Below are 109,369 nucleotides of genomic sequence, written 5' to 3' on the forward strand. Positions count from 1 at the left end.
GGGGGGGGCGCCACCAATCGCCCCCCCCCGCGCCCCCCAACCCCACCGCCGACCCCCCCCGGGGGGGGGCCGCACAACACCCCCCCTGGCCCCGCCGCCCCCCCCCCCGCCCCCCCCGCGCCCATCGCACGCTCGCGCTTCCTGATGATAGCAGTGGCGGTTTTTGCCGGCCTCGGCCTCGCCTGGTGGGCGGCAACGGGGTTGGGGCTGGTAAAGCCGATTTTCCTGCCCTCGCCGGGGAGCGTGGTGACCCAGCTCGGCAAGCTCTCGGGTGACGGCACGCTGTGGCTGGATCTCAGGACCTCGATATACCGTATTTCTGTTGGCTTCCTCATCGCCTCGGCATTGGCGATTCCGATTGGCGTGCTGATCGGCAGCTTCAGGACTTGGGAAGCGGCGATCGAGCCGCTTGTGGATTTCATCCGCTACATGCCGGTGGTCGCTTTCGTGCCCCTCTCCATCCTGTGGTCGGGGACCGGCGATGCCCAGAAGTTCCTGATCATCTTCATCGGCACCTTCTTTCAGCAGGTGCTGATGATCATGGACAATGTGAAGCGGGTTCCCGCTGATTTCATCGGCCTTGGCAGGACGCTCGGCCTGCCGGATCGCAGGATCCTGACGCGCATCGTGGTTCCCAGCGCCTTGCCAGGCATCTGGGATACGTTGCGCATCAGTCTCGGCTGGGCATGGACCTGGCTGGTGTTGGCGGAACTTGTCGCGGCGACATCAGGGCTCGGCTACCGCATCACCGTGTCCCAGCGTTATTTCCAGACAAACACCATCATCGGCTACATCCTGCTGCTGGGCGTGCTTGGCCTCATTACCGACCAGGTTATGAAGGCACTGGGAAAAGTGCTGTTCCGGCAGGAGGGCCACGTGCAATGAGGCCGGGCCGATGAGTTTGCCCAAATTGCGGATCGAGGGTCTCCACAAGAGCTTCGGCACGGGCGCGCGGCGCACGGAAGTGCTGCGCGATATCAATCTCGATCTTGCCGACAACGAGTTCGTCTCGCTGGTGGGCACGTCGGGTTGCGGCAAGAGCACGCTGCTGTCGATCGTTGCCGGACTGCAGGATTTCGACGCGGGAGATCTTGCCATCGATGGCGCGCCGATCCTGCAGCCGGGCCTCGACCGCGGCGTCGTCTTCCAGTCCTACACCCTGCTTCCCTGGCTGACGGCGCAGCAGAACATCGAGTTCGCGCTCAAGGCCGCGGGTCATGATCGCGCGACCTGCCGCAGGATAGCACGCGAGCATCTCGATCTGGTCAAGCTCCCGCACAGCGCCAATCGTTATCCGTCTGAGCTTTCGGGCGGCATGAAGCAACGGGTGGCCATAGCGCGTGCTCTTTCGTATCGACCCAAAATGCTTCTGATGGACGAGCCCTTTGGCGCGCTCGATGCCTTGACCAGGCATCAGATGCAGGAACTCCTGACGCAGATCTGGGAGGAGCACAGGCTCACCGTGCTCTTCGTCACCCATGATGTGGAAGAAGCCGTCTACCTTTCGGACCGCATCGTCGTGATGGGGATCGGCCCAGGACGCATCATGCAGACCTTCAATGTCGACATCGAGCGCCCGCGCCGGGAAGAGGTCATGGAAACCCCGGCCTTCATGGATTTGCAGCGCAGCGTGCACAAGGCGATCCGCGAGGCCTCAAAACGTCCCGAAATGGTTTAGGCGAGCCACTCAATTACTTACAATCGGCGACCAGCGTTGCGCCCAATCTCGATATCGCGCCATCGCAATTCCTGACTAGAGGAGCCGCGATCGGCGGCTTTCTCCTTAACCTCGAAAAAAATTTGCAGGACAATGTCGATTTCCTAAACTCCGTTCGTCGTTTCGATGCCGGGCCGGTGAGTCCGGCTCAACAAGGAGACAGACGATGCGTGTGATGGTGCTCGTGAAGGCTACCGAGGACAGCGAAAAGGGCTTTGTCCCCACGCCCGAGGCGAAGGAGGCGATGGAGGCGATGGGCAGGTTTAACGACGAGCTGCGCAATGCCGGCATCTTGCTCGACGCCGATGGCCTCAAGCCCTCCTCGCAGGGCAAGCGCGTTGCCTTCGATGGCCCCCGCCGGACGGTCATCGACGGGCCTTTCGCCGAGACCCGCGAACTGGTCGCCGGCTTTTGGCTCTGGGAAGTCAAGGACATGGACGAGGCGGTCGCCTGGGTGAAGCGCTGCCCCAATCCCATGCCGGGACCGAGCGAGATTGAAATCCGGCCGCTGTACGAGATGGCTGATTGGCAATGGGAATCTGACGCCGGAGGTCACGGAAATCCATGACCGGACGCGCGAGAAGCTCAGCGGCAACTGAACCTGTCGGCCGCAACCTGCTTTGCCTTCGTTATGGCTTTGGCCGATAAGGCAGCATGACGGCAGGCGAGACGCAGCAGGCGATCGAGGCGATTTTTCGCATTGAACGGGCCCGGCTCATCGCGGGCCTGGCCCGCCTCGTGCGCAATGTCGATCTTGCAGAGGAACTGGTGCAGGACGCCCTCGTCATAGCCCTATCCGAATGGTCCAGGACCGGCGTTCCGGCCAATCCTGGCGCTTGGCTGATGACAGTCGCCAAACACCGCGCCATCGATGCGATTCGTCGCGACAAGATGCGCGAGCGCAAGCATGAGGAGATCGCGCGGGAGCTGGACGGCGAGTGCGACGGTACGGCCGAGGGAAACGAAATGGCCATGAACAACGATCTTGGCGACGAACTGCTGGGCCTCATCTTCACAGCCTGCCACCCCATACTTTCGGCCGACGCCCGCGCGGCCCTCACGCTGCGTGTCATCGGCGGCCTGACGACGGACGAGATCGCCCGTGCTTTCCTGTCGAGCGAGGTGACGATCGCCCAGCGCATCGTCCGCGCAAAGCGGACGATCGGAAAGGCCAGGCTCAGCTTCGAGGTGCCGCGCGGCGCCGAGCGTGCGGCGCGTCTGTCCTCGGTGCTGGAGGTCATCTATCTCATCTTCAATGAAGGCTATGCCGCCACGGCAGGCGACGACCTTGTCCGGCCGAGCCTGTGCCTGGAGGCACAACGGCTCGGCCGCATGCTGGCGGGGTTGATGGCCGAGGATGCCGAGGTGTTCGGCCTGCTGGCTCTGATGGAAATCCAGGCATCGCGCCTGCCGGCACGCATCGGGCCGGACGGCGCCCTCTTGACCCTGACCGAGCAAAACCGCGCGCGCTGGGACCAGCTGCTGATCCGCCGAGGCCTTGACGCGCTGGCCCGTGCCGAAGCCCTCGGGGGCGATGGCCCCTATGTGTTGCAGGCCGCGCTTGCAGCCTGTCACGCGCGGGCGCGCAGTCCGGCCGACACCGACTGGCCCCGCATCGCAGCGCTCTACGACCGGCTGGCGTGCAGTGATGCCCTCGCCGGTGGTCGATCTCAATCGAGCGGTCGCCCACAGCATGGCCTTCGGGCCCGAAGCGGGCCTGCGGCTGGTAGACGAGATTGCCGACGCCGCCGCCTTGCGCAATTATGCGCCATTGCCGGCGGCGAGGGGCGATTTTCTGTTTCGGGCCGGCCGGCTGGCCGAGGCCCGCGCCGAATTCGAGGCTGCGGCCAAGCTCACCCGCAACGTGCGCGAAGCGGCCTTTCTCCTCGCCCGCGCAGACGCTTGTGGTTGACAGCATCGCTCTCCGTGCCCGACGCGCCGCTCGGCAACATCGAAAGCCGCCAGTTCGCTCCCGGCCAGCCCCCTTCAATGAGCGTGATCAGCTCGCAACGCGAAAGGGATTAACGATGCGCAAGCCTTCGTCGAGCGCCATTCCGTGCTGCATGTCCTCTGACCAGAGTGTATCGCAGCCAGCGTGAACCGCCGCGGAGGCGATCATCGCTTCATAGGTGGAAAGGCCGTACCGCTCGGCGAGCCTCAATCGGTTTATTCATTTTGGAGGAGAGGGCCTCGATCATGCCAGCAACTGCGTCGGCACGCCGAGAATCGGTCCTGCCTCGGCGAGTCGCTGGTCGAGGGTCCACACCGTGGCGCCATGCTCCGATGCCGTCGCGAGGTGCAGGGCGTCGCCAGCACGAAGCCCGAGGATATGCTGATCGGCGAATTTCGCGGCGACCCGAAAATGCCCGCCCGTCACCGGCAGCACGGTGAAGCTCTCAGCGACAAACCTATTGAACATCGCGAGCGCTGCCGCGCGTTGCTCCAGGTCGATCTGTCCGGTCCGAAGCTTGATCGCCATGGCGGAGGACATCTCGGTGATGGTCCAGTCGCTGATCACAAGTTGCGCTGGGTCCTGCTCCGCCAGCCAGCCCTGAACGCGCGCGGTCATGGCTTTGTTGGATAGCGCCGCGATGATCAGCGAAGTATCGAGATAGGACGTCAATAGCGATCGCCATCTCGCATCGATCGCACCAGATCGGCGGCAGCCTGAGCTTGCAGAGGCATGGTTGCGGTCAGGGATTGGAGCAGGACGGCGTCGATCCGTTTGCGAGGGCGGGCCACGGCCGTGAGCCTGGCGACCGGCTTGCCACGCCGGGTTATGTCGATCGAGTCTCCAGCCTCGACCCGGTCGACGAGCTCACTCAGATGTGCCTTGGCGTCCGCCAAATTGACCGCGTCCATCTCAGCTCCTGACCATGTAGATGGTCATATAGCATATAAACGCGTGACAATTCCAGTGCAGAGCACGGCGAATAAGCAACTGGCTGCGTGAGCGAAGCAGGTGACCTGCAACGAGAATTATGCCGCTTCCCGCTTGACTCACACATATCCCGGTGGTTATACATCGATCAATAGCCGAAGGGTTATCGATCCCAATGCCAAACGCTCACGATGTACTCTTCAGAACGCTTGCCGATCCGACTCGGCGCGCTATTTTTGAGCGGCTGTGTCGCGAAGGAGAGCAGACGGTCGGGGCTCTGACGGCTCAGGCCGGGATCTCGCAACCGGCCGTGTCAAAACATCTCGGCGTTTTGAGGCAGGCCGGGCTCGTGCGCGACCGCCATGCAGGGCGACAGACCCATTATAGCGCGCAGCTTGCTGCGCTTGCCCCCCTGATCGACTGGACAAGCCAGATGACCGGGTTCTGGCAGAGCCGGTTCGACGACCTCGAAGACCTGCTCAAAAGGATGGACCAGTGAACCGAACGTCGACCGAAACGCTCTCCGTCGTTGTCGAACGGGAAATCGCTTATCCGCCCGAGAAGATCTGGCGCGCGCTCACGCAACCACACTTGATCGAGGAGTGGCTCATGAAAAATGACTTCAAACCTGTCGCGGACCACCGTTTCAATCTTCACGCAGACTGGGGCGCTGTCGAATGTCAGGTGCAGACGGTCGAGCCGAACAGAACACTGACTTACACGTGGGATACCAAGGATCTCAAGAGTGTCGTCTCCTGGACCCTCACCCCCACGAGCACCGGAGCCCGCTTGCGCATGGAACAGTCGGGCTTCCGGCCGGATCAGCAGCCTTACTTCCGGGGTGCCAAAGTCGGCTGGCCGAGGTTCTTTGACGATCTGGAGCAGGTTCTGGCGCGGACGGACTGAGATCCGCTGGGCTATCCAGGCAAGGGCTCTGTTACAGAGCGACATCACGAGGCGATAATGGAGGCAAGCCAATGAAGATCAAGTTGGCCAAAGTATTCGTGGACGACCAGGAAAAGGCACTGGGCTTTTACACCGAAACGCTCGGCTTTACCAAGAAGGCCGATTTCAGCAATGGGCCGTTTCGCTGGCTGACCGTCGCATCACGCGACGAGCCGGACAGTGCCGAGCTGCAACTCGCGCTCAATGACAACCCCGCTGCAAAGACCTACCAGCAAGCCATTTTCCAGCAGGGCCAGCCCGCGGTCATGTTCTTCACCGATAACGTCAAGGGCGACTACGAGCGCATCAAAGCGCGCGGCGCCGAGTTCACGATGCCGCCGACCGAAGTAACCGGCTCGACCATCGCCCAGCTGAACGACAACTGCGGCAATCTCGTTCAAATCACCCAACTGGCGCGCTGGTAAAGCATGCGTTCAGTGGCGTGGCTGCCCGGCGGGAGTCGCCAAACGGGCTGCCCGATCCGCTTCGGTTCGTCTTCAGAGGAGGTCTCAATGGATTGGAACAAATGGGTTCGGCAGATCCACCGCTGGCTATCGATTATCTTTGCGACGGTCGTCGCCGCCATCTTCATCAGCCTGGGAGTAGGCAAGGAACCCGCCTACTGGGTATACCTCTTGCCGCTGTTTCCACTCGGCTTGCTCCTGCTTACCGGGCTGTACATGTTCGTGCTGCCTTACGCTCCCAAGTGGCGCAACGCAGGGGGCACCGGCGCATTGGAGTGAACGCATGGCCGACAAGACGTCCATCAAGTCAGCGGCGGTCGCGAAGAAGCCCGCCGCCAAGCCTGCAGCCGCCAAGCCGGTCCTCCTCGCAGGCGGCAACCCGCAGATCCCGAAGGGTGATGGTGACGCTCCCGTGCAGGCCTACATCGCGGCCATGCCGGGCTGGAAACGCGACGTCGGACGCCGCCTCGACGCACTCATCGAGCGCAACGTTCCCAACCTGCGCAAGGCCGTCAAATGGAACTCGCCCTTCTATGGCGTAGAGGGTCAAGGCTGGTTCCTCAACTTCCATTGCTTCACAAAGTACATCAAGCTGGCTTTCTTCCGCGGCACGTCGCTGCATCCTGTCCCTCCAGGCGAGTCCAAGCACAAGGACGTGCGCTACCTCGACATCCGCGAGGACGACCAGCTCGACGAAGCTCAACTCACCGGCTGGGTAAAGCAAGCCAGCCAGTTGCCTGGCGAGCGAATGTGAGTGGAATGCGAGTCATCCCGCAAACCCGGTGCCGACTAGCGGTATTCATGTGACGGGCGAGCGGCAACAACCCTAGGGAAAGTGACAATGATGATGAAGAGTGGCTCTATGGAAGGAAATGCAGAGAGCTCTCCCTCTCAGCTGATAGATGCGAGGATCAGTGAGCTGGGCGATTGGCGAGGCAAGACGCTTTCCCATGTCCGTGCTCTCGTCAAGCAGGCCGACCCGGAAGTGGTCGAGGAGTGGAAGTGGCGAGGCGTTCCGGTGTGGTCGCACGCCGGAATAATCTGCACCGGCGAGACCTACAAGAACGTCGTGAAGGTGACCTTCGCAAAGGGCGCCTCCCTGCAGGATCCTTCAGGCCTGTTCAACTCCAGTCTCGAAGGCAACACCAGGCGCGCCATCGATATCCGTGAGGGCGAAGACATAGATGAGAATGCGTTCAAGGCGCTGATACGCGCTGCTGCCGCCCTGAACACGGCCCGATAGTCAGCTCCGGCCGATATGGTCGGCTAGCGGGCCGAGAGCGGCGAGCAAAGCTTCGCCGGTGGCTTGCGTCGCGTTCTCATGCGGCGCGCGCAGGTTCAGCCAGCGTCTGTCGCCGGACCGTACCGCCAGCACTGCCTTCATCGCGGAGATGAGGCCGGCGTCCTGGATGATTTTGCGGAACGCCTTAATGGCGGCATCCGCGTCAGTAATGTCCTCTCCCGCCAGCGCTGCGTCGTAGAGGGCCCGGATCGCTGCGGCATTCAGATTGACCGTCGCCGAGATGCAGCCCGCAGCACCGTTGGCGAGGCCTTTCGTCAGCTGTGCTTCCGAACTCGGGAACACCGCGACCCCTGGAGCTGCCGCAATGACCGCCACGGTGTTGTTCCAATCGCCGGCGCTGTCCTTGTAAGCCACCACGACATCCGGAAACGCTTGGCTCAAGCGGGCGGTCAGCGCCGGGCTCACCGGTACGCCGGAATTCTGCGGAATGTGGTAGAGGATCATCCTCATCGCCGGGTTCGCCACCCGTTCGATCAGCTCGCCATAGTAGCGGGCCTGTCCGTTGTCGCCGGCGGCCGTATAGAAGAACGACGGCAGCACCATCACCCCGGCACAGCCGAGCCCGACGGCATGCGCCGTCAGCTCGACGGTCTCGGCAAGTGCTGTGACACCGGTGCCGGGCATCAGATGGCTTGGCGAAATGCCGGCCTCGACCAGCCACTCCAGCGCTTGCATGCGCTCGCGCAACGAGACGGACAACGCCTCGCCCGTGGTGCCGAACGGCGACAGGAAATGCGCTCCCTGATCCAGCACCCACTTGGCGTGTGATATCCAGAGGTCGCGGGCAATGCGGCCGTCGTTTTCGAACGGCGTCAGGATCGGTGCGATGGTTCCTTGTGGGCGGATCATGTGCGTCCTTCTACGGGTGAAAATCTGTGCTGTGCTCAAAGCCGGGCATCAGAAATGTCGAGCAAGCTACATGAGGCAGTGTTGCTGAGTACCGGCCGTTCGACCTCGAAATCAAGCCGCTCGCGCATAGGCGCGCGATTGTGATCGGGCGGCGGTTCTGAGGCTCTCGAGGTATATCCTTGTCACGGGATAACCTCGTCCGGCCGAAAGGGGGGTGACAAACGAGTTCTGCTGTTTCATCAATGCCGCCTTTTGAGGAGAAGCCCATGCGCAGCATCGGCGTCGGCATTATCGGCTGCGGCAACATTTCGGATGCCTATCTGAAGGCATCGCCACAATTCCCGGTGCTCGACATTGTCGGCGTCGCCGACGTCAACCGGACGGCGGCCGAGGCCAAGGCAGCGACCTACGCCCTGGCTGCCATGCCGGTCGACGCGCTGTTGGCCGATCCGCGCGTCGAGATCGTGCTCAACCTGACGACGCCGCAGCATCATGTGCCGGTCGGCCTGCAGGCTGTCGGGCAAGGCAAGCACGTCTATTCCGAGAAGCCGCTGGCAACGACGCTCGGCGACGCCGAGCGGCTGGTCGCGGCCGCGCGCGAAAAGGGCGTGCGCGTCGGCTGTGCACCCGACACCTTTCTTGGCGGCTCCCACCAAACGGCGCGGCGGCTGGTCGATAAGGATACGGTCGGGACCATTGTCGCCGGCTCTGCCTTCATGCAGGTGCCCGGCCACGAGCTCTGGCATCCCAATCCGGATTTCTACTATCAGCCCGGCGGCGGGCCGATGCTCGACATGGGACCGTACTACCTGACCTGCCTGGTCAATCTCCTGGGTCCGGTAAAATCCGTGACCGGGCAGGCGAAGTCATCCTACGCCACCCGCACCATCGGTTCTGGACCGCGCCAGGGCGAGACCATCCGGGTCGAGGTGCCGACCCATATTTCCGGCCTGCTCGCATTCGAGAATGGCGCCGCGGTCTCGATCACCACCAGCTTCGACGTCTGGAAGCATGAACACAATCACATCGAACTTTACGGAACCACGGGCTCGATGATCGTCTCCGATCCCAACCAGTTCCAGGGCGACATCAGGACCAGCCAGTGCAAGGGCGACTGGACGGTGGCCGATCAGATCCATTCCTATGGCGACGGCAATTACCGGGGCCTCGGCCTTGCCGACATGGCGCAGGCGATCGTCTCGGGCAGGCAACACCGCGCCAGTCTCGATCTTTCCCTCCATGTCCTGGAAATCATGGAATCGATCATCTCTTCAGCAGAGATAGGCCAGCGTATCGACCTGAGATATGGCTGCGCCCGGCCGGCGCCGATGCAGGCCGACCTGCCTTTCGGAATTCTGGAATAGGGAATAATGCGATGAGCAAGACGGCACTGATTTTCTGGGGCGGCTGGGAAGGTCACACCCCGGCCCGGAGCGCCGAAATCGTCAAGGAGATGCTGGCCGGCAACGGCTTCGACGTGCAGCTGGAGCAGGGGACTTCGGCGCTTGCCGATCCGCAGCTGGGCATGCTCGATCTCATTGTCCCGGTGATCACCATGTCGACGATCGAAAAGCCGGAGCTGCAAAACCTGACCAGCGCCGTCAGGGCCGGCACCGGCCTTGCGGGCTTTCACGGCACCATGTGCGACAGCTTCCGCAACGAGCCGGAATACCAGTTCATGACCGGCGGCCAGTGGGTCGCCCATCCCGGCAACATCATCGACTATCACGTCGACATCACCAGGCCAGACGATCCGGTCATGCAGGGCATCGACGGCTTCGCCTACCGTTCAGAGCAGTATTACATGCATGTCGATCCGACCAACGAGGTGCTGGCGACGACTACTTTCACCGGCGAGCATCTCGATTTCATCGCCGGCGTCGTCATGCCGGTCGTCTGGAAGCGCCGCTACGGCAAGGGCCGCGTCTTCTACAGCGCGCTCGGCCACACCGCCGACGAGTTCGCCGTGCCGCAAATGCGCACGATGTTCGAACGCGGCGCGATTTGGGCCAGCCGAAACTCGGACCTTGCATAGCCGTTCAATCTGAACGCCACGTACCGTTGTAATCTCTCATAGGGGGCGGCCCGAACGCAGACACAGGCACTGGGCTGCGGCAAGCAATTGACTGCCATGGTAGTATCCAATACATCAGCGGTCCTCATCGAGAAATTCCGCAGCTGGAGGTCGAATGGAGCAGACGTGGCGATGGTTTGGGCCGAGCGACGCAGCAACGCTTGCCCATGCCAGGCAGGCCGGCGCGACCGGCATCGTGACGGCACTGCACGACATCCCTTACGGCGAAGTCTGGCCGATCGACGCCATCAGGCAGCGCCAGGCGCTTATCGAAGCGGATCCGGCGATGGGCCTGAAATGGAGCGTCGTCGAGAGTGTGCCCGTGCACGAGGACATCAAGCTCGGCCGCGGCGATCTCGACCGGCTCTACGACAATTTCAGGCAGACCTTACGCAATCTCGGCGCCTGCGGTGTGCGCACGGTCTGCTACAACTTCATGCTGATCCTCGACTGGACCCGGACCGACCTGGCTGCGCCGCTGCCGGGCGGCGGACGGGCGCTCCGCATGAACATGCACGAGCTTGCCGCGTTCGATTGCTACATGCTGCAGCGCAAGGGATCGGAGCGCGACTATGCGTCCGATGTTCTCCAGCGGGCGAGCGAATGGTTCGAGACGACGCCGGATACGTCAAAAGAGCGTCTGCTCGCCAACATCATGGCCGGCCTGCCGGGCGCCTTCAAACGCTACGACATAGCAGAATTGCGCGAAGTGGTGGCCGAGCAGTCGGGCCTGTCGCACGACCGGCTGCGCGAGAACCTCGTCCGTTTTCTCGAAAACGTGCTGCCGGCGGCCGAAGAGGCGGGCGTCACGTTGGCGATCCACCCGGACGATCCGCCGCGCGATCTCGTCGGCCTGTGCCGGATCGTCAAGAACGCCGACGACATCGCCCTTATCCTGGACGCCGTGCCATCGGCCCATAGCGGCCTCACCTTGTGCACCGGGTCGCTGGGCGCCAACCCGGCCAATGACGTGCCCGCCATCGCCAGGCGCTTTGCGCACAAGATAAACTTCGTGCATCTGCGCAATGTCAGCATGGACCCGGACGGCTCGTTCATGGAATCCGAGCATCTGAGCGGCGATGTCGACATGGTCTCGGTGGTCTCGATCTTGCTCGACGAGCAGCAACGCCGCCGCGATGCCGGTGAACCGGCGGCGCTGCTGCCGTTTCGCCCGGATCATGGCCACGAGCTGATTGATGACGCCGCGCGGCACACCCATCCCGGCTACCCCGTGATCGGCCGTCTTCGCGGCCTTGCCGAATTGAGAGGCGTGATGACAGCGATTGCCCATCAGCGCGGCTACCGGCTGCAATGACGGCGCCCCGCCTGCTCTGCGTCGGCGCGCTCACCTACGACACGATCTTGCGCCTCGATGTCCTGCCCTCCGGCGCCGGCAAGTTCCTGCCGAGCGAGGCCGTGCAGATCGCGGCCGGGATGGCGGCAAGCGCCGCCGCGTCAGCCAGCCGCCAGGGCGGGCAGGTCTGGCTATGGGCAAGCGTCGGCGACGATGCTGTCGGCCGCGATGTCATCGGCCAGATGGAGGCGGAGCGGGTCGACTGTTCGCTGGTGCGCAGGGTTGAAGGCGGTCGCTCAGCCATTGCCACGATCCTGGTCGATGCCGCCGGCGAGCGTATGATTGTGCCCTTCTACGATGCAATCACGCAAGCCGATCCTGACCGTCTTCCGCCCGCGGATTTTTCCCGCTTCGACGCCGTGCTGGTTGATGTCCGCTGGCCCGGAGCCGCGGCCCTGGCGCTGGCGAAGGCTCGCGAGTGCGGCATCCCGGCGATCCTTGACGCCGATGTCGCGTCGCGACCGGTGCTCGACCGGCTACTGCCGCTCGCCTCGCATGTCGTTGCTTCGCTGCCGGCGGCACGCATCCTTTGCGGTCCAGAGGTTTCCGCCGGTTCCGCCGTCGCCATTCTCGGCGAACGGACCGGCGCCTTCGTGGCGGTCACCGATGGGGCGAACGGCACCGCGTTCCGGCACCCGGGCGGCAATGATGTCCGTCATCTGCCGTCGCCGCGGGTCGAAGCCGTCGACACCCTGGCGGCAGGCGACGTGTTTCACGGCACCTTCGCTCTCGGTCTGGCCGAAGGTTGGGACGAAGAGCGGGCGGTAGCAGTGGCCAGCGCCGCCGCCGCGCTAAAGTGCCTGCGCTTTGGCGGACGTCTTGGCGCACCGACGCGCGCGGAAACGCTGGCTTTCATGCAAGGATCGACATGACGCCGAACACGGTTGGGCCGGTTCGGCAAAGAAGGGCACGTCAAGTGGCGCCGATCGACTACCATGGCAGTCGCTGCGCAACTGTTCGAGGGAGAATAAATGGCTGAGTTCAAAAAACGCGCACTGGTCACGGGGGCGGCCATGGGCATCGGCCGTGCTGTCGCCGAAAGGCTGGCCGGGCAAGGCGTCGACCTGATTCTGTTCGACCGGGCGGGCGATCAGCTGGATGACGTCGCGGCGCAGCTTTCGGCGCGCGGCGTGACCGTGCACACCGTGCTTGGCTCGACCGCCGACACTGAAGCCTGTGGCCGCGCCGTCGAGCTTGCCCGATCCGCGTTCGGCGGGCTCGACATGCTCTCCCACAATGCCGGCATCCAGCGTTACGGAACGGTGGAGACCACGGACGAGGCGCTTTGGGACGAGGTGATGAACGTCAACCTCAAGGCTGCCTACCTGCTCTCCCGCGCGGCGATGCCGCTGCTGCGGCAAAGCCGCGGCGCCATCGTCCATATGAGCTCGGTGCAGGGTCTGGCCAGCCAGGAAGGGGTTCTGGCCTACAGCACGGCCAAGCACGGCCTGATCGGGCTGGTCAAATCGATGGCCGTCGATTATGCGCCGCTCGGTGTGCGCGTCAATGCCGTCGCTCCGGGCGCCGTCGACACGCCGATGCTGCGGGATGCGGTCAAGCTCAACGATAAGCCCGACGAGATCCTGCGCATCCTCGACAACATGCATCCGCTCGGCCGTACCGCCCAGCCGCAAGAGATTGCCGCAGTCGTCGCCTTCCTGCTGTCCGACGATGCCTCCTTCGTCACCGGCGAGGTCGTACGCGTCGATGGCGGCCTGCTGGCGCGCATCGGCGGTTCTCCGCGCAAGGAATAACGTCGGCGCTGCTGCTTGCGCAGGCATTTCATGAACGGCTTGAAGCTGCAGAGCCTATAAGGGGTCGCCGATGGCACGGCTTTTGGGAACGCGGACCATCACCGAGGGGCGGCTCGACGAAACCGCCCCCGGCGCTTCAGTCGCGGCTAGGACGTTCGAGGTTTTGCTCGACCAGATCCTGACCTTCCGCCTGAAGCCGCACGAGCTGATTTCTGAAAAGGCGATGTCGGAAGCCCTCGGCGTGAGCCGCACGCCGGTCAGGGAGGCGCTCGCCCGGCTGGCCGGTCTTGGCTTGATCGACATTTATCCGCAGCGCGGCAGCATGGTGGCGCCGCTCCGGATTGCCGATCTCGAGAAATCGCAGTTTCTGCGCGAAGCGCTCGAAGTCGGCCTGATCAAGCGCGCGGTCGAGAGCCCGCGTCGCGCCGAACTGCTCGCCATGCTCAAAGGCGAACTGGCGGTCCAGGAGACGTTCGCCTCCATCGCGGACGACAGGCGCTTTTTCAAGTCGGACGAGCTGTTCCACCAGCACATCGCCAGCCATGCCGGCTTCCCCGGAATCTGGGCCGACATCAGCGCGGCGAAGCTGCACATGGACCGCTTCCGTTTCCTGTCTTTCCCGCGCCTCGACAGCATGTCGGTGGTTCTCGGCCAACATCGGCGGATTGTCGATACGCTCGAGCAGGCCGACGCGCTTGCGGCGGAAGAGGCGATGCGAACGCATCTTCGCCGCATCTTCGAGGTGCTCGAAATCGTCCAGGAGCGCTATCCCTATTATTTCGAGGCAAACGGCAGTGTGAGCCCGCTTTCGGCCGGCTCAATCCAAGCCTGAGCCTTTCTTGCGCGCTTCCGAAGGTGTCTTGGTCTTGCTGCCGGATGTGTCGGAAGCTGGCTCGGCTTTGCGATTTTGACCCTCACCGCCTTGCTCGTTGCGGAGCTGCTTTTCCACTATCGATCGCGATCCTTCCGCCGGGTCTTGTTCAGGATGAGTATCGGTTCCCGTCATGTCGGTTCCTATCCATTTTGATCAATTGCGTGCGGCGTGGGCTGACCTCCGCCGCCGGTTCTGTCGCGCCCGATCATCAGCCAGGCGGCGAACAGCACGACCAGTACGACCACGATCCAGGCGACGAAACGAGGCATCGGCCTCATGTCCCTCGCCGCCGCTTGCTGCCGCGTGCCTCCGGATCGGAGCCGGCCTCGACCGTTGGATCGGGCACGACCGGGCCGCGTTCGGCCTCGGAACCCTCAGCTTCGATCTCCTGCACGGCCTGATCCCAATGCTCGCGCTCGCGTCCTTGCGGACGGCCTTCGCGCTCCCAGATCTCATGGGCTCGCTGCCTGATACGCTCTTCCCTGTCCATGGCCTTTGCCTCGTCATCCCCTAATCCGGCGATCGCTGGTTTGTTCCGCGGTGCCAGCGCCGTTCATCGCGATTCAGTTGACCTGATCACCCAGCGCTCTAGATCAAACTTCGCGCCGAAGTCGCCTGGTGCCGGGGAGAACAATCGTGTGGCAGCAACGCTACAAGCACGTATTGTAAATGCCGTTACAGCCGTCGGTTCTCGACCAGACCGCCTGCGCTTGCTGCTGATAATATTTGTAGTGACGGCATGCTCGCCTTCCGGCCAGGTCGAGCAGCAGTCGAAAACCGCGGCTTCCGCCACACAGACCGCATCGCTGGTCCTGGAGAGCTGGATCGCTGGGGAAGCCCCGTCGGAATACACGTCGCGCACTTTGCAATCGGCCGGCAAGGCGCTCGCCGATGCCGGTGCGCAAATCCAGTCCGGCAAGTCGCCTGAGTCCAGCGGCCAAGCCGGTCTGAAGATGGCGGTTGGACGGCTTTCGGCAGCGGTAATTCGCGCGGCGACGGCCGTGCAGAACGGCAACCGCTCGGAAGTGGAACACGCGCAGCAGGATCTGCGGGCCGCCGCCGCCGACCTGAGCACGTCCTACGCGAAATATTTCGCGCCGAAATCATGAAGAAGCTGCTCGAAATATCGCTCGGCGTCGTCACCAGCGTTGGCGGCTTTCTTGAGGTCGGATCAATGGCGACCGCCGCTCAGGCCGGCGCCGCGTTCAGGTTTCAGCTGATATGGGCCGTCGTCCTGGGCGCGATCTGCATCATCTTCCTGGTCGAAATGGCCGGACGCTTCGCCGCAGTTAGTCATCACACCATCGCCGACGGGATCCGGGAACGGTTTGGCTTCAACGCCTTTCTGTGGCCGTTGCTCGCCACTTTGCTGGTTAACTTCCTGGTCATGGCAGCCGAAATCGGCGGTGTTGCGATTGCGCTCGAGCTCGCCACCGGCATCGGCTTTCAGTGGTGGGCGCTGCCGGTCGCTTTTCTGGCATGGCTGTTCCTTTGGAAAGGCACGTTCGGATTCATCGAAAAAGGCGTCGCGATCCTCGGGCTGGTCACGCTGTGCTTCGTGGTTGGCGCCGTCATGCTGAAGCCCGATTGGGGGCAGGTCGCGGCCGGGGCCGTGCCAACACTGCCGGATCACGACGCGGCCAACTACTGGTTCATGGCAGTCAGCATTCTTGGTGCGTCGATCTCGCCCTATCTGTTCATGTTCTATTCGTCGGGAGCGATCGAGGACGAGTGGGACAAGAGCTATCTCGGAGCCAATCGGGCGATTGCCGGCCTGGGCATGAGTTTTGGCGGCACAATCGCTATGGGTGTGCTGATTGTGGCGGCGCTCGTTCTGGCAGCACACGGCATAGTGCAGGTCGACGACTACCACCAACTGCCGCTGATGCTGATTCAGATCTTCGGTTTCTGGGGGTTCGTCCTGTTCGTTGCGTCACTAGGCATTGCCTGCTTCGGCGCCGCGCTCGAAATCGGCCTGCAGCAAGCCTACCTTGTGGCGCAGGGTTTCGGCTGGACCTGGGGCGAGAACCTGAAACCGCGCGACGACCCGGGTTTCAGCACCGTGTATACGGTCTCGCTGTTTCTCGCCGCCATTCCGATCGCACTGGGTCTCGATCCGCTGAAGCTCACCATCTTCTCCATGGCGCTGACGGCCGCCAGCCTGCCGCTAACCGTGGTGCCGTTCCTCTTCCTGCTGAACGACGAGCGTTATATCGGCGAGCACCGCAATGGCATCATCGCGAATGCCGCGGTTATCTTCATCATCGCGCTCGGTTTCTTGCTCGCGATCGTGACCATTCCTTTGCAGATGTTCGGAGGCACGTGATGGATTTGCTGCGTGACATCCTGGACAAGCAAGTGGTCGACCGCGAGCAGGTCAAGATCGGCAAGGTTGACGGGCTGGTGGCCGAACTCAGGCCAGGCAAGCCGCCAAAAATCATTGCGGTCGAGCTCGGCTCGATCACGCTGGCGCGCCGGCTTGGCCAGCGGCCCGGGCGCTGGATGGCGCGGCTTGCGGCAAGGCTCGGCGGCAAGCGCCATGCCGAGCCGCACCGCATCGCCTGGAACAAGGTGCGCGACATCGGCGTCGACATCGAGTTCGATATCGACGTCCGCGAAACGGCGATTTTCGACTGGCAGGACTGGCTGCGCGATCATGTCATTGGGCGTATCCCGGGAGCTGGATGATGGCTACTATCAATCTCGAGCAATTGGCTGGCAGGAATGTGCTTTCGCAGCGCGGCAAAAGCATCGGTCATATCGAGGAGATACGCGCAGAATCGGATGGCGACGACCTGGTGATTGCCGAGTACCATGTCGGCATCTACGCGGCCTTCGAGCGTCTGTCCGCTTCGGCCATCGGCATTGCGGTCCTCAATGTCTTTCGACTGCGCAGTCGCGACAGCATGTACCGCATCCCTTGGGACAAGCTCGACATCTCCGATCCGGCGCGGCCGCGGTTGTTATGCACGACGGAAGAACTTTCCGGTATGAAGGGGAGTATCGAGGGCGATAAACCGGAATGAACGATACTTTCCCGCCGTCGGAGAATGGGGTCCAGTGAAAGTCCTGGTTACCGGCGCCACCGGCCTAATCGGTGCCTCCGTCGTGGCACGCCTTCTTTCCGAAGGACATGAGGTGATCGGATTGGTCCGCAGCCCCGGCGCAAACCGGACCGGCAATTATCAATTGCTGGTGCTGGACATGGCGGTGGCGCTGCAGCCCGAAGACTGGCTACCGCATCTCAGGGGCATAGACGCCGTCGTCAATTGTGCCGGCGTTCTGCAGGATAGCCCTCGTGAAAAGACGCGCGAAGTCCATCGCGAGGCGGCGGCAGCACTCTTCCTCGCCTGTGCGCGGGCAGGGGTTGCCCGGGTGATCCACTTCTCGGCAATCGGCGTCGATCGGGCGCAGCCTTCGGCATTCTCGGCGACGAAGCTGGCTGGCGACCAAGCGCTTATGGCGCTTGATCTGGATTGGGTGATCCTGCGCCCGTCCGTGGTGCTCGGCCGGCCGGTGTTTGGGGCCAGCGCATTGTTTAGGGGTCTCGCCTCGCTGCCGGTGCTGCCGTCCATGCCCGGCACCGGCCCGCTCCAAGTGGTGCAGCTCGACGACGTGGTCTCAACCGTCGTCTTCCTTCTCGATCCCGCCAGTCCGTCTCGCATCGTGCTGGAACTTGTCGGTCCCGAACAGCTGAGCATGGACGAGGTCGTCGGCAGCTATCGCCGATGGCTCGGCTGGGCTCCTGCAGCCAGGTTTGTCTTGCCGGCGGCTGTTGCAAGGCTTCTCTACCGCCTCGGCGACCTTGCCGCGATGTTCGGCTGGCGTCCACCGATGCGCACCAACGCGGCCAGAGAGATCGCCCGAGGAGGGGTTGGAGATCCCTCGGACTGGACCGCCACGACCGGCATACGCCCGCAAACCCTGGCGGGCTTCCTCGCGCTCAATCCGGCAACGGTGCAGGAAAAATGGTTTGCCCGGCTGTATTTCATCAAGCCTGCGATCTTCGTCGTCCTGCCCTTCTTGTGGATCGTGACGGGAATTGTGTCGCTGACCACCGGCTACCGCAGCGGCGTCGATCTGATGCAAGGCACGGGGGCGGGCATCTTGTCGCCGCCGATCGTGATAGCCGGTGCTCTTGCCGACATCGCCGTCGGCGCGCTCCTAGCCTGGCGGCCGGCGGCGCGAAAAGGCCTCTATGGCGGCATCGCGCTCTCGCTCTTCTACCTGGTCGTCGGAAGCTTTCTGAGCCCCGAGCTGTGGAACGACCCGCTTGGGCCGTTCCTCAAGGTGTTGCCGATCCTGGTGCTGCACTTTGTGGCCTTGGCAGTGCTGGAGGAGCGTTGATGCTCTATTTCCTGCTGAAATTTCTGCATGTCATCGGCGCATCCGTGCTGCTTGGTACCGGCGCCGGTATCGCTTTCTTCATGTTGCTCGCCCACAGGACCGGCAATGCCGCGACGGTTGCGGCGGTGGCGCGTGTCGTCGTCGTCGCCGACTTCCTTTTCACCGCGACGGCCGTGGTCGCGCAACCTTTGACCGGAGCCGCGCTCGCCTGGCAGGCCGGCTACTCGCTGTCGGAGGGCTGGATCGTACTTTCGATCGCGCTCTATATCTTCACCGGAATGTTCTGGCTCCCGGTCGTCTGGATGCAAATGGAGATGCGCAAGCTGGCATCGCAAGCCGCCGCTGCAGGCGCGCCGTTGCCGCCGCGCTATCATCGGCTCTTCTGGCTGTGGTTCGCCTTCGGCTTCCCCGCCTTCGCTGCCGTACTCGGGATTTTCTGGCTGATGATCGCGCGGCCTGCGATCGAGTGGTAGGTCGCAGGCAGGTCCCACTGCGATAATGCCCAGTCAAAGCACTACGGAAAGATTCCGGCCCATGCAGCGCCATGTGCCGGAGCGGACCTGCGCCTCGACCTGTAAGTCGCACCGGAGTCCGGTCTCGTATCATTTCCAACCGCGCGCTCACCGCCATCGGCACAGGACAACATCCCGTCTTGAGGCTGGTTAGGCTTCGCTTACCAAAAAAGATGACGCCTGAGGGGAACACGGGAAGCACAGGCAAGTTCGGTGCGCAGTGGAGGAGATTGCGCCATGAACAGTGTTATTTATCTCATCGGCTTCGTCGTCGTCGTGCTTGCGATCCTCTCCTTCCTCGGATTCCACTAGGAGACACCATGCAGGACCAGGACGATCAGGGCCGTCAGACGGCCGATTTCGAGACAGCCAGAAGCGAGCTTTCGGAAAGACTACAGCGAGAAAAGCAGACCGCGACGGAAGCGCTCCACGATGCGCGTGACGAGATCACCAGGAAAGCCGGAGACTACGCATCGGAAGCAAAGCAAGCATTGTTCAACAAGGCGGAGGGAACGCAGCGCGACGTGAGCGCCAATCTGAAGGCCTTCAGCGGCGCATTGCGCGCGGCAAGCGAGCATCTTGCCAATAATGATCAACGGACCGCTTCGAAATTCGCCCTTGACGCCGCAGGCGGGCTCGAGCGGCTTTCCTCGTCCCTGAAGGATAAACCGTTCGACGAGGTGCTTGGCGAAATTCAGTCGTTCGGCCGCGAAAACTCGGGGGCGCTGATCGCCGGTTCGGTATTGGCAGGCCTGGCGCTGGGGCGGTTCATCAAGAGCTCGCCGCCCTCTGCCCAAGCCGGAGCACCGCGCCGGTCGGGAGCAGGCCGGGCGCCCGAGACCGGTCCTAGCTCGAATGAGTTCGGAGGGCGATCGGCAGAGGCAGTGGAGCCGGCCCCGCTAGTATCCGATCAGTCCGGCGATGACTGGGCCAATGCAAGCCTGGAGCAAAACCCATGACTGACAATCAGGACACTCGCAGCCTGACAACCCTTGTCAGCGATCTGGCACAGCAGGTCACAACACTGCTTCAAACCGAAAGCAGGCTGTTGCGGGCTGAAATGTCGGAAAAGGTAAGCAAGGCCGGCGCCGGCGCCGTGGAGGTAATGGGAGGCGCCATTTGCCTGCTCGCCGCCCTCATGGTGCTTTTGCAGGCGCTGGTGATTGCCTTGGCGAGCGCCGGGCTGGGAGCCGGATGGTCCTCGCTGCTCGTCGGCGTCGTGGTGGCAGTACTGGGCGTCATACTCTTGCGCTCCGGCAAGGCAAGCATGGCTCCCTCAGAGTTGACCCCCGACCGGACACAAGACCAACTTAAACGCGACGCACGCGTGATCAAGGAACAGATAAGATGACCGACAAATCCGCAGCCGAGTTGGAACGCGATGCTGATATTGCTCGCGCCAGAGTGGCAGATACCGCAGACTCGATCCGCAGCAAGATGACACCGGGCCAACTGATCGACGAATTCACCGGGATGTTCAGCGGCGAGGGATCCGCCATGCTCAGCAATCTTAAGACTCAGGTCAGGGACAATCCGTTGCCGCTTACATTGGTCGGCGCGGGCCTGGCCTGGCTGATGCTTGGCAAGGGCACGTCGGTAGACAGTTCAGCACTTGGTGCCTATTCGACCAGCAGGGAACCTGACGGCAGCCGAACCTTCTCTGACCAGCGGAGCTTGGGCGGGGCCTGGCAGGACTCAAGCGGCGATGAGTACGGTGCCGAGAGCGAAGATTCCGCCGGCTCCATGCTCTCCGATGCCGCTCGTTCGGTTGCTTCCGTGGCAGGCGGTGGGACTGAGGCTGTCGCAGACGTTGCGAGCGGCGCCAAAGAAAGATTAAGAAGCACGGCCGGGCAGTTCGGCTCGAGCGCCAACGATATGGCGGGGCGGGTGCGGCAGTCGACGCGAGACCTGTTCCAGCGCGAACCTCTGGCAATGGCCGCGGTGGGCCTTGCCGTGGGCACCGCCATCGGCGTGATGCTGCCTCACACCGCCGCGGAAGACGAACAACTCGGCCCCTACCGCGACAAGCTTCGTGACAGTGCCGAGGAGCTCTTTGAAGAAGGCGTGGAACAAGCCAAGCAGGTCGCCGCCGAAGCATATGAGACTGTAAAAGAAGAGGCTGACCGACAGGGTTCCAGCAGCGACGCCGAGACCTTGGTCGACCGCGTCGAGAAAGTCGTGAAAAAGACGGCAAGCAAAACTGAGGAAGCGATTCGCGATCGTTTGCCGGAGACCGACGAGGTTCCCAGTTCGAACGATTCTCCCGAAACAACGTGATAGCGCTGCGGTCGTTCGTGGCGATTCCGACCACGGGCCGCCTCGCGGTTGGCACATCGAAGTCGGCTAGGAGTCCGCAACCTTCCGCAGACAAATATGATCGCGGCGCTCAAGTCATTAGCCGAGGCGCTCCGGTCCGTTCCGATTCTTCGCTTCGTCGGGCTGCATGAAGCGTGTCTGGCCAACGGGCCTCAGCAGCACTGTCCATTCTGAAAAAAAACAACCACATGGGGTAATCGCGGGAGCGACGCGCCCTGGAACCGATCATAGCCTTGGAGGGTGGCTGTTCCCCGATAAGATGAAATACGGGCTCACGACTGGACGCCGGGCCCAGCATCAACGGAGAACAGCCATGGAAGAACATATCGGTCTCGACGTGTCGATGAAAGAGACGGCGGTGTCGATCCGCCGTGAAGGCGAACGGATCTGGCGCGGGAAGTGCGCATCTGATCCCAGGATCATTGCCGAGCTTGTCCGCAAGCGGGCGCCGGCCGCAAAGCGCGTCGTGTTCGAAACCGGCCCGCTGTCAGTTTGGTTCTATCATGCGCTGCGCGCCGAGGGATTGCCAGCCATCTGCATCGATGCGCGCCATGCCAAAGCCGCTCTCGATATGGCGGCGAACAAGACGGATGCGAATGACGCCGATGGTTTGGCGCGTCTTGCTGAAGCAGGATTCTTTCGCGAGGTGCGCGTGAAAGGCTTCGACAGTATGTTGACCCGCACGCTCGTGGCAGCATGCACTCGGCTGGTCCGGATCACCGTCGAGCTTTCCAACCAGATCCGAGGGATCATGAAAACGTTCGGCTTGCTCGTTCCCGCCGGTAAGGGAACTACATTCGAAAAGAATGTCCGGAGCCTTCTTATCGATCAGAGCGAGCTTGCTCCTGTCGTCCTACCGATGTTGGAAGCCTGGTGCAGCATTCGCATCCGTGCCGCCGAGCTTGGGCGCCAGCTTGTCGCAGATGCACGTCAAAGCCAAGCATGCCGCATACTCATGTCGATCCCCGGCATCGGCGCCATTACCGCAACCTCTTTCGCCACGGCCATTGAAGATCCGGGCAACTTCAAGAAGTCCCGCTCTGTTGCCGCTTGGATCGGCCTGACAACTCGCCGCTACCAATCGGGAGAAGTCGATTATGACGGCCATATATCCCGACGCGGCGATCGACATTTGCGGGGACTTCTCTATGAGGCTGCGGCGGTCATCCTGACACGCAGCTCGATCGACAGCAGCCTGCGCACGTGGGGCCTCAGGCTCCGGGAGAGGGTTTGGCTTCAAACGAGCTGCCGTGGCTGTGGCGCGCAAACTGGCGGTGATAATGCATTCGATGCTCAAGACCGGTGAGTTCTTTGATCGAAATGCAGGCGCCACAGCATGAAATCTTGCGAATAGCGTTCAGGATCTGAGCGCCTGAGACGTCCCTGCCGGGACGTGAGCCGAGCCATTCCGCTGATGGGATTGCACCGCTGTCTCAGCAAAGTGCGTCGTCCACATTGAAGGCTCGTCCGCGGAGCTCCATCATGCGGCGACTGATGTCGACCGCGAAGACAACCATGCACCCGGCAGCGTCGTCTCAACGCAATTACATGCTTGACGTCCCAGCGGCGATTAGACAACCCCGTCAATTCGACAGGGGTGGTTGCTAGGAATTCCTCTCGGCCCGCCGGGCGGCCTAACTCTTGGCGGTCTCTCCCGCCTCACGCAGCCTGGCGTATTGCAAGGTGACACCGCGCAGGTTCTGCCTCAACCAGTCGGCCATTTTCTCTTCTTCGCTGAGATTCTGCTGAAGGGAATTGGTTGCCTGACTAAACCCTCCGGCCTCGGCGAGTACGAGCAACGAGTTGTAAGCGGCGATCTCGTAATTTTCGAATGCAAAGTTGGCGAAGCTGTTCTTGAGGATTTCGTCGCCGGCTACGGAATGTCCCATCGCGGCCATGCTGCCGACCATCGACATGGCCGTGTCCTTCAATGTGGAATGGTCCTCACCGAGGCCATCCAGAATGGATTCCAGGCGGGCCATCTGCCCTTCGGTCTCCGTGATATGCTGCTGCAGGCGGTCGGCGACCTGCGGATAGTTCTCGATCCGCTTGACCTGAGGTTTCATGATCGACAGTGCCTGGTTCTCCATGGCGTGGGCGTTGCGCAGCCCGACAATGAAGATCGAGCGGGTTTCGGAATTGACATCAGTATCCATAGGATTTCCTCGCGGTTTGACGTGTAGAACCAAACCGTGGCTATGCCGATTTGTTCCTGGCGAGGTGTTGACTGTCGAGCTTTTACACCTAACCCTGCTCTTCAAGAAGTGCAGCATAAACAGCTCTCACAACCTGCGACAGTACGTCGAAAGCATAGCCGATATGCAAACGGTCGCACGGCGTATGGTAGTCTCGTTCCCCACCATATTGAGGGTAGGAATGTTGCCCACATCGGCGTGTTGCGTACGACGACGTCGGACCGGACTCGGCCCCCTCGCCAAAGAAGCTCATATCCGAGATGCCCGCGAAACAATCCGCACCAGCAGATTGCCCGGGCCATAGCGGGCGCTCGCGTCGGCCGCGATGTGCGACGCGACCGCGGGCAGCCTCGCCGATGCGGGCCGGTTCCGAAAGGTTCGTCGGCAAGCAAGGCATCGAGCCGAAGGCGGTGACGATTGCCGGTCCGGCAAACCGGCATCGGTAGACTGCCGGCAGTGTTTGATCTCGACTAGGCGAGCAACGATGTCATTTCAGCGAATAGAGGTAGGCAGCGACGTCCCGCGCCTCCTGATCGGAAATTCTGGTCGAAGGCATTGCCGTATGCGGATTGATCTCCCTTGCCGCACGGATCCAGCGGATCAGGTTCTCCGGCCTATTGCGCAAGACGCCGCCGACATAGACCCGGGTGGCCAGGCTTGCGTCGAGGCGTGGACCGACTAACCCTTGCGCGCCGGGAACGCCGGTGATGGTGTGGCAACCGGCGCAGCCATTGGCCATCATGATCGGAATGGCGCGGGCGCCGACGCCGCCGGTCGCATTGTCGGCCTTCTGCTCGACCCGACGGCTTTGCTCGAAGTACAACAAAATCCCGGCCAGGGCTGCAACGAGCACGACAATAACCGCAGCGCCGATTACGGCTTTAGACAGCGTGAAGCGCATGCGACGCCTCCCGGTCCTTTCGGCTGCTCGAGCGGATCCACAGGCCGGCCAGCAGCAACGCCGCGCCGCCATAGATCAGGCCGGCCGGAACCCACATGACCAGACCGGCGAGTTGCTGGTCCTCGAGCGGGCTAAGATTCCATAGGTCTGCGCCTGCGCCATTTTCCGGATACCACAGCCTTGGCGAGACCAGGAGCAGCACTCCGAGCAGGCCAGTGTGCAGCGACGTGAAGAAGAGGTGCATGACTGCGCTGCCACAGGCTTGTTCGCGGCCTGAACGCGGCAGCAGGACCCACCAGAACAGCAGGCCGGAACCGAAGAAGCTGGCATGTTGCGCGTAATGCAGGACACCCTGTGCAAGCGCCGCCTCGAACAGCGCCGGAATATGCCATGCCCATATGGCGACGCCGTGCAGGACGGTGGCCGTTACAGGGCGGCTGATGGTGGCCCAAACCGCCTGCAGCATCTTCGCGTGCCCGGCTGCGCCAAATGCCAGCCGCAGCTTGATCGGCAATGCCCACATCATCGCCGCCGCCGGCCGGGAGGCGACCAGCAGGGGTGCCGCCACCGCCATCAACAGTTCGTGCTCGATCATGTGGGCGGTGAAGACCCGCTCACCCAATGCATGGAGCGGACTGACCAGTGCTGCCGCCAAAATGGCCCAGCCGGTCGCAAACAGCAGGGCTTGCCGCAACCGCAACGGGCGGCTGCGGGCACTCCGCCGCCACAGCCGAAAGGCGCCTGCCGCGTAAAGCAGTGCGACCATGGTTAGCGGCAGCGTGATCGGCAACGCCAGCGTCCAGCCGGCCTGCGCGGCGCCGGCACCGTAGCAGATCGTGGTAGAGAAGAGCGCGTCGAAGCTCATCGCAGGCAGCCGTCAAGAATGAGCGAGGCGGCGCCTTGCATGACAATTACCAGCGCAAACAGCACCGCGCTGAGAATGCCGATATTGGCGACGAAATCCTCGGTGCCGCGCGTACGATCCGGTTTAAAGGCGGCGCCACCTTGCTGGCGCGCCCGCCACGAAAGCACGCCGCCGAGCAGGGCCAGCACTGTCAGCACCAGCGCAATGACCAGTATGAGGGGAACGCCGTGGGCGCACTGCCACTCCACGAACGCATAGTTCAGCTGCGTCGACACCGCCCAGGCCAAAGGCCCGGACAACAGCCCGCCCCATGATGTGCCCAAGCGAAGCGCACGCATCTCAGTCAAGCCTCGGCATCCAGTAGATCAACAGATAGATCGGGATCCAAGTCGCGACCACGAAATCCCAGTAGAAGACGTTGTCGCCAACGTCCCCGAAACGCCGGCCGTTATAGCCATGGCGCGTGAACATCAGGACCGTCAGCACCAGCGTGTCGCCGACGTCGGTAATCAGATGCGTTGTGTGGAGGCCGAGCAGGACCCACAGCATTGAGCCGTACGCATTGGTATCCCAATAGATGTTGAGGGCCGGAAATTCGAACCACCGCACGACAAGCGGTGCGATACCGAGCAGCGACATGACGATCAGGCCGATGCGCACGGGCACCATGGCACAGGCTTCGGCATAGCGGTTCAGTATGTGGTTGGGTACCACGCTGGCGAGCAGCAACAGCGTGACGATGGTGCCTGGCCAATGGTTGGGCGGCGGCACGCCCAGCGGCCATTCGGGCGACAGATAGGCAAGGTAAAGATAGGCGCCTGCGGCGAGCGCGAACCCAGTGCCCTCCAGCGCCATGAAGGCGAGAGTGCCCCACCAGGTCGGGCTGCGTGGTCCGAGCCCGAAGGTCGGGAGTTGGGAAAGATCGGCGGTAGGGCGCTGTTTCATTCCTCATCCTCCGGGTCGCCTTTCGGCCAGAACCAGCCGATCAGAGTGATGGCGATCGGCCCGGCTCCCCAGACCACCGCCCACGGGCTGAAGATCGAATAGAGAAAGGTGGCGCCGACGGCGAGCGCGGCGAACAATGGCCAGATCGACGGTGTCGCCGACTTCTCGCGCACATCTGGATGCGCCTCTGCCACGGTCGATATGACAAGTTCGCGCGCGTCGACGCGAAGCCCGGTCGCGACAGGCAGCGTGTCACGTTCGGCCCAGAGCGGCTCGGCGTGGGTAACCACCGGGATCCGAGCGAAATTATAGCTCGGCGGTGGAGAGCTCGTCGCCCATTCCAGCGTGCCAGCATTCCAGGGATTGTCCCCCGCCGGGGCGCCCCTCGAGGCGCTGTACACCAGGTTTATAGTGAACAGAACGAAGCTTAGGAACAGGATGACCGCGCCGGCTGTGATGAACAGGTTGATGTTGCCCCAGCCGAGTTCCACCGGATAGGTGTAGACCCGCCGCGGCATGCCCCACAGGCCGACAATGTGCATCGGAAAGAACGCCGCATTGAAGCCTAGGAAGGCAAGCCAGAAGTGCCAGCGTCCGAGACGTTCGCTCATCATCCGGCCGGTGATCTTGGGGAACCAGAAATAGGTCGCGCCGAGCAGCGGGAACACCGACCCGCCGATCAGCACGTAATGGAAATGCGCGACCACGAAATAGGTGTCGTGCACTTGCAGGTCCAATGGCACCGACGCCAGCATCACCCCAGTCAGGCCGCCCGCGACGAACGTGAAGAAGAAGCCGAACACAAACAGCAGCGGCGTCCGGATTATCGGGCGTCCGTCCCACAATGTCGCCAGCCAGCAGAAGATCTGCAGCCCGTTCGGGATGGCGATCAGCATGCTTGAGGCGGTGAAGAAGCTCGCGCCGAGCTTGGGCAGACCGGTTGCGAACATGTGGTGAACCCACAGGCCGAACGACAGAAAGCCGACCGCGATCAAGGCCAGTACCATGCCCAGATAGCCGAATACCGGACGCCGGGCGAAAGCGGCGATGATCGAGGACACCACGCCGGTAGCCGGCAGGAATATGATGTAGACTTCGGGGTGGCCGAAGAACCAGAACAGGTGCTGGAACAGCAAAACGTCGCCGCCCTCGGCGGGATTGAAGATATGGGTGCCGACCAGCCGGTCGAGGATCAGGAACGTCGACGTGATCATGACCGCCGGCATGGCGAACACGATTACGAAAGAGGTGACCAGCATCGCCCAGACGTAGAGCGGAATCTTATCGAGCGACATGCCCGGCGCACGCTGCTTCAGCACGGTTACGATGGTGGCGACCGCGACCGCCAGCGATGACACTTCGGTGTAAGTGATCATCTGCGCCCACACGTCGGAACGCTTGCCTGGCCCAAATTCAGGACCGGACAGCGGCACGTAGGAGAACCAGCCGACGTCGGGCGCCATGTCGAGTGCAAACGACACCCAAGCGAAGAGGCCACCGGAGAGATAAATCCAGAAGCTGAATGCATTGAGGCGCGGAAAGGCGATATTGCGGGTGCCGACCATCAGTGGCACGAGGTAGATGCCGGTCGCCTGAACGATCGGCACTGCAAACAGGAACATCATGGTCACGCCATGCATGGTGAACAGCTGGTTGTAGCGGTCGGGCCCGATCAGCCCACGCTCCGGCCCCGACAGTTGGATGCGCATGGCAACGGCGCTGAGGCCACCGAGGCACAGGAAGACGAAAGCGGTGATCAGGTAGCGCCGCGCGACAATTTTGTGGTCGACGCTCGAGAGCGCACCGATGATGCCTGGCGCCGTCTGCCATGTCCGCGCCAACCAGCCGTCAAGGCTGGCGTCGTCGAGGCCGGTATCACGAGGACCGTCGCGCTCGGGAGCTAGGTCACCCTTTTGTGCTGCGGCGCGTTGCTGGGCGAGGTCACGCCCATGGGCCAGGTCGGCGCTACTCATTTCAAGCCCTCGAGATAGGCTACGATTGCATTCAGCTCGTCCCCGTTCAGTCCCACCACGGGCATGTGGGCACCTGGCTTGATCCCTTGCGGATCGGCTATCCAGGCTGCGAGATTGCCCCGGCTCATCGCCAGCGTTCCGGCAGCGAGCGTCCGCCGGCTTGCGATATGTGTAAGGTCGGGAGCGACCGTACCGCCGGCGATGGTGCCGCCGATCTTGTGGCACATCACGCATGGCCGTTTGAGGAACAGGTCGTGGCCGGTTTTGGCCTCGGCCGACACGGGGGCGGCCGCCGGCCGCAGCTGATCGTTCAGCCAGGCGTCGAATACAGGCCGAGGTTCGGCGATGATGAAGGTGCTCATATTGGCATGCTGCGCGCCACAGAACTCGGCGCACTGGCCGCGATAGACGCCGGGTCTGTCCGCCTTCAGATCGAGAACGTTCTCGTGGCCTGGAATGAGGTCCAGCTTGCCCGAGAGGTTCGGGACCCAGAAGGAATGGATGACGTCGGTCGAGGTCACTACAAGCCGCACCGGCTCGCCCGCCGGGATGTGGATTTCATTGGCGGTCGTCAGGATGCGGTTCGGCTGATCATTTTCGTAGCGCACCTCCCACCACCATTGATGTCCGGTCACCCGGATCGTCAGCGCCGCATCCGAGCCGATAGCAGCGAGCGTCCGGTTGGCGAAGTAGCTCAGCAGGGTCAGGCCTACCAGGATCAGGGCGGTAGCGGCGAGTGCGGCGACGACAATTCGCATCTTGCTGCGCTCGGCGGCAGCGTCGAGTACAAGTGGATCGCCGAGCGGCGCCGCGCGCCGGGCCAATGGCATGATCAGCACAGCCAGCACTAGAAGCCAGACCACCGTGCACAGCGCGGTGAAGAACCAGATCAGCCACGCAAGCTCACCCGCGGCCGAGCCTTTTGGGTCGAGCGCCGATTGCCAGCCGCTGCATCCTGCAAGGAGCAGCATGAAGGCTGCGCCGCAGCACACCCTGCAAACAAGGCGGTTCACGGCGACTTCCCCAGAGTCGCGGCATCCGGCAGGCGATTTTCGGATGGATGGGGCATCATGTCGTCGTCGCGGCTCGGCGCAGCGGATTTCGGCGCGTTGCCGCTCAACGCGCGGACGAAGGCGGCAAGCTCCCAGATCTGGTCGTCCGGGATCTTGTCGCGGAAGCTCGGCATGCCGTTTGGCCGACCGTCCCTGATCGTGGCGTGGATGCTTTCGATCGAGCTGCCATAGAGCCACTTCTTGTCCATAAGGGCCGGGCCCATGCCGCCACCGCCATTGGCATGGCAACCGGAACAGTTGAACCAGTTGAACAGACGCTTGCCCTCGCTGAGGTGGAAGGCGTTGGCCTCGAACACGCCGGCCTTGGTATCGGACGAGGCCGGCCGTTGGCCGCCCGGCTCGAGGGCCGTCACGGCTGCCGGTTGGTCGCCCGAGCCGAGCGCCGACTGTGGACGCGTGTCGCGTTCCTCACGCTGGCACCCGGAAACCGCGAGGATCGCGAACACCAGCAAGGGAAGACCGCGCTTCATTTCAAGGCGCTCCGACAGGATCGAGGCGGGGCACCTGGTAGGCCGCCAGGATCGCGTCGATCTCGTCGCGGTGTCTGGTCAGGGCGGCGTTCACCTCGTTGCGCAGCGTATCGTCGCCACGGCGCACGCCCATCGAGATGTCGTAGATCATCGGCAGTTGCGGGCCGTCCACGCGCGGCGAAACCGGCGTGATCCGCAGCGCCACCTTCTGCTTGGATGCGAAGTAGCCGGCCAACGGTCCCCAGACGACGGCCATGTCGATGTCGCCATTCGCGACCGCCTCAATAATGCGCGCTGGCGGGTTCGGCGCCGAATAGTCGCCATAGACGGGGAAACCGATGAGATGGCCGACGATGCCGCGGCGGCCAAGCGCCTGGACGGGCGGCGAGTTGGCGCCGTCGTCGCCGATCAGTTGGACGCCGATGTGCAGATCGCGCAGGCGAGGATCGTTGAAGGACGTGATTTCTGGCACATCCTTGCGTGTCACGAACACATAGGAAGACCGGTAGTAGGGCGCGGTCGTGCGCAGCATCTCGAGATTGACGGGCGTGCCGGGCACCAGATCGCACAAGCCGGCTTTCAGCGTGTTGCGGACGAAGCCGCGCCGCTGTGCCCACCACGTGTAGGACACCGTCGCACCAAGCTCCCCGGCGACGAGTTCGGCAATCTTGTTTTCAAAGCCTTCCCTGGCGGCATTGGAGAACGGCATGTTGTTGGGATCGGCGCAGATCCTCAGCTCGCGCGCATCGGCAAGGGTGGCGACAAGCGAGAGCGCCAGTGCGCCAACCGCGACGGCTAACCGCCGCGAACGCGTTCTCCGTGGCCGCGCAACTCGGCCGATCGTCTCAAGGCAGCCGGAACACATACAGCGTACCTCCCGGCGTGGTTACATCCTTCAGATCTTTCATGACGTTGACGAAGCCGAGCGCGGCGGTGGCGTCGCGCGGATCGAGATCGCCGGATACGATCGCGCCGGCCCAGCCGCCGACACCCGAAAGGATCGCAACATATTGGTGCCCGTCCGGGCCGCGATAGGTGATCGGCTGGCCGATGATGCCGGACGACGTTTTGAACTGCCACAGCAGTTCGCCGGTCCTGGCGCTGACCGCCTTGAACCAGCCTTCCATGGTGCCATAGAACACGACGTTGCCGGCGGTGGCGACGGCGCCGCTCCACACCGGAAAGTTCTCCTTCAGGCTCCACGCCGGCTTGGCGGCGGCGACATCCCAGGCGGTGAAAGCACCGCGATTGCCGCCCGGCCCGGGGATCATGCGCACGTTCATGCCGACGTAGGGCGTGCCGGCGATGTAATTCACCTCGACGCCCTCTTCGTCCATGCAGAGATTGTTGTGCGGGATGTAGAGCAGACCGGTCTTGGGCGAGAATGCCGAAGGCTGCCAGTCCTTGAGGCCGGACGCGGTCGGGCAGATGTCGCGCACGACCTTGCCGGTGCCGGTTTTTTTGTCCGGATTTACAATCAGCCGGCCGGTCTTGAGGTCGACGCCCTTGCTGGAATTGACCGGCCCGAACGGCACTGCCGACAGGACCTCGCCCGTGGTGCGATCCAACAGATAGACGTAGCCGTTGCGTTCCGGCCGCACCAGCACCTTGCGGGGCTTGCCCTGCCAGGTCATGTCGAGCAGCACCTGTTCGTTGATGCCGTCGTAGTCGTGCAGATCGTGCGGGGTCCATTGATAGAACCATTTGGCTGCGCCGCTGTCGGGATCGCGGGCAAAGATGCCGGCGGTCCATTTATTGTCGCCAGGCCGCAGATCCGGATTCCACGGACCGGGATTTCCGGTGCCATGGAAGATCAGGTTGAGGTCCGGGTCATAGGAGATCCAGCCCCACACATTGCCGCCGCCGATCTTCCAGGCGTCGGGCGGCCACGACGTCACGCCGAGATCCTTGCCCTTGTCCATGTCGTAATGCGGGTTGAAATCCGGGCCGATCAGCACCTCGGTGTCCGGGCCGGTGTTGTAGGCCGTCCAGACGACGTGGCCGTCGCCGGCGTCGAGCGCCTTGATCCAGCCGCGTACGCCCATTTCGCCGCCGGAATTGCCGACCAGCACCTTCCCCTTTACCACCAGCGGCGCCATCGTGATGGTCTCGCCGACATTGATGTTGCCGATATGGGTGTTCCAGACCGGTTTGCCGGTGGCCGCATCCACGGCGATGGTGTGGCCGTCGAGCGTGTTGAAATAGATGCGCCCGTTGAAGAAGGCCGCACCGCGGTTCACCACGTCGCAACAGGCAACGCCCTGGGCGGCAGGCTCCGGATTGGGCTCGAACTTCCACTTCATCGGCGCGCCGGGCTTGGTAAGGTCAAGCGCATAGAGGATGTTGGGAAACGGCGTCACTATGTACATCGTGTTGCCGACCACCAGGGGCGCAGCCTCCTGGCCCTTGTTGACGCCGGTCGAGAAGGTGAAGGCCACCTGCAGGGTCTTGACGTTGTCTTCGGTGATTTCCGCGAGATCGCTGTAGCGGGTCGAGGCGTAGTTCTTTGCCGGCATCGCCCACTGGCCGTCGTCGGGCGGAGCGGCTGCGGCCGGCGGATTTATCGCAGGGCTTGACGTTGACTGAGCAACCGCCGCGGTAATCAGCGCGAAGCCCGCCAGCAGCGTCCATCCCAGCATCGCAGCCATAGACCTTTTTCCCCCGTTGGCTGACACACTGGTTTGCACGGCCACCTGTCGCACTTTCTTCATTTGTGTATTGACCCGCCCACGCCGGCGCCGAGCTCCGCCGCCACGTCCGCCTCACTTCCGGCACACAATGGATGCCCCCAGCCGGAGGCGCTCTTGCCGCCGGGATCGAGGTCGTAAATGATGGCGTCCTTGCGGTCTGGGTTGATGCCGGCCGGCACCTTGTCCAGCCCCAGCGCGGCGCGCACGCGCCAGGCGACATTGTGGTCGGCACAAGAGGAATCGCCGCTTATGCCAAGCGCCCCGACGATCCCCTTGGCGTCGTAAAGAGCCAGGCCGCCGCCAAATGCGACGACACCGCCGATGGGCTTTCCCAGCAACGGATCGCTGGAGCTTCCAAATGTCGAAGGATCGCCGGCATAGGCTACCGCTGGATTGACCGGATTGGTGGCCTGCAGGCCGTATAGAGGACCGCCGGGCTGCACCGGCGCATAGAGGTTCGCGGTGGACAACGCCATCTGGGCGAGGCTGAGCCCGTTGGCGGTATTGGCTTTTTCGGCGGCGATCAGCCGGCTGCCGGGCCACTGGGCGTCGGCGGTAGGCCCGCTGAACGCGACGGCGCAGACCGTTCCGTCGCGAGCCACGACTGCGGCCCATTCATGAGTATCGAAGCCGCCATTGCCCGGGCCGCCGCTTGCTTTGACGTTGGCCTTGAGAGCGGCCAACAATTTGTCGTGGTCGGCCGGGCAAGGTGCTTGAGCCCAAGCTTTTTGCTGGACGGCGCAGATCGTAAGCAGGAACAGACATAATGCTACTGAGACAATCCGATTGCGATCCATCAGCTGCGCCGTGTTTGTTGAACACTCCCAACGCGTGACAGGCGCAGAAGTGCCAAATGGAATGAAATAAATATCGGATGGGGTGAGCTAAACTCGGCGGCGGGCGCTCGGGAGGCATTCAATCCGAAATCGGAGTTATTCTCCCGGTGGTCCGGGCTCGGCTGGAACGGAGCGGTATCTATTGCAGTTGTGTCGAATGCTGTCTGCAGTCGAGCAACTGGCCCAATCGGTGAAAGAGCGACGAGCGATCCTGTTCGTTGGAGCCGGGGTGTCGATGAGCGTCGGCTTGCCGTCTTGGCAAAAGCTCATCGAGCACATGCAAAACGAGCTCGGCCTTCACGAGGACATGATAGGCGCACCAGAGGCCAGCTATCAGGCCATTGCAGAATATTACCGGCTGAAGCAGGGGAGCCTCAGCCATTTGCGCAGTTGGATGGATCGCGAATGGAGCGTCTCGCGGGAAGAAGTGCAGCGATCGGCAATCCACAAGCTGATCGTATCGCTCGATTTTCCGATCATCTACACCACCAATTATGATCGCAACCTCGAGGTGGCCTTCGAGATCCATAGCCGCCCCTTTGTCAAAGTCGCCAATGCGAAGGACTTGCCAAAGGCCACCGGCGAGGTGACGCAGATCATCAAGTTCCACGGCGATTTCGACGACGATAAATCGTTGGTCCTGGCGGAGACCGACTATTTTGAACGGCTGTCGTTCGATTCGCCGCTCGATGTGAAATTTCGAGCCGACGCGCTAGGGCGCACCATCCTGTTCATCGGCTACAGCATGTCCGACATGAACATCCGTCTGCTGCTGCATCGGCTTTGGCAGACCTGGCGCAGGTCCGGTTACGAGAAGAACCGTCCGAAATCCTTCATCTTCATGTCGCAGCCGAGCATCGTCCAGGAGGCTGTTCTCGGCCGCTGGGGCATCGATATGCTGACCGAAGAGGCCGACGATCCTGAAGACGCGCTCCTCGCATTCCTGAACGAACTCAAGGACAGGGTCGGCCGGCCGGACGGCGCGTGAGAAAACCTGCGGAAACGAATTGGTCAGGCAGTGGGAACCGGCTGATCCGATGTGAGTTCGGGAGGACTAACATAGCCGGGACCGAGCCTTGGTGGGCGCACGCAAACACAAGCGAAGAATGTATGCCAAACACGACCTGTCGGCCGAGTTGGCCTATGAGATCGATTTTTTTGCCCGCAAGTGCGGCCTGACGAGGGACGAAGCGCTCAAGATGATGCGAGATGCCGGCCAGTTGAAGGACGGCGCAAAGGCATCTTGCGAAACCGGGGCGAAGTAGCGACGTGGATCCCGCTTCGTGGACGGCTTTTGTCGGAACGGTCATCCTGATGCAGATGCCGCCGGGGCCCGACAGTCTGCTGGTGATTGCGCGCGGCATCGGGCAGGGCCGTGATGTTGCCCTGTTCACCGTCCTGGGAATGACCCTCGGCGCCGGTATGGTCCAGCTGCCGCTGCTTGCCCTCGGCATATCGTCGCTGCTCCAGGCATCGCCGTTTGCCTTTGCCATGCTTCGATGGATGGGCGCAGCCTATCTGGTTTGGCTTGGATCGCGTCTGGTGCTGCTGCCGTCGGCCGGCGTCGCCGTCGAGGAGCCCCGCAGTGTCGGGGCGCTTGTGGCCGCACGCGAAGGAATGATCGCCAATCTGATAAATCCCTGGCCGATAACCTTCATGCTAGCTTTCCTTCCACAGTTCGTCGATCCCTCCCGCGGATCGGTCACGCTGCAATTGCTGCTGCTCGGTGGCACCCAGAAAATGACCGGTGTGTTGGTGCTGGGCACATATGCACTCGCATCCGGCACGCTCGGGACCTGGGTCATGAAACGCCCGAAGGTAAGGCTCTGGCAGCAGCGCGTGGCAGGCTGCTTCGTCGTCTGTCTCGGTATCCGCATGGCAGTCGGTGGCGCGCACCGCTGAGGATCAAGCGATGCACCGGCCACCGCCGATGGAACATCCGCCGACAATTTTCGTTGACCTGCTCCACAAGGCGAGAGGTCGAACATGTCGAAGTTCCAAGCCGCTACCCCGGAGCGTTTGCAGCAGCTCAGGCTTGAGGCGACGGCGCACTTTGCGCCACTCATACTGCGCGAGGCGCTGGTGCGTCTCTGCCGGGCCTGCGGAAACGATAATCTCGACCGGTTCGAGAAGACGATGGTCGACCAAATCGAGGCATCGCGTGACGAAAAAGCCGATTTCGACACGATGAAGGAATTTGCCATCGAACAGCTCTACGGCTGGATTCGAGAGGTAAAGTCTTCACCGGACATGAAGCAGCCACTGGAGAACGTAGATACCCGAAGGACCCCCGGCCGGTCTGAAGAGCCGCAAACGCTGGAAGACCAGTTGCAGGCGGGTCTGGAGGATTCTTTCCCGGCAAGCGACCCACCGGCTGTTGTGTCCACCGCGATTCCCGGCGGATCGAAGAAGCTGGTCGGAACCGACGAGGTCCTCAGGCAGCAGCGCGAGAAAAAGGCCGAGAACGCCAATCATTCGCGATAAACCAAGCTTTGGACGGAACTGCGGGAAAACAGCGTGCCGGTTCACCCGCTGTCCGACATGAAGGCTGTCAGGCCACGCGCGTCATGCGGCTCGCCTTCGACAAGAATGTTCGCCTCCCAAGCGGCGTCGACAAATGCTTGCCGCGCTTTGCCGGCCGTAATTTCACCGGTCCGGGCGCGATTCAATACATCAGCGGCCGCCAGCGCCAGCGGAGCATTGCGCGCCGGCCATTTCTCGCTTTTCAGGCAATGTACTGCTTCGAAAACGGAACTGACCAATCGCGATCGCCCAGGCTTGCCGAAATAGATGCAAACAGGGGTATCGAACTCTGTTCTCAGCACCGTATTCCTCCCGGTTCAAGCAAGGTGGCCGCTTCAAGCAAGGTGGCCGCTTCAAGCAAGGTGGCCGCTTCAAGCAAGCTGGGCGTCTTCAGGGTCTACACGGCCGTCCGATGGGCGTTTCGGCCAGACGTCGTGGGCCTTCGCAGCTGTTGTGGGGCGTGCTGGTATTTCGGCTGCGATATCGTAGGCCAGAATGCCCGCCTTGCGGGCGAACGTATCGAACGCCGCGCGCACCGTCTCGACGTCGACCTCGTCAGCCAGCCCGGCGCGACAGGCGTCGAACGCCGCCTTGTGCGCCGGACCGCGGCTCGGCCATTCGTTTAAGACGTCATAGGCCTGCCAGATATTCTCGACATGGCGAGGGAAACCAAGGCCGACGAGAATTGGAACGGGGCGGCCAAACGATTTTTTTGTCATCTGTGTCTCCGCGAAAGAGCCTGTCGCATCAACGTCCGGGGCGGACACGAGGCTCATGCTCTTTAACGCGGGATTGCTGCACGGGTTGCAGCAGGTTTGTTCGATCGTGCGCAGCCGGTCACTTGTTGGTCCGCATCTTTTGCCGGGGATTGATACCGCCTTGCGGCGTGGTGTCGTTCTCGACACCGCCTTCGAACGTATTGTTGCCCTGATCGAGCCGGTCGCCCTCCTTGATCGTGCCCCTGGAACTGCCGATGCCGGGATCGTTGGCAAGATCGCTATCGGCCGGCGTTTTGCCTTTGGCGTGCTTGTTTCCTGTCATGGACTCCTCCTGTTTCTTGAGGTGGCGGGCCGCCCTTGAGGTCGCAGCCAAGGCACGCTGCGAGATCGCATTTCGACGCGCCAAATGTCGGCGCGCGAATTTGTCGGACGACCTTGATTTTGAACTCCGCGATCCCGATGGTTGTTCCGTCAAAAATATCGCCGTCGGCCGGGATTGCTCAGCCAAGTCCTCTCCGGTTTCTGGAGCCGGGTGCTTTCGCCAACCGGAACGATCTTTCGCCCAATGCATTTAACTGGTCTGCGCTCACGAACTCATTCTGGACGGGAGCTGGACCATTGCCACCTGCAGCCTACGCCTTGGCGACTCGCGAAACCGAAGAAGTTTCCATCGTCGACCTCATACCCGCTTTGAGGGCTTTCGCCCGCACCTTCTGCCGCACCCCCGATGATGCCGACGACCTGGTCCAGGAGACGCTGACCAAGGGCTTGGCCAACATTGACAAATTCGAAGCTGGAACGCGCATGAAGTCATGGCTCTTTACGATCATGCGCAACACCTACTACACGCGTGTCAGGGCCGCGGTGAGGGAAGCGCCCGGCCTGCTCGACTGCGCATCGCTGCGGCCGATCTCGGAAGCGACGCAGGAATGGTCCGTGCAGGGCAAGGAGGTCCACCAGGCCATCCAGAGCCTTCCTGAGCACCAGCGCGAGGTTCTGATGTTGATAGGCGTTCTGGGCGTCAGCTATGAGGAAACGGCCGAAATATGCGGTTGCGCGGTGGGAACCGTGAAGAGCCGGCTCAACAGGGCACGCGCCGGCGTGCTGGAATACCTTGGCGAAAGTTCCTCGCAAACCCTGATGGAAAGGCGCAGCTATCTGTCCGAAGGACAACTGGACTTCGAAGCCGAGAGGCGCCGCTAATACACGTCACGTTAGTTGCTGGTCTCGCGCAAGTGCCTTTCGACAAGCGCATGCTGCAACTCGATCGCAAGTTTGGTCAGCCGGTCAGGAACCCTTTCCTGCTCGATGGCCGCAAGCAAGGAAGCGATTTCCCGGTCTATCGTCAGATCGGCACGCGTGCTGACGGAATCTTCCCTTGAGCGAGACATCGCGCTCTCTTGGCAAATGTTGGTCCCTTCACCTCACTCTGGTGGCAACAGTGCGAGTTTGCAAGAATTTGCAGGGCGTCCATGCGACCGGCTTCGGTCCTTGCACAGCTTCGTCAGCGGTTGGGTTCTCGCGGTGTTTCAATTGCTCGCCGGCTGCAAGCCATATGCCGCCGCAACGATCAGTCTTCAGGCCGCCGATCCGCTGAATGATCCTGGTACTGCTCGGACTTGACCCGATTGCCGTCGAGCCCACGCTCCTTGGTGTGCTGCTTCTTGTCTCTGTTGGACAGAACGGCGTTCTCTCCGATCTTGTCCTTGGGAAGATCCGTCATCGCGCCAGCGCCAGCGCCTTTGCCGTGACTGCCGCGACCGATGTGCTTCTTGCTTCCGGACGCCATCTTGTCCTCCTTCATACCGTCGAATAGCGGCTTTTCCCGTTCGGCATCCGAACCAGCGTTGGGCCGCAATGTTCCGCCGGAAATCGTAAGCAGGAAGGCATCGCCGTCCCAGTGCCGGAACGGCTTTTCGCCGTCGACGAGGACTTGCATGCCATTTGCGTTGGCGAAGTTATGGACATCGGCGCGATCCAGCGCCGGCGAGCCGCGATATGAATAATTCAAAAGCGCGGCCATCCCCGGCCTCTTCAGCACGCGCGCGATTTCCACGAAATGTCGCTCCGCAAGGCCGGCCAGCACCAGATAGGGAAAGCTGTCGACGGCCAGCACGCGGTCGAAGCTTGCATCGCAAAAATCGGCAAGATCGAAACCGCGCGTAGGGCGGAATTCTACGTTGCCGAGCCCGGCGCATCGCCGGCGGGCGATCGAGATCATCGCTGGGGATATATCGCTGCCAACGATTCGGTGCGACAGAGCGGAGAGCGCCTGTTCGAACCGACCGATACCACAGCCGATATCCAGTATGTCGCGGCCGGTGCCGGTAAAGCCTCGCCTCTCCAGCCATGCAACGATCTCAGCCGTAGCGGCAGAGAGGTTTTCCTCATTGCCCAGCGATGACAGCTGGACGCTCGCCGCCGGGGAGATCGCCGCCGCCGCGTCAAACCCAGCCGCCAGCCGCTTGACGATCGCATCGTCGGTCTCGTCCTCGCCACGCTCGTGCCGAACGGCGCCACCTGTTTTGCGCAGCGTGGCGAAGATCTCGGGCCTGCGCCGAAGCAGGTCGGCAATCCGTTGCAGTTTTGCCGTGTTTCGCGGGTCAGCCGAGTGCGTGTTTTGCGCAATCTTCGCCAATTCTGCAGCATCGATTCCTGTCTCGAAACGGAGAGCCAGCCTGGCGATGACGGCTTCGACGCCGGCACCGTCTGCCATGCAATCCTCCAGCACCCGCCTTGCTGATATCGACCGCCGAGATTCTGGCTGGGTCGCGCTCATCGCCCTTTGCTCCGCGTCCAGATCTTGCGCATCGTCCACCGGTCGACGGCGCCCCAGCTGTACTTGTAGGCCTCTTGTCCGCGCAGAAAATCGAACTCTTCCGCGCCTTCGCAGATCGCCTGCCTTATCGCTTGGCCGATGAGCAGCGCGCCGGGACTTTCATCGGCATAGGCCGGATCGAAGCCACCGAGATAAGCGCAAGCGCGGCCACGATGATGGAACCCGTAATAGGCGCCCACGATCGCGTTACCGATCGTGACAAGCCAGCATCGGGCAAGCACCTGTGCGACCAGCTGCGGCAGCGCCTGACGGTGGAATGCTTCCACGCGGGAATCGGACAGAACGCCGTCGCCGTGTCCGGCCCAGCGCGCGCGGTGAAGGCGGATCAGGTGGTCGAGGAATATCTGCGGATCGGACAAAGCGGGTTCGATGGAGACACTGCCGCGTCTCGACGCGGCCCTGTGGGCGCGCCGCAATTGGCGCCTCCGCCGTGCCGGAACGCAGCCTTGAAGCGTCTGGTCGCCAGCGAGGGCGAGCACCGGGCAAGCGGCGTGACCGACGGGTTGGCACGATTCGAGCGCGGCATGCCTGATGGCAAGGCCGGCGCCGCCGGGAGGCAGATCCTGCAAGATCCACTGTGACCAGCCGACGGAAAGAACGGCGCCACCGATGACTGCGCCGACCGGTTCGGCCATCTCGGGAAGACAAAGGACATCCAGATAGTCGCTCAACGAAATGCCGAGCGGAAGCAATCGCGCGCCGGCGTCGTGGCGTTCCAGATAGAGTGGCGCCAGGCCGACCAGATCGTCGCCACGCCAGACGGCGACCGTCGCTAGCTCGCCGGGAGCAAATGTCCGCCACCATGGCAGCAACCATGCGGGAGACTGGAACGGCGTCGCCGAGGGACTGCGCGACCAAAGTTCCCACCAGTGCGGCTCGAGGGCTTCGAGGTCCGCCGGATCGTCGATGATCTCACTGCGGAGCATGTCCTGCTCACCTCGCCGTCGCGAGCTGCCCGCTGTCTGTGCCGAGCCGTGCCAGCGCCCGATAGGCGTCCATGTAGGAGGAAACCATGCGGTCGAGTGAAAAGCGCCGCCGCGCCTCGGCTCGGCAGGTCTCGGGGTCCAGGCTGGGTGCGGCAGCGATGGCTTCGGCCATCTCGTCGACATCCCCGACCAGATACCCGGTCTTGCCGTGCTCGACCACATCCGGCAGTGCGCCATTCGGGAAGGCCACCACGGGGGTGCCGCAGGCGAGCGCCTCCATTGCGACGAGCGAACTGGTCTCCGCGGCAAGGCTCGGGATGACTAGGCAGCGGGCTGTATTCAGCAGGCGCCGCTTGGCGACAAAGCCGAGCGGACCAAGGAAGCGGCGCCGGTCGTCCAGCCGGGGTTCGACCTCGTCGCGAAAATACGCTGTGTGCGTTTCATAGGGGTAGACCTTGCCACCGATGACCAGCGGCACGCTGGCCTTCTTGGCTGCGTCGAGCGCCAGATGGATGCCCTTTTCCGGGCAGACGCGGCTGAGCACGAGCGCAAAGTCGTGTTTGGCCTGCGGCTCGCTCAGCGCGTCGACGTCCACTCCGTTGGGAATCGGCCCAATCAGCCTGGCTCCCGGCGGCGCGGTTCTTTGCTGAGCCGCCGATACCGCATGCAGCCACAGATCCTCCCGCGCCGGATTGAGAGCGTCGGCCGGATACCAGTCGAGCGGCAAATGCAGGGTCACCAATGTCGGCCCGTCGCCCGGCAGATAGGCATCGAAATCGATACCGTGCAAATGGACCACCTCGATTGGCCAGCGAGCGCGCGCGGTGGCAATTGCGGCGCAATGAGCACGCTGCGCCCGGCGCTTGGCCGCTTCATCGAGCACGCCCGGTTCGGCCGGCGTCTCGATGAGGACACCCGCAGCGCTCGAGCCCTGGCAGCCGATCACGATCGAGCGGTGTCCGGCCTGTACGAGCGCCTGGTCGAGCATCGACAGCACCTGCTCGGCACCACCGACCGCATCCGGCCCGACCGGGGCGAGGGGATAGGCGACGTTGAGGATGGTGAGCGTCATGGCTGGAGGGCCGAAGCTCCTCACGCTGCGGAGGCGCGCAGCCTGCAGACCGAAGGGGCAGCGATGCTGCCGGCATATCGGCGCGTCATTGCCGCGCAGAAGTCGGCGAATTCCTCCGGCACCAGCGGCGGACTGCTGTGGTGCGGCATCATTCCGCGGTGTTCCGGCGTGAAGCAGAAAGTAACCGTCACGTCGAAGTCGGCCAAAGCCTCCATCTGCCGGTCGAACCAGTCAAGTGCGTTCGGCCTGAAGCTGTCGGCCCAGGAAAGCCCGGTACGCAGATTGGTGACGCCGAGGCGTTTCATCCAGGCAACGGCGTCGTCCAGCCGGTGATCTTCGAAATGGAACCACTGCACCAGTCCCATTGCCGGCGTGTGGTGAAGGAACTCCTCGAGCGCGGGCTTTGGCGTGCCGTCCTGGCGGAGCAGGCCCATGTAGAAATGGCGGTAGTAAGACGAGCCTTCCGCCTCGCGATGGCGTGTCGTCGCTTCCCACTCGCGCGGCAGGTCGTAGAGGCTGTACCATTGGATGCGCGGCGCGTTGCCGATCAGCAATTCCGCGGTCCGGCGCAGGCCCCAGACCTGTACCTCCTCGGCGCCGAAGGTCGATACGCCGACCTCGCTGACCCATACCGGAAGATCGGTGACAGCCGAAATCTCGCCGATCTTCTGCGGCCATTCGTGGATCTGCCAGAGGTTCCAGTCGAGCGGAAAGCCGTGCACGGCGACTGCGTCGACATGATCGAGCACGCCGAATTCCTTCATCCGTGTCATGAAGCCGGCATCGATCGGCGAGATGCCGCCAAGGACTTTGGTCAAGGCCGGATTCTCCAACGCGATCGCGTCGGCGGCCAGGATTGCCGTAGCGGCGAAGCGGCTCCAGTCGGGGTCGAGCTCGGGATCCCAGTGGGATTTGTTGTTGGGCTCGTTCCAGATCATCGCGGCTTCAATCATTTGTCGGTCCTTTCGACGGGTAGACGGCGCCGCCGCCGGCCGGCACGTCGCCGGTGCGGCAGAAATAGACCTCCTGCTCCGGTTGCAGCACGATCTCGAAGCCGGCGCTGCGCAGCATGGCTTCGGTGCAGGCGCGATTGGGAATCCACCAGTTGGTCGGGTCGTCGGCGTAACGATGCTCGATGAAATGTAGCTTTGGGAACTCCGGCCGGTCGAACAGGTCGTGGGTCCAGAAATGATAATTCTGCTCGAGCGCCGGCACGTTGGTGCTGCCGCGCTGCATCGACTGGAAGATCATCAGGTCCCGGGCGACGTGCTCCCGGATCAGATCGAGTGCGAGCAAGGGATGGCGCAAATGGTAGAGCACGCCCATGAACAGCACGATGTCGAACCGCTCATGCAGGGCGCCAACGTCGTAGACCGAGAGCTGCCGGAATTCGATGTCGCAGTCTGCTACCTCGGCGGCAAAGCGCGCCTGCGCCAGGTAAGCCTCATCGAAATCGATGCCAAGCACGCGGCCGGCGCCGCGGCGTTTCATCTCGATCGAATAGAAACCCGCATTGCAGCCTATGTCGAGCACCGCCTTGCCGGAAAGATCGGCGGGAATGGCGTCGGCGAATTTGCGCCATTTGATCAGCGGATAGTTGCCAAGGAAATGGTCGGGAGCGGTTTCGATGCCGGCCAGTTCCATATTGTGGAACCATGGGCCGAGCGCATCGATACGGCGGCGGATTTCGGCATCGGAATGCAGCATGGCTAGCCTCTTTCGCCTGCGAGGACAGGGACGTGCTGGTGGCTGGGCAGCGTAATGTCGACTTGATCGTCCCTGGTACCGGCAGCGCTTTCAAGCAGGCGAAGTGCGGTGCGGTAGCCGTTGAAGGTGCCGACGTCGACATAGGCGGTGCCAGCCTTGATGCCGCAGGCATCGCCTCCGGCGGCGAGATAGGCATTGACCAGCGTGCCGATATATTCGTCGCACCGGTCCCGTTCCCGCCACAGCGCGGCGAGCTGGTGAAGGGTGCGGCCGGGCATCTTGAACGCACCCCAGATCCAGTTCGATTGGGCATTCTGCTGCTTGACCTGGATTTGCTTCACCCGGCTGTCCTGGTCGACAACAACGGCGTCGAAGAACTCCGGCTGGTCCACCGGAAACAGCAGGAAGGACAGGCCGTCGTCCGGGAGGGCCAGGAAGCCGTCTTCGGGAAACCAGATCGTATCAGGCAACCCGACCAGAACGGTCTCATCGGCTGTGACGAGCGGTGCGGCACGGAAGATGGCGTCGCAAAGGCCGACCGGAGAGGGCTGCACCACAAACAGCGCAGTCGCGTCGGCATAGCCGGCAGAATAATATTCGAGGATATCCGACTTACCCGAGCCGATGACGAAGCAGATCTTGTCGGCCCCCGCGCGCACCATGCGGCGCACCAGGTATTCGCTGACCGCGCAAGGCCGTTCGGTGTTGCCGTCGATGCGGCTGCCGACCGGCAGAAGCTCCTTCGAAAAGCCGAGCGGCTGGATGCGGCTTCCCCGTCCGGCTGCGGGCACGATGCCCAACATCAAACTGCCTCCTTCAACGGCTCGCCATGCGTGGAGCCGTGCAGTGCATCGGACAGGATGCGGTCGAATTCCTTCGCGCGCCGTGCCGAGGTGTGTTCCTCCAGCACCCGCTCGCGCGCTCGACGGCGGATGGCGTCAAGCTCGGCGTCGGACAGGTCGAGCGCGGCGACCACGTCGTCGGTGCTGTTCGCCACGACGATCTCTTCGCCGGGCCGGAAAAAGGCCTCCAGTCCCGGCCATGTGTCGCTCACCATCGCGGCACCGCAAGCGGCGGCTTCGAACAGCCGGCCAGATGGGCACCAGCCCCTTTCTGCCATCGCCTCGCGGGTCACATTCAGAGTCAGCCGTGATGATGAAAAGAAGGCGGGGTGGTCGGCGGGCGGCAGGTGACGGACGAAGAAAATATTGTCGCTCCACGGGAATTCCTGCGGATATTGTGCGCCGCCAATGATGAAGCGGCGCTCCGGCAGGCGCGCAGCCGGACTGACCAGCAGCCTCTCGACCCCGGCCTGGCGGTCTGCCGCATAGGTCCCGAGATAGGAAAGGTCGCCGGCAAACTCCGGCCTGGGCGGAGCCGGCCGGTGTCGCTCTGGATCGACATGGCCGTAGAGCGGCATGACGTGGCGCGCACCCAGCATCGACCTCAATGCGTCGATCGCGGTTCCTCCCGTGTAGCTCAGCACGAGATCGAAATCGCGAAGCCCTTCCGGCCCGAAATAGGCCGGAGGCTCACCTTGTTCGATCCGCGCCAGCGTCACCGGCGTGTCCAGATCGTAGAACACCTTCAGTCCGCGGCAGGCCTGGTGGGCAAGGCGCGACGCGCTCACGGCATCGGGGCAATAGGAGGTGACGATGACGACATCGGCCTCACTCATCGCCTGCTCGGCAACGCTCTGGATGTCCTGCCAGTCCGGATAAAGGACAATGCTGCCGCCATCCAACTGATCGAGGTCGCGCGTCCCGGCATAATAGGGAGTGTTGCGTTCGAAGAAGGTGATGGACCAGCCCAGCCCGGCCATCGCCCGGATCAATCCGCGCCACAGTGTGGCGTGCCCATTGCCCCACGACGATGTCACGGTAAGACCGAAAATAGCCATACGCATCCGGCAATTCCTCGTCAGGCAGCTTCGTTGAGTCTGATCAGCTTCGACCCCCAGTCCCCCCAAACAACCGTGGTGATCGAGGCTGGGTCGATATCGAAGCGAAAGCAGTTCCCCAGCGACAGGCCGAGCACCTTGCACACGGCGGCCTTGATGACGTCGGCATGGCTGACCAGTGCGACGCCCTGGTTCTGGTAGGTGCCGCGGACCTGCTCGATCAATGAGACGACGCGTTGCTGCACGTCCAGCATGGTCTCGCCGCTCGGTGTTCTCGCCTGCTGACGCTGGTCGTTCCACACCCGCCAGTCGGCATCCTGGTTCAGCTCCTCGAAGGTCTTTCCCGACCAGGTGCCGAAGTCGATCTCATCGATCTCCTCGCGGATCGCGATTTCACCGGCATTGCAGGCGAGCGCGATCGGATTGGCAGTCTCCTGCGTGCGTTCGCGCGGGCTGCAGAAGATTGCCGCTATCGCCTCACGTGCCATGCGGTCTGCCAGATGCGAGGCCTGTGCCTTGCCGGCTTCGCCGAGGCAAACGCCGGCCATCCTTCCGGCAAGATAACAGCCGACATTGTCGTGCGCGGCGTGGCGCACCAGAAAGAACGTCGTCGTCATTCCGCGGCATCGAGCATCGGCTCGTCCTTGCCGGCGATAAAAGAGAGCGTGCGCTGGCGCGCTTCCGCGTCGGTGAACTGCTCGGGCGGCGATTTCATGAAATAGCTGCAGGGACCGGTCAGCGCGCCCGCGATACCGCGGTCGAGCGCCAGCTTGGCGCAACGCACCGCATCGATGACGACGCCGGCCGAATTGGGCGAATCCCACACTTCCAGCTTGAGCTCGGCATTGAGCGGTACGCCGCCGAAGGTCGTGCCTTCGACCCGGATATAGGCCCACTTGCGGTCGGTCAGCCACGGGACATGGTCGCTCGGCCCGACGTGAATGTTGCCGGGCTCCAGGGGAACGTCGATCTGGCTGGTGACGGATTGCGTCTTTGAGATCTTCTTCGATTCCAGCCGCTCGCGCTCCAGCATGTTGAGGAAGTCGGTGTTGCCGCCGAAATTGAGCTGGTAGGTGCGATCGATGCGCACGCCGCGCTCGCGGAACAGGTTGGCGAGCAGCCGGTGGACGATCGTCGCACCGACCTGGCTCTTGATGTCGTCGCCGATCAGCGGCAGGCCGTGCTGCTCGAAGCGCCGGCGCCACTCCGGCCGCGAGGCGATGAAGACGGGTATACAGTTGACCAAGGCACAGCCCGCCTCGAGCGCGCACTCGGCATAAAAGCGCGTTGCCTCCTCCGAACCGACAGGCAGATATGACACCAGGATTTCGGCGCCGCTTTCGGCGAGGATCTTGCTGATGTTGGCGACGGGTTCGTCGGCCTCCACGATCTCGTCACGCAGATATTTGCCGATGCCATCCAGCGTCGGTCCGCGTTCGACGCGGGCGCCGGTAGGCGCTACATTGGCAAAGCGGAAAGTATTGTTCGGCGCGCTGTAGATCGCGTCGGCCACATCGCGTCCGACCTTGCCCTTGGCGACGTCGAAAGCGCAGACCACTTCGATGTCCTTGACATGGTAGCCGCCAAGATCGGCATGCATCAGCCCGGGTATGGGCTCATTGCTTCTTGCGTCGCGGTAATAGGTGATGCCCTGAACAAGGGAGGAGGCGCAGTTGCCGACGCCGACTATTCCGATCCGAACTTTCTTCGATCCCACGAAACCGCTGCCTATGCTGTTGAAGGTAAGTTCTTCGTGCCAAACCGCCTGCCTCGCTGATTGTTCCTTGCCGGCTGCAAAAATCGTGCAACCGATGGTGGATCAAAGTAGCGCTCGCCGAGTTGTGCAGTGAGGCCAACCGGGACGGGACAATGATCGTCTATGGCGACCACAAGCGAATTGAGAGCGCGCGACATGTTCGCAGCTCGGCCTGCGAAGCGGCCGGGCACATTGCGGACATGCCCAGCGGGATCGAACGCCACGCAGCCCTGGTCGGCCTGTTCATCAAGACCTCGGAATTGGTCCAGGGCCTTGCCGATGCTGAATTCGAGGCCAACGGCATGGACAGGAATTCCCGACAGCGGATCGCGGGCGCAAATCTCCTGGTCGGCTTGGCCCGGGACGTGGGCAGATCGTGGAGGGCCGGATTCGCCGTCGACGGCCCGATCGATGCCGACGTGCCGCGAATGCTGGCCGAACTCGATTGCGACGGCGAAATCCTCATCGGCACGGCCGAGGGCTACGCCCATTACGCGCTCTATCCGGAAAGCTATTTGGTCGCCGCGCGGCAGTCGGGTCTCGATGCGAACACATGCGTAATCGGCATCCGCAGCATCGGCCTGGGGCTTGCAGCGATGGTGGCTGCAGCCATCGGCGCACAGGCACCCGTCGGTGTCCGTCCGATCGGTCATCCGTTTCGCAGGCGGCTTGCCGCCGATCCGGAACTGATCGGCGGCTGGAGGACAAGGCCATCGGCCCATTTCGCTGTCGTCGATGAGGGCCCGGGCCTGTCCGGCAGCTCGTTTCACGCCGTCGTCGCATGGCTGCAAGCGCTGGATATCGATGCCGGGCGCATCCATCTGTTCCCCAGCCATTCGGGTGGGCCGGGTCCCGAGGCATCGGCGGACATCCGTGAGGCATGGACGGTTTGCCAAAAACACACCGCGGATTTCGAACGGACTTTCCCCGCGGGATCCGCTCTGCCGGCGCTGCGGGATTGGGTGGCCAGGACGATCGGCCGCACAGCGGTCAGCCTGATGGAAATATCCGCCGGAGAGTGGCGTCGCTTGCATTATGGCTCGCAGGATCATTGGCCACCCGTCCACCGCGGCTTAGAGCGGCGAAAGTTTCTTGCTTCTGCGGGCCGGGAAAAATGGTCGGTCAAATTCGTCGGCCTCGGTGAAATCGGAATGCACAAGGCCGAGACTGCCAGGAGGCTGCATGACGCAGGCTTTGGCCCGGAAATTGCCGGGCTGTGCCATGGCTTTCTCGTCGAACGCTGGAGCGACGGTGCAACGCTGGAGCGGGCAAGGCATTCGAAACAAAAAATGGTCGCTCATCTGGCGCGCTATCTCGCCTGGCGCGCAGCCAATCTGCCCGCCTCCGGGCCGGGTGCCTCGCTGGAGGCGCTTGCCGACATGGCCGTGCGGAATACCAGCGAGGCGCTGGGCGAAAGCCGCGCGGCGGAGCTGCGGAACTGGTTCTCGAAACAGGCTTCACCAAAGACCATGCAGCGGGTCGAAATCGACGGGCGGCTTCATCCGTGGGAGTTCATCCTTTCGCGCGGCGGAACGCTGATCAAGACGGACGCCCTCGACCATTGCCGATCGCACGATCTGATCGGCTGCCAGGACATCGCCTGGGACATTGCCGGCGCCCGTGTCGAGTACAGCCTCTCCGACGCGGCGACTGCGGCACTGTGCAAAGCTGTCGAGGCGACTACGTCTCGTCCCGTCGATGCCAAACTGGTCCACTACTACGAGCCCTGCTATCTCGCCTTCCAGCTTGGCTTGTGGAGCATGGCTGAGCGATCGGGCGATGATCGGGAACAGATCCGGCTGGCGGCCGCGGCAAGACGTTACGCTGCCGCGCTGCTTCGTTTCCTGGAAAGCCAAGGCGACCTGCGGCCCTTCGAGCCCGATCAATCCAGCCGGCGCAGCATATCCGCTTCCTTTTCGAGGATGGCGGCTACCTCCTCGCGCTGAAGATGCGTCATCATCAGGCTCACACAACATTCCAGATAGGTGATAGAGGCGCGCCGCAGGAAGGCAGCCGTCTCCTTTGCGGCCATTTGTTCGATGTCTTTGGCGGATCGCTTCGGATGCACAGTCGTCTCCATGCCGGTACCTTGGCAGAACCAGAAGCTGGACGGGTTGTTCCCGCGACGAGAAAAAGTGACCAAATCCGAAACGACCGCGCGATCATACAGCGGCCAGACGCTCCTCGCCTCAGGCCGGCAGGTTTTGCAGCCGGCCTGATGCAGAACGCACGGTGGCGGCAATTCGACGTCTTCTGTCGATCATCTGCGCCGTCTCAAGCTCGGCAAAATAGCCGATCGTGTGCATCAAACCCTGCCTGAGCGGCACTTTTGGCGACCAGCCGAGAAGCTTTCTCGCGCGGGAAATGTCGGGTTGCCGACGACGAGGATCGTCTTGCGGCAGCGGCAGGAATTTCAGGCCCGATTTGGTTGCGGTCATGCCTCTCACCAGGCTCGCCAGTTGCAGGATGGTGAACTCCCCCGGATTGCCCAGATTAACCGGCTGGCGTGGATTGGGATCGACCTCCATCAGCCGGATCAAGCCGTCGACCAGATCGGAAACGTAGCAGAACGACCTGGTCTGCAGCCCGTCGCCGAATATCGTCAGCGGCCGTCTCTCGAGTGCCTGCATGATCAGATTGGAAACGATCCGTCCGTCCGCAGGGTCCATCCTGGGACCATAGGTGTTGAAGATGCGCGCGACACGGATATCGGCCTTTCCCATTCTCAAATAATCGAAGCATAAGGTTTCGGCGGTGCGCTTGCCTTCGTCATAGCAGGCGCGGGGCCCGATGCAGTTCACGTGGCCGACATAGTCTTCCTTCTGCGGATGCTGTTCGGGATCGCCGTAAATTTCGCTGGTGGACGCCTGCAGGAACCGGGCGCCATTGCGGGCGGCGAGCTCCAGCAGATTGAGCGTTCCGATGACGCAAGTCCGCGTCGTATGGACCGGGTCGGCCTGGTAACGCGGCGGCGAGGCCGCGCACGCCATGTTGAAGATGCGGTCAACCGGTTCGCCAAGCTCCAACGGTCGGCAAATGTCTTGCTTGATCAGCCGAAAATCCGGACGATCGGCGATCGATGCTATGTTCTCCATGCGGCCGGTAAGGAAATTGTCGACGCAGATCACGCGCCAGCCGGCCTGGAACATTGTCTCGCAAAGATGCGAACCGAGGAAACCTGCGCCGCCGGCGACAAGCACGGTCTTGGTCCGTTGCGCCTTTCTTGATAGCTGCATCTCTATCTTCTCCCGTCTGCGGGTCATGCTGCGCTCTCGACGTCCAGATCGAGAACAGAACCTGGCGATTTGGCCTGCGCCAGCAGCGAAACGAATTCGCGGGCTCTTGCGATGCTTGTGTGAGCTGCGAGGATGAGCACGCGCGCCTGCCTGGCCATGGCAAGCCGGGCGCCGTCGGATTCCCCGGACAGGATACCGACTACGTCCTCGGTCCTGCGAGCCGTGTGGATCGTCCGCTCTGGAAACAGGCTGTCCAGTCCGGCCCAGCTATCGCTGATGATCGCCGTGCCGCAGGCGGCTGCCTCGAAGAGGCGCACGCTGGGCGACCATCCGGCCGCGATCATGGAACTGCGCGTGACGTTCAACGTGTAGCGTTGGCGGCTGTAAAAGGCGGCGTGATCTGCCGGCGGCAGGTGTTCGATGCGATCCACATTGTCCGGCCAGGCGATTTCGCGCGGATATTGCGAGCCTGTCACGACGAAGCGGCGCTCTGGCATGCGACGCGCCGGTTCGAACAGCAGGGCCTCCAGCGTCGCCTGGCGGTCGGGGCTGTAGGTGCCGAGATAGCCGAGATCCCAGCGGATTGGATCACCGGTTCCGTGATGCCGTTCCGGGTCGACGGAGCAGTAGAGCGGCTCGGCCCGCCTCGCGCCGAATTCCGCCGTTAGACGGGCAAGCGTCGGCCCGCCGGTGAAGGAGAAGTAGACGTCGAAATACGGGACCTGCCGCCTGGCAATGTACTCGCAATCATCGGTCGAAAGCTTTGCCAGCGTGATCGGAGTGTCGATGTCGTAGAAGCAGAACTGACCCGTGCACAACGATGCCACGACGTCGATGATTTCAGGGCCTTCGGGAACGAAGGAGCCGACGACCACGATATCGGCATCGCGCAGGCAGCGCGCAAAATTGCGGCGAAGATCATCGATCGTTTCATAGTAGCGCAAGGCGCAGAAATCGGGATCGCGCAGATCCCGGTGACTTGCGTACCACGGCACGTCGCGTTCGAGAAAAGTGACGCGGTGGCCGAGTTCGTGGAGACCTTTAAGCAGCCCCCGAAAGGTGGTGGCATGGCCGTTTCCCCAGGATGAGGAGAGCGACAGGCCAAGAAAGACGATGTCGAGCGGCTTCGTCATTCGGCCGCCTCCACGGTCGGACGCTCGAAATGGCGCCTGAAGATGGCGTCGGCCAAAACGGCCCGTGTCGTATAGGTATGTTCGCCAAGTACCCGCCGAAGCGCCGATGCCCCGATCGCCTTGGCCCGTTCGGCACTAAGGCTTTGCATGATCTCGGCGACGTCCTCGCCATCGCGCGCGACCAGGATTTCCTCGCCGGGTTTCAGGAACAGGTCGACGCCGAGCCAGGCGTCGGTGATGAGGCATGCGCCGGCGCCCGCCGCCTCAAAAACGCGCGTCGCAGGTGAAAAGCCATTGGCCGCCATGCTGTCGCGGCTGATGTTCAGCACCGCCTTGGCCGTGACGTTCAATGCATTGTGGTCGCGCGTGCCGACATGGCCGAGCCATCGGACATTGGCGGGCATCTGCTTGTCGCCCCAGCCCGATCCGCCGAGCAGGAAGCGCTGATCGGCGGAGCGGCCGGCCGGGTCGAGGAAGAAGGCCTCGACGCGCGCCTCGCGGTCCGGCAGCCGGTTGCCGAGAAAGGCGAGATCGCAGGCAAAGCGCATGTCCTTGCCGACCGGATGATGCGTTTCCGGATCGAGCGCGTTGTAGATCGGCACGCATTCGGCCGCCCCCATTGCCCGATAGGCCCAGACCACCGGGTCGCCGCCGCCATAGGTCAGCACGAGGTCGATTTCCTGCAGCGCGCGATGCAGCGGATGGTCGGGCTCGTCGCGCAACTGGCCAAGCGTCGCCGGCGCATCGACATCCCAGAATACGGTGAGCGCATCGGCACGGGCGTGATCGAGCACCGCCCGCAACAGTGCGTCGTCGGCGAAACCGACGCCGCTCGCCTTGACGACGATATCTGCCTCCGCCGCTCGCGCCGCCACCTGCATCATGGCATGCGGAGTGGCCTCGTAGACGACGACGGCACACCAGTCCGGCGCCTCGATGTCGCGGTTCTTCTGGCGATCGTAGACATCGGGCTCATAGAAGGTGATGTCGTAGCCGAGCCTGGCCAAGGCCTTGAGCAGCCCGCGGTAATAGGTGGCCGCGCCGTTCCAGTAGGACGACAGCAGGCTTGACCCGTAAAATGCGATCTTCATTCGGCGGCCTCCTTTGCAAGGATCGTGTCGGCGGCTTGGCGGCGCCCGCATTCGGCGAGTACGCCGAACAATTGATCCGCCCGGTGCCGGCATGTGTGCCGCAAGCGGATGGTCTCGAGGCCCGATGTCGCCAGAGAAGCGGCGAGGTCCGCGTCGTGCAGCACGGCGCGAAGATGACGCCGCATCTCGGAACCGTTGTTTGCAAACAGAAAATCTACGCCGGGCCTGAACAGGCATTCGACATCGGACCACGGCGCCGAAACGAGCGGGATGCCGCAGGCGAGCGCCTCGAACATGCGGATGGTCGGGATGCCGGGCAGGCTTTCGCGGTATGGACGCCGCGGGATGTGAACCGTGATGCGGTTCGCCGCGAACGCCTTCGGCACGTCGGCATTGGCGATCCAGCCTTCGCAGCGCAGGCCGGCGGCCGCAAGGTCGGCGAGCGCCTCCCGCGGATAGCGAACGCCGTGGACGGTTCCGCTCAGGCCGAGTTCACGCACCGGGCCGACCAGGAACTCCCTGATTTCGGCACTGCGCTCGTCGTCGCCCCAATTGCCGATCCAGATAAGGTCGGAACTACGCTCGATTTCAGGATGCGGCTGGAACAGGTGGTCATCGGCTGCCTCGTGCCAGGTGAAGACCCGCTTGCCCCATCCGGCGCGAAGATAGCTTTCCCGCAGCGCCTCGCCGAAGGCGAGCACGCCGTCGTAATGTTCAAGCCGCAAGGCGGAAATCGCTTGCGTGGCCGAGATAGCGCGATGGTGCGTGTCGTGGAACAGCAGCGTGAAACGGCCGCCAGTTGCTTTCGCCCTGCCCAGCCGCGCAACAAGGTCCGGCTCGGTCCACTCATGCACGATCACCACATCGGCGTCGGAGATCCAGGCTTCGTGGTCGAAAGCGGCATCGTAGGTCACCGGCATCAACTCGGGGAAGTCCTTCCGGAATCGCTCGATTGCGAAGGACCCTTTCTCGGCCAGCAGGTTCGACCGGCTCCAGCCGTCGGCGGGCTCCAGCGCGATAGCCTGGTGCCCGCGCGCGACCAGCTCACGCATGATGCCGCGCAGGAAATGTGCGTTGCCGTGGTTCCAGTCGGAAACGATCGAATGGGTGTAGAATAAAAATCGCATAATCAATTATCCGCCATGGTGGCCAGGGCCGCCTTGTCGTAGACGCCGCGCATGGCGGTCGCCTGTCTTGCCAATGAAAATCTGCGGCTTCGGCGAGCGGCTGCTTCACCGAGCTCTCGCCGGCGCTGCGCGTCGCTGCAAAGGCTGTTGACGCATCTGGCGAGATCGCCCGGATCGCGCGCGTCGAAGAACATGGCCGCCCCGTCCCACAATTCGCGATAGGTCGAGATATCCGCGAGCACCAAAGGCGTCTTCGACATCGCGGCTTCCAGCGTGGCCAGGCCGAACGGTTCGTAGAGCGACGGCGATACGAAAATGCCTGCCCGCGCCATCAGCGAGCGCACTTCCTCATGTGGCACCGGTCCGACGGGAACGGCGTGACTGAAGCCAACATGCTGGCCGTCCGGGCCTTGCAAGGAGCCGGCGACGAAGACCGGCCATTGCGTCAGGGAGGCGGCCTGGTCCAGCACCGCCGCATTCTTTCCTTCGTCCCACCAGCGCGCGGCGGCGAAAACCACCGATTCCCGTCTTTCGCTCTTCGCGCCGGGCCGCGCCCCGTTGCCGACGACGCTCAGGCGGGCGATCGGCCCGTAGCAGGTTTCGAGCATGTCGGCATGGCTGCGGCTGGGTGCAACGACAATGCCTGTTTTGTCGAAACCGCGCCGGTTGCGGTCCTTCTGCCAGGCCCATTCGCCGTCCGCCGCCTGTCCCTTGACGGCGTGGAACCATGTCACCACGCAGGAATGCGACACCGTCACGATCGGGCAGGGCACATCGAGCCCCGCGGCCTGCGTCGGCGCGTTGAGATGGACGATTTCGACGGCGTAGTCACGTATGAGCGGGTGCAGCTCCCGCTGCAATGTATCGAGGTCGTGCTCGTTGCGGGTCATCCAGTCGGGCGGCGTGTTGAGCCAGGTCAGCGCCGCGAATGACTGGGCCTCCTCCGCCTGCTGCCTGGACGGTTCCGGACCAAGCCCGGCAAGCACGACGCTGTCGCCGCCGGCGACCAATTGCCTGGCCAGATCGAGCGCATAGCGCCAGACGCCACCGACGGCATCGACGGTCATCAGTATGCGACGCGGCGGGCTCAGCGTCCGCAACATGTGGCCTCCAATTCAGCCAGCGGACGCGGACGCTTCTCCTGGATGTCGCTGAACGTTCGGAAGGATGCGAGGTAATGTTCATGCGCGCGCTCCCAGGCGAGATCGTCCGGCTCGCCCCAAAGTTCGCGGTAGCTCGGCGAACTCGGATAAGGATAGAGCGGCACCGGTTCGTTGGCCCAAACGCCGTTGTCGATCAGGTGCTTCCGCCAATAATCGACGAGCGCGGGATCGTCCTCGACCACGCCGATCAGATTGGCCTGCACGAACGGCACGTGGCGCCTTGCGTCGACCAGCAGCGCGGCCAGCTCCTCGGTGCCCAAACGGCAGCGTTTTGCCAGCATGGCGCGGCCTTCCACAGTCAGGCTTTCGAGGCCCGCCTCGATCGAGACGCAGCCGGCGGCACCGAGCAGCTTCAGCAATTCCGGCTTCCAGAGGTCAATACGGGTCTGCACGCCGAACTTCACATCGCGATCGACCAGCGCCTCCAGCAATGCCTTTTGCGGCAGGAAGATCTCGTCGATGAAGTAGATGTAGCCGACACCCTGTGCGATCAGCCGGTCGATCTCGGCGATCACTGCTTCGTGGTTCCGGCGGCGGTAGGCATCGCGGAAATCGATCTTGGCGCAGAAGCTGCAATTATACGGGCAGCCGCGCGACGCCTCGACCTCCGCGCCAAAGCCGACCTGGTTGTCGTCGAAGCGATGATGGTGGTGCGAATGCGCGGCAATCCAGTCCGACGGCCATTCGAGCGGCGGGTGATCGATGAACGAGCTCGCATGCACGCCGCCGTTCGAGACCAGTTCTCCATCCTCGAAATAGGCCGTGGACGGCACCGCGCTCCAGTCGTCGCGCCGGGCAAGTTCCGCGACCACTTCCTCGCATTCGCCGCGCACGACGATGTCGACGCCTAGCTTGCGCAAAGTCGGCGTCGGCGTCGCCGAGCCATGCGGCCCGACGGCGACGGTGCGACCGCCGCACCCGGCAAGATGATTGAGGAAATCGGCCGGCACCCGCAACTCGGGCGGTGCGCAGCGCCAGAACAGGTAGGTCGGCGCGGTGCTGACGACGGTCATGTCAGGCTCGAATGCGGCGACGCGATCGGCGAGCGCGGCGTTGTCGAGCTTCTGGATCTGCCCGTCCAGCATCAGCACCTCGTGGCCGGCGGCGTCGAGCAGCGCTTTCGAATAGCCGAGTTCGAGCGGCAGATGCGGCTGGCGGCAGCCGAAATAGATGCTGTCCTGGTACGTCCAGGACGGATTGACCAGAGCGACCCTCATGCCACGTACCTCGCCGGTTCGGGATGCGGGTCGAGGCGATGACGCTGCAGCCAGTCGGCGAGGTCGCGGATGCCGTTTTGCCACGGGACGTGCGCTTTCCATCCCAGCGCCGCCTCGATCGCGCGTGTGTCGGCGACGAAGAACGGTTGGTCGCCGGTGCGTTCGCGGTCGTAACGGATCGGAACGTCCCGTTTCGTTATGTCGCGAATCTCGTTCAGCAGCGTGCGCAGGCTGACGGCGTTTTGTGGTCCGCCGCCGAGATTGAATGCTTGGCCGCTGATTTCCTCGATCCGGTCGAGCACGGCGCGATAGGCCGCGACCGCGTCGGCAACGTGGAGGATGTCGCGCACCTGCTTGCCGTCGCCATAGATGGTGATCGGCCGGTCCGAGAAGGCGCTAAGCAGGAAGTGGGCGACCCAGCCCTGATCCTCCGTCCCGAACTGGCGCGGTCCATAGATGCAGCTCATGCGCAGCACCGCCGTCGGCAGGTCGTATGACTTGGCGTAGTCGAGGACATACTGGTCCGCCGCGCCCTTGGAGCAGCCATAGGGCGTGCAGAAATCGAGGCCGCGCGTCTCGTCGATGCCGTGCGCATGGATGGCCGCGTCGCGAGGCGCGTATCTGCCGTCCTCTTCGCGCATGGCGAGATCGGCAAGGCGGCCATAGACCTTGTTGGTGCTGGCGAAAACGACGGGGGTGCGCTTGCCGCTGCGGCGAGCGGCTTCCAGGACGTTGAACGTCCCGCGCAGGTTGACGTCGAAATCCTCGTCCGGTCGAACCAGGCTCGTGGTGACGGCGGTCTGCGCTGCAAAGTGGAAAACCGCCTTTGAACGCGCCACCAGCGGCGCGAGCGCCTCGGCGTCGCGGATATCGGCGATTTCGATGGTCAGGCGGCTGCCGTGCTTTTGCGTCAGCCATTCCAGGTTCTGCTCGACGCCGGGACGGCTCAGGTTGTCGATGACCAGCACCAGTTCGCCATCCGACAACAGGCTGTCGGCGAGGTTGGAGCCGATGAAGCCGCTGCCGCCGATAATGGCGATGGGCATTTCGCGAAAATCGGGTGACTCCGGTCTCATGATACCAGCCCTCGCGCTTCGAGTTCCCGCTTCATCTCGGCGCTGCGATCGATGGCGACCGTGTTGCGCACCCAGGCGACGAAATCGCCGAGCGAATGCTCCAGCCGGTACTGCGGCTGGAAGCCGAGCAGTTCGCGCGCCTTGGAGATGTCGGCAAAGCAATTGCGGATATCGCCGGAGCGTGCCTTGCCGAGGATTTCCGGCTGGCGGCCAGGCACGCCCATCGCTTCGGCGAGCAGCCGGGCGACATCGCTGACCGCGTAGGCTCGCCCGCTGCCGATGTTGATGACGTGGCCGCGTGCCTGCGGCTGTTCCAGCGCCAGCCGGAAGGCGCGGGCGACGTCGCGTACATGCACGAAATCGCGCTGCTGTTCGCCGTCCTCGAAGATCAGCGGCCGCTGGCCGTTGGCGATGCGCGAGGCGAAGTTCGCGAGGACGCCGGTATACGGGTTCGAGAGCGCCTGTCCGGCGCCGAAGACATTGAACAGGCGCAGCGCCACCGCATCGACCCCATAGGCTTCGCCGAAGATCAGTACGGCGCGTTCCTGGGCGTATTTCGTCAGCGCGTAAATTGAGGCGAGATCGACCGGTTTCTGTTCGTCGGTCGGCAGCGGCGACAGGACTTCACCTTCCGGGGACAGGGGATTCCATTGGCCGCTGCGGATATCGTCCGGCTGCCGTCTTGCATTGTCGATGCGCCGGCCGTCCGGCGTCGCATAGAGACCCTCGCCATAGACGCTCATCGACGAAGCAACGACGATCCGTTCGATCGGGCGTTTGATCAGCGCTTCCAGCAACGTGGCGGTGCCGAGGTCGTTGGCGCCGACATAGCGGGCGATCTCGTACATGGACTGGCCGACGCCCACTTCAGCCGCCAGGTGAATGATCGCGTCGACATCGTCGACCGCCTCTGAGATGGCGTCGCGATCGCGAACGTCGCCTTTGATCAGCTTGGCGCCTGGCGGCAGGCTGATTGCCTCGCCACCATGCACCTGGTCCAGCAGCGCATCGAGAATTGAAACCCCATAGCCATGTTCAACGAGTTCCTGGGCGACGTGGCGGCCGATAAAACCGCAGCCTCCCGTGACCAGTATACGTTTCACGACAACTCCTCATACGAATGGCTTTGCCGCCCCAAACTTCCGGGCGAAAGGTTTGTTCCCTTGCTTCAACAAAGTTCCCGGAACGCTGCGCTCCGAAAGCGACCCCGCCTCGGGCTGGGCACGGGAACATCGAAGCGCGCTTGGTGTTAGGAGCCATAATCAACCAACCGCGCGCACATGCCGGGCAGCAATGCATCTGCTGGTTGTGTGAGGGCAGACCGGAGCAACGCGTGAGATCTCGCGGCCTGCGGTGGAATCGAAGGGAGATTGCGATGTCTGAATCCAGGACGACCACCGATCACGACGAAATCCGCCGTTGGGCCGAGGACCGCGACGGGCGACCGGCGGTGGTGCGCACCAAGGGCGAGGGAGGCATACTGCGCATCGACTTCGGCGAGCCTGAAGAGACGTTCGAGCCTGTCGAATGGGACGAGTTCTTCAGGATCTTCGATGAGAACGAACTGGCCTTCCTCTACCAGGATGAGACCAGCGGCGGAAAGACCAGCCGCTTCAACAAATTCGTCGAACGCAGCCGGAAGTAGGATCGCGGCAAACAGCGGCCACGGTCAGTGCAGCAGGTTTGGCCCGCGTGCCCTGACGATGTTTCGCATGATGCCGTTGAGCCAGTCCTCCGTGGAGGAGCCGGATCGTCTCTTGTCGATTTCGCCGATGGCCTGTTCGAGCGTTCGCTCGACCAGCCGGTCGGAGGCCTCCACATCTCCCAGCAGCAGGCGCGCCGCGAGCCTGAGCTTGGGCAGCAGCGAAAATACGTCGTCCGAGGGCTCCGACGATCGGCCTCCTTTCGATGCCGACGTCTCGGCTGGGAAGAGAGCATCGAAGACAGCCTGGCCGTTCGAGGATTTTCGGAGGCTGCTGGCATAGCGAAGGCGCTCAGGAATAACGATGTCTTCGTCGCCGCTGAAAAACACGAACGGCACGCCACGGCGCATCAACTCGTCGGCGATCGGGAATACCCGTCGTCCGTTGAGATTGACGTCCAGGATCGCGGCCTCCGCCTCGTCCGTATGTTTTGATGCCTGTTCGACCGTCGCCACCGGGCCAAGCACCACGGCGCCCATCTTGCTGAAGTAACGTGCAAGATCGCCCGCCAGCATCCATTCGTCCTCGACGATCAGGATATGCAAGCCTTGCAGGTCGCGCACCTCATTGTTCCTTCTTCCTGCGGGATTTACGGCTGTCGGCGCGGACTTCCGCAAAATGGCGGGCCAGGACCTCTTGCAACCGTTCCGCGAGCGCGAGCAGGCGAGGCGGGATGTTTTCAGATACCGGGAACTTGGTCAGATCCGGCGAGGGCAACAGGATTCGCTTGGCCGGCTTTATTTCAGGTGGTCGTCTTGCCATTGGAACCGCCTCCGAAGTCAAATGTTAATGCCCAGCCGCGGTGCTTTGTTCCGTTACTGGACTATTTACTGGCCTCAGGCTCGGCCCGGTCTTAGTCTGAGGCGTGATTAGGGTCTGAGGCCCGATTTGACGGCTTTGTGTTCGCGGCTGTTACCAGGGGCTTGGCGTGGCATCCCAGAATGGCAGATTTCCCATAGTCGGCGTCGGTGCATCGGCCGGCGGCATTCCGGCGATGGAGGGCTTGTTCAAGGGAATGACCGGCGGCACCGGCATGGCGTTCGTCGTCGTCACGCACCTCAGCCCGGAGCGGGAAAGCCTGCTGCACGAGGTCATCCGACGTTACACCGAAATGCCGGTCTTGGTGGCCGAGGAGGGGGCAGCGGTCCAACCCGACCAGGTCTATGTGATGCCGCAAAACGTCGTTCTCACCATCCGTAAGGGCGCGCTTTCGCTGCGCCGGCCGAACACGTTCAGCCGCGAGCGCAAGCCGATCGATATCTTCTTCAGCGCATTGGCCGAGGACCAGGGCGAGTATGCCGTCGGCATTATCTTGTCGGGTGGCGATTCGGACGGCACGCTCGGCGCCAGGGCAATCAAGGAGCATGGCGGGCTGACCATTGCCCAGGCCTCCAACGGTTCCGGCCCGCGCAATCCAGCCATGCCGCAGAGCGCGATTTCGAGCGGCCTGATCGACATAGCGGCGCCCGCCGAGCAGATCGGTGCAAAGCTTCAGGCGTTTGTCCGCGGTTTCGACGTGCTGAACGGCCTGACCGAAGCAGACGACGAACACAAGGCCGAGATGGATCGAGCCCGCGATGAAATCTACACCATTTTGCGCAGCCATTCCGGTCACGACTTTTCCGGCTACAAGGCCAAGACGTTCCTGCGTCGCGTAAAGCGGCGCATGCAGATAACGCAGCTGCAGTCGATCACCACCTACACAGAACGGCTGAAAAGGGATCCGGACGAGGTGGCGAAGCTGTTTCGCGACCTCCTCGTCAACGTCACCAGCTTTTTTCGCGACGCCGACGCGTTCAAATTGCTGGAGGACAAGATCATACCGCAGATTTTCGAAGGCAAGAACGCCTCCGATGCGGTGCGTGTGTGGGTGCCCGGCTGCGCCACCGGCGAGGAGGTGTTCTCGATCGGCATGCTGATGCGCGAGCGCATGGAGAAACTTTCGGCGCAGCCGCGCGTCCAGATATTCGCGACCGACATCGATGAGCCGGCGCTCGCGGTGGCGCGTGCGGCACGTTATCCAGAAGCGCTGCTGCACGGGCTTTCGCCCGAGCGCAGGCAACGCTTTTTCCACAGTGACGGCGAGAGCTATGTGCTCGGCAAGGAGGTGCGCGAACTGTGCATCTTTTCGCCGCACAGCATTATCCGCGACCCTCCCTTCTCGCGCATCGACATGATTTCGTGTCGCAACCTGCTGATCTATTTCGGCCCGCAGATCCAGAACCGGGTCATCCCGATCTTCCACTACGCGCTGCGCCCGGGCGGCTATCTGTTCCTCGGGACCTCGGAAACCATCGGTCAGCACGGTGACCTGTTCGCCACGGTCGACAAGAAGCAGCGGATATTCCAGGCGCGGGAACATGCCACGCCGCGGCCGCCGGTCCTGATCGGCAATGGCCGCACGGGTGCCCTTCCGGTCGGACGCGGCGGCTCGAAGAAGGATGCGACCAGCCATTCACTGCGCCAGGCGATCGAGGCTCAGGTGCTGGAGCGGTTCGCCCCGCCTCACGTTCTGGTCAATGGCGATGGCGACATCGTCTACTATTCGGCGCGGACGGGCAAATATCTGGAAGCGCCGCAAGGCGCCCCGAGCCGGCAGTTGCTGACCCAGGCCCGCCACGGGCTGAGACTGGAACTGCGCGCCGCGTTGCGGGAAGCAGCCACGACGCGCCGCACGGTCGTGCGGGAGAATATAGCGGTCGAGGAAGACGACGAACAGCTTCAGTTCATTACATTGACGGTCGAGCCATACACGGAACGCGGTAATGGCGAGCCCCTCTACCTCGTCCTGTTCAATCCGGTGGGACAGTCCCAGATCCGCTCCGAGCCGGCACACGAAAGCCGCGGCACCGACGACGCGGCCGATCTCGAGCGGGAGTTGCGCGACACACGCGAGCGGCTGCAATCGACCATCGAGGAATACGAAACCGCGCTGGAGGAAGTAAAATCTTCGAACGAGGAACTCGTCTCCGTCAATGAAGAGGCGCAGTCGACCAATGAGGAGCTTGAGGCCTCGAAGGAGGAGATGCAGTCGCTCAATGAAGAGCTAAACACCATCAACGCGGAGCTGACCGGCAAGATAGAGGAACTCGATCGCGCCAACAGCGATCTCAGAAACTTGTTCGAAAGCACGGAAATCGCCACCATCTTCCTCGACCGCAACCTTGTGGTGCGGACCTTTACTCCCGCCGCGTCGTCGTTCTTCAACTTGCGTCCGTCCGATGTCGGCCGCCCGCTGACCGATCTTTCGAGCCGACTCGACTACCCCGAGTTGAAGCGGCACATCCAGGCGGTGTTCGAGACGGGAGAGACCCTGAACCATCACCTTGCGCGCGATGACAACGGCCGGTTTCACCTGGTTCGCATCAACCCTTATCGGGACAAGAGCGGCGGCGTCCAAGGCGTGGTCGTGACCATGATCGACGTGACGACGCTGGCGCAGGCGGAAGAGCGTCAGCAGGTGCTCATCTCGGAGCTGAACCATCGCGTCAAGAACATGCTGGCGGTCGTCGCCAGCATCACCAACCGGACCCGTGAAAACTCGGCGTCGAAAGACGAGTTCGCCGACGCCTTGATCGGCCGCCTGCAGGCGATGTCACGAGCATACAGTCTGCTCTCGCGAGAAAGCTGGACCGAAGCTTCCGTCGAGGAACTGCTGCGCCAGGAACTCGATCCCTTCGGGGCCGAACGGTTCGAACTCCATGGCAAACGGGTGAGCCTCAAGCCGGTACAAGGGCTTTCCTTCGGCATGGCAATCCATGAACTGGCGACGAATGCCGCTAAATATGGCGCCCTTTCGAAACCTGCCGGGCGGATAGTCGTGAAATGGTCGGTGGCGGACGGAACCTTCAGGCTCACTTGGCGCGAGAAGGGCGGCCCCCGCATCAAGGAGCCAACCGACAGCGGCTTCGGCCTTACCCTTCTGCGCGGAGAAATCGGCTACCGGCTGGGCGGAAAGGTTGAAACAACTTTCCACTCAAATGGTTTGGAGGCGGAAATCGCATTCCCTCTGACCCGTGAGGGCTCGTCGTGACCGGAAAGATGCGTGTGCTGATCGTCGAGGACGAATGGCTGATCGCCGACGACGCGGCGGCTTACCTGCGCAAAGCCGGCCATCAGGTGGTTGGACCTGTTTCGTCGGTAACGGCGGCACTCCGGCTCGTTGGCGAAGGCGGGATCGACGCCGCGTTGCTGGATATCCAGTTGAACGACGAGACCAGTTATCCGATCGCGGAAGCGTTACGGATGCGCGGTGTTCCGTTCGCCTTCCTCTCCGGGTATGGCGAACGCGAAATTCCAGCCGGGTTCCGCGCTTGCAGGATGGTGCAGAAGCCGGCGAGCCAGAGTGCGATCCTGAATGCCGTGGATGAACTCGCGCGAGCCGGCTGAGATCGCGATTGAAAGTCGCGCCAGGTCACATCGGCGTGGTGCGTGCCTGCCGCGAACGACGAACGCCTATGGCAATATCCGCACCGGTACCGATTTGACCGCCGGAACATGAGCCCTCTCGGCTCTGTGCCACAAAGGAACCAGCGGGTTGAGCTCGGGGTAGTAACCGGCACAATTTCCCTCCGGCACCGAGTAAGGCGTGATGCGCAGTCCGTGCACGCGGCGCTCCACACCGTCCCGCGCGTTGGCTTCGAGATCGACCTCCTGTCCCGCGCTCAAACCGAGGCGCTGGATATCCTTTTCATTCATCAACAGCACCATACGTGTGCCGCTGATGCCGCGCAGCCGGTCGTTGTAGCCGTAGACGGTGGTGTTGAACTGGTCGTTGGAGCGCACCGTGATCAGTGTCAGCACATCATCGCCGGCGACATCGATGTCGGGATCGGTTTCAAGGCCACTTGGCAGCTTGAAATTGGCCTTCTTGTTCGGCGTCTCCCACACCCGCTTGCTCGCCTTGATGTCGCGATGGAAGCCGCCGGGCGTCAGGAAACGCTCGTTGAAGTCGCGGAAATGTTGGGGGTAGCAGCGCTCGATTTCGTCGCGGATGCGGGAATAATCCCCAACCCACTCATCCCATGGGATCGAACTCCTGCCCGGCACCGTGGCCTTGGCGAGTTCGGCGACGATCCTGGGCTCTGAAAGCAGATGCGGCGAAGCCGGAGGTCGCGATCCGAACGAGCCGTGGATACAGGCGGTGGAATCCTCTACCGACACCCTTTGGTCGCCGCTTGCCTGATGGTCTCTTTCCAGCCGTGACAGGCAAGGCAGCAAATAGGTTGCCCGGCCGGCGGCCAGGTGACTGCGGTTGAGCTTGGTCGCGATCTCGACATGCAGGTCGAGCCCACGCCAGGCTTTCTCGACCAGGCCGGTTTCCGGCACGGCCCGCACGAAATTGCCGCCGAGCCCGACGAAGCCCTTGACCGATCCGTCGATGACGCCTTCGCAGGTTTCGACCGTATCGAGACCTTTTTCGCGCGGCGGTTCAAAGGCGTAGAATTCGGCGAACTTGTCGAGCGGGACGAGCTCGGGTTTTTCCGATATGCCGACGGTGCGCTGCCCCTGGACATTGGAATGGCCGCGCAGCGGCGAAATGCCGGCGCCGGGTTTTCCGATATTGCCGCGCAGCATCAAAAGGTTGCACAGCATCTGGACGTTCTCGGTGCCGTGCCGATGCTGGGTCAAGCCCATGCCGTAATTGCCGATCACCGCGTTGGCATGGCTGTAGACCTCGGCGACATGCTCCAGGTCGGTCTGCGCAATGCCGGATCGCGCGACGATATCGCTCCACTGGGTTTTGCGCAGGAAGGCTTCGAATTCGGCGAAGCCATGCGTGTGTTCGGCGATGAAAGCCGTGTCGAGGACACGCGTCCTGCCGCTTTCGCGGGCGTCGTCGTCGAGCGCCAGCAACGCCTTGGCGATACCCGTCATCGCGGCGATATCGCCGCCCGAACGAACCTGGAAGTAGTCGCTGGACATTTTGGTACCCGGTCCGGGCGACAGCATGTCGAGGGGGTTTTGCGGATTCTTGAAGCGCTTCAGTCCCCGCTCGGGCAAGGGATTGAAAGTGAAGACGGGCACGTTGCGTTGACGTGCCTCCTGCAGCGGATGCAGCAGGCGCGGCGCCGTCACCCCGGTGTTGTGCCCGAAGAAGAACATCATGTCGCATTTCGCAAAGTCTTCGAGCTGCACGGTCCCGACCGGCGAACCGATCGATTCCGGCAAGCCGACCGAGGTCGATTCGTGACACATGTTGGACGAATCGGGCAGGTTCGAAGAGCCATAGATCCGCGCAAAAAGCTGGTACACGAACGAGGCCTCGAGCGAGGCCCGGCCGGACGTGTAGAACACCACCGATTTGGGATCGAGCCGCCGCAGTTCGGCAGCGATGTCGCGGAATGCATCGTCCCAGGAAACCGGCTCGTAACGGTCGGTAGCGGCATTGTAGCGCATGGGCTCGGTAAGCCTGCCCTGCTTCTCAAGATCGTGGTCCGGCCAATCGAGCAGTTCCGTCACCGAATGCTCGGCGAAGAAAGCCGGTTCGCAGCGCAGCTTGGTCTGGTCCCACATCGTCGCCTTGGCGCCGTTTTCACAGAATTCGAAAGGCCTCGGCTGGGCTGGCTTTGCCCATGAGCAAGACACGCACATATAGCCGTCGGCCTTGTTCTGCTTGAGCAGCGTGCTCCATATCCCGGACAACAGCAGGCCTTCGCCGCGCGCCTTGCGGACCAGGGATTTGAGCGATCCCCAGCCGCCTGTCGGGTGGTCGTATTTCTTGGTTTCGATGCGATCGGTTACGGCGGGTTTCATGCGAGCCACTCCCTGTAAGAAGAGCATGCATAAGAACCCGCCGTAAGGCTGAATGTTCCGGGCCGGGTCCGTACCGTCTCGCCGGAACCATTTCCGCCATCGTTTGTTCGGCCCGAAGAAAGGAGCCGCGCGAAATGGAGCGACGTAACGCGTTAATTGCGATGGTGATTTCGGCCATCATCATCGTCGGCTTTCTCATCGGCTTTTTGTACGGCGATATGGGCTGGCGAACTTCGCCGCTCAAAAGAGCCCCTGAACAGAACCAGGGTGGCAATGCTCCGGCCGATACCTCGCCTGCCGCCGGCATCAAGAAGAACCCCAAGGAAAATACCGAAATGCCAGGCCAGCAATGAGTGAGGTCAGCAATGAAGGCAGGTAATGCCACGAACTGAAACGGGGTCCTGTTTTTGCGGCGCCATAACGGCGGAGATGCGCGGCGAGCCGTTCTGGATTTGCTCCGATCACGATGACGACTGCCGCAAGGCGATAGGAAGCCCGCTAACGGTGTGGGTCGGCTATCGGCCTTCCGAATTCACATTGCTCACCGGCACGCCCAAGACCTTTTCGAAAACCCCCGGCGTGCTCCGGTCCTTCTGTGCGGATTGCGGAACATCGATCGGCTATGTCGACCAGGGCCTGCCCGACGAACTCTATCTGTCGATCGGCTTTCTCGACCACCCCGAACGGTTTCCGCCGCAGGCCCACGCATATTGGGACATGAGGCTTCCCTGGGTCGACTTTCCAGACGAGCTGCCGCGGGTGGGAAGGTATTCGAGGCGGCGCGATCCCGCTTTCGGAAATCCGGCGGACCGCTAGCCTGCTGCCCGCTTGGAGGTGGAAAACGTACCGTTCGCAGTTTCGTACGAATACGACAATTGGCGCGCGGCCGAAAACGCGCAATTATAGGCCAATGGGCCGCCGTTTGGATGACAAGCTCGATTGCAAGGCGTGCGGGACGATCCTGATGGAAATTCCCGACAACCCGAAGGATTCGACGCCGATCTATTGCAGCAATTGCGGCGCCTATCTTGGCGAATGGGGCGATCTGCAGGAGGATTTCTTCAGGCAGGCGTTCGGTGCCCAGGCCTTCGATCTGAACAACGGAAACATCATCAAGAAATAATCCTGGATCCCGCCGGCCAAGCCACCGCCTGCGGGCCCGGCTATTCGCGGCAATTGCCGTTCGGACCGGGCCATCGGGAACCTTTCTCCCGAGCCGCTTGTTTGGGTGACGGAAGGAGACACGCCATGAGCACAAAACCTCCCCCTGTGCCGCCGAAGAACCTGAGCCCAAAGGGCACCGGTGACAAAAAACCGGTAGCAGCCGACCAGGCACCGCAATCAGCCGTTCCGGATCCCGACAAGCAGGGCCAGCAAGGCAATACGAAGGTCAACACCACCCATCAAGGCAACGTCCAGGATCGCTAGGTCATGTCCACGTCGAAGAAGACTCCTGCCAGCATCCGCCAGGGCGGTCCCGGCGCCGCGCACGAAAACGCCAAGAAGCCGCTGAGCGTCGAAAAGCCGCCGGCCGACTCCGACCGTCGCAGCCACAGCAAGGTTTCCGGCGGCGGCGGCGAACACGACAGCCACCATACCCACGACCCCGAAAAGAAAGGCGACACCCGGTCCGCGCATCAGGACAAGTGAAGTCGGCCGGCGACGCGACGATCGGTGAGGTTCGAGCGAAGTGTCAGCGGGGACGGCGCGCCGAGGCAATCGGCACGACGTTGTCGACCACCGGCAAGTCGAACAGCATCGGAAGCCCCCGCGTCGCGGCCATCTCCACGATCAGTTCTTCGATGGAGTGATCGGTCAGACGCGTCTCGACGCCCAGCCGGATCATCGCCGCCAGCTTGTGCACCGGCACCGGCACGGACTTCGCCCGGTCGTCGAGCAGCTTGCTGATTTCGATCACGACGTCGGCGTCGATATTCCTGGGCAAGTCTCGCATAAGCGCCTCCCCGCCAAACGAAACGAAAAGCCCGCCGCACCTTTCGATACGGCGGGCGATCCAGTAATGCGTACCGGCGAGGGATCGGGGTGGGCGTGCCGGCGCGCGCAGATCGCAAGTAATTTTAGTTAAATCCGTCAACTTCGATGTGTCACGGAAAAACGTCTGTACGTTTTTTACCGAACCGCGCGGATCGTTAGCTGTCCCCGCCGTGGCGCGGCGCGGCAGCACGGATGGCGCGATCCATTGCCCTCCGGACAGCGAACTCAAACAGTATACATTATAAACTTAAAACATCTTGCCAGGTGATCCAGCCTATGCTCCACTTGAGCCGGGAACATGGCTGATAGGTGGATTTCTGCCGACACGTGGCTGCATTTCAAACGGCACGACTGCGAGAACACAGCCTCAAACAATATACGAAATCTTCGCATGGGAAGGCGTGGATGACGGAAACGATAGAGCTCAAACGGGTTGGCGATGGCAATCTGCGTGCCCAGGTCTATCAACAAATCCGGCTGACGATACAGCATGGCGAATTGGCGCCTGGCCAGAAGCTCGTCGATGTCGATATTGCCGCCCAGCTCGGCATTTCCAGAATGCCTGTCCGTGACGCCTTGATGCAGTTGGTGCATGAGGGCTATCTCGTCGGCACGACACGCGGCTTCACCCTGCCCACGCTTACCGCGACGGATGTCGCCGACATCTTCGAGGTCCGCCGCCTGCTTGAGCCACGGGCCGCCGCGCACGCGGCACGGACACTTGACGCCGCTGGCCTCAAGACCCTGGCAGCCGCGCTTCGGGAGGCCGAGGCTGCGGCCGCCGCCGGCGATGCCGACCGCTTTTTCCAGGCCAATTCGGCATTCAGGAATTGTTGGCTCGGCGCCGTCGAGAACGAGCGCCTTTCCCAAACGATTGCAAGGTTCGCCGACCATGTGCTCGTCGTGCGCTTAAGGACGCTGTCGCACCAGCCGACGCAGGCCGTCATCGTTGCCGGCATGCGCGCAATCTATGAGGCATTCGTCAAGCGCGACGCCGTCGCCGCTTACGACCGCATGACCCACTTCATTCAGAACGCCGAGGAGCGTTTCATGAAGCTTAGCCCACCGTTTCAAAACTCCAACGGTGAAGGTGAGGGCATGTCGCGGCAGGGGAAAGCATGATCAGGAAGCAGCACCCGCTGAAAGGGCCGAACAGGTTCAAGCTCGGCGTATTTTCAATGAACGCCGATGGCGGCCTGGCAATGACTACCGTCCCCGAGCGCTGGCGTGCCCGCTGGGAGGACAACCTCAATTCCGCCTGCATCGCCGACCGCGCCGGCCTCGAGTTTCTGCTGCCGATCGCCCGCTGGCGCGGCTTCGGCGGTTTGACGCATGTGCGGGAATGGTCGTTCGAGACTTTCACCTGGGCGGCGGGCCTTGCTGTCGCCACGGAAAACATCGGCCTGTTCATGACGGTGCATGTGCCGCTGGTTCATCCGCTGCAGGCTGCAAAAGCGCTGGCGACGGTCGACCACATCTCCAATGGGCGGGCCGGCTTGAACATTGTCTGCGGCTGGAACCCCGACGAGTTCGCGATGTTCGGGCAGACGGTCGGCGATCGAACCTACGATCAAGCGGAGGAATGGATCAACATCATCGTGCGTGCCTATCAATCGAGGGAGCCGTTCGACTTCGGCGGCGAGTTCTATGATCTGAAGGGGGTCGTCAGCCGGCCGCCAAGCCTGCAGGCGCCGCGACCGGTGACCATGAACGCCGCCTTCGGCGCGCCGGGGCGCAACTACGCAGCGCGCCACTGCGATTATCTGTTTTCGACGTTTTCCGAAATTGCCGACGGCCGTGCGCATGTGGTCGACATCACCAACCGCGCGGCCGAAGTCGGGCGCGAAGTCGGCGTCTGTACAGTTTGTCACGTCGTCTGCCGGGAGACCCAGCAGGAAGCCGAGGATTACTACCGGCACTACGCGTTGGAATGCGCGGACGAGGGTGCGGTCGACGAGCACATGCGCAAGAAGAAGGAATTCGCGAACTCGCACGATGCGAAGGCTTTCACCGAATATCGGCAAAGGTTCGCCGGTGGTGCCGGGACGTTCCCGCTCATCGGCACGCCGGAAAAGATCGTCGACGACCTCACCGAGATCATGGAACAGGGTTATTCCGGCGCCGCCCTCACATTCGTCAACTACACCTACGAATTGCCCTTCTTCTGCGACCGCGTGCTGCCGCTGATGCGCCAGGCCGGGCTTCGAGTAAATTGATGCCGGCGGCCGCCATTCCGACGCCGTGGGTGGATGGGCACGACTCCATCAATCCGCGCGCGTTCAAGCAGGCTATGCGGGCCGTGGCGGGCTCGGTCGCCATCCTCGCGTCGGAACATGACGAGATCGGTTTTTGCGGCATCACGGCGACGGCTCTCTGCTCGTTCAGCGCCGAGCCGCCGTCGCTGCTGGCTTGTGTCAACCGCGGCAGCACCTTTGCCTCGGTCATTCACGAAGGTTTGCCGTTTTCGGTCAATCTTCCCGCCGGCGACCAGGAGAACGTTGTACGTGCCTTTGGCGGCATGACCAAAGCCAAGGGCGCCGCGCGGTTCTCGTCCGGATCATGGGTGCGTGGCGAAACCGGCGCGCCCTTGCTTGTCGGCGCACGGGCAATATTCGAATGCCGGGTGGCCGAAATCATCGTGCGGGCATCGCACATGATCGTCATCGGCATCGTGTCGGGCGTTGCGCTGGACCGCGCTCATCGATCGCCGGTCTTCTACGCGCATGGGCGGTTCCTGACAGTAGGAGATGATGCCAACTAACCGCCGTTCACGCGGCGGCGCGGCGATTGCAATTTTAGATCGAACCCGATCATGGACGAACTATCAAAGGGAGTATGGCAATGCGCATTTGGAAATCCCTTGTTCTGGCTGCACTCATGTCGGGTGTGGCGGGTAGCGCCTCGGCCGAAGAGGTCGTCCTCAACGCCGTGCATTTTACGCCGACGCAGAACGGCTACGCGCAGAGCTTCCTGAAGTTCGTTCAGAAGGTGAACGAAAAGGGCAAGGGCGTGGTCCAGATCAACGTCCGTGGCGGGCCGGAGGTCATTCCGCCGATCCAGCAGGGCGCGGCGCTCAGGAGCGGCCTGATCGATGTGATCGACACACCGGCAGGGCAGTTCCTCGAACTCGTGCCCGAAGGCGAGGTTTTCTCCGCATCGACGAAGACGCCGTGGGAGGTTCGCGACAATGGCGGCTGGGACTTCATCAGCGGGATTTTCGAGAAGAAGGCCAATGCCCATCTGCTGGCGCATGTCGACGCGGGCTCGGGCTTCAACGTCTTCACCGTCGACGAACCCAAGCTCAACAGCGAAGGCAGCATCGACTGGGGCAGTCTGAAGATCCGCTCGTCGCCGCTCTACCGCGATTTCCTTGAATCCTTGGGCGCAACGGTGATCGTGCAAGCGCCGGGGGATGTCTATACCTCGCTCGAGCGCGGCGTCGTCAATGCCAACGCGTATACCGTGTTTGGCTATGCGTCGTTCGGCTGGGACAAATTCACCAAATACCGTGTCGACCCGCAGTTCTTCAAAACCGACGTGCTGATCTCGATCAACAAGGCCAAATGGGACACGCTGTCGCCCGAAGCGCAGAAGCTGCTTGCCGACACGGCCGTCGAATACGAGCGCGCGAGCTATGACGCCAACCTTGCCCAGTCCGAAAAACAGGCACAGGCGATGATCGACGGCGGGCAGAAGGTGATCAGCTTGACCGGCGCCGGCCGCGACAAATTCCTGGCGGCTGCCACGCAGGCGAGCTGGGCGAGAATGGCCAAACGCGATCCCACCAACATCGATCAGTTGAAGAAATTCTTCCAGTAGCCCGAGCCGAGGGTGCCTTGCGTGCCCTCCATCAAAGCTGGGCCAAGAGGACGAAGGTGGACATGGGGGTCGTCGGGCATGGACAGATTGTTTGCAGCGATTGGGAAGCTGAGCCTTGCGTTGGCGGCGGCGGCAAAAGTGGTGCTTGGCCTCATCATCGTCGCGGTGGTTGCTGATGTGTGCGTCCGCAATCTGGGCCTGAGGCCGCTTGCCTGGGCGGTGTCGGCGACGGAATACGGCCTGCTCTACGCGGCATTCCTGCCGATGCCCTGGCTGGTCCACAGCAAGGGCCATGTCTTCGTCGAGTTCCTGCGCCAGGCGCTGCCGGTGCGGGCACGGGTGGTGCTTGAAAAGCTGGTCTATCTCGCCTGCATCGGCGTCAGCCTCTACCTCGGCAGCGTCGCTCTGTCTTCGCTGACAAGTGCCGTTGCGGGCGGCGAATACGAAACGCGCAGCTTCGATATGCCGAAATGGCTGGTCTTTCTGCCCATCATGCTCGCCTTCTATCTCTCGGCGCTGGAATGGCTCAGATATCTGCTCGGCCGTGACACGCTGTACACGCTCGATCCGCTGGAAATGGAAGGGCTCTGACCGGTGGCCTGGCTGTTTCCATTCGCCGTGCTCGTTGGCACCATCCTGGTGTTGATGGGCCTTGGGCTGCCGGTCGCCTTCGCGTTCTTCGTCACCAATGTGATCGGGCTGTATCTGTTCTTCGGCGGCTCGATCGGCGTGACGCAGATGGTCGCCAACTTCTCCGACGCTGTCTCGACCTACGCGCTTGCCCCGCTGCCGATGTTTCTCGTCATGGGCAGCCTGTTCTTCCGCTCCGGCCTCGGCGAGAAGGTCGTCTACGCGCTCGACCTGTGCATCGGCAATCTGCGCGGACGCCTCGCCTATGTCGTGCTGGCCGCCGGCACGATCTTTTCCGCGCTGTCGGGCTCGAGCCTCGCCAATACCGGCATGATGGGCTCGCTGATGGTGCCCGAGATGCTGAAGCGGGGCTACAAGCCGCACATGGCCTACGGCCCGGTGCTTGGCGCCGGAAGCCTTGCCGTCATCATCCCGCCATCCTCGCTGGCCGTCTTGCTCGGCTCGCTGGCCCAGATCGACGTCGGCGCGCTGCTCATAGCGGGGGCTCTGCCGGGACTGCTGCTCGTTCTCATGTACGCGGCGCTGATCTTCGCGCAGACAAAGATCGATCCGGACGCCGCTCCGCACTATCCGGTGCCCGCCGTCCCCGCGGCCGAGAAGGTGAGGGCGGTCGCCGTCAACATCATTCCGATGAGCGTCATCGTGTTCATGGTGGTCGGCACGATCATCCTTGGAATAGCGACCCCGACCGAGTCGGCAGGCCTCGGCTGTGCCGCTGTCTTCGCCTTGTTGTTTGTCTACCGGCGGTTCAGCTGGTCGGTTGTCTGGAAGTCGCTGGACGATGCGATGAAGGTCACCGGCATGACCTTCCTGATCATCTCGGCTTCGACGACGTTCTCGCAGATATTCGCCTTCTCCGGCGCCTCCAACGGCTTTATCCAGTTCATCGTCGGCTACGATCTTGGACCGTATCCCATGCTGCTCATGATGGTGCTCGTCATCCTGCTGCTCGGCATGTTCATGGATCAGGTCTCGATGATGCTGATCACGCTGCCGATCTTCCTGCCGATCGCCCAGCAATTCGGCTACGAGCCGGTATGGTTCGGGCTGATCCTGCTGCTCGCCTACGAGGTCGGCTTCACCACGCCGCCGTTTGGCCTGCTGCTGTTCATCATGATCGGCGTTGCGCCGAAAGGCACATCGCTCAAGACGGTTGCCATGGCTGCGGCGCCTTACATCGCGCTGACGCTTCTGCTGATCCTGCTGATTGTCCTCTTTCCGCAGATCGCTCTCTTTCTTCCGAATTTGATCTAGTCGAACTCGATCCAGCAGGTGTCCACATGCGCTTTGCCTATCTTGCTTTCTTCCATGATGACCGCGAGGCAAATTTGGCCATCGCCGGCGAAGATGTTGACGCCGTGCGGCGTGTGATTGCATCGACGCCGGGCCTTGCGCTTGCAAACATCTATCTGCCCGAAGTGGCGGACATGTTCAACAACGATGGTCCGCCGCCGGTCTTCGGCTTCCAGCTCTATTTCGACGAACTGGCGGACATGGAGGCGGCGCTGGCGCCGTCCGGCCATCTGCAGGCGCTTGCCGCACCTGGTATGCTGTCGAGCATCGCCGGTTCGAGGCCGACGCAACAGGCAATGTGCGTGCGTCCGTTTCCCGTCGACGACGCTGGCGTCAAGACGTCCGGGCTCCCCTGCAGCTATCTTGTCCACTATCCCGGGCCGGCCGAAGACATGAATGCCTGGCTCTACCACTATGTGACGCATCATCCGCAATTGATGCGGGGCTTCCCCGGCATTCGCCACATCGAGGTTCTGTCGCGACTGGATTGGTGCGGTTCGCTGCCCTGGCCGCGGATCGACCATATGCAGCGCAATCGCGTCATGTTCGACAGTCCCGCTGCATTGACGCACGCGCTGCAATCGCCGGCGCGGCTGGAGATGCGCGCCGACTACAAGACCTTCCCGCCGTTTTCAGGCGGCAGCCGGCATTTTCCGATGTCGACGGAAGCCGTGCATCCTTCGTCAAGGGCCACATAGGCAAACAGGTTTTTGCCGACGCCGAAAATTTCTGGAGATTTCATGTACGACTTTCGCAAGAAATGTATCTCTCTCGATCGCCTCATCGGCACCTTCTGCGCCATCCCGCACCCTGTGGCGGTCGAAGTGGCCGCCGCCAGCGGGGTCGATTTCCTGTGCATCGACTGGGAGCATTCGCAGATCGGCCGCGAACGGCTCGAGGATCTGATCCGCGCCGCCGATGTCCACAAGGTTCCCGCGATGGTGCGCGTTCCCGGCCACACGCCGGAGTGGATGGCCGCCGCGCTCGACGCCGGCGCGTCGGGTGTCCTGGTACCGCGCGTCTCCACGGCCGAGCAAGCGCGCATGGCGGTCATGGCCTGCCGTTACCCGCCGGTCGGCGCCCGCGGTGTCGGCCCGGGCCGCGCCGCCGGTTATGGCTACAGCATTCCGGACTACCTCAAATCGGCCAACGATGTCCTGACGGTCGCCATCCAGGTCGAGACGGCCGAAGGGCTCGCCAACATCGACGACATCGTCCAGGTCGACGGCGTCGACGTGATCTTCATCGGTCCCGGCGACCTGTCGGTTTCGATCGACGCCATGGGGCCGGCCGGCCAGGAAAAGCTCAATGCAGCGATTATGAGGATCGCGGCCGCGGCGCGCACGGCCCGCAAGGCCGTCGGCATCTTTCGCCCTTCGGCGGATGATGTCAGCAAATGGTCGCGGCACGGCATCAGCTTCTACATGCTGGCCAGCGACACGATGTTTCTCGGGGCCGGCCTTGCCGCCGGCGTCGCCTCGGCGCGCAGCGCCTCATAGCAAGAGTTTGCCATGAAGATCATCAAGACCGACGGTGTGCTGTCAGTCGAGGAGGAGCAGCTGCGCTACCTCGACGGCTTGAACGCCGAGTTTGTCGAAAAGACGCTGCTCACGGAAGATGCCCTGATCGAACACTGCCGCGACGCCGACGCATTGATGGTATTGCGAGAGCCGATCACGGCTCGCGTTTTGGCGGAACTGAAGGGGCTCAAGGTCATCGGACGGTTCGGCGTAGGGCTCGATTCGATCGACGTCGAGGCCGCCAGCCGTGCCGGTGTTCAGGTAACCTACGTGCCGGACGCCAATCTGGTTGAAGTCAGCACCCACGCCATGGCCCTGATCCTGGCCTTGACGCGCAGGCTGAAGCAGTTCGACAGCGCGGTGCGCGCCGGCCGCTGGGCTGCAATGACCGACGGCGCCGGCATCACACGGCCCGACAGGCAGATCCTCGGCCTGATCGGCTTCGGCCAGATCGGGCGGCTGACTGCCGAGCGGGCGCGGGTCTTCGGCTACCACATCATCGCCTACGATCCGCATATGCCGGCCGAGCGAATCGCGGCCGGTGATGCCGAACCGGTCGGCTTCGACGAGTTGCTGGCCAGGGCCGACATCGTCTCGCTGCACGTTCCAGCGACACCGGAGACCAGAAACATCATGTCGGCGCAAGCCCTGTCGCGGATGAAGGAAGGGGCGATACTCATCAACGTGGCCCGCGGCGGCCTGGTCGACGAGGTCGCATTGGCGGACGCGATCCGGCGCGGCCATCTGGCAGGCGCCGGCATCGACACGTTCGAGCGGGAGCCGCCTTCGCCCGATAATCCGCTGCTGGCGCTGGACACCGTCCTGGTCAGTCCACACGCGGCGCACTACTCGACCCAGTCTTACGCGGAGGTTCGCAACAAGGTGTTTGCCGATGTCGCATCGGTCCTGCGCGGCGGCAAGCCTGTATATCCGGTCAACCGGATATGACCAATTCCCGATGTCGGCACCACCTCTATCCGCCTGCTCCGCGGAACCCAAGTCCTGCAAGTCGGGGTTCGCAGGGCGATAAGGGGCAGCGCAACCTGTCGCGATTTATCCGGTTTGCCACATTTTGTTCTTGCTTTGTGCCGGCAGCTATGCTACTAATTTGCGTATGGTGATGATTCACCGAGGACCCGCCGCAAGGCGGTTTTTTTGTCTTTAGGTTTCAGCGTCATCTGTCGAGGCTCTGCTCGGCTTGTCGCGACGCTCGACGATGTAGATGTGATCGGCGACGAGCACCACGTCGCCATGCTGGTTGATCACCTCGCAGCGCTCGACGACCCGGCCTGAATCGGGTCGCTTCGGGTCGTCTTCCCTAGCCGAGATGGTGGTGCGGGTCCTGATCGTATCGCCGATGAACACCGGCTTGATGAAGCGCAGCCGGTCGTAGCCATAGGAGAAGGCAACCGGGTTGACGACGCTGGCCGTCAGCCCGACGCCGACCGAAAACACCAGCGTGCCGTGGGCGATGCGCTGCCCGAACGGCATCGTCTTCATGAACTCGGCGTCCATGTGGTGGGGAAAGAAATCACCGGTATGGCCGGCATGGACGACGAAGTCGGTCTCGGTGATGGTGCGCCCGCTGGTCATGCGCGACGACCCGATCCGGTAGTCCTCGAAATAGACTGTCTGCTCCATGTCAGGGCCTCGCCGCTATCGGTGTTGCCGGCGCCGCGCTCGATCGGTAGGCGGCTTCGACCAGCGCCATGGTGTTCCAGCCGTCCTCGACGGAACTGACAAGCTCGGCGTCCTCGCCCGACGCGTAGCGCTGGACATTGGCCATGCGGCCGGCAAAGGCGTCCGGAAACCATGCGCCGACGAGTGGAACCGCAATCCAGTCCGTGCCGCCTTTGGGGTAGATTTCGAGAATGTCCGGCTCGCCGCGCGGATAGTCGAGGTTGACGCCCAGTTTGAGGTAAGCGGCGCCTTCGGTGCCGCAGATGCGGAATTCGCAGGCCTGGTGTTTTCGACCGAATTTGTGATCGTGGTTGATCGACAGTGCACAGCGCACCGTGTCGCCATAGTCGAGAATCGCGCTGGTGCGCGTTTGCGCAACCTTGTGGCCGGGATGGCCGAGCGTCTTGGCGTGAACCCCCTTGGGGTCGCCGAGCAATTGCCGGATCAGGTCGAGATAATGGATGGAATGCATGGCGATCTCGACGCGCGGCGCCTGCAACAGGAATTCCCAGAGATGCCAGGGTGTCGCCAGCGCCAGCCATGCATCGAAATCGACCACTTCGCCCAGCCAGCCCTTGGCGATCGCATCCTTGAGCGCCAGCATCATCGGCGCGAAGCGCAGCTGGAAATTCACCGCCGCCTTCAGGTCTTTGGAGCGGCAGATTTCGAGGATCTCGGTCGCCTCGGCGAGATTGCTGCCCATCGGCTTCTGGATCAGCGCCACCGCACCATCGGACAGCGCCCTGAGCACCCCGGCGTGGTGAGCCGGCGGCGTCGCCAGATCGAAGACGGCGTCCTTGATTGACGCAGCTTCCTCGACCGACCGGTAAGCGGTGACGCCCCATTTCGAGGCGAGTTTTTCCGCCTTGGCCAGGTCGGGGTCGAACAGCCCGGCAACCGGGAAGCCGGCTTTCCCATAGGCCGGGAAATGCGCATCGCCGACGATCGAGCCGGCGCCGAAAATCACGATCGGCCGGGGCTTTGACGGCTGTGCCCAGGCCTGGGAAAGCGAGGCAGGATCGAAAATGTCATCAGTCATAATGGAAGACTTCGTCCATCGACGCCCACCACTCGCCCTCCTTGCGGGTCGGCAGCGGCTCCTGGCATGGCATGCAGAGCGCCCACCATTCCTGCGTCGTGGGATCGGCAGCCATCTTCGCCATGTCGGCGGCATAGTCGGTGCCGTGGTACTCCAAGGTGCTGAACAAAAGGTGCTCCGGCTCCCTCAGATAAATCGAATAATTCTTGATGTTGCAGGCGGAAATCATCTTGAGGACGTCCGGCCAGACGGCGGCGTGAAGCCGCACATACTCGGCGACTTTCTCCGGCTTGAGGCCGAGCACCATTCCCATTCGCTGCATGTCCGCCTCCTATTTTTTTATCGCCATGGTGAATTCCGCGATGCTCTTCGCCTTGATCGCATCCCAGTCCCAGTCGATGCCGATGCCGGGTTCGTCCGGTGCCAATGCGTGCCCGTCCTCGATACGCATTTTCTTGCCGGTCAGCTCGTCGAGCTGGGGAATATACTCGACATATCTGCCGTTCTGAACGGCGCATGTCAGGCTGACATGCAGTTCCATCAGGAAATGCGGGCAGACCGGTATGTCGAACGCCTCGGCTGCATGCGCCACCTTCAGCCACGGCGTGATGCCGCCGATGCGGCCGACATCGACCTGCACGATCGAGCACGCGCCCTTCTGCATATATTCGCGGAAATGCCGGATCGAGTAGAGCGACTCGCCGACGGCGACCGGCGTCGACGTCGCATTCGACAGGCGGATATGGCCGTCTATGTCGTCGGCCGGCAGCGGTTCCTCGATCCAGGCGAGGTCGAGTTCACGCAGGCGCTCGGCCCGGCGGATCGCCTCGTCGACAGAAAAGCCCTGGTTGCAGTCGGTCATGATTTCGTAGGAGTCTCCAACCGCCCGGCGGACCGCCGTCAGCCGGGCAAGATCCTCGGAGCCGTGCGGCTTGCCGATCTTGACCTTCGAGCCGCGAAACCCCTTGCCCTTGGCGGCCAGCGCATCCTCGACCAGTGCCTCGGTTTCGATATGCAGCCAACCGCCTTCGGTCGTGTAGAGCGGGCAGCGGTCCTTGGCGCCGCCGGCCAGCTTCCACAGCGGCAGCCTCTTTTTCTTGGCCCGCAGGTCCCAAAGGGCAGTGTCGATGGCCGCCAGCGCGATTGCCGTGATCGCGCCGATCGTCGTGGCATGGCTGGCGAACTCCAGCTCGTGCCAGATCGCCTCGATCATGTCGGCGTCGCGGCCGATCAGCCGCGGCGCAAGGTGGTCGGCCAGCAGCCGCATCACCGAGGAGCCGCCCGTGCCGATCGTATAGCTGTAGCCGGTGCCGACCGCGCCGTCGGCGTCGGTGATGGTGACGATCGGTGTTTCCTGGCTGACAAAACTCTGGATGGCATCGGTGCGCTTGACCTTCGGCACCAGGTCGACCATCCGCAGTTCGATTTTCTCGATCTTTGCCATGGTTTTAACCTCGCAATGTCTTGCCCGTTTCAGCAGAAAACAGATGGGCCTGCGACAGGTCCAGGCTCATCTTGACCCGGTCGCCGGCTTTCAGCGGCTTTGGATTGAGCATCCGCGATACCCAGTCGCTGCCGTTGAATTCGGCGAACACCAGCGTCTCGTTGCCGAGCGGCTCGGTGACGGTCACCGGCAACTCCAGCTGGTGGACGTCGACGTCTTCGCCGGAGCTGATGCCATGCCCGGTCGGATAAATGTCGTCGGGCCTGAGGCCGAACACGACTTTGTCGCCGGCCTCGATATTGGCCTTGAACTGGCTGGGCAAAGGCAGCCTCTCGCCGCTGGCGAACAGCAACTGTCCGTCGTCGACAACCGCCTCATGCAGATTCATCGGCGGCGAGCCGATGAAGCCCGCGACGAAGCGTGTCTGGGGCCGGCGGAAGACCTCGTCGGGTGTGCCGACCTGCTCGATGAAACCGTCACGCATGATGACGATACGGTCCGCCAATGTCATCGCTTCGACCTGGTCATGGGTGACGTAGATCACCGTCGACTTGACCTTGGCATGCAGTTTCTTGATCTCGGTGCGCATCTGCGTCCGAAGCTTGGCGTCGAGATTTGAAAGCGGCTCGTCGAACAGGAAGACGTCGGGATCGCGCACGATGGCGCGGCCCATGGCGACGCGCTGGCGCTGTCCGCCGGACAGCTGCGACGGCCGGCGGTCGAGCAATTGGTCGAGGCCGAGAATGCCGGACGCTTCGGCGACGCGACGGTCCATTTCTTCTTTCGCGGCGCCCGCTATCTTGAGCGAGAAGCCGAGGTTTTCGCGCACCGTCATATGCGGGTAGAGCGCGTAGGACTGGAACACCATCGAGATGTTGCGCGAGCGCGGCGGCAGGTCGTTGACCATGCGGCCGCCGATCTCGATGATCCCGTCGCTGATCGCCTCGAGGCCGGCGATCATGCGCAGGGTTGTCGACTTGCCGCAGCCGGACGGCCCGACCAGCGCGATGAATTCGCGGTCGGCGACCTCGAGATCGATGCCGTGCACCACCGCCACCGGGCCGTAGCTTTTGGTGAGGTTCTTGAGCGATACGGTTGCCATGTCAGCCTTTCACCGCGCCGGAAGTGAGGCCGCCGACGAGGTGTTTCTGGACGATGAAGGTAAGCGTGAGCGCCGGTATGACCATGACCACGGCGAGCGCGCACATGCCGCGCCAGTCGATGGTGAATTCGGCCGTATAGTCGAGCAGGCCGACCGGCAGGGTCTTGGAGTTGATCGAGCGCGTCAGCTGCGAGGCGAGCGCGAACTCGTTCCAGGAGGTGAGGAAGGCAAAGATGCCGGCCGAGGCGATGCCGGGCCCGGCCAACGGAAACTCGACCTGCCAGAAGGCCTGCCAGCGCGTGCAGCCGTCGATCTGCGCGGCTTCGGCGAGGTCTTTCGGTACCTGGCGGAAAAAGCCGTCGATCAGCCAGACGGTGAACGGCACGTTGAGCGCGACATAGACCAGGATCAGCCCGAAATGCGTGTCGATGATGCCGAGCCGCGCAAAGACGAAGAACAGCGGCAGCGACAGCGCGATGCCGGGCACCGTGCGCGTCAGCATCAGGCCGAGGAACATCGCCGACTTGGCGCGAAAGCGGTAGCGCGCAAAGGCGTAGCCGCCGGCCATGCCGATGACGATGGCGATCACCGTCGAGGTCACCGAGATGATCAGCGAATTGCGGAAGTAGTCGAGCACCGGAATGCCGCCCTGGCCGACGCCGCTGAACATGGCGATGTAGGCGTCGAGCGAGAGTTGCTGCGGGATCCACACCGGCGGCTTGGCCATGATTTCGACGGTCGGCCGCAGCGACGACAGCACGATCCAGATGCCGGGCAGGCAGATGACCAGCATGGCCAGGAACAGTCCGATGCCGTGAACGATGCCGAGCGCTTTGTTGCCGACGCGATGCAGGCTGTTCTGGTCCATCCTCACCACTCCGCCGCGATCTGCGTGCGCGCCGCGGCGAGCTTGCGGTAGAAATAGACGGTGAACAGGATCGACAGCAGGATCGAGAAATAGGCCATGGCATTGGCCAGGCCCATCCTGGCGTCGCCATAGGCGGTGCGGGCGACCAGTGTCCAGACCAGTTCAGTGCGGCCGGCGGGGCCGCCGTCGGTCATGATCTTGACGATGTCGTAGGCGCGCGCGACGTCGAGTGAGCGGATGGTCATGGCAATGAAAGCAAACGGCATGATGAACGGCCAGGTGACATAGCGGAATGTCTGCCACGGCGTGCAGCCGTCGACGCGGGCCGCCTCGACCGGTTCGCGCGGCATCGCCAGCAGCCCGGCCAGGATCAGGATCGCGAACACCGAAGTCGACGACCAGATCTCGGCGGTCAGGATGGCAATGAAGGCGAGATTGCCGTCGATCAGCCACGGGATGGCGCGGTCAGTCAGGCCGAGCCCCTGCAGGGCGTTGTTCACCAGGCCGATATTGTCGTTGAACATGAATTTGAACTGGAAGCCGACGAGGATCGGCGAAAACATCATCGGAAACATCATGATGGTGCGCAGGATCCGCTGGCCGCGCGATGCCTTCTCCACCAGCAGGGCCAGCCCGAGCCCGATCAGCATTTCCAGGTTGAGCGCCACCGTCAGCAGCACCACGGTGCGCGCAAAGGCGACCCAGAAAGCGCGGCTGGTCAGGATGGCGACGTAGTTGCGCGCGCCGATGAAGACCCAGAACGTCTCCGGCCTGGTCAGCCGGAACGGCGTGAAGCTGGAATAGAGCGAAAGCAGCAGCGGCACCACCACCACCGCCGCCAGAACGATCACCGCCGGCAGCAGGAGCAGCAATGGCGGCGAAGGTCTCCAGCCTTTCATGGCGATCCGGTTCTGGTTGGTGCCCGGACACCGAAGGCCGCCATCGGCCAGCCGGGATCAAGACAAAGCGTGTTGCGCATGGTTCGCAAAAAGTTCGGGGACGCCGCTCTTCGATGAGCGGCGCCCCCTTGGGAGAATGGTCAAAGCTTGCCGGCGTCCTCGAGGATTTGGGTGGCCTTGGCGGCAGCGTCGTCCAGCGCCTGCTTGGAGGTCTTGTCGCCCAGGATGGCGGCCTGCAATTCGGGATAGACGGCGTTGGAGATTTCGATCCATTCAGGTGTCTGCGGCACGGCAAAAGCGTGCTTTGCCTCTTCCTGGAAAGCCGCCAGCACTTCCTTCTTGTAAGGATCGCTGGCCGCCTGCTGGATGTCCCAGTCCCACACCGCCGTGCGGGTCGGCAGTGGGCCGCTTGCCGCCTCGAGCTTCTGGCTGTCCTCATTGGTCAGGAACCAGACCAGCGACGCCGCGGCTTCCTTGCTGGCGCAGTTTTCGGTGACCGAAAATCCGTGGTGCCCCGACCAGCCGGTGCGAATGCCGGCCGATCCCTTCGGCGCCACCTTCACGCCGACATTGCCGGCGACCTTCGATGACTTCGGATCGTTGAAGAAGCCTGCCCAGCCCGGCCAGTCGAGGTTGATGGCGACGGTGCCGGAGGCAAAGCCCTGGCCGAGATCGTCCCACAGATAGTTGGTGGTGCCGGCCGGCACCGCCTTGGCCTTGTAGAGATTGACGAACCAGTCGAGCGCGTGCACGCCGGCTTCCGAGTTGAAGGCCGGCTTGCCGTCCTTGTCGAGGTATTCGCCGCCGTCGGCGATGAGCATCTCGTAAAAGCGTCCGTTGATCGCCTCTTCCTTGCCGGCGAACTGGGTGCCGTAGAAATCGGGCGGGCTGGCGAAGAATTCCGCCTGCTGGGCGACCTCGTCCCAGGTGTCGGGCGGTGTCAGCTCCTTGCCGTATTTGGCCTTGTAGGCGGCCTTCTTGGCTTCGTCCTGGTAGAGACTCTTCTGGTAATAGAGCGCCGAGACGTCGAACTGCGCGCGAGGCAGCATCACCAGCTTGTCGTCGAGCGTCGAGGCCTTGATCGTCGACGGCACGAAGGCGTCGATCTCCTCCTTCGGCAGCAGCTTGTTGAGATCGGTGTAGATATCAGGATATTGCGGCGCGAAGGACGAGTGGTTCGACCCAACGCACCAGTTGATGCTGCCGGAGGCGATGTCCGACTTGATTTCCTTGTCGAGCTCGAAGTGGTTTTTCTTCGAGATCACGTTGACCTTGGCGCCGGTCAGTTTTTCCCATTCGCCGATGCGCGCGTACAGCCCTTCATATTGCTGGCCGCCGATCAGCTTGGCGTCGATGGTGACGCCGTCGAATTTGCCGGGCAGGTCGGCAGCAAGGGCACTCGCACCCAGTGCGAGCAGCGTTACGCCGGCCGACAGGCCGCAAAACAGTTTCGTCATCGGTATCCTCCCAAGAGTCCGCGTCGATCCATAGCGAGGGCGGATCGGCAGCTTCATTCATATACAAACAAAACATTTACAGGATCGTCAAGCCGAAAGTTCTTTCGGAAACAATACCGTTATGCGTATATGAAAAGTGCAATTCACTGGAGAAGCCCAATGGCAGAGGACGAGGAAGATGACCGCTATCGAGCCCCGGCGCTGGACAAGGGGCTCGACATCCTCGAGTTGCTGGCCGGTGTCGATGGCGGCCTGACGCAGGCGGAAATCGCCAAGAAGCTCGACCGCAGTCCGAACGAGTTCTACCGCATGCTGGACCGGCTGGTGCGGCGCGGCTACGTCACGCGGCCGGATGGCGACCGTTATTCGCTGACGCTCAAGCTGTTTGGCCTGGCGCAGCTGCACGCGCCGGTGCGCCGGCTGGTTTCCTACGCGACGCCGCTGATGCGCGAGCTGGCAGAAACCTCGCAGCAGGCAAACCAGCTCGTCGTTTTCGATCGCGGCTCCGCCGTGGTGATTGCCCAGCAGGAGGCGCCGGATTACTGGGGCATCTCGATCCGCGTCGGCTCGCATATCAGCCTGTTCGACACCGGCTCCGGCCATGTGCTGCTGGCGTTCCGCCAGCCGGAAGAGCGGCAGATGATGATCTCAGAACATCTGCGCAGCACCGACAAGCCACCGCAATCGCCGGAGTTCTTTGCCCGCCTCGACCAGATCCGGGAACGCGGCTACGAGATGATGGCATCGATGCAGACCGCCGGTGTCTTCAACCTGTCGACACCGGTTCTCGGCTCGGACGGCAGGGCGATCGCCGCGCTGTCGATCCCCTACATAACCCTGGTCAACGCACCCAAGGCGCCCGACATTACGAGGACGATTGAGCTGCTGCTGGCAGCGACCGAAAAGCTGTCGCAACTGGCGGGATCGACCGTCAAGCAATCGAGATGAATTCTTATTTGAATGAAGAATTTCTCCGTGAGATGATCTCGAAGTCGCCAAGGAGGAGCGCGCCACCATGATCTTCGACACCCATCTGCACCTGATCGACCAGTCCGCGCTGCGCTATCCCTGGCTGGCCGGCGTGCCGGCACTCAACCGCGATTTCTCCTACGACGAATATGCAGTCCAGGCCCGCCGCGCCGGCATCGAGGGCGCATTGCATATGGAGGTCGATGTCGATCCTGCCGACATCGAGGCTGAAACCAGCCGTGTCAAAGCGCTGTCGCGGGAAAAGGCCAGCTTGCTGCGGGGGGCAATTGCCTCCTGCCGCCCCGAGGAGCCTGGCTTTGCCGCCTATCTCGAGCGCCAGCGCGCCGATCCTTTCGTCAAAGGCTTTCGCCGCGTGCTGCACGTCATGCCGGACGAGCTTTCGGAGGGCGCGCTGTTTCGTGAAAACATCAGGCGGCTTGCCGGCAGCGGCCTGACCTTCGACCTTGTCGTTCTGCCGCACCAGATCCCCAAGGCGATTGCACTCGCCGACCTCGCGCCAGATGTGCAGTTCGTGCTCGACCATTGTGGCGTGCCCGACATCAAGGGTGGTGCCGAGCACCCCTGGCGCGAGCACATGGCGGAGATCGCGCGGCGCCCGAACGTCGTCGGCAAAATTTCCGGTGTGGTCGCCTATGCGGATGCCGGATCCTGGACTGTCGAAACGCTGCGTTCCTATGTCGAGCACACCATCGAATGCTTCGGCTGGGACCGCGTTGTGTGGGGCAGCGACTGGCCGGTCTGCACGCTTGGCGGCGGGCTTGCGACCTGGGTGGCGGCAACGCACGCGCTGCTCGCCGGTGCAAGCATCGATGAGCGGCAAAAGCTGCTCTCCGGCAACGCCAAGCGGCTGTGGCGTTTGTAGAGCATTTTGCAGCCAAGTGACGGATCACTTGGCGTCGCACAAATGCGGCTCAAACGAATAGGTGGCCTCAGATCGTCGCCGACACGTGCCGCTCGCGACCGTAGAGCGAAACCAGGAGCACGATGACCAGGCCAAGTGCCGCCTGCACGGTCGAGGGCCGGAAGCCGAGGCCGATCAACAGCGTGTTGATCTCCGTCAGCACCAGCACGCCGGCAATGGTGCCGAAATAGCTGCCGCGGCCGCCGACAAGGGCGGCGCCGCCGACCACCACTGCCGCGATCGTCTGGAACAGATAGGGCTGGCCGACATCGCCATAGGCCGAGCCGGTGAAGCCGAGCAGCAGCACGCCGGCTGCGGCGGCGAAGAAGGCGCTCGCGGCATAGGTCACGGTCCACATGCGGACCGGATCGATCAGCGCCAGCGGCGCAGCACCTGGATTGCTGCCTAGGGCGTAGAGACGGCGGCCGTATGGCGTGCGCGCCAGCACCAGCGCCACCAGCAAGGTCAACACCGCGACGCATGGCACCAGCCCCGGCACCGGCAGCGGTCCGACCGAACCGCCGATCGAAACGAAGGCGGAAACCGCTTGCGGCGCCGATCCGGATGGAAAACCACCGGTCCACAACAGGACGGCGCCTTGCACAATCATGCCGATGCCGAGCGTGACGATCAGCGGGTGGATGTCGAGCCCGCGCGAGATCAGGCCGTTCAGCGCCCCGATCAGTAAGGCGAGCGCGCTGACGACCGCGCAGACAAGAGCAAAATTCCAGCCGACGCCGTAGAGCTGTGCGGCAACGACATTGGCAAAGCCGATGATGAAGGGGATCGACAGATCGATACCGCCCAGGATGACGACGAGGGTCTGGCCGATCGATGCCACCGCCAGCAGCGAGGCGATCACCAGCAGCGCCCGGATGGCGAACGGCTGGGAGTAGCCCGGGATGAGCAAGGTGCCAAGGAGATGCAAGGCGACAGCGACGGCAAAGGCACCGGCGACGCGGGCATTGGTGGACTGGAACCAGTTCCGGCTCATGCTTCTCAGCCTTTCCGTCCCGAGAGCCGCTCCTGCAGCGCCGTCATGATGACCGCCACAACCAGGATCGCGCCATAGGCGATCTGCAGCACATAGGTGGAGACGTTGAAGGCGGTCAGCACGCTCTGCAGCAGGAAGATGTCGACAGCGCCGATGGCGGCGCCGGCGAGCCCGCCGCGCCCGCCGGCAAGGCTGACGCCGCCGAGCGCCACCGCGGCAATCGCGATCAGCGTGTAGGTCGGCCCGATATTAGGGTCGGCCGAACCGATCAGGGCGGTCAGCATGAGGCCGGCACAGGCGGCAAGTATGCCGGTCATGACATAGGCGATGAAACGTACTTTCGTCACCGGAATGCCGGCCGTGTAGGCGGCGCGGTCGTCGCTGCCCACCGCCATCAGCTGGTCGTAATAAGGCGTCTGCCGCACCAGCCACCAGAACAGGAAGATCAGCGCCAGCGGCAGTGCCGACCAGGGTCCGGCCATTGCCTTCAGCCAGCCCGGCGCCGGACCGATCGGCGCCGGCAGGATGGTCAGCGTCATGCCGGTGAGGATCAGATAGGTGCCGAGCGTCGCAACGATCGGCTGGATGCGAACGATGGTCGCCAAGAAGCCGTTGGCAGCGCCGACGATCGCGCCGATCAGAAGCGCCGCCGGCACGATGACCAGCGGCGAAGATATGCCAAGCCTGAGAAACAGCAGCTGGATCACCATCGCATTGACGAAGCCCATCAATGGCCCGACGGAAATGTCGATGCCGCCGCGCCCAGCGAGGATCACCGGAGCCGAGGCGACCGCTGCGCCGATCAGCGGCGCGGCGAGCCCGATCAGCGCCCCCCAGGCGGCAGGATGGAAGCGCGCCGGATTGAGCAGCAGATTGACCGCGATCAGGATGGCCAGCAGCACTGCCGCAAAGCCAGCGCCGCGCCATCGCGCCGCCATGCGCCGCAACCCGCTCATGCCGCGCGCCCGAACATGGCGGCGATCACCGTATCGCTTTTCATCGCATCTCCGGTGATTTCAGCCGCCACCTGCTGTTCGCGGAACACCAGCACGCGATGGCAAAGCAGGAGGATCTCCTCGATCTCGCTCGACAGGATGACCAGAGCCATGCCGTTCGCCGCCAGTCCACGAAACACATCGTAGAGGACATGGCGCGTCGCCACGTCGACACCGCGCGTCGGATCATTGAGGAGCAGGATCGCCGGTTCCAGCGCCAATGCGCGGGCCAGCAGCACCTTCTGCTGATTGCCGCCGGAAAGCGTGGTGATCGGGGCGTCCGGCCGTGGCGCGATGATCGACAGTCTGTCCCGATAGCGTTCATAGCGCTGCCGCCGCGCGGCGAAGCTGAGCAGACCGAAACGCATATCGCGCGACAGCGTCGAGACGGCAAAATTGTCGAGCACCGATTGGGTCGGAAAAATGCCGGTGGTGCGCCGGTCGCGCGGCAAATAGGCGATGCCGCCGGCGACCGCCTTGCGGAAATTGGTGATCGCGCGTGCTCCGGTTGGCGCCTCGACGGTCACCTCGCCGCCGGCCGGGCGTTCCAGGCCGGCCAGCACTTTCAGGAACCGCTCCTGTCCGTGGCCGTCGAGGCCGGCAAGGCCGACGATCTCGCCAGGCGCGATGGTTTGCGTCATGGGGCTTGCGCCCGGCGCGATCACCAGGCCACGCACCGAAAGGCTGGCGCGATCAGCCATGCGCCAGCTCCGCCGCCGTGCGTGGCGCCATCGCTCTGAGAAGTTCGGATGCGGAGGACGTGCCGCGTTCCTCAGTCGTCACCACGCTGCCGCCGCGCAGCACGGAAATCCGGTCCGAAAGCGACATCACCTCGTCCATGCGATGGGTGATGAACAGGATCAGGCAGCCTTCGGAGGCAAGCTTGCGTATCATGGCGAAGACCGCCTCGCGATCGGCAAAGTCGAGCGCCGCCGTAACCTCGTCAAGGATGAGAATGCGCGGGCTGCGCACCACGGCGCGGGCGAGCACTACCAATTGCTGAACCGCAAGCGGCAATTGCCCGGCCAACTGGTCGAGCGGGATCTCGGTCACCGCGAAGCGCTTCAGCACCGCTTGCGCGCGTTGCCGCCGCTCGGCACGCGGCACGGTGCGCGTCAGCAAGCCGTCGAGGCCGAGCAGGATGTTGTCCGTCACCGAACGGTCAGGCGCGATCAGCACTTCCTGGAACACGGTGGCGAACCCGGCGCCCTGGAACGCCGCCGGCGAGAGGCCGGTAAAGGGCGCTCCGTCGAGCAGGATCGCGCCGCTGTCCGGCTGGACGATCCCCGACAGCAGCTTGACCAGCGTGCTCTTGCCCGAACCATTCTCGCCCAGGATGGTGTGGATCGTGCCGGCGCGGAATGCGATTGAGGCATTGGCCAGCGCAATCGTTTCGCCGTAGCGTTTCGAGATGGCCTGGACTTCCAGCATGAGCAATCCTGATGGAGAAAGCCGGCACCGCCCGTGCGGAGCCGGCCTTCGTATCCTACTTGGCGCAGGCGTCCGGCACCTTCGAATAATCCCAGCCCTTGGTGGGTGCCGGATTGGCGAAGTAGGCATCGAGCCATTCCTCCGGCATCGGATCCTTCGGCGGGACCGGGAAGATCGAGACGGCGTCCGGCGTCATGCAGTCCTTGTACCAGGCGCCGAGGTCGGCATTGTGCACCGGCGGAATCGGGATCAGCAGCGTGTTGAGCTTCGCCTTCTGTCCGTCGAGCATGCGCACGCCGACACGAAACAGCGTCTCGGCCGTCCAGTGCGGCAGAACCGCATGGCCTTCGAAGCGGTATTTGTCGGGATTGGCCTTCCAGTAGCCGAGCGCATCGCCGGTGATCGAGCCGGTGATCAGCGGGGCAGGGCGGCCGGCCTCGGCAAAGGCCTCGGCGACGACGCGGCTTTCGCTGCCCGTCGTCCACACCGCATCGATCGGCGCCGGATTGGTGGCGATCGCCTGCAGCACCGCCGTCTTGGTGACGTTTGCAGTCCAGTTGCCGTTGACGCTGCGCGAGACCTTGAGCTTTGAATTTTCGGCCAGCGCCTTGTCGGCGCCCTGGCGCTCCTGCACGACGATCGGGTGACCGGCAATGCCTTCGACCAGAAGCACGCTGCCGCCGTCCGGCATTGCTTTGCCGATCGCGGTCATCATGTCGTAGCCCCAGCGCGCATAGTTGGAATCGACATTGATCGCATTCGGGCTGGTCACCGACCCAGCTGCCGTGATGAAGGGGATGCCGGCTTTGGCTGCGGCATCGATGGCATCGTCCAGCGCCGTCGCCGAGCCGGGGATCGAGGTGATGATCGAGCATTTCTTGTCGATGAAGGCGCGGATCTGGTTGATCTGCTGACTGGCGTCGTTGTTGGAATCCGACACCTCGAAGCTCGCCACGGTGCCGTCGGCGATCAGGCCGTCGACCAGCCGCTTCAACTCCTTGGTCACGGTGACGCGCCACGGATTGCCCTGGTAGGACTCGGAGTGGCACCATTTCCACGGCTTTGACGGCGGCGTGAAATTATCCCAGGCCGACGGCAGCACCTTTTGCGGCGCGCCGTCATATTGTGCCTTCAGTTCGGTCGGCAATCCAGCAATCACGCCCGAAACGTCTTGAGCGCAAGCTATGGTCGTGACCGATGCAAGTGCGGTTGCGGCCATAAGGCCGCGGATCAGGCTGTTCATGTTCTCCTCCGTTCGGTTGTTTCAGGCTCCTCCGCCGGCAACGCCGGACACCTGCGTCGAAAGGCTCTCCCGAAACAGGCGATTGAGATCGGCAACGACGCGAGCGGCATTGTGCCTTTCGCTCAGGCCGAGATTGATGCGATCGGACGCCGCCTGCTGGAACGCCATGTAGCCGTCGTGCCGCGGCCTCACCCAGGCACCTTCGAGCGTAGTCCGCGTGTCCTTGTAGAAATTGCCGGCGGCGGCGTTGACGGCGGCATCCGCCCAGGCTGCCGCATGGCCCGGCTGGCCGCCGGCCGAGGCGTAAGGGCCGCGCTGCACGTCACCGCTGGCGATCCAGTAGGCGAAGTCGATTGCTGCCTGTCCGGCCCTCGAGAAGGCCGACACGGCGATGCCGGTCCCGCCGAGCGCCGAGCTTTTGGGGCCGGCATTGCCAGCGGCCGGGATATCCGCGAAAGCCAGGCGGGTGGGTCGAAACCCGGCGATGGCATAGGAGACATAGCCATAGATCAGCGGCGCGCAGGCGATCCGCGAGCCGGATCCGGCCGTTTGCTCCAGAACCGCGATCGGATCCATGCCAAGACAGGCCGGGTCGACGAGGGCTGCGATCTCGCGCATCATCTCGAAGACCTGCTTGCCCGCTGCCGGATCCACGTGGTCGCCAGGGCCTTCACCGGCGGGCCGGCCGAGATTGCCGGCAAGCGTGTAGAACACCATCAGCGAATGCGGCGGCCTCAGCGGCAACATCACGTGGCCTTGCCGGGCCAGATCGAGGGCATCGGCCCAGCTCGCCGGCGCAGCCGAAAGCATGTCGGGCCGCCATGCCTGCACCTGGCTGGCCGCGTCGATCGGAAACGCCCACTGCCGGCCTTGCCAGTTGTAGCTCGGAAAGGACCGGCCGACACTGCCCGCCGCAAGTGCCGCGCGTTCGGCTTCCCGGCCGGCGACATCGAGCGGCGCCAGGCAATTCTCGGCGGTGATCTGGCCGACATGCGGATGGTCGACGACGATCAGGTCGTAGGCACGGGCCAGTTCCTCGACCGGGAAGGATTCGAAATCCTGCAGCGAGCGCTTGTCCCATTCAACGGCGATGCCAGTTTGTTGCTTCCACAGTCTCGAACAGGCGACCATCGGGTCATAGCCGCGCGGATGGCTCCAGGTCATGCCTTTGAGCGTGGCGTCGCTCACAGCCCGAACTCCGCGCGGATTTTTGCGCTGTGCTCGCCGATGCGCGGCGCGGCCCGCTCGACCTTGGCTCGGATGCCGTCGACCCTGAGCGGCGAGCGCGTGGTGAGGATCGAAACGTCATCCTCGCGCGTCACCGTCTGCAGCATGTCGAGGACCTGGAAGCCTTCGCTGGCCATCATTTCCGGCCAGGTCAAAACCTTGGCGCACCAGATGTCGGCAGGCTCGAGGATGGCAAGCCATTCGTCGACCGTCTTCGTTGCGATCTTTTGCGCGATGATCGCCTTGATCTCGTCGCGGGCAGTGAACCAGGTCGACGGCTGATCGCGGTAGGGCGCAAGTTCCTCGAGCCCGAGGAGATCGGCGAGTTTCGAGATCGGCGTCATGGCGATCGCCAGATAGCCGTCCTTGGCCGGATAGACGCCGTAGGGCGCCGAGAGATAGGCGTGCGCGCTGCGGAAGCTCGACCGCCGCGGCAGCCGGCGCCCGTCATTGAGGTGCGTGGTCAGCACCTCGAATTGGAAGTCGACCAGCGCTTCGAGCAGGCTGGTCTCGACATGGCTGCCCTTGCCGGTCACGCCGCGCCGCACCAGTGCGGCGAGGATGCCTTGCGCGGCGGCGGAACCCGCCAGCATGTCGGCGATCGCCAGGCCGAAGGGCACCGGCCCTTGGTCCTCGTCGCCGTTCAGCCACATCACGCCGGAGCGCGCCTGCGCCAGCAGATCCTGCCCCGGCCGCTTGACCCACGGGCCTTCCTCGCCATAGCCACTGATCGAGGCATAGACCAGGCGCGGATTGATCTTGCGCACCGCCTCGTAATCGAAGCCCAGGCGTTCGATGACGCCGGGCCTGAAATTCTGGATCAGCACGTCGGCCTTGGCCAGCAGGCCGCGCAGCGCCGCAAGGTCGGCCTCGTCCTTCAAGTCGATGGCAAGGCTTTCCTTGGCGCGGTTGATCGCATGGAAAATGGTGGAATCGCCGCCGATCTCGGTGTCGCTGAGATAGAGCCGGCGCGACAGGTCGCCGCCGTCAGGCCGTTCGATCTTGATGACCCGAGCGCCGAGGTCGAGCAGCCGCAGCGAGCAGTAAGGCCCGGACAAGAACTGGCTCATATCGACAACGATGAGCCCGGTCAGCGGCAGTTCGGCAATGGCAGCCATTGCCTATTTCTCCGTCTTACCGGCGAAATCGGCCGGATTGCGGTACTTCACCGTCTGCAGGTGCTCGCAATAAAGCACGAGCTCGCCTTCACCCTTGAAGACTTCATAGCTGGCGCGGATCAGCCCCATTTCCTTGTATTTTGGCTTCTTGTCGAGGTTGGAGCGGATTGAATAGATCGTGTCGCCTATGAACACCGGCTTGATGAAGCGCAATTTGTCGTAGCCATACGAAAAGGCGTTGACGCAATTGGTGGCGACGAGACCGAGCCCGGCCGAGAACACGAAGGCCCCTGCCACCAGCCGCTTGCCGAAAATGCCTTGCGTCTCGGCGAACATCTGGTCCTGCACGTATGGATGGATGTCGAGCACCAGCGTGTTGAACAGATGGCTGTCGCCCTCGGCAATGGTCCGGCGCAGCGAGCGGATCTTCTGGCCGACCGGCCAGTCTTCGTAGAACCAGTTCTCCGCGTTCCAGACGGGAAGGTCGGCGTGATCCCTAGGCATGTTGGCGGGGTGTGTCGATGCCACGCCCACGGTTGGCGCGAAACTGCTCATGACAACTTCCTCTGGGAGCGGGAATCGTCCATCAGGGCGCGCCGCAGACCAGCGAAATGCATGATCGATCCTCCCGTCAATCTTCTTTTGTGAATAGTATTTTCACATATGGGGTTGCGTTGCAAGCGAGTCTCGGCGAAATTTTGCCTGCTCCGTTGGGGCCAATGCCGGCGGAACAAGGGAGGAAGTGATGCAGAATGCCTGTCTGATTTTCGTCGGCAGCCTCAATCGCGACGCCCCGTATTTTCAGGGCGCGCGCGGCATCGGGCTGGGTGTCTACAGTTTCGACGAAGGGACGCTGCAGACGAAGAAACTGGCCGAGACGGGAGACATCGACAATCCCACCTTCCTGTCGGTGACGCCGGACGGCTCCCACGTCTATGCCAACTCAGAAGTGTTCACCTGGCGCGAAGGGGTGGTCTCGGCCTACCGTTTCGACAGGCAGACCGCCACGCTGTCCTACATCAACAAGCAGCCGACGCTGGGCAGCATCACGGCGCACAACACCATCACGCGCGACCGGACCAAGCTGCTGGTCGCCAATTACGGCATGGGCGAGGGCGGCCCCGATCGCTCGGTCGTGGTCTATGGGTTGGGTGAGAATGGCGGCCTGACAGCGCCGTTGTCGAGCGTTGCCCATAGCGGGACCGGACCAGATCCTGCCCGCCAGGAGCGGCCGCATGCCCATAGCGTAACCGAGACGGTTGCCGGCGGCATGGCGATCGTCGCTGACCTCGGCATCGACCGGCTGGTGTCCTATCGCATCGGGCGCGACGGCAGCCTGACGAAACTCGCCGAGTCGGCGCTTGCGCCAGGCGCGGGTCCGCGCCATCTCGCACTGCATCCGGGCGGTCGCTTCGTGTTCGTCATGAACGAGCTGGATTCGACGGTTGTCTCGCTGGCGCTGGACGAAGCATCAGGCAAGCTTACGGTGATCGACAGCAAGCCGGCCGTGCCGCCCGAGGCGCGCGACGGCAATCACTGTGCCGACGTCCAGATCTCGCCTGACGGCCGCTTTCTCTACGGCTCCAACCGCGGTCATGACAGCATCGTCGTGTTTTCGGTCGACCAGCAAACCGGCAGGATTGCTCTTGTCGACTATACGCCTTGCGGCGGTGCCACGCCGCGCAATCTGGCACTGACGCCCTCGGGCGGCCATCTGTTCTCGGCCAACCAGAATGCCGACCGCATCTCGATTTTCGCCCGTGATGCCGCAACCGGCCGGCTGACCGACACCGGCCGATCCATCGATATTGGCACGCCGATGTGCGTGAGGATCGTGCGTTGAGCGCTGGCGGGTGAAAATTCCGCCAGTACCATGGCCATAAGAACGTGTCGTTTCAATACGAGGATCGGGACGCCCGTCGCGCGAGATAGGGAGCCACCAGCGCGCGTATGTCTGCGGCCGCTACGTCACCGGCAGCACGCAATGCGCGCTCGCAGCGCCCATATTCGTCAACTGCGCCTTCGAAATCATTGCGGCACAGTTGCTCCTTTATCAGCGCTTTGCAGATCGGTCCGGCATCTGGATAGAAGTCCAATACCGCTAGATATATCGCCCGTGCTTTGTCGGCTTGGTCGGCCGCCTCCAGCCGCTGGCCGAGCCGCAGCCCAAGATCGATCAGTTCGCGACGCACGCGCTCGCAAGCCGGGAGCGACCAGGAAGCGGTTCGCTCGTGCAACAACAACGGACCCGGGAATGCATGGAAGAGCGCCTCCGCGTCTGGCCGCAATCCCTCCGCATTGACCTTTGCGACAGTCTTGAGCCGTGCTTCCCAGTCGGCGAGGTCGACCCAGACCTTGTCCGATGCAAGGCGAAGCTTGCCTTCGCGCTGGACGATGAGGTCGGTCCGTCCCAACAGCTTGCGCAGCCGATGAAGCGCCTGGTCGCACGCCGCCCGCGCCTGGTCGCCGTCGAGGTTGGGCCACAGCCAGTCCTGAATGGTCTCCTGCGAGCGGGTATTTTCCTTTGAGATCGCCAGCACTCGCAGGATGTCGAGGGCCTTCGTCGGCGGCTTCGCGCCGAGCGCGAGAGGGTTTGCATCGAGTTCGAGCCGAAAGCCTCCGAGGACGTGGACCCTGAGCGGCCAGGGCCAGGCGGTGGGCCGCCGGGGCGGCGGCTCGAGCCGGCGTTCGCGGATCAACGACCGGCAGAACTCGGGCTCGATGCCGCGCTCAAGCGCATCGCCAAGCAGTTCGGCGAGCAATTCCGGGACATTGAGCAGCACCATTGGCCAGCTGATGTCGCGCAGCGCTTCCAGGAAGGCCTGCAGCCGGTCGCCATAGTGCGGATCGTCGCTCCACAGGTTCTCCAATGCGGCCGCTGCCAGAATGCATATCTCGGTTCGCTTGTGGGCGCCGCCGTCCAGCCGCGGCAGCAGATCGCTGAGAAGCACGGCGGCTTCGCGCGGCTTCCTGTCCGCCAGCAGCACCTGGAACTGCGTGATGTAGTGCGGCCAGCGCTCGATCATCGGCTCGTTCGCCGCCTCGATGGCAGTCATGAAGCGCTCGCAATCCTGGTAAGCGGCCGTGAAATCGCCTTGCCTGGCATGGAGCGCGGCGTGGCAATCGGCGACGACGGCGACCTGCGTGGTGAAACGGCTGTCGGCGATCTCGGCCAAACGCTCGACCACTTGGTGGAACTCGGCAAAATCGTTGCGGACCTTCATCTGCATTTGCAAATGATAAAGCCCCCCGAACTCCACGCCCCTCAGCGATTCGCGCTCGCCAATTGCGATCGCCGCCCGCAACGCCGCTTCGGCCGACGGATAGGGAAAATCCCTTCTCTTATAGGGAAAATAACGTCCACTTTCCGCACCAAAGGCGACCAGCCACATGCCGAGAATCCAAGGCAGCACGCTCTTGTCACTCAAATCGTCAACGACGCTGTCGACGGCCTTGGCGAACAGATCGGCGCGCATGGTCGATACCGAAAGATCGATCAGCGTTTCGCTGGCAAGCAGCCGCAATCCGCTCGGATCGTGCTCGGGATTCCGGGTCAACCGCTCCAGGAGTTCGGTTTCGAGTGCTTGTCCGGCGGGGCTGCTGCGATAGCAGTCGTCGCCGAAGTTCAGCGCCCGCATCATGCCAATGCGTACCAGCATCGCTTCCTCGGAAGGTAGTTCCGGAAGCCCGCGTTCGATCAGCTCGAACGCCCGTCGCGTCCACATGGACAGACCTTCGTACGTGCGCCAGCTGGCAGTCTTGACCAACACCGCCCGCGACACAGTGAGGCACAGGCCGCGCAGATCGTCGGCCTCGCCAAAGGCTTGCCACGCCTTGGACAGCCAACGCTCCGCCGCAGCGTCGTCGGGCATGTGGGCCACGCCCAGCCAATAGAAATGCCAGCCATTCATGATGGTTTCCGGCAATCGGCCGCACCACTCGATGAAGGTCGCGCGGCTCCCTTGCGCCAGCAAGTCCTCTGCGCGGCTCAGCAGCAGGTCGCTCGCTTGGTCCCAGTCGTCGGCCTGTAAGGCGAGGCGTATGGCTTCGTCATGACGGCCCGCCCCCGCAAGGACCTTCGCCGCCTTTCGCCGGAGCGATTGCTGCTCTTCCCTGGCAATTTGCTGTGCGAAACGACGCTCGAGGAAGTCGCGCAAGAGGTCATGAAGGTGAAAGATATCGCGGTTGTTTTCCGAGCGCGTGACCAGAAACTGTCGCCTGTAAAGCCTGTCGAGCAGCTTTCCTGCTTCGCCCGACCCGATCATCTCGTCAGCCAACCCGGCGCTGATTTCGGGCAGCAGATTGAGTTTCAGCAGCATGTCCTGGTCGACGGAGGGAAGGGAAAGGAAGAAATGACGACCGAGAACGTCGGGCAGCACGTTCTGCCCGCCGGGGACCGTCTCCGTTGTGCCGTCCAGTCCGGCTTTGGTGCCTTGGTCCGCGAGCAGGACGAGCCCGACCGCCCAACCGCGCGCCGCCTCGACATCGACCCGAGCGGCGTCCCTCGAACGCAGGTGGACGAGATCGCGCGCTTCCGCGGTCGAGAATTCGAGCGCGTGGCGGTCGATGACAGCCATTTTGCCCTTGAGAATGAGGTCGCCCAATTCCTCCTGGGGCAGCGTGCGTGAGACACAGATGCAGCGGACGGTGTCAGGAAGTTCACGGAACATCTCGGAAAGCACCGCCCGAAATTCTGCGGTATCGGCGTCGTGCAAATCATCGAGCACCAGAATTGTGCCGGGCTTTAGCCGAGCGAAATAGGCTCTGGAAAAGCGCCTGGCGAACTCCTTCGGCTGCTCGGCATACTCGACGCCGAAGACCGGCATGTCTCCAGCCGAGACTGAGTCCAGCGACTGCGCCAGATATTGAAAGAACCGCGCTATATCCTGGTCGCCCTCATCGACACGGTACCATATGTGCGGCGCCTCGACGCTTTCGAGATAATCGATGACCGCGGTCGTCTTGCCGTAGCCGGCCGGTGCCGCCACCCAGCATACGCTCGACCGCGACACCCGATCGATCGCTTCGAGAACGCGGTTCCGCCTCAATATCCTGGCGCTGCGCGGGGCCGCCAGCTTGGCGATCCGGCCTGTGCCCGAGAGCGGTTGCGTCGCATCGGCTTCAAAGGCATCTAAGGCGGCCATGGGGGCTCCCGCTCGACCAATCATCGAGCGACGGTCGTGCTGCCATGACCGTCCCGCCGATCCGATTGACGTTAGCCTGGCGCAGTCATGCGACAATTCGTGGGGGCTTCGTAGATGAAGCGGCACTGGCTGATCCCGGGAGGGCGGATCTCGATGGTTGCGCAACCTGAAACTGGGCAATGGACGGCGGGCGAACCTCGCACTCGGTCTTCGACCGTCGGCTCCAAATCCGGTAGAAGACCTGATCATGGCTATTCCCTCCGATTGGCAAGCTCATGGGCTGCCTGGCAGTCCTTTCCAAACGCACGAGCTCATCCTGTGCGCAGTGGCATCCGCGCACATCGGTACGGTCACCTAGTTTCCCGGCGATTGATCTCCCAGTTTTCGCAAGCGTGCCTAGTTTTCAAGGCTTGTTGGGCGCCCGGGTCTTCGGTGCCTTACGCAACCGGAAATCGGGAAGCGGACGGGACCGGATTGTGCGAGGGGATGGGCGACCGGTGGATCCCGCACTCTGTTTTCGACAATCCGCTCCAGCGGCCCGCGCGCGGATTGTCCGCACTGCCGCACGCGACGGTGCAGGGCGCACAACCGATCGAGAAATAGCCTTTTTCGATGAGCGGATGCCGGGGGAGGCGATGATGGTCGAGATAGACCTCGATCTGCTGCCGGGTGAAGCGGGCGAGTGGCTCGATCTTCAGGCGTCCGTCAGTTTCTTCCAGCGTCGCAACATCCGTGCGAACTCCGCCATGATAGCGCTTGCGGCCGGAAATCCAGGCCTTGAAACCGCTCAGGGCCTTCTCGAGCGGCAGCACCTTGCGGATGTGGCAGCACCGGTCCGGATCGCTGCGGTGCAGCGATCCAGAGCCGTCGAGCACCCGCAGGACGTTTGCCCGGGGCGTGACGATGCGCACGTCGGTGAGGCCGAGCAAGGCCGTCAATTGCGTACGATAGGCGACCGTTTCCGCAAACAGCTTTCCGGTATCGAGCGTGGCGATGGGGAGCGACCTGTCGATCGATGCGGCCATGTGCAGCAACACCGCAGATTCCGCGCCAAATGAGGAGACGAGCGCTACCTTTCCGCGGAACAAGTCGGTGACGAGTGGCGCCAGCAGCTCGGGTCCGTCGAGATGGTTCAGCTCCGCGATGATGCCTTCATGCATGGCGATTCGGTCCGGTTTTGGCGTGACGCGGCCGGTTCATAGTCTGCTCACGAAATCGAGGACCGCCTGGCGGTCGGCCTCGTCCAGGCCGAAGAAGCGGTCGCGGACGATCTGCGCCGTGCCGCCATGCGCGAACACTGCATCGCGCAGTGTGGTCGCGCGGCCGTCATGCAGGAAGCGCTGGCGCAGGCGGATGCCGACCAGCGGCGTTGTCCGCCATTCGGCGCCGATGGCGTTGCCCTGGATGATCTTGTCGTCGAGCGCCGATCCCATGTCGTGCAGTAAAAGGTCCGAGTAGAGCCTGACTTCGCCTTTTGTGCCCGCCAGCGCCGGCACATGGCATTTGGCGCAGCCGACCGAAGCGAAGAGCCTTCCGCCATCGCTGGCCAGCATTGCGCTTTCGCTCGAGACCGACGGCGAGGCCAGGAAGCCGGCCGAGAACGGGATCAGTGCGCCAGAGGCCAGGGTTGCCGACAAAAGCACTCCGCTGGAGCCGAGGCCGATCAGGCGCCACGCACCGCCGGCTTCGCCGAGACGGCCGATGCGTGTGTGATCCCGAGCGCGACCATCACCATCAGGAACAGGAACTGGTCGACGTCGAGAATGCCGCGGCGCAATTGCGGATCGAGCGTGATTTGCGAATTGAGCATCACCACGCCGATGAAGGCGACGATGAACCACGGGAACGGGATCGGCGTTGCTCCGGGCGCGCTCTTGCGGCCGCGAAAGAACGTGCCGATGGCCAGCAGAAGCGGGATGAGCATCAGCACCTTGCTGAGCTTGACGAGGGTAGCGGTGTTCAGCGCCCCGTCCGAGACTGCGAAGGAGGCGCCGTAGACCTGCGCCAGTTCGAAGATGCTCGCGCCGACGAACACGCCGTAGAGCCGGTCGTCGAGATGCGGCAGCCAGCCGCCCAGGAACATCACGGGATAGACGAGCAGCGCCGCGGTGCCGCTGAGCGTGATCAGGGCGATCGCAACCCCCGCGCTCTGGTCGCGTGCGCGCATCAGCGCAGCCACTGAGAGAATGGCGGCTGCGCCGCAGACGGCGCTTCCGACCGCGACCAGCAACGCGATCTCGGCCTCCAGCCTGAACAGCCTACGTGCGATGGCGTAGAGCAAAGCCGCGACCAGGATCAGTTCGATGGCCGCCACCGCGAGCGGCATCAGCCCGAGATCGAGGAACAGTCGCGTCGTGATGCGGAAGCCGACAAGGACGACCGCCAGGCGCAACAGGTAGCGCTTGGTGAAGTCGAGCCCCGGGCGCAGGACGTCGGGGCAGGCAAAGCTGTTGCCGATCAGCAGCCCGAAGAGCATGGCGACGAGGACCGGATTGCGCGACAGCGGCTCGCCCAATCCGCCGGCAATCCAGCCGCCCGCAAGGGCGAGCGCGGCCGCCACGGCTATACCGGGCAAGATCGAGTGCGCTTGTTCCGGCGCATGCGAAAACGTCAGGGCGATGCTCATCGCCTGGCCTCCTCGGCCGGGGTGAGCGTTCGCAGATAGGCAGCCACCGCCTCGATCTCTCCGGACCCTTGTTCGACGGGTTGCGTGTCCGTCCCGCTGTGGCCGGAGACGACGCTGGTGATGCCGAGCTCCCTGGTGAAAGCGTCGGCGACCATCTCTTCGAGGACCGCAATGTCGGCCTTCCAGCCATAGCGGCCGACGCGCGTCGCGCCGTTGGCATCGAGGACATAGTGCGGGCGGCCCTTGATCCCGTCGCCTTTGCTGACTGCCTGCGCCTCGATGACGCTGTCGGGTATGTCGTCTATGCCAGCGACGCCGTAGAGGCTGGGCGGCATGCGCAGCGAGATGACATTGGCCTGCTGCGGCAGTGCAGCCGGTTCAGCCGCGATGCCGGCACCATCGCGCAGCATGTAGCGCCGGGCGACCGGGCTGTTGGGATGATCGATCGGGACCGTGCGCCCGGATCCCGGATCCATATGGGCTATCCTGCGCGCGAAACGGTTCTCATCCGCGCTCGCACCGCCGGGGCCGGGATGACAGGACAGGCAGGACGTCGCATTGAACAATGGTCCAAGACCGGTCCGCGGCGTGAAATCGGTGTGAAACAGCTCCCTTCCGCGAGCGGCGAGATCGGGGTTGGCGGCAGCATTTTGCGTCTGCTGGGCCGTCGCCGACACGCCGTGCTCGTCAAAAGCAGGAACCTCGAGCAGCGCTCCGTCGCGGCCGGGAAATCCGGGAAGCTCGCCGCCTATCGTTATCCAGATCCGCTGCGCGTCCGCCGACATTGCGATGGCTCGCAGGCGATCGCCGCCGAGAGGCCCAAGGCCAGGGATGTCGATCGTCGCTCGGGCGAGAAGCCGGCCGTCCTGGCTTATGCGCAGCAGCGAGCCGTCGCCGCGATTGGCGACGAACAGGTCCGACCCCCCGGCAAGCGTCGTATGGCTCGAAAAGTGCGGATTGGCGATCTCGGGGACAGCGGCGGCAATGTCGACTGGACGATCGAATTCCGGCAGCGAGACCATGCCAGCCCCGGCGACCGTGAAATGCCGCCGGTCGTCTTGCAGTTTCAGCAGCACCAGCCGGTCGCGGCCGGGGTCGGCGATGTAGAGAACACGGTCCGGGTTCCACTTGAAGGCAATGCCGATGACGCCGGGATCGTCGCCGCTGTTGCGGCCCATGCTCACCGTGCCAGGGCCGGCTAGGCCGTCGACACCGTCCTGGACATGGATCTGGACCACGCTGCCGTCCGCAGTGACCGCGCCGAACACGGCAAATCCGCTGCCGTCCGGTGACGGGCCGAGAAACGCCGTTCCGAGCGCACCGGTCTGCAGCCCGCCGGGCGTCAGTTGGCCGCTTGCCCGGTAGTTCAGCCGCTTCGCCAGCCATCCGTTGGCCAGCCAGCCGCTCGCCAGCCATCCAGTGGGTTGAGCGATCTGCGCTTGTTCGCGATCGGTAGACCGGCCGCCGGCCAATCCGTTCGGCGCGTTGGCGATCCAGGGCCTTCCAAAGGCGTTGTTGATCGAGATGTAGCGCGGTCCGGATGCCGCCGCCAGCCGCGCCGTTCGAGCCTGGCCATTGTAGCGCCGGTTGAGGAATGGCTCGCTCTGCGCCGTGTAGAGCTGGACTGGGCTCGCTCCGCCATAGTCGGCTAGATCTTGGTCGGTGAGATCCTGCGGAACCAGGATCGTGCCCGATTTGTCGCCGCGCGGATCGATTGACAGGATCGCGCCAGGTTGGAAGACGAGATCGCTTGGTGGCGCGCCGAAATTGCTGCCTACCGCGACCAGAACCCTAAGCGGATCGAGCACACGTCCTTCGCGCGTGGTCAGCAGGAATTCCGGATTTCCCGGTATCGGTCCGCCATTATGAAAACGCCCCACCTCGCGCACGCCGGCCACGCCCGGCAGCCCGACGGCGACGATACGGGCGCCCAGGCGCCAGGCGGAGATGTGATCGCTGGTGAAGCCCACCGTCGGCAGCAAGATGAAAGACACCGCTGTCATTCCGGAGATAATCCGGCCAAACGAAAGGTCCAGCGAGGCGCAGCTTCGCCGCGACCGACGAGCTCTGACGAAATCCATAAGCACCGCGGCAAGGCCCTTGCGCATTGCGACATCCCCGGCTCGATACCTCGATGCGTCTACATGCGGCCCCGAGCATGTGACGCTTATCTCGACGCAATCATTGAGCGGGTGCACTTACGTATCGTGTACGGCACCTCAACCGCCGGCCGTATCTTGCGCTTTGGGGGAAGGCGTGCGGCCGCGCGCGCTTCGCAAGGCAAGCGCTTGTCGGGCAAAGGTGATTATGGGCATGGCGAGGTTGCCGCGAACGGCAAATTTTCAGAACTCGAGCGCCTGCCTGAGTGCCGGGCCGCTCCTGACGCGCAAATCGAGGTCGGCCTCGATATGGTCGATGTGGTGCAGCATCAGCGCGCTGGCGCGTTCGGCATTGCCATTTTCCAGCGCCTCGAGGATCTGCGTGTGTTCGTTGTGGCCGCAGCTCGAGATGCCCGAGCGGCCATAGAGTGCGATCACCAGCGATGAACGAGCGACCAATTCCTCCATGAAGCGCTGCAGGATGACGTTTCCCGCGACCGACGCCAGAAGCAGGTGAAAATCCCCCGACGCCTTGATCTCCGATCGCCTTGCGTTCGGTCCGCGTTCGGCGATGAAACGGCCTTCTTCGTCGAGCTGGGCCTTGAACGCGGCGACATGCGCCGGCGTCATCCGTCCGGCGGCGGCGATCGCGATGCCTGGTTCGATGAGCCGGCGCGAAGCAAAAACCTGCCGCGCTTCCTCCGGCGACGGATTGGCGACGAAGGCGCCGCGATTGCGCTCGGTGCGCACCAATCCCTCGAAGGAAAGCATCTGCAGTGCGGCACGCGCCACGGTGCGGCTGACATCGAACAGCGTGCCGACTTCGCCTTCGGAAAGCTTTGTTCCCGGCGCCAGCCGGCGATCGACGATCGCGTCGCGCAACTGGTCGCGGATCGCCTGCGCGCGATCCTCGTTGGCGGCCTCGATAGCAGGGAAGGTCTGGTCGGCAATGTTCATGGCAGTGGTCCTGCCTTCTTCTACCCTGAATCGCATCGCTTGGACGAGAGACAAAGTGAATACAGAGATGAAAAAGATTGCATACGATCTTTGCGGAGATCGGCGGCAATCGCCTATAATTTGTGCATTGCACAAGGCCGACGTATCGGCAGCTACATAGAGGCGGCCCTGATTTCTTCGAGGATTCAGTCAGTTGGTGCGGCGGTGCGCAACTGGCACGCATGATGCTTTGGCTAATCCGACCAAAGGGGAAGCTGGATGTCCAAAGCCGCCGAAATCGACATTGTGTCCGTTTCGAAAGTCTATGGCGCGACGACTGCCGTCGAAGGCATCAGCCTGAAAATCCCTGCCGGAACCTATTGCTGCCTGCTCGGTCCGTCCGGCTGTGGCAAGACCTCGACGCTGCGCATGATCGCCGGGCACGAGAGCATATCGAGTGGCGACGTGCGTCTCGGCAACACAGTGGTCACCGACCTGCCGCCGGCCAGGCGCGGCACTGCCATGATGTTCCAGTCCTACGCACTGTTTCCGCATCTCGACCTGATCGACAACGTCGCCTTCAGCCTGAAGATGAAAGGCGTCGGCAAGGAGGAGCGCCGCGCCAAGGCGCTCGACATGCTGAAGCTGATGCAGATGGAGGCCTATGCCAGCCGCCGCCCGGCGCAGCTTTCCGGCGGGCAGCAGCAGCGCGTTGCCCTTGCGCGCGCCTTGATCACCGATCCCGAGGCGCTGTTGCTCGACGAACCGCTTTCGGCGCTCGATCCTTTCCTGAAGATCCGCATGCGAGCCGAACTGAAGAAGCTGCAGACGTCGCTCGGCATCACTTTCGTCCACGTCACCCACAGCCAGGAAGAGGCGATGGCGCTGGCCGACCTGATCGTGGTGATGAACGACGGCCGTATCGAGCAGGCGGCGCACCCTCGCACGGTGTTCGAGCGGCCGGCCACGGCCTTCGTCGCTCGTTTCATGGGCGACCACAATGTCATCTCCGGGCGCGTCGCCGGCAGTCGCGACGGCATGGTCGTTTTCGATGTGCCCGGCGGCGTCACGCTCGCCGCCAGCGGGCAGGGCAGGGAGACCGGGGAACCCATCGACATCGCCATTCGCACCGACCACGTGCGCATCGGCGAGCCGCCGGCAGCCGGGCTCGGCTTCACCGGCATTATTGCAAACGTCGAGTACCGCGGTTCGACCGTGAAGCTCTCAGTCAATGGCGCCGGCATCGAGGATTTCACGGTGATCGTCGACGACACCAGCTTCTTCGCCAGGCCGGTTGCCGTCGGCGACGCAGTGCCGATCGCCTGGGACGCCGAGGACGCGATCGTCCTTGGCCGTCTCGATTCCTGAAATCCAGCATAACCAACCAAAACAGGGGAACTGAACATGACCAACACCACCGACAAGAAGACTGGAATATCGCGACGTTCGCTGCTCAAGACAGGTGCCGCCGCCGTCGGTTTCGCCGCCGGTTCCGGCGCCATATCAGGCTTTCCGACCATCTGGGCGCAATCGAACATCACGCTGCGCCAGTTCGGCACCGGCGTATCCAACCTCAATGCCATCGCCGACAAGTGCAAGGCCGACCTCGGCATCACGCTGGAGATGACAGCAACCGATTCCGACGCCGCCGCGCAGCGCGCTGTGACGCAGCCCGACAGCTACGACATCGCCGACATCGAATACTGGATCTGCAAGAAGGTGTTCCCGACAGGCGTCCTGCAGCCGATGGATGTCAGCAAGCTGAAATATTACGACGAGCTGGTGCCGCTGTTCAAAACCGGCAAGCTGACGCCGGACAGCGTCATTGCCCAGGGCACCGCGCCGCATACCGTCGGTTACGTCGAGGCGCAGGACAGCAAGGTCTTCGCCAAGGCGCCGACCAACTGGTTCACCATGGTGCCGACGATCTACAATGCCGATACGCTCGGCATCCGCCCCGACCTCGTCGGCCGCGATATCACCACCTGGGCCGACATCATGGATCCGGCCTTCAAGGGCAAGACCGCCATCCTCAACATCCCGTCGATCGGCATCATGGATGCGGCGATGATCATGGAGGCAACGGGCAACATCAAATACGCCGACAAGGGCAACATGACCAAGGAGGAGATCGACAAGACGATCGACTTCCTGATCAAGGCCAAGCAAGCCGGCCAGTTCCGCGCCTTCTGGAAATCCTTCGACGAGAGCGTCAACCTGATGGCTTCAGGCGAAGTCGTAATCCAGTCGATGTGGTCGCCGGCCGTGGCCGCGGTCCGCTCCAAGGGCATCGCGTGCCGGTTCCAGCCGCTCAAGGAAGGCTACCGGTCCTGGGGTGGCGGGCTTGGCCTGGCAGCCCATCTCTCCGGCGCCGAACTCGATGCCGCCTATGAATACATCAACTGGTACACGTCCGGCTGGGTTGGCGGCTATCTCAACCGTCAGGGCTATTACTCGGCCAACATGGTGTCGGCCAAGAAGTTCATGTCCGAGGACGAGTGGGGCTACTGGATCGAAGGCAAGCCGGCAAAGGGCGATATCCTGTCGCCGGACGGCAAGGTCATGGAAAAGGCTGGCGCCGTGCGTGACGGCGGCTCGTTCGAAGAGCGCATGGGCAAGGTCGCCTGCTGGAACTCGGTCATGGACGAGGACCGCTACATGGTGAAGCGCTGGAACGAGTTCATCGCTGCTTGATGCCCTCTGCCTTCTCCCCTTGTGGGAGAAGGCAGATTGGCGCGCAGCGCCAAGACGGTTGAGGGGTGCTGGACGGAGCACTGTTGGTGCCAAGCTGGAACACCCCTCATCCGATCGAGCTTCGCTCGGCCACCTTCTCCCACAGGGGGAGAAGGGCACACCCCTCAGTCGCATCGCCGACTTCGACCGAGATATAGATGGCAGTAGCGCTCGAACAATCCACGCACGTTACGTCTGCAAGGCCTGCCAGACGTAGGCGCTCCTTTGCCGGAGTCGCACCCTATCTCCAGGCGGCACCGCTGGCGCTGATCCTCGGCGCGTTCCTCCTGCTGCCAATTCTGATGATCGCCGTGGTCTCATTCTGGGATTACGATTTCGCGGCGATGTATCCGGATTTCCTGACCACCAATTATTCCGACACGCTCGGCTCCTGGGTCACCTGGAAAACCTACCTGAATACGCTGAAATACGCCGCCATCGTCTGGGCGCTGACGCTGTTCATCGGTTTCTGGGTCGCCTATTTCCTTGCCTTCCATATCAGGACCACGGCCATGCAGATGGTGCTGTTCCTTGTCTGCACGGTGCCGTTCCTGACCTCTAACATCATCCGCATGATCTCGTGGATTCCGGTGCTTGGCCGCAATGGCCTGGTCAACTCGACGCTGGTGCAAATGGGGCTGATCCCGAAGCCGATCGAATGGCTGCTCTATTCCGAATTCGCCGTGGTGCTGGCCATGGTGCATCTCTATACGCTGTTCATGGTGACGCCGATCTTCAACACGCTGATGCGCATCGACAAGTCGTTGATAGAAGCCGCGCGCGACGCCGGTGCTTCCGGCTGGCAGGTTCTGTGGAACGTCGTCATTCCGCTCGCCAAGCCCGGCATGGCGATCGGCACCATTTTCGTCGTCACCCTGGTGATGGCCGACTTCTCGACGGTGCAGGTGATGTCCGGCGGGCAGAGCGCCTCCGTCGCGCTGATGATGAAGAACCAGATGTCGCTGCTGCAATATCCGGCAGCTGCCGCCAACGCCGTCGTGCTCTTGGTGCTGGTGCTGCTGATGGTCGCGGGCATCCTGCGCATCGTCGACATCCGCAAGGAGCTGTGAGGCGATGAGCCAGGACAAGCGCACCCTCGAATTCTATGTGTTGGCGGCGTTCTTCGGTCTTTTCGTGTTGTTCCTCTACGGCCCGCTTTCGGCGATCCTGATCCTCTCTTTCCAGGGCGAGAACGGCGGTCTGACATTTCCGCTGAACGGCGTGTCGCTGCACTGGTTCGCCAATTTGTTCGAGCGCCAGGCGGTCGGCGACTTCGGCGGCAGCTTCAAACGCTCGCTCGTCCTTGGCCTGATGGTGATGGTCGTCACTGTCGCCGTGTCGCTGCTCGCCGGCCTGGCCTTCCGGCAGAAATTTCGCGGCGCAACCGCACTGTTCTATCTGGCCGTCGCCAGCCTGGTCGTGCCGTCGATCATCATCAGTCTCGGCATCGGCGTCGTCTTCCAGCAGATCGGCTTCCGCCCCGCCTGGGACACCTCCGCTTTCGGCGCCCATCTGACCTGGACCTTGCCTTTCGGCGTGCTGATTATGTTTGCTGTCTTCAACCGGTTCTCGCCAGCCTATGAGGAAGCCGCGCGCGATCTCGGAGCATCGTCGTGGCAGACCTTTGCCCATGTCGTGCTGCCGATGATCGCGCCCAGCCTGATCGGCGTCGGCCTGTTCGGCTTCACTCTGTCATATGACGAGTTCGCCCGCACGCTGATGACCTCGGGCACGTTCAACACGTTGCCGCTCGAAATCTACGGCATGACGACGAATGTCACGACGCCGGTGCTCTATGCGCTGGGCACCGTGACGACCGTGTTTTCCTTCCTGGTGATCCTGCTGACGCTCGGCGCAATCGTCTATGTCGGCCGCCGCCGCGAGCGTGCCTGACAGTGCAGATCCTCGTCGTCAATCCAAACACCACCGCCAGCATGACCGACACTATCGCGGCGGCAGCCCGATCGGTCGCTGCTCAATCGACGAAGATCGTTGCCGTCACCTCGTCGATGGGACCTGTATCGATCGAAGGCTATTACGATGAAGCACTTGCCGTGCCCGGCCTGCTGGTCGAGATCGCCGCCGGCGAACGCTCCGGCGCGCAAGCCGCGATCATTGCCTGTTTCGACGACACCGGCCTCGATGCCGCGCGCGCCATGGCCAACATTCCGGTCATCGGCATTTGCGAGGCATCGCTCAGCACGGCCTCGTTCATCGCCCAGCGCTTCACCGTCGTCACCACCACCGGACGTTCGCGCGTGCCGGTCGAAGGCCTGGTGCAACGCTATGGCATGGCGGGGCGGGCACGCGTGCGCGCCGCCGACATCCCGGTTCTTGCCCTCGAAGATCCGGCGTCCGACGCACTGCTCAGGCTGCGCAGCGAGATTGCGCGCGCCATCGACGAGGATCGCGCCGAGGCGATCGTGCTCGGCTGTGCCGGCATGGCCGATCTGGCGGCGGCGCTGCAGCGGGAATTCGGGCTTCCGGTCATCGACGGCGTGGGCGCTGCCGTGAAACAGGCCGAGGCATTGATCGCCCTTGGCCTGACGACATCCAAGCGCGGCGCCTATGCAAGCCCGTTGGCAAAGTCTTATCATGGCGCGTTGAAATCCTTCGCGCCTGGCGCCGCCGAGTGATCGCAATGCCCCGAACGATCCGAACGCTCGCACGTGAAGAAGTGCAAACCCTTGTCGATTGGGCGGCGGCGGAAGGCTGGAATCCCGGCCTTAACGATGCCGCGCTGTTTCAGGCAGCCGACCCGCAGGGCTTCATCGGCGCCTTTATCGATGGCGAGATGGCGGCCGGCATTTCGGCCGTCGCCTATGGCGATGGTTTCGGCTTCATCGGCCTCTACATCTGCCGGCCGGACAGGCGTGCCCAAGGTCATGGCAAGGCGGTCTGGGATGCCGGCATAGCGCGGCTCGGCAAGCGCACGATCGGCCTCGACGGCGTTGTCGAACAGCAGGCCAACTACCGCAGCATGGGTTTTGCACCGGCCTACCGGACGATCCGGTTCATGGGGTCACCGAATGTCCCGGCAGCCGTCGGCAACGACATTCGCGCCATAGGGCCGGAACTCGTGCCGGACATACTGGACTATGACCGCCGCTTCTTTCCCGGTCCGAGGCGATCCTTCCTGGAACACTGGCTGCGCCCGCCGCACATGGCGCTTGCGATCCTCAAGCACGGCGCCATTGCGGGATACGGCGTCGCGCGCCAATGCCGGGACGGCTGCAAGATCGGCCCGCTCTTTGCCGACAGCCTGGACGCGGCAAGCCATCTCTTCGCCGCGCTCGCGCACATGTCCGGTCCCGGAAACGTCCATCTCGACGTTCCCGAAACCAGCCGGCAATTTGCAGACTTGCTGTCGTCCGCAGGCCTTCAACAGGGCTTCGAGACGGCTCGGATGTACAAGGGAAAGGCGCCGCAGCTCATGCAGTCCGGAATTTTTGCGATAACGACGTTGGAGTTGGGGTGAGGCGGTACAAGCCGACTTCCAGTGCAAAGTCGGGCAACAGGACTACGCGGTCTATTTTTCCTGAACTGAAATGCCGGAATCGTCGATGCGAAGTTCCACGCCTTTCGGCCTAGTCTCCTCGCGATAAACGTAAATCCCCAACGCAATAACGGCGACGGCCAAAGCGCCGATGATGAGATAAAGATAGTTCTGCTTCATCCGCTGTCGTTAACAACATGATGTGGGCGAGTCTAGCAGTTCGGGTATCAGGACGGCGGCCGGAGACGCACGTCGATCAGCCATCCAGCCGGTCGCGCAGCATGCTCCAGGGGAGCACCATGTTTGGTGCATGCCGCATCAGGCTATGGAACGGGATCGGCGACGGCGGCGCAAACGGCAGCGGCAAATCCTGAGGTTTTGTTCCAT

General features: G+C 63.0%; 124 protein-coding genes and 2 pseudogenes (1 of these 126 cut by a window edge). 59 read left to right on the forward strand and 67 right to left on the reverse strand.

Going from position 1 to position 109,369, the window contains the following annotated elements; translation table 11 throughout:
- Positions 1–144 precede the first annotated feature (144 nt).
- The 4 genes from NKJ15_RS06015 to NKJ15_RS06030 all read left to right on the forward strand — a co-directional run bounded on the left by NKJ15_RS06015 (position 145) and on the right by NKJ15_RS06030 (position 3,742).
- The gene (locus NKJ15_RS06015) at positions 145–885 is read left to right on the forward strand and encodes an ABC transporter permease (RefSeq protein WP_352457396.1); all 741 of its coding nucleotides are present in this window, start codon (positions 145–147) and stop codon (positions 883–885) included.
- Positions 886–895: 10 nt separating this feature from the next.
- Positions 896–1,678 (forward strand): ABC transporter ATP-binding protein, encoded by a 783-nt coding sequence (locus NKJ15_RS06020; protein WP_352451005.1) that lies wholly within the window; start codon positions 896–898, stop codon positions 1,676–1,678.
- A gap of 205 nt (positions 1,679–1,883) precedes the next feature.
- Positions 1,884–2,285 carry a YciI family protein gene (locus tag NKJ15_RS06025; RefSeq protein ID WP_051406115.1) on the forward strand — a complete coding sequence of 134 codons (402 nt, stop codon included), beginning with the start codon at positions 1,884–1,886 and terminating at the stop codon, positions 2,283–2,285.
- Positions 2,286–2,371: 86 nt separating this feature from the next.
- Positions 2,372–3,742 (forward strand): RNA polymerase sigma factor, encoded by a 1,371-nt coding sequence (locus NKJ15_RS06030; RefSeq protein WP_352814599.1) that lies wholly within the window; start codon positions 2,372–2,374, stop codon positions 3,740–3,742.
- A gap of 169 nt (positions 3,743–3,911) precedes the next feature.
- Here the strand turns inward: NKJ15_RS06030 and NKJ15_RS06035 are convergent, their stop codons facing one another.
- Positions 3,912–4,340, reverse strand: a complete 429-nt coding sequence (locus tag NKJ15_RS06035; protein WP_352814601.1) for a type II toxin-antitoxin system VapC family toxin — start codon at positions 4,338–4,340, stop codon at positions 3,912–3,914.
- Positions 4,337–4,579, reverse strand: coding sequence for a type II toxin-antitoxin system Phd/YefM family antitoxin (locus NKJ15_RS06040; protein ID WP_352468031.1), 243 nt, complete (start codon positions 4,577–4,579; stop codon positions 4,337–4,339). Before NKJ15_RS06040 ends, NKJ15_RS06035 begins: the two co-directional genes overlap by 4 nt.
- Positions 4,580–4,773: 194 nt before the next feature.
- Here NKJ15_RS06040 and NKJ15_RS06045 point away from each other — a divergent pair, with 194 nt between their 5' ends.
- From NKJ15_RS06045 to NKJ15_RS06070, 6 genes are all read left to right on the forward strand, one after another.
- Positions 4,774–5,097, forward strand: a complete 324-nt coding sequence (locus NKJ15_RS06045) for an ArsR/SmtB family transcription factor (RefSeq protein ID WP_023716560.1) — start codon at positions 4,774–4,776, stop codon at positions 5,095–5,097.
- Positions 5,094–5,504: an SRPBCC family protein gene (locus NKJ15_RS06050; protein ID WP_352473443.1), complete on the forward strand. Its 411-nt coding sequence runs from the start codon at positions 5,094–5,096 to the stop codon at positions 5,502–5,504. The genes NKJ15_RS06045 and NKJ15_RS06050 overlap by 4 nt, the downstream gene beginning before the upstream one ends.
- A 71-nt stretch (positions 5,505–5,575) precedes the next feature.
- Positions 5,576–5,968, forward strand: coding sequence for a VOC family protein (locus NKJ15_RS06055; RefSeq protein ID WP_352814603.1), 393 nt, complete (start codon positions 5,576–5,578; stop codon positions 5,966–5,968).
- Between the two features lie 87 nt (positions 5,969–6,055).
- Positions 6,056–6,286 (forward strand): hypothetical protein, encoded by a 231-nt coding sequence (locus NKJ15_RS06060; RefSeq protein WP_352473441.1) that lies wholly within the window; start codon positions 6,056–6,058, stop codon positions 6,284–6,286.
- Positions 6,287–6,290: 4 nt separating this feature from the next.
- Positions 6,291–6,761, forward strand: a complete 471-nt coding sequence (locus NKJ15_RS06065; protein ID WP_352473439.1) for a DUF1801 domain-containing protein — start codon at positions 6,291–6,293, stop codon at positions 6,759–6,761.
- A gap of 90 nt (positions 6,762–6,851) precedes the next feature.
- A complete protein-coding gene (locus NKJ15_RS06070) occupies positions 6,852–7,250 on the forward strand; it encodes a DUF1801 domain-containing protein (protein ID WP_352473485.1) in 399 nt (132 codons plus the stop codon).
- Here NKJ15_RS06070 and NKJ15_RS06075 read toward each other — a convergent pair whose 3' ends face one another.
- The gene (locus NKJ15_RS06075) at positions 7,251–8,159 is read right to left on the reverse strand and encodes a dihydrodipicolinate synthase family protein (protein ID WP_352473438.1); all 909 of its coding nucleotides are present in this window, start codon (positions 8,157–8,159) and stop codon (positions 7,251–7,253) included.
- A 266-nt stretch (positions 8,160–8,425) separates the two neighbouring features.
- On the opposite strand from NKJ15_RS06075, the gene NKJ15_RS06080 reads away from it, so the two are divergent.
- The 6 genes from NKJ15_RS06080 (at position 8,426) to NKJ15_RS06105 (ending at position 14,173) form a co-directional block, all read left to right on the forward strand.
- Positions 8,426–9,523: a Gfo/Idh/MocA family protein gene (locus NKJ15_RS06080; RefSeq protein ID WP_352772021.1), complete on the forward strand. Its 1,098-nt coding sequence runs from the start codon at positions 8,426–8,428 to the stop codon at positions 9,521–9,523.
- An 11-nt stretch (positions 9,524–9,534) separates the two neighbouring features.
- The gene (locus NKJ15_RS06085; RefSeq protein WP_352473436.1) at positions 9,535–10,194 is read left to right on the forward strand and encodes a ThuA domain-containing protein; all 660 of its coding nucleotides are present in this window, start codon (positions 9,535–9,537) and stop codon (positions 10,192–10,194) included.
- 154 nt (positions 10,195–10,348) lie between these two features.
- Positions 10,349–11,548, forward strand: coding sequence for a mannonate dehydratase (uxuA, locus tag NKJ15_RS06090; RefSeq protein WP_352473434.1), 1,200 nt, complete (start codon positions 10,349–10,351; stop codon positions 11,546–11,548).
- Complete coding sequence (locus NKJ15_RS06095) at positions 11,545–12,459, forward strand: PfkB family carbohydrate kinase (RefSeq protein WP_352473433.1); 915 nt, start codon at positions 11,545–11,547, stop codon at positions 12,457–12,459. The genes uxuA and NKJ15_RS06095 overlap by 4 nt, the downstream gene beginning before the upstream one ends.
- Before the next feature lie 99 nt (positions 12,460–12,558).
- Positions 12,559–13,341: an SDR family NAD(P)-dependent oxidoreductase gene (locus NKJ15_RS06100; protein WP_352451506.1), complete on the forward strand. Its 783-nt coding sequence runs from the start codon at positions 12,559–12,561 to the stop codon at positions 13,339–13,341.
- 70 nt (positions 13,342–13,411) lie between these two features.
- Positions 13,412–14,173, forward strand: coding sequence for a GntR family transcriptional regulator (locus tag NKJ15_RS06105; protein ID WP_352473432.1), 762 nt, complete (start codon positions 13,412–13,414; stop codon positions 14,171–14,173).
- Here NKJ15_RS06105 and NKJ15_RS06110 read toward each other — a convergent pair.
- Genes NKJ15_RS06110 through NKJ15_RS06120 form a run of 3 tightly spaced genes read right to left on the reverse strand, consistent with a single transcriptional unit; the run spans position 14,159 to position 14,705 of the window.
- Positions 14,159–14,347, reverse strand: coding sequence for a hypothetical protein (locus tag NKJ15_RS06110; protein ID WP_352473431.1), 189 nt, complete (start codon positions 14,345–14,347; stop codon positions 14,159–14,161). The genes NKJ15_RS06105 and NKJ15_RS06110 overlap by 15 nt on opposite strands.
- Positions 14,348–14,355: 8 nt before the next feature.
- The gene (locus NKJ15_RS06115) at positions 14,356–14,484 is read right to left on the reverse strand and encodes a hypothetical protein (RefSeq protein WP_280952094.1); all 129 of its coding nucleotides are present in this window, start codon (positions 14,482–14,484) and stop codon (positions 14,356–14,358) included.
- Positions 14,485–14,489: 5 nt separating this feature from the next.
- Positions 14,490–14,705 (reverse strand): DUF2934 domain-containing protein, encoded by a 216-nt coding sequence (locus tag NKJ15_RS06120; protein WP_023676165.1) that lies wholly within the window; start codon positions 14,703–14,705, stop codon positions 14,490–14,492.
- Here NKJ15_RS06120 and NKJ15_RS06125 point away from each other — a divergent pair.
- The 10 genes and pseudogenes from NKJ15_RS06125 to NKJ15_RS06170 all read left to right on the forward strand — a co-directional run bounded on the left by NKJ15_RS06125 (position 14,704) and on the right by NKJ15_RS06170 (position 22,730).
- Entirely contained in the window at positions 14,704–15,324 is a 621-nt protein-coding gene (locus tag NKJ15_RS06125; RefSeq protein ID WP_352473430.1) for a hypothetical protein, read from the forward strand. The genes NKJ15_RS06120 and NKJ15_RS06125 overlap by 2 nt on opposite strands.
- Entirely contained in the window at positions 15,321–16,541 is a 1,221-nt protein-coding gene (locus NKJ15_RS06130; RefSeq protein ID WP_352814606.1) for an NRAMP family divalent metal transporter, read from the forward strand. The genes NKJ15_RS06125 and NKJ15_RS06130 overlap by 4 nt, the downstream gene beginning before the upstream one ends.
- Positions 16,541–16,903 carry a hypothetical protein gene (locus NKJ15_RS06135; protein ID WP_352473428.1) on the forward strand — a complete coding sequence of 121 codons (363 nt, stop codon included), beginning with the start codon at positions 16,541–16,543 and terminating at the stop codon, positions 16,901–16,903. The genes NKJ15_RS06130 and NKJ15_RS06135 overlap by 1 nt, the downstream gene beginning before the upstream one ends.
- Complete coding sequence (locus NKJ15_RS06140; protein WP_352473427.1) at positions 16,903–17,241, forward strand: hypothetical protein; 339 nt, start codon at positions 16,903–16,905, stop codon at positions 17,239–17,241. Before NKJ15_RS06135 ends, NKJ15_RS06140 begins: the two co-directional genes overlap by 1 nt.
- Before the next feature lie 34 nt (positions 17,242–17,275).
- Positions 17,276–18,562: an SDR family oxidoreductase gene (locus tag NKJ15_RS06145; RefSeq protein WP_352772027.1), complete on the forward strand. Its 1,287-nt coding sequence runs from the start codon at positions 17,276–17,278 to the stop codon at positions 18,560–18,562.
- Positions 18,562–19,035, forward strand: coding sequence for a DUF2269 family protein (locus NKJ15_RS06150; RefSeq protein ID WP_352473424.1), 474 nt, complete (start codon positions 18,562–18,564; stop codon positions 19,033–19,035). The genes NKJ15_RS06145 and NKJ15_RS06150 overlap by 1 nt, the downstream gene beginning before the upstream one ends.
- Positions 19,036–19,304: 269 nt before the next feature.
- Positions 19,305–20,033: a hypothetical protein gene (locus NKJ15_RS06155; RefSeq protein WP_352473423.1), complete on the forward strand. Its 729-nt coding sequence runs from the start codon at positions 19,305–19,307 to the stop codon at positions 20,031–20,033.
- Entirely contained in the window at positions 20,030–20,425 is a 396-nt protein-coding gene (locus tag NKJ15_RS06160; RefSeq protein ID WP_292657573.1) for a phage holin family protein, read from the forward strand. Before NKJ15_RS06155 ends, NKJ15_RS06160 begins: the two co-directional genes overlap by 4 nt.
- Positions 20,422–21,351 (forward strand): hypothetical protein, encoded by a 930-nt coding sequence (locus tag NKJ15_RS06165; protein ID WP_352473421.1) that lies wholly within the window; start codon positions 20,422–20,424, stop codon positions 21,349–21,351. The genes NKJ15_RS06160 and NKJ15_RS06165 overlap by 4 nt, the downstream gene beginning before the upstream one ends.
- Positions 21,352–21,703: 352 nt before the next feature.
- A pseudogene (locus tag NKJ15_RS06170) lies at positions 21,704–22,730 on the forward strand (IS110 family RNA-guided transposase).
- A 294-nt stretch (positions 22,731–23,024) separates the two neighbouring features.
- On the opposite strand, the gene NKJ15_RS06175 reads toward NKJ15_RS06170, so the two are convergent.
- The 11 genes from NKJ15_RS06175 to NKJ15_RS06225 form a co-directional block, all read right to left on the reverse strand.
- Positions 23,025–23,546: a ferritin-like domain-containing protein gene (locus NKJ15_RS06175; RefSeq protein WP_352472854.1), complete on the reverse strand. Its 522-nt coding sequence runs from the start codon at positions 23,544–23,546 to the stop codon at positions 23,025–23,027.
- A gap of 526 nt (positions 23,547–24,072) precedes the next feature.
- On the reverse strand, positions 24,073–24,486 hold the full coding sequence (locus tag NKJ15_RS06180; protein ID WP_352472855.1) for a c-type cytochrome: 414 nt from the start codon (positions 24,484–24,486) through the stop codon (positions 24,073–24,075).
- Positions 24,467–25,351, reverse strand: a complete 885-nt coding sequence (locus NKJ15_RS06185) for a cytochrome c oxidase assembly protein (RefSeq protein ID WP_352472856.1) — start codon at positions 25,349–25,351, stop codon at positions 24,467–24,469. Before NKJ15_RS06185 ends, NKJ15_RS06180 begins: the two co-directional genes overlap by 20 nt.
- On the reverse strand, positions 25,348–25,689 hold the full coding sequence (locus NKJ15_RS06190) for a hypothetical protein (RefSeq protein WP_352472927.1): 342 nt from the start codon (positions 25,687–25,689) through the stop codon (positions 25,348–25,350). Before NKJ15_RS06190 ends, NKJ15_RS06185 begins: the two co-directional genes overlap by 4 nt.
- A 1-nt stretch (position 25,690) precedes the next feature.
- Positions 25,691–26,296, reverse strand: a complete 606-nt coding sequence (locus NKJ15_RS06195; protein ID WP_352472857.1) for a cytochrome c oxidase subunit 3 — start codon at positions 26,294–26,296, stop codon at positions 25,691–25,693.
- The gene (ctaD, locus tag NKJ15_RS06200; protein WP_352472858.1) at positions 26,293–28,269 is read right to left on the reverse strand and encodes a cytochrome c oxidase subunit I; all 1,977 of its coding nucleotides are present in this window, start codon (positions 28,267–28,269) and stop codon (positions 26,293–26,295) included. Before ctaD ends, NKJ15_RS06195 begins: the two co-directional genes overlap by 4 nt.
- On the reverse strand, positions 28,266–29,240 hold the full coding sequence (coxB, locus tag NKJ15_RS06205; protein ID WP_352814610.1) for a cytochrome c oxidase subunit II: 975 nt from the start codon (positions 29,238–29,240) through the stop codon (positions 28,266–28,268). Before coxB ends, ctaD begins: the two co-directional genes overlap by 4 nt.
- Before the next feature lie 38 nt (positions 29,241–29,278).
- Entirely contained in the window at positions 29,279–29,812 is a 534-nt protein-coding gene (locus NKJ15_RS06210; protein WP_352472860.1) for a c-type cytochrome, read from the reverse strand.
- A gap of 1 nt (position 29,813) precedes the next feature.
- Positions 29,814–30,677, reverse strand: a complete 864-nt coding sequence (locus NKJ15_RS06215) for a substrate-binding domain-containing protein (RefSeq protein WP_352472861.1) — start codon at positions 30,675–30,677, stop codon at positions 29,814–29,816.
- Positions 30,658–32,460 (reverse strand): methanol/ethanol family PQQ-dependent dehydrogenase, encoded by a 1,803-nt coding sequence (locus tag NKJ15_RS06220; RefSeq protein WP_352814612.1) that lies wholly within the window; start codon positions 32,458–32,460, stop codon positions 30,658–30,660. Before NKJ15_RS06220 ends, NKJ15_RS06215 begins: the two co-directional genes overlap by 20 nt.
- Positions 32,461–32,519: 59 nt before the next feature.
- Positions 32,520–33,185, reverse strand: coding sequence for a GlcG/HbpS family heme-binding protein (locus NKJ15_RS06225; RefSeq protein WP_352472863.1), 666 nt, complete (start codon positions 33,183–33,185; stop codon positions 32,520–32,522).
- 310 nt (positions 33,186–33,495) lie between these two features.
- Between NKJ15_RS06225 and NKJ15_RS06230 the strand changes: the two genes are divergently transcribed.
- From NKJ15_RS06230 to NKJ15_RS06245, 4 genes are all read left to right on the forward strand, one after another.
- Positions 33,496–34,326, forward strand: a complete 831-nt coding sequence (locus tag NKJ15_RS06230) for an SIR2 family NAD-dependent protein deacylase (protein WP_352472864.1) — start codon at positions 33,496–33,498, stop codon at positions 34,324–34,326.
- Positions 34,327–34,444: 118 nt separating this feature from the next.
- Positions 34,445–34,603, forward strand: coding sequence for a hypothetical protein (locus NKJ15_RS06235; RefSeq protein WP_352472865.1), 159 nt, complete (start codon positions 34,445–34,447; stop codon positions 34,601–34,603).
- Between the two features lie 4 nt (positions 34,604–34,607).
- Positions 34,608–35,240: a LysE family translocator gene (locus tag NKJ15_RS06240; protein ID WP_352472866.1), complete on the forward strand. Its 633-nt coding sequence runs from the start codon at positions 34,608–34,610 to the stop codon at positions 35,238–35,240.
- Between the two features lie 84 nt (positions 35,241–35,324).
- Entirely contained in the window at positions 35,325–35,822 is a 498-nt protein-coding gene (locus tag NKJ15_RS06245; protein WP_352472867.1) for a hypothetical protein, read from the forward strand.
- Positions 35,823–35,863: 41 nt separating this feature from the next.
- Here the strand turns inward: NKJ15_RS06245 and NKJ15_RS06250 are convergent, their stop codons facing one another.
- The 3 genes from NKJ15_RS06250 to NKJ15_RS06260 form a co-directional block, all read right to left on the reverse strand.
- Positions 35,864–36,163, reverse strand: coding sequence for a DUF982 domain-containing protein (locus NKJ15_RS06250; RefSeq protein WP_352472868.1), 300 nt, complete (start codon positions 36,161–36,163; stop codon positions 35,864–35,866).
- A 69-nt stretch (positions 36,164–36,232) separates the two neighbouring features.
- On the reverse strand, positions 36,233–36,637 hold the full coding sequence (locus NKJ15_RS06255; protein WP_352472869.1) for a DUF982 domain-containing protein: 405 nt from the start codon (positions 36,635–36,637) through the stop codon (positions 36,233–36,235).
- A gap of 61 nt (positions 36,638–36,698) precedes the next feature.
- Positions 36,699–36,902, reverse strand: coding sequence for a hypothetical protein (locus tag NKJ15_RS06260; protein WP_352814615.1), 204 nt, complete (start codon positions 36,900–36,902; stop codon positions 36,699–36,701).
- 317 nt (positions 36,903–37,219) lie between these two features.
- Between NKJ15_RS06260 and NKJ15_RS06265 the strand changes: the two genes are divergently transcribed.
- Both NKJ15_RS06265 and NKJ15_RS06270 read left to right on the forward strand, forming a co-directional pair.
- Positions 37,220–37,783, forward strand: coding sequence for a sigma-70 family RNA polymerase sigma factor (locus tag NKJ15_RS06265; RefSeq protein WP_352488584.1), 564 nt, complete (start codon positions 37,220–37,222; stop codon positions 37,781–37,783).
- Between the two features lie 50 nt (positions 37,784–37,833).
- On the forward strand, positions 37,834–37,962 hold the full coding sequence (locus NKJ15_RS06270; protein WP_352451525.1) for a hypothetical protein: 129 nt from the start codon (positions 37,834–37,836) through the stop codon (positions 37,960–37,962).
- Positions 37,963–38,150: 188 nt separating this feature from the next.
- On the opposite strand, the gene NKJ15_RS06275 is transcribed toward NKJ15_RS06270, so the two are convergent.
- From NKJ15_RS06275 to NKJ15_RS06320, 10 genes and pseudogenes are all read right to left on the reverse strand, one after another.
- Positions 38,151–38,369, reverse strand: coding sequence for a hypothetical protein (locus tag NKJ15_RS06275; RefSeq protein ID WP_023676213.1), 219 nt, complete (start codon positions 38,367–38,369; stop codon positions 38,151–38,153).
- Positions 38,370–38,594: 225 nt separating this feature from the next.
- Positions 38,595–39,359 (reverse strand): annotated as a pseudogene (locus NKJ15_RS06280) (class I SAM-dependent methyltransferase); the annotation flags it as partial.
- Positions 39,356–40,345 (reverse strand): GNAT family N-acetyltransferase, encoded by a 990-nt coding sequence (locus tag NKJ15_RS06285; RefSeq protein WP_352472870.1) that lies wholly within the window; start codon positions 40,343–40,345, stop codon positions 39,356–39,358. The pseudogene NKJ15_RS06280 and the gene NKJ15_RS06285, both read right to left, overlap by 4 nt.
- 7 nt (positions 40,346–40,352) lie before the next feature.
- Positions 40,353–41,417: a glycosyltransferase family 4 protein gene (locus tag NKJ15_RS06290; RefSeq protein ID WP_352472871.1), complete on the reverse strand. Its 1,065-nt coding sequence runs from the start codon at positions 41,415–41,417 to the stop codon at positions 40,353–40,355.
- Between the two features lie 20 nt (positions 41,418–41,437).
- A complete protein-coding gene (locus NKJ15_RS06295; protein ID WP_352542039.1) occupies positions 41,438–42,370 on the reverse strand; it encodes a glycoside hydrolase 5 family protein in 933 nt (310 codons plus the stop codon).
- Positions 42,363–43,124 (reverse strand): TIGR04290 family methyltransferase, encoded by a 762-nt coding sequence (locus tag NKJ15_RS06300; RefSeq protein ID WP_352472873.1) that lies wholly within the window; start codon positions 43,122–43,124, stop codon positions 42,363–42,365. Before NKJ15_RS06300 ends, NKJ15_RS06295 begins: the two co-directional genes overlap by 8 nt.
- Before the next feature lie 2 nt (positions 43,125–43,126).
- Positions 43,127–43,927 (reverse strand): nucleotidyltransferase family protein, encoded by an 801-nt coding sequence (locus NKJ15_RS06305; RefSeq protein ID WP_352472874.1) that lies wholly within the window; start codon positions 43,925–43,927, stop codon positions 43,127–43,129.
- Positions 43,927–45,030, reverse strand: coding sequence for a CgeB family protein (locus tag NKJ15_RS06310; RefSeq protein WP_352472875.1), 1,104 nt, complete (start codon positions 45,028–45,030; stop codon positions 43,927–43,929). Before NKJ15_RS06310 ends, NKJ15_RS06305 begins: the two co-directional genes overlap by 1 nt.
- Before the next feature lie 14 nt (positions 45,031–45,044).
- Positions 45,045–45,641, reverse strand: coding sequence for a histidine phosphatase family protein (locus NKJ15_RS06315; RefSeq protein WP_352472876.1), 597 nt, complete (start codon positions 45,639–45,641; stop codon positions 45,045–45,047).
- On the reverse strand, positions 45,638–46,741 hold the full coding sequence (locus tag NKJ15_RS06320) for an inositol-3-phosphate synthase (protein ID WP_352472877.1): 1,104 nt from the start codon (positions 46,739–46,741) through the stop codon (positions 45,638–45,640). Before NKJ15_RS06320 ends, NKJ15_RS06315 begins: the two co-directional genes overlap by 4 nt.
- 239 nt (positions 46,742–46,980) lie before the next feature.
- On the opposite strand from NKJ15_RS06320, the gene NKJ15_RS06325 reads away from it, so the two are divergent.
- A complete protein-coding gene (locus NKJ15_RS06325; protein ID WP_352472878.1) occupies positions 46,981–48,726 on the forward strand; it encodes a hypothetical protein in 1,746 nt (581 codons plus the stop codon).
- On the opposite strand, the gene NKJ15_RS06330 is transcribed toward NKJ15_RS06325, so the two are convergent.
- From NKJ15_RS06330 to NKJ15_RS06370, 9 genes are read right to left on the reverse strand one after another with little or no spacing between them, the layout of a single operon-like run.
- Positions 48,663–49,022, reverse strand: a complete 360-nt coding sequence (locus tag NKJ15_RS06330) for a hypothetical protein (RefSeq protein ID WP_352472931.1) — start codon at positions 49,020–49,022, stop codon at positions 48,663–48,665. The genes NKJ15_RS06325 and NKJ15_RS06330 overlap by 64 nt on opposite strands.
- On the reverse strand, positions 48,970–50,016 hold the full coding sequence (locus NKJ15_RS06335; RefSeq protein WP_352472879.1) for a UDP-glucuronic acid decarboxylase family protein: 1,047 nt from the start codon (positions 50,014–50,016) through the stop codon (positions 48,970–48,972). Before NKJ15_RS06335 ends, NKJ15_RS06330 begins: the two co-directional genes overlap by 53 nt.
- 23 nt (positions 50,017–50,039) lie before the next feature.
- On the reverse strand, positions 50,040–51,149 hold the full coding sequence (locus NKJ15_RS06340; RefSeq protein WP_352472880.1) for a CgeB family protein: 1,110 nt from the start codon (positions 51,147–51,149) through the stop codon (positions 50,040–50,042).
- A complete protein-coding gene (locus NKJ15_RS06345; protein WP_254818801.1) occupies positions 51,146–52,240 on the reverse strand; it encodes a CgeB family protein in 1,095 nt (364 codons plus the stop codon). The genes NKJ15_RS06340 and NKJ15_RS06345 overlap by 4 nt, the downstream gene beginning before the upstream one ends.
- Positions 52,237–53,367, reverse strand: coding sequence for a CgeB family protein (locus NKJ15_RS06350; RefSeq protein WP_352472881.1), 1,131 nt, complete (start codon positions 53,365–53,367; stop codon positions 52,237–52,239). Before NKJ15_RS06350 ends, NKJ15_RS06345 begins: the two co-directional genes overlap by 4 nt.
- Before the next feature lie 2 nt (positions 53,368–53,369).
- Positions 53,370–54,470, reverse strand: a complete 1,101-nt coding sequence (locus NKJ15_RS06355; RefSeq protein WP_352472882.1) for a glycosyltransferase family 4 protein — start codon at positions 54,468–54,470, stop codon at positions 53,370–53,372.
- Positions 54,455–55,747: a TIGR04295 family B12-binding domain-containing radical SAM protein gene (locus NKJ15_RS06360; RefSeq protein WP_352472883.1), complete on the reverse strand. Its 1,293-nt coding sequence runs from the start codon at positions 55,745–55,747 to the stop codon at positions 54,455–54,457. Before NKJ15_RS06360 ends, NKJ15_RS06355 begins: the two co-directional genes overlap by 16 nt.
- Positions 55,744–56,823: an NAD-dependent epimerase/dehydratase family protein gene (locus NKJ15_RS06365; RefSeq protein ID WP_352472884.1), complete on the reverse strand. Its 1,080-nt coding sequence runs from the start codon at positions 56,821–56,823 to the stop codon at positions 55,744–55,746. The genes NKJ15_RS06360 and NKJ15_RS06365 overlap by 4 nt, the downstream gene beginning before the upstream one ends.
- Entirely contained in the window at positions 56,820–57,926 is a 1,107-nt protein-coding gene (locus tag NKJ15_RS06370) for an NAD-dependent epimerase/dehydratase family protein (protein ID WP_352472885.1), read from the reverse strand. The genes NKJ15_RS06365 and NKJ15_RS06370 overlap by 4 nt, the downstream gene beginning before the upstream one ends.
- Before the next feature lie 272 nt (positions 57,927–58,198).
- Between NKJ15_RS06370 and NKJ15_RS06375 the strand changes: the two genes are divergently transcribed.
- Positions 58,199–58,468, forward strand: a complete 270-nt coding sequence (locus NKJ15_RS06375; protein WP_352472886.1) for a hypothetical protein — start codon at positions 58,199–58,201, stop codon at positions 58,466–58,468.
- A 24-nt stretch (positions 58,469–58,492) separates the two neighbouring features.
- On the opposite strand, the gene NKJ15_RS06380 is transcribed toward NKJ15_RS06375, so the two are convergent.
- Positions 58,493–59,089, reverse strand: a complete 597-nt coding sequence (locus NKJ15_RS06380) for a response regulator (protein WP_352472887.1) — start codon at positions 59,087–59,089, stop codon at positions 58,493–58,495.
- Position 59,090: 1 nt separating this feature from the next.
- Positions 59,091–59,288, reverse strand: a complete 198-nt coding sequence (locus tag NKJ15_RS06385; RefSeq protein ID WP_352472888.1) for a hypothetical protein — start codon at positions 59,286–59,288, stop codon at positions 59,091–59,093.
- A gap of 166 nt (positions 59,289–59,454) precedes the next feature.
- Between NKJ15_RS06385 and NKJ15_RS06390 the strand changes: the two genes are divergently transcribed.
- Positions 59,455–62,559 (forward strand): CheR family methyltransferase, encoded by a 3,105-nt coding sequence (locus NKJ15_RS06390; RefSeq protein WP_352814622.1) that lies wholly within the window; start codon positions 59,455–59,457, stop codon positions 62,557–62,559.
- Between the two features lie 8 nt (positions 62,560–62,567).
- Positions 62,568–62,915 (forward strand): response regulator, encoded by a 348-nt coding sequence (locus NKJ15_RS06395; RefSeq protein WP_352472890.1) that lies wholly within the window; start codon positions 62,568–62,570, stop codon positions 62,913–62,915.
- A gap of 66 nt (positions 62,916–62,981) precedes the next feature.
- On the opposite strand, the gene NKJ15_RS06400 is transcribed toward NKJ15_RS06395, so the two are convergent.
- Positions 62,982–65,282, reverse strand: coding sequence for an FdhF/YdeP family oxidoreductase (locus NKJ15_RS06400; protein WP_352472891.1), 2,301 nt, complete (start codon positions 65,280–65,282; stop codon positions 62,982–62,984).
- 134 nt (positions 65,283–65,416) lie between these two features.
- On the opposite strand from NKJ15_RS06400, the gene NKJ15_RS06405 reads away from it, so the two are divergent.
- The 5 genes from NKJ15_RS06405 to NKJ15_RS06425 all read left to right on the forward strand — a co-directional run bounded on the left by NKJ15_RS06405 (position 65,417) and on the right by NKJ15_RS06425 (position 66,932).
- Positions 65,417–65,635 (forward strand): hypothetical protein, encoded by a 219-nt coding sequence (locus tag NKJ15_RS06405; protein ID WP_352472892.1) that lies wholly within the window; start codon positions 65,417–65,419, stop codon positions 65,633–65,635.
- 25 nt (positions 65,636–65,660) lie between these two features.
- The gene (locus tag NKJ15_RS06410; RefSeq protein WP_352472893.1) at positions 65,661–66,098 is read left to right on the forward strand and encodes a GFA family protein; all 438 of its coding nucleotides are present in this window, start codon (positions 65,661–65,663) and stop codon (positions 66,096–66,098) included.
- Between the two features lie 148 nt (positions 66,099–66,246).
- Positions 66,247–66,405 carry a hypothetical protein gene (locus NKJ15_RS06415; RefSeq protein WP_023716639.1) on the forward strand — a complete coding sequence of 53 codons (159 nt, stop codon included), beginning with the start codon at positions 66,247–66,249 and terminating at the stop codon, positions 66,403–66,405.
- 125 nt (positions 66,406–66,530) lie between these two features.
- Positions 66,531–66,710 (forward strand): hypothetical protein, encoded by a 180-nt coding sequence (locus tag NKJ15_RS06420; protein WP_352472894.1) that lies wholly within the window; start codon positions 66,531–66,533, stop codon positions 66,708–66,710.
- A 3-nt stretch (positions 66,711–66,713) separates the two neighbouring features.
- Positions 66,714–66,932: a hypothetical protein gene (locus tag NKJ15_RS06425; RefSeq protein WP_352542035.1), complete on the forward strand. Its 219-nt coding sequence runs from the start codon at positions 66,714–66,716 to the stop codon at positions 66,930–66,932.
- 43 nt (positions 66,933–66,975) lie between these two features.
- Here NKJ15_RS06425 and NKJ15_RS06430 read toward each other — a convergent pair whose 3' ends face one another.
- Complete coding sequence (locus tag NKJ15_RS06430) at positions 66,976–67,467, reverse strand: hypothetical protein (RefSeq protein ID WP_352472896.1); 492 nt, start codon at positions 67,465–67,467, stop codon at positions 66,976–66,978.
- A gap of 215 nt (positions 67,468–67,682) precedes the next feature.
- Here NKJ15_RS06430 and NKJ15_RS06435 point away from each other — a divergent pair, with 215 nt between their 5' ends.
- From NKJ15_RS06435 to NKJ15_RS06475, 9 genes are all read left to right on the forward strand, one after another.
- A complete protein-coding gene (locus tag NKJ15_RS06435; RefSeq protein WP_352472897.1) occupies positions 67,683–68,399 on the forward strand; it encodes a GntR family transcriptional regulator in 717 nt (238 codons plus the stop codon).
- The gene (locus NKJ15_RS06440) at positions 68,399–69,493 is read left to right on the forward strand and encodes an LLM class flavin-dependent oxidoreductase (protein WP_352472929.1); all 1,095 of its coding nucleotides are present in this window, start codon (positions 68,399–68,401) and stop codon (positions 69,491–69,493) included. The genes NKJ15_RS06435 and NKJ15_RS06440 overlap by 1 nt, the downstream gene beginning before the upstream one ends.
- The gene (locus NKJ15_RS06445; protein WP_352472898.1) at positions 69,493–70,038 is read left to right on the forward strand and encodes a flavin reductase family protein; all 546 of its coding nucleotides are present in this window, start codon (positions 69,493–69,495) and stop codon (positions 70,036–70,038) included. The genes NKJ15_RS06440 and NKJ15_RS06445 overlap by 1 nt, the downstream gene beginning before the upstream one ends.
- Positions 70,039–70,118: 80 nt before the next feature.
- Positions 70,119–71,096, forward strand: coding sequence for a TRAP transporter substrate-binding protein DctP (gene dctP, locus NKJ15_RS06450; protein WP_352814625.1), 978 nt, complete (start codon positions 70,119–70,121; stop codon positions 71,094–71,096).
- Positions 71,097–71,174: 78 nt separating this feature from the next.
- Entirely contained in the window at positions 71,175–71,687 is a 513-nt protein-coding gene (locus NKJ15_RS06455; RefSeq protein WP_352472900.1) for a TRAP transporter small permease, read from the forward strand.
- Positions 71,688–71,690: 3 nt separating this feature from the next.
- The gene (locus NKJ15_RS06460; protein ID WP_352472901.1) at positions 71,691–73,001 is read left to right on the forward strand and encodes a TRAP transporter large permease; all 1,311 of its coding nucleotides are present in this window, start codon (positions 71,691–71,693) and stop codon (positions 72,999–73,001) included.
- Between the two features lie 26 nt (positions 73,002–73,027).
- Entirely contained in the window at positions 73,028–73,738 is a 711-nt protein-coding gene (locus NKJ15_RS06465) for a hypothetical protein (protein WP_352472902.1), read from the forward strand.
- A gap of 42 nt (positions 73,739–73,780) precedes the next feature.
- Positions 73,781–74,539: an HpcH/HpaI aldolase family protein gene (locus NKJ15_RS06470; RefSeq protein ID WP_352472903.1), complete on the forward strand. Its 759-nt coding sequence runs from the start codon at positions 73,781–73,783 to the stop codon at positions 74,537–74,539.
- A gap of 12 nt (positions 74,540–74,551) precedes the next feature.
- On the forward strand, positions 74,552–75,508 hold the full coding sequence (locus NKJ15_RS06475; RefSeq protein WP_352542034.1) for a C-terminal binding protein: 957 nt from the start codon (positions 74,552–74,554) through the stop codon (positions 75,506–75,508).
- 213 nt (positions 75,509–75,721) lie between these two features.
- On the opposite strand, the gene NKJ15_RS06480 is transcribed toward NKJ15_RS06475, so the two are convergent.
- The 8 genes from NKJ15_RS06480 to NKJ15_RS06515 all read right to left on the reverse strand — a co-directional run bounded on the left by NKJ15_RS06480 (position 75,722) and on the right by NKJ15_RS06515 (position 83,049).
- The gene (locus NKJ15_RS06480; protein ID WP_352472905.1) at positions 75,722–76,201 is read right to left on the reverse strand and encodes a MaoC/PaaZ C-terminal domain-containing protein; all 480 of its coding nucleotides are present in this window, start codon (positions 76,199–76,201) and stop codon (positions 75,722–75,724) included.
- 1 nt (position 76,202) lies between these two features.
- Positions 76,203–77,279, reverse strand: a complete 1,077-nt coding sequence (locus tag NKJ15_RS06485) for a Gfo/Idh/MocA family protein (protein ID WP_352472906.1) — start codon at positions 77,277–77,279, stop codon at positions 76,203–76,205.
- A complete protein-coding gene (locus NKJ15_RS06490) occupies positions 77,272–77,601 on the reverse strand; it encodes an L-rhamnose mutarotase (RefSeq protein ID WP_352472907.1) in 330 nt (109 codons plus the stop codon). The genes NKJ15_RS06485 and NKJ15_RS06490 overlap by 8 nt, the downstream gene beginning before the upstream one ends.
- A gap of 9 nt (positions 77,602–77,610) precedes the next feature.
- Positions 77,611–78,723 (reverse strand): mandelate racemase/muconate lactonizing enzyme family protein, encoded by a 1,113-nt coding sequence (locus NKJ15_RS06495; protein ID WP_352472908.1) that lies wholly within the window; start codon positions 78,721–78,723, stop codon positions 77,611–77,613.
- Between the two features lie 4 nt (positions 78,724–78,727).
- On the reverse strand, positions 78,728–79,825 hold the full coding sequence (locus NKJ15_RS06500; RefSeq protein ID WP_352472909.1) for an ABC transporter ATP-binding protein: 1,098 nt from the start codon (positions 79,823–79,825) through the stop codon (positions 78,728–78,730).
- Position 79,826: 1 nt separating this feature from the next.
- The gene (locus NKJ15_RS06505) at positions 79,827–80,693 is read right to left on the reverse strand and encodes a carbohydrate ABC transporter permease (RefSeq protein ID WP_352451567.1); all 867 of its coding nucleotides are present in this window, start codon (positions 80,691–80,693) and stop codon (positions 79,827–79,829) included.
- Positions 80,694–80,695: 2 nt separating this feature from the next.
- Positions 80,696–81,592, reverse strand: a complete 897-nt coding sequence (locus NKJ15_RS06510) for a carbohydrate ABC transporter permease (protein WP_352472911.1) — start codon at positions 81,590–81,592, stop codon at positions 80,696–80,698.
- 140 nt (positions 81,593–81,732) lie between these two features.
- Entirely contained in the window at positions 81,733–83,049 is a 1,317-nt protein-coding gene (locus NKJ15_RS06515; RefSeq protein ID WP_352472912.1) for a type 2 periplasmic-binding domain-containing protein, read from the reverse strand.
- A gap of 159 nt (positions 83,050–83,208) precedes the next feature.
- Between NKJ15_RS06515 and NKJ15_RS06520 the strand changes: the two genes are divergently transcribed.
- On the forward strand, positions 83,209–83,997 hold the full coding sequence (locus NKJ15_RS06520; protein WP_352472913.1) for an IclR family transcriptional regulator: 789 nt from the start codon (positions 83,209–83,211) through the stop codon (positions 83,995–83,997).
- 67 nt (positions 83,998–84,064) lie between these two features.
- Positions 84,065–84,901, forward strand: a complete 837-nt coding sequence (locus NKJ15_RS06525) for an amidohydrolase family protein (RefSeq protein ID WP_352472914.1) — start codon at positions 84,065–84,067, stop codon at positions 84,899–84,901.
- Between the two features lie 67 nt (positions 84,902–84,968).
- Here NKJ15_RS06525 and NKJ15_RS06530 read toward each other — a convergent pair whose 3' ends face one another.
- From NKJ15_RS06530 to NKJ15_RS06565, 8 genes are read right to left on the reverse strand one after another with little or no spacing between them, the layout of a single operon-like run.
- Positions 84,969–85,934, reverse strand: coding sequence for an ABC transporter permease (locus tag NKJ15_RS06530; RefSeq protein ID WP_352472915.1), 966 nt, complete (start codon positions 85,932–85,934; stop codon positions 84,969–84,971).
- A gap of 5 nt (positions 85,935–85,939) precedes the next feature.
- A complete protein-coding gene (locus tag NKJ15_RS06535; protein WP_352472916.1) occupies positions 85,940–86,890 on the reverse strand; it encodes an ABC transporter permease in 951 nt (316 codons plus the stop codon).
- Positions 86,887–87,630 carry an ATP-binding cassette domain-containing protein gene (locus NKJ15_RS06540; RefSeq protein ID WP_352772059.1) on the reverse strand — a complete coding sequence of 248 codons (744 nt, stop codon included), beginning with the start codon at positions 87,628–87,630 and terminating at the stop codon, positions 86,887–86,889. The genes NKJ15_RS06535 and NKJ15_RS06540 overlap by 4 nt, the downstream gene beginning before the upstream one ends.
- The gene (locus tag NKJ15_RS06545; protein ID WP_352814631.1) at positions 87,623–88,360 is read right to left on the reverse strand and encodes an ATP-binding cassette domain-containing protein; all 738 of its coding nucleotides are present in this window, start codon (positions 88,358–88,360) and stop codon (positions 87,623–87,625) included. Before NKJ15_RS06545 ends, NKJ15_RS06540 begins: the two co-directional genes overlap by 8 nt.
- Before the next feature lie 55 nt (positions 88,361–88,415).
- The gene (locus NKJ15_RS06550) at positions 88,416–89,603 is read right to left on the reverse strand and encodes an ABC transporter substrate-binding protein (protein ID WP_352472919.1); all 1,188 of its coding nucleotides are present in this window, start codon (positions 89,601–89,603) and stop codon (positions 88,416–88,418) included.
- Positions 89,604–89,624: 21 nt separating this feature from the next.
- Positions 89,625–90,767, reverse strand: coding sequence for an ABC transporter substrate-binding protein (locus NKJ15_RS06555; protein WP_352814748.1), 1,143 nt, complete (start codon positions 90,765–90,767; stop codon positions 89,625–89,627).
- Positions 90,768–90,787: 20 nt separating this feature from the next.
- A complete protein-coding gene (locus NKJ15_RS06560) occupies positions 90,788–91,948 on the reverse strand; it encodes a CaiB/BaiF CoA transferase family protein (protein WP_352472920.1) in 1,161 nt (386 codons plus the stop codon).
- A gap of 3 nt (positions 91,949–91,951) precedes the next feature.
- The gene (locus NKJ15_RS06565; protein ID WP_352472921.1) at positions 91,952–92,503 is read right to left on the reverse strand and encodes a MaoC family dehydratase; all 552 of its coding nucleotides are present in this window, start codon (positions 92,501–92,503) and stop codon (positions 91,952–91,954) included.
- A 190-nt stretch (positions 92,504–92,693) separates the two neighbouring features.
- Here NKJ15_RS06565 and NKJ15_RS06570 point away from each other — a divergent pair, with 190 nt between their 5' ends.
- On the forward strand, positions 92,694–93,791 hold the full coding sequence (locus tag NKJ15_RS06570; protein WP_352472922.1) for a lactonase family protein: 1,098 nt from the start codon (positions 92,694–92,696) through the stop codon (positions 93,789–93,791).
- Positions 93,792–93,843: 52 nt separating this feature from the next.
- Here NKJ15_RS06570 and NKJ15_RS06575 read toward each other — a convergent pair whose 3' ends face one another.
- The 6 genes from NKJ15_RS06575 to NKJ15_RS06600 form a co-directional block, all read right to left on the reverse strand.
- Positions 93,844–97,092 carry an AfsR/SARP family transcriptional regulator gene (locus tag NKJ15_RS06575; RefSeq protein WP_352772063.1) on the reverse strand — a complete coding sequence of 1,083 codons (3,249 nt, stop codon included), beginning with the start codon at positions 97,090–97,092 and terminating at the stop codon, positions 93,844–93,846.
- 437 nt (positions 97,093–97,529) lie between these two features.
- Positions 97,530–98,252, reverse strand: a complete 723-nt coding sequence (locus NKJ15_RS06580; RefSeq protein ID WP_352502966.1) for a phosphoadenylyl-sulfate reductase — start codon at positions 98,250–98,252, stop codon at positions 97,530–97,532.
- A gap of 36 nt (positions 98,253–98,288) precedes the next feature.
- Positions 98,289–98,729, reverse strand: a complete 441-nt coding sequence (locus NKJ15_RS06585) for a di-heme oxidoredictase family protein (RefSeq protein WP_352814634.1) — start codon at positions 98,727–98,729, stop codon at positions 98,289–98,291.
- Between the two features lie 26 nt (positions 98,730–98,755).
- Entirely contained in the window at positions 98,756–99,718 is a 963-nt protein-coding gene (locus NKJ15_RS06590) for a YeiH family protein (RefSeq protein WP_352814636.1), read from the reverse strand.
- Positions 99,715–101,721, reverse strand: a complete 2,007-nt coding sequence (locus NKJ15_RS06595) for a di-heme oxidoredictase family protein (RefSeq protein ID WP_352814638.1) — start codon at positions 101,719–101,721, stop codon at positions 99,715–99,717. The genes NKJ15_RS06590 and NKJ15_RS06595 overlap by 4 nt, the downstream gene beginning before the upstream one ends.
- 339 nt (positions 101,722–102,060) lie before the next feature.
- Positions 102,061–102,774: a GntR family transcriptional regulator gene (locus NKJ15_RS06600; protein WP_023676076.1), complete on the reverse strand. Its 714-nt coding sequence runs from the start codon at positions 102,772–102,774 to the stop codon at positions 102,061–102,063.
- A gap of 258 nt (positions 102,775–103,032) precedes the next feature.
- Here NKJ15_RS06600 and NKJ15_RS06605 point away from each other — a divergent pair, with 258 nt between their 5' ends.
- The 6 genes from NKJ15_RS06605 to NKJ15_RS06630 all read left to right on the forward strand — a co-directional run bounded on the left by NKJ15_RS06605 (position 103,033) and on the right by NKJ15_RS06630 (position 108,964).
- The gene (locus tag NKJ15_RS06605; RefSeq protein WP_352472207.1) at positions 103,033–104,121 is read left to right on the forward strand and encodes an ABC transporter ATP-binding protein; all 1,089 of its coding nucleotides are present in this window, start codon (positions 103,033–103,035) and stop codon (positions 104,119–104,121) included.
- Between the two features lie 36 nt (positions 104,122–104,157).
- Positions 104,158–105,447 (forward strand): ABC transporter substrate-binding protein, encoded by a 1,290-nt coding sequence (locus tag NKJ15_RS06610; protein WP_352472208.1) that lies wholly within the window; start codon positions 104,158–104,160, stop codon positions 105,445–105,447.
- Between the two features lie 197 nt (positions 105,448–105,644).
- Positions 105,645–106,556: an ABC transporter permease gene (locus tag NKJ15_RS06615; RefSeq protein ID WP_352472210.1), complete on the forward strand. Its 912-nt coding sequence runs from the start codon at positions 105,645–105,647 to the stop codon at positions 106,554–106,556.
- 4 nt (positions 106,557–106,560) lie between these two features.
- Positions 106,561–107,379 carry an ABC transporter permease gene (locus NKJ15_RS06620; RefSeq protein ID WP_352814641.1) on the forward strand — a complete coding sequence of 273 codons (819 nt, stop codon included), beginning with the start codon at positions 106,561–106,563 and terminating at the stop codon, positions 107,377–107,379.
- A gap of 2 nt (positions 107,380–107,381) precedes the next feature.
- Complete coding sequence (locus NKJ15_RS06625) at positions 107,382–108,122, forward strand: aspartate/glutamate racemase family protein (protein WP_352472211.1); 741 nt, start codon at positions 107,382–107,384, stop codon at positions 108,120–108,122.
- Between the two features lie 5 nt (positions 108,123–108,127).
- On the forward strand, positions 108,128–108,964 hold the full coding sequence (locus tag NKJ15_RS06630; RefSeq protein ID WP_352472212.1) for a GNAT family N-acetyltransferase: 837 nt from the start codon (positions 108,128–108,130) through the stop codon (positions 108,962–108,964).
- Positions 108,965–109,015: 51 nt separating this feature from the next.
- Here NKJ15_RS06630 and NKJ15_RS06635 read toward each other — a convergent pair whose 3' ends face one another.
- Together NKJ15_RS06635 and NKJ15_RS06640 are read right to left on the reverse strand one after the other, a co-directional pair.
- Entirely contained in the window at positions 109,016–109,162 is a 147-nt protein-coding gene (locus tag NKJ15_RS06635) for a hypothetical protein (protein ID WP_352452379.1), read from the reverse strand.
- 76 nt (positions 109,163–109,238) lie between these two features.
- Positions 109,239–109,369, reverse strand: the 3' portion of a protein-coding gene (locus tag NKJ15_RS06640) for an NAD(P)/FAD-dependent oxidoreductase (RefSeq protein ID WP_352768487.1). It continues 1,162 nt past the right edge of the window; only the last 131 of its 1,293 coding nucleotides appear in the window; its start codon lies beyond the right edge, outside the window; the stop codon is at positions 109,239–109,241.

It is taken from the genome of Mesorhizobium sp. M0207 (genome assembly GCF_040321995.1).
Lineage (GTDB): Bacteria > Pseudomonadota > Alphaproteobacteria > Rhizobiales > Rhizobiaceae > Mesorhizobium.

Coding starts and splice junctions, on each gene's coding strand:
- NKJ15_RS06520 (WP_352472913.1), top strand. CDS start 83,209: ATGGCAGAGGACGAGGAAGATGACCGCTATCGAGCCCCGGCGCTGGAC.
- NKJ15_RS06605 (WP_352472207.1), top strand. CDS start 103,033: ATGTCCAAAGCCGCCGAAATCGACATTGTGTCCGTTTCGAAAGTCTAT.
- NKJ15_RS06255 (WP_352472869.1), bottom strand. CDS start 36,637: ATGAGCCTCGTGTCCGCCCCGGACGTTGATGCGACAGGCTCTTTCGCG.
- NKJ15_RS06360 (WP_352472883.1), bottom strand. CDS start 55,747: ATGAGGGTCGCTCTGGTCAATCCGTCCTGGACGTACCAGGACAGCATC.
- dctP (WP_352814625.1), top strand. CDS start 70,119: ATGCGCATTTGGAAATCCCTTGTTCTGGCTGCACTCATGTCGGGTGTG.
- NKJ15_RS06120 (WP_023676165.1), bottom strand. CDS start 14,705: ATGGACAGGGAAGAGCGTATCAGGCAGCGAGCCCATGAGATCTGGGAG.
- NKJ15_RS06215 (WP_352472861.1), bottom strand. CDS start 30,677: ATGTGTTCCGGCTGCCTTGAGACGATCGGCCGAGTTGCGCGGCCACGG.
- NKJ15_RS06025 (WP_051406115.1), top strand. CDS start 1,884: ATGCGTGTGATGGTGCTCGTGAAGGCTACCGAGGACAGCGAAAAGGGC.
- NKJ15_RS06540 (WP_352772059.1), bottom strand. CDS start 87,630: ATGGCTGATCGCGCCAGCCTTTCGGTGCGTGGCCTGGTGATCGCGCCG.
- NKJ15_RS06475 (WP_352542034.1), top strand. CDS start 74,552: ATGAAGATCATCAAGACCGACGGTGTGCTGTCAGTCGAGGAGGAGCAG.
- NKJ15_RS06290 (WP_352472871.1), bottom strand. CDS start 41,417: ATGACGCTCACCATCCTCAACGTCGCCTATCCCCTCGCCCCGGTCGGG.
- NKJ15_RS06600 (WP_023676076.1), bottom strand. CDS start 102,774: ATGAACATTGCCGACCAGACCTTCCCTGCTATCGAGGCCGCCAACGAG.
- NKJ15_RS06490 (WP_352472907.1), bottom strand. CDS start 77,601: ATGCAGCGAATGGGAATGGTGCTCGGCCTCAAGCCGGAGAAAGTCGCC.
- NKJ15_RS06195 (WP_352472857.1), bottom strand. CDS start 26,296: ATGAAACAGCGCCCTACCGCCGATCTTTCCCAACTCCCGACCTTCGGG.
- NKJ15_RS06355 (WP_352472882.1), bottom strand. CDS start 54,470: ATGTTGCGGACGCTGAGCCCGCCGCGTCGCATACTGATGACCGTCGAT.
- NKJ15_RS06470 (WP_352472903.1), top strand. CDS start 73,781: ATGTACGACTTTCGCAAGAAATGTATCTCTCTCGATCGCCTCATCGGC.
- NKJ15_RS06575 (WP_352772063.1), bottom strand. CDS start 97,092: ATGGCCGCCTTAGATGCCTTTGAAGCCGATGCGACGCAACCGCTCTCG.
- NKJ15_RS06445 (WP_352472898.1), top strand. CDS start 69,493: ATGCCGGCGGCCGCCATTCCGACGCCGTGGGTGGATGGGCACGACTCC.
- NKJ15_RS06295 (WP_352542039.1), bottom strand. CDS start 42,370: ATGATTGAAGCCGCGATGATCTGGAACGAGCCCAACAACAAATCCCAC.
- uxuA (WP_352473434.1), top strand. CDS start 10,349: ATGGAGCAGACGTGGCGATGGTTTGGGCCGAGCGACGCAGCAACGCTT.
- NKJ15_RS06190 (WP_352472927.1), bottom strand. CDS start 25,689: ATGCGTGCGCTTCGCTTGGGCACATCATGGGGCGGGCTGTTGTCCGGG.
- NKJ15_RS06620 (WP_352814641.1), top strand. CDS start 106,561: ATGAGCCAGGACAAGCGCACCCTCGAATTCTATGTGTTGGCGGCGTTC.
- NKJ15_RS06315 (WP_352472876.1), bottom strand. CDS start 45,641: ATGACGACGACGTTCTTTCTGGTGCGCCACGCCGCGCACGACAATGTC.
- coxB (WP_352814610.1), bottom strand. CDS start 29,240: ATGCTGCTCCTTGCAGGATGCAGCGGCTGGCAATCGGCGCTCGACCCA.
- NKJ15_RS06615 (WP_352472210.1), top strand. CDS start 105,645: ATGGCAGTAGCGCTCGAACAATCCACGCACGTTACGTCTGCAAGGCCT.
- NKJ15_RS06105 (WP_352473432.1), top strand. CDS start 13,412: ATGGCACGGCTTTTGGGAACGCGGACCATCACCGAGGGGCGGCTCGAC.
- NKJ15_RS06095 (WP_352473433.1), top strand. CDS start 11,545: ATGACGGCGCCCCGCCTGCTCTGCGTCGGCGCGCTCACCTACGACACG.
- NKJ15_RS06410 (WP_352472893.1), top strand. CDS start 65,661: ATGCCACGAACTGAAACGGGGTCCTGTTTTTGCGGCGCCATAACGGCG.
- NKJ15_RS06020 (WP_352451005.1), top strand. CDS start 896: ATGAGTTTGCCCAAATTGCGGATCGAGGGTCTCCACAAGAGCTTCGGC.
- NKJ15_RS06070 (WP_352473485.1), top strand. CDS start 6,852: ATGATGAAGAGTGGCTCTATGGAAGGAAATGCAGAGAGCTCTCCCTCT.
- NKJ15_RS06535 (WP_352472916.1), bottom strand. CDS start 86,890: ATGAGCGGGTTGCGGCGCATGGCGGCGCGATGGCGCGGCGCTGGCTTT.
- NKJ15_RS06175 (WP_352472854.1), bottom strand. CDS start 23,546: ATGGATACTGATGTCAATTCCGAAACCCGCTCGATCTTCATTGTCGGG.
- NKJ15_RS06210 (WP_352472860.1), bottom strand. CDS start 29,812: ATGAAGCGCGGTCTTCCCTTGCTGGTGTTCGCGATCCTCGCGGTTTCC.
- NKJ15_RS06220 (WP_352814612.1), bottom strand. CDS start 32,460: ATGGCTGCGATGCTGGGATGGACGCTGCTGGCGGGCTTCGCGCTGATT.
- NKJ15_RS06270 (WP_352451525.1), top strand. CDS start 37,834: ATGCTGCAACTCGATCGCAAGTTTGGTCAGCCGGTCAGGAACCCTTTC.
- NKJ15_RS06555 (WP_352814748.1), bottom strand. CDS start 90,767: ATGACCTGGAGCCATCCGCGCGGCTATGACCCGATGGTCGCCTGTTCG.
- NKJ15_RS06345 (WP_254818801.1), bottom strand. CDS start 52,240: ATGAAGATCGCATTTTACGGGTCAAGCCTGCTGTCGTCCTACTGGAAC.
- NKJ15_RS06525 (WP_352472914.1), top strand. CDS start 84,065: ATGATCTTCGACACCCATCTGCACCTGATCGACCAGTCCGCGCTGCGC.
- NKJ15_RS06365 (WP_352472884.1), bottom strand. CDS start 56,823: ATGAGACCGGAGTCACCCGATTTTCGCGAAATGCCCATCGCCATTATC.
- NKJ15_RS06260 (WP_352814615.1), bottom strand. CDS start 36,902: ATGACAGGAAACAAGCACGCCAAAGGCAAAACGCCGGCCGATAGCGAT.
- NKJ15_RS06300 (WP_352472873.1), bottom strand. CDS start 43,124: ATGCTGCATTCCGATGCCGAAATCCGCCGCCGTATCGATGCGCTCGGC.
- NKJ15_RS06305 (WP_352472874.1), bottom strand. CDS start 43,927: ATGTTGGGCATCGTGCCCGCAGCCGGACGGGGAAGCCGCATCCAGCCG.
- NKJ15_RS06135 (WP_352473428.1), top strand. CDS start 16,541: ATGGATTTGCTGCGTGACATCCTGGACAAGCAAGTGGTCGACCGCGAG.
- NKJ15_RS06420 (WP_352472894.1), top strand. CDS start 66,531: ATGAGCACAAAACCTCCCCCTGTGCCGCCGAAGAACCTGAGCCCAAAG.
- NKJ15_RS06030 (WP_352814599.1), top strand. CDS start 2,372: ATGACGGCAGGCGAGACGCAGCAGGCGATCGAGGCGATTTTTCGCATT.
- NKJ15_RS06560 (WP_352472920.1), bottom strand. CDS start 91,948: ATGGCTGCCATTGCCGAACTGCCGCTGACCGGGCTCATCGTTGTCGAT.
- NKJ15_RS06245 (WP_352472867.1), top strand. CDS start 35,325: ATGTCGAAGTTCCAAGCCGCTACCCCGGAGCGTTTGCAGCAGCTCAGG.
- NKJ15_RS06310 (WP_352472875.1), bottom strand. CDS start 45,030: ATGCGTATGGCTATTTTCGGTCTTACCGTGACATCGTCGTGGGGCAAT.
- NKJ15_RS06610 (WP_352472208.1), top strand. CDS start 104,158: ATGACCAACACCACCGACAAGAAGACTGGAATATCGCGACGTTCGCTG.
- NKJ15_RS06635 (WP_352452379.1), bottom strand. CDS start 109,162: ATGAAGCAGAACTATCTTTATCTCATCATCGGCGCTTTGGCCGTCGCC.
- NKJ15_RS06045 (WP_023716560.1), top strand. CDS start 4,774: ATGCCAAACGCTCACGATGTACTCTTCAGAACGCTTGCCGATCCGACT.
- NKJ15_RS06375 (WP_352472886.1), top strand. CDS start 58,199: ATGTCTGAATCCAGGACGACCACCGATCACGACGAAATCCGCCGTTGG.
- ctaD (WP_352472858.1), bottom strand. CDS start 28,269: ATGAGTAGCGCCGACCTGGCCCATGGGCGTGACCTCGCCCAGCAACGC.
- NKJ15_RS06140 (WP_352473427.1), top strand. CDS start 16,903: ATGGCTACTATCAATCTCGAGCAATTGGCTGGCAGGAATGTGCTTTCG.
- NKJ15_RS06415 (WP_023716639.1), top strand. CDS start 66,247: ATGGAAATTCCCGACAACCCGAAGGATTCGACGCCGATCTATTGCAGC.
- NKJ15_RS06235 (WP_352472865.1), top strand. CDS start 34,445: ATGTATGCCAAACACGACCTGTCGGCCGAGTTGGCCTATGAGATCGAT.
- NKJ15_RS06505 (WP_352451567.1), bottom strand. CDS start 80,693: ATGGACCAGAACAGCCTGCATCGCGTCGGCAACAAAGCGCTCGGCATC.
- NKJ15_RS06185 (WP_352472856.1), bottom strand. CDS start 25,351: ATGAGCTTCGACGCGCTCTTCTCTACCACGATCTGCTACGGTGCCGGC.
- NKJ15_RS06435 (WP_352472897.1), top strand. CDS start 67,683: ATGACGGAAACGATAGAGCTCAAACGGGTTGGCGATGGCAATCTGCGT.
- NKJ15_RS06285 (WP_352472870.1), bottom strand. CDS start 40,345: ATGCTCCGCAGTGAGATCATCGACGATCCGGCGGACCTCGAAGCCCTC.
- NKJ15_RS06080 (WP_352772021.1), top strand. CDS start 8,426: ATGCGCAGCATCGGCGTCGGCATTATCGGCTGCGGCAACATTTCGGAT.
- NKJ15_RS06495 (WP_352472908.1), bottom strand. CDS start 78,723: ATGGCAAAGATCGAGAAAATCGAACTGCGGATGGTCGACCTGGTGCCG.
- NKJ15_RS06180 (WP_352472855.1), bottom strand. CDS start 24,486: ATGCGCTTCACGCTGTCTAAAGCCGTAATCGGCGCTGCGGTTATTGTC.
- NKJ15_RS06335 (WP_352472879.1), bottom strand. CDS start 50,016: ATGCAGCTATCAAGAAAGGCGCAACGGACCAAGACCGTGCTTGTCGCC.
- NKJ15_RS06595 (WP_352814638.1), bottom strand. CDS start 101,721: ATGACAGCGGTGTCTTTCATCTTGCTGCCGACGGTGGGCTTCACCAGC.
- NKJ15_RS06510 (WP_352472911.1), bottom strand. CDS start 81,592: ATGAAAGGCTGGAGACCTTCGCCGCCATTGCTGCTCCTGCTGCCGGCG.
- NKJ15_RS06075 (WP_352473438.1), bottom strand. CDS start 8,159: ATGATCCGCCCACAAGGAACCATCGCACCGATCCTGACGCCGTTCGAA.
- NKJ15_RS06340 (WP_352472880.1), bottom strand. CDS start 51,149: ATGACGAAGCCGCTCGACATCGTCTTTCTTGGCCTGTCGCTCTCCTCA.
- NKJ15_RS06465 (WP_352472902.1), top strand. CDS start 73,028: ATGCGCTTTGCCTATCTTGCTTTCTTCCATGATGACCGCGAGGCAAAT.
- NKJ15_RS06480 (WP_352472905.1), bottom strand. CDS start 76,201: ATGGAGCAGACAGTCTATTTCGAGGACTACCGGATCGGGTCGTCGCGC.
- NKJ15_RS06150 (WP_352473424.1), top strand. CDS start 18,562: ATGCTCTATTTCCTGCTGAAATTTCTGCATGTCATCGGCGCATCCGTG.
- NKJ15_RS06325 (WP_352472878.1), top strand. CDS start 46,981: ATGCCCAGCGGGATCGAACGCCACGCAGCCCTGGTCGGCCTGTTCATC.
- NKJ15_RS06100 (WP_352451506.1), top strand. CDS start 12,559: ATGGCTGAGTTCAAAAAACGCGCACTGGTCACGGGGGCGGCCATGGGC.
- NKJ15_RS06065 (WP_352473439.1), top strand. CDS start 6,291: ATGGCCGACAAGACGTCCATCAAGTCAGCGGCGGTCGCGAAGAAGCCC.
- NKJ15_RS06275 (WP_023676213.1), bottom strand. CDS start 38,369: ATGGCGTCCGGAAGCAAGAAGCACATCGGTCGCGGCAGTCACGGCAAA.
- NKJ15_RS06590 (WP_352814636.1), bottom strand. CDS start 99,718: ATGAGCATCGCCCTGACGTTTTCGCATGCGCCGGAACAAGCGCACTCG.
- NKJ15_RS06165 (WP_352473421.1), top strand. CDS start 20,422: ATGACCGACAAATCCGCAGCCGAGTTGGAACGCGATGCTGATATTGCT.
- NKJ15_RS06630 (WP_352472212.1), top strand. CDS start 108,128: ATGCCCCGAACGATCCGAACGCTCGCACGTGAAGAAGTGCAAACCCTT.
- NKJ15_RS06115 (WP_280952094.1), bottom strand. CDS start 14,484: ATGCCTCGTTTCGTCGCCTGGATCGTGGTCGTACTGGTCGTGCTGTTC.
- NKJ15_RS06385 (WP_352472888.1), bottom strand. CDS start 59,288: ATGGCAAGACGACCACCTGAAATAAAGCCGGCCAAGCGAATCCTGTTG.
- NKJ15_RS06110 (WP_352473431.1), bottom strand. CDS start 14,347: ATGACGGGAACCGATACTCATCCTGAACAAGACCCGGCGGAAGGATCG.
- NKJ15_RS06085 (WP_352473436.1), top strand. CDS start 9,535: ATGAGCAAGACGGCACTGATTTTCTGGGGCGGCTGGGAAGGTCACACC.
- NKJ15_RS06550 (WP_352472919.1), bottom strand. CDS start 89,603: ATGAACAGCCTGATCCGCGGCCTTATGGCCGCAACCGCACTTGCATCG.
- NKJ15_RS06405 (WP_352472892.1), top strand. CDS start 65,417: ATGGAGCGACGTAACGCGTTAATTGCGATGGTGATTTCGGCCATCATC.
- NKJ15_RS06130 (WP_352814606.1), top strand. CDS start 15,321: ATGAAGAAGCTGCTCGAAATATCGCTCGGCGTCGTCACCAGCGTTGGC.
- NKJ15_RS06500 (WP_352472909.1), bottom strand. CDS start 79,825: ATGGCAACCGTATCGCTCAAGAACCTCACCAAAAGCTACGGCCCGGTG.
- NKJ15_RS06455 (WP_352472900.1), top strand. CDS start 71,175: ATGGACAGATTGTTTGCAGCGATTGGGAAGCTGAGCCTTGCGTTGGCG.
- NKJ15_RS06400 (WP_352472891.1), bottom strand. CDS start 65,282: ATGAAACCCGCCGTAACCGATCGCATCGAAACCAAGAAATACGACCAC.
- NKJ15_RS06060 (WP_352473441.1), top strand. CDS start 6,056: ATGGATTGGAACAAATGGGTTCGGCAGATCCACCGCTGGCTATCGATT.
- NKJ15_RS06125 (WP_352473430.1), top strand. CDS start 14,704: ATGGCCTTTGCCTCGTCATCCCCTAATCCGGCGATCGCTGGTTTGTTC.
- NKJ15_RS06230 (WP_352472864.1), top strand. CDS start 33,496: ATGCTGTCTGCAGTCGAGCAACTGGCCCAATCGGTGAAAGAGCGACGA.
- NKJ15_RS06425 (WP_352542035.1), top strand. CDS start 66,714: ATGTCCACGTCGAAGAAGACTCCTGCCAGCATCCGCCAGGGCGGTCCC.
- NKJ15_RS06350 (WP_352472881.1), bottom strand. CDS start 53,367: ATGCGATTTTTATTCTACACCCATTCGATCGTTTCCGACTGGAACCAC.
- NKJ15_RS06580 (WP_352502966.1), bottom strand. CDS start 98,252: ATGCATGAAGGCATCATCGCGGAGCTGAACCATCTCGACGGACCCGAG.
- NKJ15_RS06015 (WP_352457396.1), top strand. CDS start 145: ATGATAGCAGTGGCGGTTTTTGCCGGCCTCGGCCTCGCCTGGTGGGCG.
- NKJ15_RS06530 (WP_352472915.1), bottom strand. CDS start 85,934: ATGAGCCGGAACTGGTTCCAGTCCACCAATGCCCGCGTCGCCGGTGCC.
- NKJ15_RS06565 (WP_352472921.1), bottom strand. CDS start 92,503: ATGAGCAGTTTCGCGCCAACCGTGGGCGTGGCATCGACACACCCCGCC.
- NKJ15_RS06055 (WP_352814603.1), top strand. CDS start 5,576: ATGAAGATCAAGTTGGCCAAAGTATTCGTGGACGACCAGGAAAAGGCA.
- NKJ15_RS06485 (WP_352472906.1), bottom strand. CDS start 77,279: ATGACTGATGACATTTTCGATCCTGCCTCGCTTTCCCAGGCCTGGGCA.
- NKJ15_RS06515 (WP_352472912.1), bottom strand. CDS start 83,049: ATGACGAAACTGTTTTGCGGCCTGTCGGCCGGCGTAACGCTGCTCGCA.
- NKJ15_RS06040 (WP_352468031.1), bottom strand. CDS start 4,579: ATGGACGCGGTCAATTTGGCGGACGCCAAGGCACATCTGAGTGAGCTC.
- NKJ15_RS06395 (WP_352472890.1), top strand. CDS start 62,568: ATGCGTGTGCTGATCGTCGAGGACGAATGGCTGATCGCCGACGACGCG.
- NKJ15_RS06545 (WP_352814631.1), bottom strand. CDS start 88,360: ATGCTGGAAGTCCAGGCCATCTCGAAACGCTACGGCGAAACGATTGCG.
- NKJ15_RS06160 (WP_292657573.1), top strand. CDS start 20,030: ATGACTGACAATCAGGACACTCGCAGCCTGACAACCCTTGTCAGCGAT.
- NKJ15_RS06570 (WP_352472922.1), top strand. CDS start 92,694: ATGCAGAATGCCTGTCTGATTTTCGTCGGCAGCCTCAATCGCGACGCC.